103 protein-coding genes and 1 riboswitch (1 of these 104 only partly in view) are annotated in these 113,493 nt (G+C 72.0%); of the genes, 66 read left to right on the top strand and 37 right to left on the bottom strand.

Features of this window, described 5'->3' with window-relative positions; genetic code table 11:
- From K377_RS24460 to K377_RS24400, 13 genes are all read left to right on the top strand, one after another.
- Positions 1 to 275 carry the 3' portion of an aspartate carbamoyltransferase catalytic subunit gene (locus K377_RS24460; protein WP_111665650.1) on the top strand. It extends 703 nt beyond the left edge of the window, so 275 of the gene's 978 nt are visible here — the last part of the coding sequence; its start codon lies beyond the left edge, outside the window; it ends in the stop codon at positions 273 to 275.
- A 5-nt stretch (positions 276 to 280) separates the two neighbouring features.
- The gene (locus K377_RS24455) at positions 281 to 1,570 is read left to right on the top strand and encodes a dihydroorotase (protein WP_111665649.1); all 1,290 of its coding nucleotides are present in this window, start codon (positions 281 to 283) and stop codon (positions 1,568 to 1,570) included.
- Entirely contained in the window at positions 1,567 to 2,139 is a 573-nt protein-coding gene (locus tag K377_RS24450; protein WP_111665648.1) for a hypothetical protein, read from the top strand. The genes K377_RS24455 and K377_RS24450 overlap by 4 nt, the downstream gene beginning before the upstream one ends.
- Entirely contained in the window at positions 2,136 to 3,278 is a 1,143-nt protein-coding gene (gene carA / locus K377_RS24445; protein WP_111665647.1) for a glutamine-hydrolyzing carbamoyl-phosphate synthase small subunit, read from the top strand. Before K377_RS24450 ends, carA begins: the two co-directional genes overlap by 4 nt.
- Complete coding sequence (carB, locus tag K377_RS24440) at positions 3,271 to 6,579, top strand: carbamoyl-phosphate synthase large subunit (protein ID WP_111665646.1); 3,309 nt, start codon at positions 3,271 to 3,273, stop codon at positions 6,577 to 6,579. The genes carA and carB overlap by 8 nt, the downstream gene beginning before the upstream one ends.
- A gap of 80 nt (positions 6,580 to 6,659) precedes the next feature.
- Positions 6,660 to 7,763: a quinone-dependent dihydroorotate dehydrogenase gene (locus K377_RS24435; protein WP_111665645.1), complete on the top strand. Its 1,104-nt coding sequence runs from the start codon at positions 6,660 to 6,662 to the stop codon at positions 7,761 to 7,763.
- On the top strand, positions 7,760 to 8,608 hold the full coding sequence (gene pyrF / locus K377_RS24430) for an orotidine-5'-phosphate decarboxylase (protein ID WP_111665644.1): 849 nt from the start codon (positions 7,760 to 7,762) through the stop codon (positions 8,606 to 8,608). The genes K377_RS24435 and pyrF overlap by 4 nt, the downstream gene beginning before the upstream one ends.
- 275 nt (positions 8,609 to 8,883) lie before the next feature.
- Positions 8,884 to 9,207, top strand: coding sequence for an integration host factor (locus tag K377_RS24425; RefSeq protein ID WP_026246651.1), 324 nt, complete (start codon positions 8,884 to 8,886; stop codon positions 9,205 to 9,207).
- A 62-nt stretch (positions 9,208 to 9,269) separates the two neighbouring features.
- Complete coding sequence (gene gmk / locus K377_RS24420; protein WP_111665643.1) at positions 9,270 to 9,827, top strand: guanylate kinase; 558 nt, start codon at positions 9,270 to 9,272, stop codon at positions 9,825 to 9,827.
- Between the two features lie 53 nt (positions 9,828 to 9,880).
- A complete protein-coding gene (gene rpoZ / locus K377_RS24415; protein ID WP_005319902.1) occupies positions 9,881 to 10,153 on the top strand; it encodes a DNA-directed RNA polymerase subunit omega in 273 nt (90 codons plus the stop codon).
- 59 nt (positions 10,154 to 10,212) lie between these two features.
- On the top strand, positions 10,213 to 11,463 hold the full coding sequence (gene coaBC / locus K377_RS24410; protein WP_111665642.1) for a bifunctional phosphopantothenoylcysteine decarboxylase/phosphopantothenate--cysteine ligase CoaBC: 1,251 nt from the start codon (positions 10,213 to 10,215) through the stop codon (positions 11,461 to 11,463).
- A 251-nt stretch (positions 11,464 to 11,714) separates the two neighbouring features.
- Positions 11,715 to 12,923: a methionine adenosyltransferase gene (gene metK / locus K377_RS24405; RefSeq protein WP_111665641.1), complete on the top strand. Its 1,209-nt coding sequence runs from the start codon at positions 11,715 to 11,717 to the stop codon at positions 12,921 to 12,923.
- Between the two features lie 105 nt (positions 12,924 to 13,028).
- Entirely contained in the window at positions 13,029 to 15,179 is a 2,151-nt protein-coding gene (locus tag K377_RS24400; RefSeq protein WP_111665640.1) for a primosomal protein N', read from the top strand.
- 111 nt (positions 15,180 to 15,290) lie between these two features.
- On the opposite strand, the gene K377_RS24395 is transcribed toward K377_RS24400, so the two are convergent.
- The gene (locus tag K377_RS24395) at positions 15,291 to 15,860 is read right to left on the bottom strand and encodes a hypothetical protein (RefSeq protein WP_111665639.1); all 570 of its coding nucleotides are present in this window, start codon (positions 15,858 to 15,860) and stop codon (positions 15,291 to 15,293) included.
- A gap of 275 nt (positions 15,861 to 16,135) precedes the next feature.
- Here K377_RS24395 and fmt point away from each other — a divergent pair, with 275 nt between their 5' ends.
- The 8 genes from fmt to K377_RS24355 all read left to right on the top strand — a co-directional run bounded on the left by fmt (position 16,136) and on the right by K377_RS24355 (position 24,364).
- The gene (gene fmt, locus K377_RS24390; protein WP_111665638.1) at positions 16,136 to 17,065 is read left to right on the top strand and encodes a methionyl-tRNA formyltransferase; all 930 of its coding nucleotides are present in this window, start codon (positions 16,136 to 16,138) and stop codon (positions 17,063 to 17,065) included.
- A 104-nt stretch (positions 17,066 to 17,169) separates the two neighbouring features.
- Complete coding sequence (locus K377_RS24385) at positions 17,170 to 18,627, top strand: RsmB/NOP family class I SAM-dependent RNA methyltransferase (protein WP_111665637.1); 1,458 nt, start codon at positions 17,170 to 17,172, stop codon at positions 18,625 to 18,627.
- A gap of 122 nt (positions 18,628 to 18,749) precedes the next feature.
- Positions 18,750 to 19,427, top strand: a complete 678-nt coding sequence (gene rpe, locus K377_RS24380) for a ribulose-phosphate 3-epimerase (RefSeq protein WP_111665636.1) — start codon at positions 18,750 to 18,752, stop codon at positions 19,425 to 19,427.
- Between the two features lie 206 nt (positions 19,428 to 19,633).
- A complete protein-coding gene (locus K377_RS24375; RefSeq protein WP_161195008.1) occupies positions 19,634 to 20,617 on the top strand; it encodes a sugar-binding transcriptional regulator in 984 nt (327 codons plus the stop codon).
- Positions 20,618 to 20,671: 54 nt separating this feature from the next.
- On the top strand, positions 20,672 to 21,016 hold the full coding sequence (locus K377_RS24370) for a ribonuclease domain-containing protein (RefSeq protein WP_375605951.1): 345 nt from the start codon (positions 20,672 to 20,674) through the stop codon (positions 21,014 to 21,016).
- Entirely contained in the window at positions 21,013 to 21,324 is a 312-nt protein-coding gene (locus K377_RS24365) for a barstar family protein (protein ID WP_111665634.1), read from the top strand. The genes K377_RS24370 and K377_RS24365 overlap by 4 nt, the downstream gene beginning before the upstream one ends.
- 193 nt (positions 21,325 to 21,517) lie before the next feature.
- The gene (locus K377_RS24360) at positions 21,518 to 22,762 is read left to right on the top strand and encodes a DUF1116 domain-containing protein (RefSeq protein ID WP_111665633.1); all 1,245 of its coding nucleotides are present in this window, start codon (positions 21,518 to 21,520) and stop codon (positions 22,760 to 22,762) included.
- Between the two features lie 159 nt (positions 22,763 to 22,921).
- The gene (locus tag K377_RS24355; protein WP_111665632.1) at positions 22,922 to 24,364 is read left to right on the top strand and encodes a GuaB1 family IMP dehydrogenase-related protein; all 1,443 of its coding nucleotides are present in this window, start codon (positions 22,922 to 22,924) and stop codon (positions 24,362 to 24,364) included.
- 56 nt (positions 24,365 to 24,420) lie between these two features.
- Here K377_RS24355 and K377_RS24350 read toward each other — a convergent pair whose 3' ends face one another.
- The 7 genes from K377_RS24350 to K377_RS24320 are packed head-to-tail and all read right to left on the bottom strand — an operon-like array spanning position 24,421 to position 28,479.
- A complete protein-coding gene (locus K377_RS24350; protein ID WP_237551402.1) occupies positions 24,421 to 24,777 on the bottom strand; it encodes an ATP-binding protein in 357 nt (118 codons plus the stop codon).
- Positions 24,778 to 24,798: 21 nt separating this feature from the next.
- Entirely contained in the window at positions 24,799 to 25,191 is a 393-nt protein-coding gene (locus K377_RS24345) for an STAS domain-containing protein (protein WP_111665630.1), read from the bottom strand.
- Entirely contained in the window at positions 25,188 to 26,408 is a 1,221-nt protein-coding gene (locus tag K377_RS24340) for a PP2C family protein-serine/threonine phosphatase (RefSeq protein ID WP_111665629.1), read from the bottom strand. The genes K377_RS24345 and K377_RS24340 overlap by 4 nt, the downstream gene beginning before the upstream one ends.
- Positions 26,405 to 26,758, bottom strand: coding sequence for a hypothetical protein (locus K377_RS24335; protein ID WP_111665628.1), 354 nt, complete (start codon positions 26,756 to 26,758; stop codon positions 26,405 to 26,407). The genes K377_RS24340 and K377_RS24335 overlap by 4 nt, the downstream gene beginning before the upstream one ends.
- Positions 26,755 to 27,213 (bottom strand): ATP-binding protein, encoded by a 459-nt coding sequence (locus K377_RS24330; protein ID WP_111665627.1) that lies wholly within the window; start codon positions 27,211 to 27,213, stop codon positions 26,755 to 26,757. Before K377_RS24330 ends, K377_RS24335 begins: the two co-directional genes overlap by 4 nt.
- On the bottom strand, positions 27,197 to 27,598 hold the full coding sequence (locus tag K377_RS24325; RefSeq protein ID WP_111665626.1) for an STAS domain-containing protein: 402 nt from the start codon (positions 27,596 to 27,598) through the stop codon (positions 27,197 to 27,199). The genes K377_RS24330 and K377_RS24325 overlap by 17 nt, the downstream gene beginning before the upstream one ends.
- A complete protein-coding gene (locus K377_RS24320) occupies positions 27,595 to 28,479 on the bottom strand; it encodes an STAS domain-containing protein (RefSeq protein WP_111665625.1) in 885 nt (294 codons plus the stop codon). Before K377_RS24320 ends, K377_RS24325 begins: the two co-directional genes overlap by 4 nt.
- Before the next feature lie 426 nt (positions 28,480 to 28,905).
- On the opposite strand from K377_RS24320, the gene K377_RS24315 reads away from it, so the two are divergent.
- The 5 genes from K377_RS24315 to K377_RS24295 all read left to right on the top strand — a co-directional run bounded on the left by K377_RS24315 (position 28,906) and on the right by K377_RS24295 (position 35,020).
- A complete protein-coding gene (locus K377_RS24315; RefSeq protein WP_111665624.1) occupies positions 28,906 to 30,381 on the top strand; it encodes an amino acid permease in 1,476 nt (491 codons plus the stop codon).
- A gap of 10 nt (positions 30,382 to 30,391) precedes the next feature.
- A complete protein-coding gene (locus K377_RS24310; protein WP_111665623.1) occupies positions 30,392 to 30,844 on the top strand; it encodes an Lrp/AsnC family transcriptional regulator in 453 nt (150 codons plus the stop codon).
- Between the two features lie 252 nt (positions 30,845 to 31,096).
- Complete coding sequence (locus K377_RS24305) at positions 31,097 to 32,806, top strand: NAD(P)/FAD-dependent oxidoreductase (protein WP_111665622.1); 1,710 nt, start codon at positions 31,097 to 31,099, stop codon at positions 32,804 to 32,806.
- A 319-nt stretch (positions 32,807 to 33,125) separates the two neighbouring features.
- Positions 33,126 to 33,281: a hypothetical protein gene (locus tag K377_RS24300; protein ID WP_111665621.1), complete on the top strand. Its 156-nt coding sequence runs from the start codon at positions 33,126 to 33,128 to the stop codon at positions 33,279 to 33,281.
- A gap of 26 nt (positions 33,282 to 33,307) precedes the next feature.
- A complete protein-coding gene (locus tag K377_RS24295; protein ID WP_237551401.1) occupies positions 33,308 to 35,020 on the top strand; it encodes a RecQ family ATP-dependent DNA helicase in 1,713 nt (570 codons plus the stop codon).
- A 12-nt stretch (positions 35,021 to 35,032) separates the two neighbouring features.
- Here the strand turns inward: K377_RS24295 and K377_RS24290 are convergent, their stop codons facing one another.
- From K377_RS24290 to K377_RS24280, 3 genes are all read right to left on the bottom strand, one after another.
- Positions 35,033 to 35,692 (bottom strand): DUF4232 domain-containing protein, encoded by a 660-nt coding sequence (locus K377_RS24290; RefSeq protein ID WP_111665619.1) that lies wholly within the window; start codon positions 35,690 to 35,692, stop codon positions 35,033 to 35,035.
- A gap of 218 nt (positions 35,693 to 35,910) precedes the next feature.
- The gene (locus tag K377_RS24285) at positions 35,911 to 36,840 is read right to left on the bottom strand and encodes an LLM class F420-dependent oxidoreductase (RefSeq protein WP_111665618.1); all 930 of its coding nucleotides are present in this window, start codon (positions 36,838 to 36,840) and stop codon (positions 35,911 to 35,913) included.
- 97 nt (positions 36,841 to 36,937) lie between these two features.
- On the bottom strand, positions 36,938 to 37,660 hold the full coding sequence (locus tag K377_RS24280; protein ID WP_111665617.1) for a DUF5995 family protein: 723 nt from the start codon (positions 37,658 to 37,660) through the stop codon (positions 36,938 to 36,940).
- A gap of 171 nt (positions 37,661 to 37,831) precedes the next feature.
- On the opposite strand from K377_RS24280, the gene K377_RS24275 reads away from it, so the two are divergent.
- Positions 37,832 to 38,956, top strand: coding sequence for a glycoside hydrolase family 6 protein (locus K377_RS24275; RefSeq protein ID WP_111665616.1), 1,125 nt, complete (start codon positions 37,832 to 37,834; stop codon positions 38,954 to 38,956).
- Positions 38,957 to 38,959: 3 nt separating this feature from the next.
- Here the strand turns inward: K377_RS24275 and K377_RS24270 are convergent, their stop codons facing one another.
- Positions 38,960 to 40,351, bottom strand: coding sequence for a uracil-xanthine permease family protein (locus K377_RS24270; protein WP_111665615.1), 1,392 nt, complete (start codon positions 40,349 to 40,351; stop codon positions 38,960 to 38,962).
- A gap of 190 nt (positions 40,352 to 40,541) precedes the next feature.
- On the opposite strand from K377_RS24270, the gene K377_RS24265 reads away from it, so the two are divergent.
- Entirely contained in the window at positions 40,542 to 41,006 is a 465-nt protein-coding gene (locus tag K377_RS24265) for a thioesterase family protein (protein WP_258395113.1), read from the top strand.
- Here K377_RS24265 and K377_RS24260 read toward each other — a convergent pair.
- The gene (locus K377_RS24260) at positions 40,969 to 42,189 is read right to left on the bottom strand and encodes an MFS transporter (protein ID WP_111665614.1); all 1,221 of its coding nucleotides are present in this window, start codon (positions 42,187 to 42,189) and stop codon (positions 40,969 to 40,971) included. The genes K377_RS24265 and K377_RS24260 overlap by 38 nt on opposite strands.
- A 116-nt stretch (positions 42,190 to 42,305) precedes the next feature.
- Here K377_RS24260 and K377_RS24255 point away from each other — a divergent pair, with 116 nt between their 5' ends.
- The 10 genes from K377_RS24255 to K377_RS24210 all read left to right on the top strand — a co-directional run bounded on the left by K377_RS24255 (position 42,306) and on the right by K377_RS24210 (position 51,400).
- Positions 42,306 to 43,469 carry an ROK family transcriptional regulator gene (locus K377_RS24255; protein WP_111665613.1) on the top strand — a complete coding sequence of 388 codons (1,164 nt, stop codon included), beginning with the start codon at positions 42,306 to 42,308 and terminating at the stop codon, positions 43,467 to 43,469.
- A gap of 248 nt (positions 43,470 to 43,717) precedes the next feature.
- A riboswitch (FMN riboswitch) is annotated at positions 43,718 to 43,848 on the top strand.
- A gap of 163 nt (positions 43,849 to 44,011) precedes the next feature.
- Positions 44,012 to 44,626, top strand: a complete 615-nt coding sequence (locus K377_RS24250) for a riboflavin synthase (protein ID WP_111665612.1) — start codon at positions 44,012 to 44,014, stop codon at positions 44,624 to 44,626.
- Positions 44,623 to 45,264: a nicotinamide mononucleotide transporter family protein gene (locus K377_RS24245; protein WP_111665611.1), complete on the top strand. Its 642-nt coding sequence runs from the start codon at positions 44,623 to 44,625 to the stop codon at positions 45,262 to 45,264. The genes K377_RS24250 and K377_RS24245 overlap by 4 nt, the downstream gene beginning before the upstream one ends.
- The gene (locus K377_RS24240) at positions 45,261 to 46,550 is read left to right on the top strand and encodes a bifunctional 3,4-dihydroxy-2-butanone-4-phosphate synthase/GTP cyclohydrolase II (protein ID WP_111665610.1); all 1,290 of its coding nucleotides are present in this window, start codon (positions 45,261 to 45,263) and stop codon (positions 46,548 to 46,550) included. The genes K377_RS24245 and K377_RS24240 overlap by 4 nt, the downstream gene beginning before the upstream one ends.
- 60 nt (positions 46,551 to 46,610) lie before the next feature.
- Positions 46,611 to 47,096 carry a 6,7-dimethyl-8-ribityllumazine synthase gene (gene ribH / locus K377_RS24235; RefSeq protein WP_111665609.1) on the top strand — a complete coding sequence of 162 codons (486 nt, stop codon included), beginning with the start codon at positions 46,611 to 46,613 and terminating at the stop codon, positions 47,094 to 47,096.
- A gap of 34 nt (positions 47,097 to 47,130) precedes the next feature.
- Complete coding sequence (locus K377_RS24230; RefSeq protein WP_111665608.1) at positions 47,131 to 47,403, top strand: phosphoribosyl-ATP diphosphatase; 273 nt, start codon at positions 47,131 to 47,133, stop codon at positions 47,401 to 47,403.
- A gap of 56 nt (positions 47,404 to 47,459) precedes the next feature.
- A complete protein-coding gene (gene hisG / locus K377_RS24225; RefSeq protein WP_111665607.1) occupies positions 47,460 to 48,308 on the top strand; it encodes an ATP phosphoribosyltransferase in 849 nt (282 codons plus the stop codon).
- Positions 48,309 to 48,324: 16 nt separating this feature from the next.
- Positions 48,325 to 48,771: a PH domain-containing protein gene (locus K377_RS24220; RefSeq protein WP_111665606.1), complete on the top strand. Its 447-nt coding sequence runs from the start codon at positions 48,325 to 48,327 to the stop codon at positions 48,769 to 48,771.
- A gap of 215 nt (positions 48,772 to 48,986) precedes the next feature.
- Positions 48,987 to 50,327, top strand: coding sequence for a hemolysin family protein (locus K377_RS24215; protein WP_111665605.1), 1,341 nt, complete (start codon positions 48,987 to 48,989; stop codon positions 50,325 to 50,327).
- Positions 50,324 to 51,400: a hemolysin family protein gene (locus tag K377_RS24210; protein ID WP_111665604.1), complete on the top strand. Its 1,077-nt coding sequence runs from the start codon at positions 50,324 to 50,326 to the stop codon at positions 51,398 to 51,400. Before K377_RS24215 ends, K377_RS24210 begins: the two co-directional genes overlap by 4 nt.
- Positions 51,401 to 51,448: 48 nt before the next feature.
- Here the strand turns inward: K377_RS24210 and K377_RS24205 are convergent, their stop codons facing one another.
- Both K377_RS24205 and K377_RS24200 read right to left on the bottom strand, forming a co-directional pair.
- On the bottom strand, positions 51,449 to 53,320 hold the full coding sequence (locus tag K377_RS24205; protein ID WP_111665821.1) for an AAA family ATPase: 1,872 nt from the start codon (positions 53,318 to 53,320) through the stop codon (positions 51,449 to 51,451).
- 424 nt (positions 53,321 to 53,744) lie between these two features.
- On the bottom strand, positions 53,745 to 54,392 hold the full coding sequence (locus K377_RS24200) for a uridine kinase (protein ID WP_375605955.1): 648 nt from the start codon (positions 54,390 to 54,392) through the stop codon (positions 53,745 to 53,747).
- A 204-nt stretch (positions 54,393 to 54,596) separates the two neighbouring features.
- On the opposite strand from K377_RS24200, the gene K377_RS24195 reads away from it, so the two are divergent.
- The 3 genes from K377_RS24195 (at position 54,597) to K377_RS24185 (ending at position 57,021) form a co-directional block, all read left to right on the top strand.
- Positions 54,597 to 55,973, top strand: a complete 1,377-nt coding sequence (locus K377_RS24195; protein ID WP_111665603.1) for a peptidase C39 family protein — start codon at positions 54,597 to 54,599, stop codon at positions 55,971 to 55,973.
- Between the two features lie 148 nt (positions 55,974 to 56,121).
- On the top strand, positions 56,122 to 56,271 hold the full coding sequence (locus K377_RS24190; RefSeq protein WP_111665602.1) for an SCO1431 family membrane protein: 150 nt from the start codon (positions 56,122 to 56,124) through the stop codon (positions 56,269 to 56,271).
- Between the two features lie 114 nt (positions 56,272 to 56,385).
- Positions 56,386 to 57,021 (top strand): TetR/AcrR family transcriptional regulator, encoded by a 636-nt coding sequence (locus tag K377_RS24185; RefSeq protein ID WP_111665601.1) that lies wholly within the window; start codon positions 56,386 to 56,388, stop codon positions 57,019 to 57,021.
- A 48-nt stretch (positions 57,022 to 57,069) separates the two neighbouring features.
- Here K377_RS24185 and K377_RS24180 read toward each other — a convergent pair whose 3' ends face one another.
- On the bottom strand, positions 57,070 to 58,311 hold the full coding sequence (locus K377_RS24180; protein WP_111665600.1) for a glycoside hydrolase family 18 protein: 1,242 nt from the start codon (positions 58,309 to 58,311) through the stop codon (positions 57,070 to 57,072).
- Positions 58,312 to 58,648: 337 nt separating this feature from the next.
- Here K377_RS24180 and K377_RS24175 point away from each other — a divergent pair, with 337 nt between their 5' ends.
- The 3 genes from K377_RS24175 to K377_RS24160 all read left to right on the top strand — a co-directional run bounded on the left by K377_RS24175 (position 58,649) and on the right by K377_RS24160 (position 62,657).
- Positions 58,649 to 59,812: an acyl-CoA dehydrogenase family protein gene (locus tag K377_RS24175; protein ID WP_111665599.1), complete on the top strand. Its 1,164-nt coding sequence runs from the start codon at positions 58,649 to 58,651 to the stop codon at positions 59,810 to 59,812.
- Between the two features lie 639 nt (positions 59,813 to 60,451).
- Positions 60,452 to 61,525 carry a hypothetical protein gene (locus K377_RS24165; RefSeq protein ID WP_375605954.1) on the top strand — a complete coding sequence of 358 codons (1,074 nt, stop codon included), beginning with the start codon at positions 60,452 to 60,454 and terminating at the stop codon, positions 61,523 to 61,525.
- A gap of 28 nt (positions 61,526 to 61,553) precedes the next feature.
- Positions 61,554 to 62,657 carry a phosphotransferase family protein gene (locus K377_RS24160; RefSeq protein ID WP_111665598.1) on the top strand — a complete coding sequence of 368 codons (1,104 nt, stop codon included), beginning with the start codon at positions 61,554 to 61,556 and terminating at the stop codon, positions 62,655 to 62,657.
- A 1-nt stretch (position 62,658) separates the two neighbouring features.
- Here K377_RS24160 and K377_RS24155 read toward each other — a convergent pair whose 3' ends face one another.
- Entirely contained in the window at positions 62,659 to 63,105 is a 447-nt protein-coding gene (locus K377_RS24155) for a hypothetical protein (RefSeq protein ID WP_111665597.1), read from the bottom strand.
- A 223-nt stretch (positions 63,106 to 63,328) separates the two neighbouring features.
- Between K377_RS24155 and K377_RS24150 the strand changes: the two genes are divergently transcribed.
- The 4 genes from K377_RS24150 to fxsA all read left to right on the top strand — a co-directional run bounded on the left by K377_RS24150 (position 63,329) and on the right by fxsA (position 67,472).
- Positions 63,329 to 63,769: an Lrp/AsnC family transcriptional regulator gene (locus tag K377_RS24150; protein ID WP_111665596.1), complete on the top strand. Its 441-nt coding sequence runs from the start codon at positions 63,329 to 63,331 to the stop codon at positions 63,767 to 63,769.
- Positions 63,770 to 63,930: 161 nt separating this feature from the next.
- A complete protein-coding gene (locus K377_RS24145) occupies positions 63,931 to 65,544 on the top strand; it encodes an amidohydrolase (protein ID WP_111665595.1) in 1,614 nt (537 codons plus the stop codon).
- A gap of 501 nt (positions 65,545 to 66,045) precedes the next feature.
- Positions 66,046 to 66,819: a polyprenol monophosphomannose synthase gene (locus tag K377_RS24140; protein WP_111665594.1), complete on the top strand. Its 774-nt coding sequence runs from the start codon at positions 66,046 to 66,048 to the stop codon at positions 66,817 to 66,819.
- A 71-nt stretch (positions 66,820 to 66,890) separates the two neighbouring features.
- A complete protein-coding gene (gene fxsA / locus K377_RS24135; RefSeq protein WP_111665593.1) occupies positions 66,891 to 67,472 on the top strand; it encodes an FxsA family membrane protein in 582 nt (193 codons plus the stop codon).
- Between the two features lie 94 nt (positions 67,473 to 67,566).
- Here the strand turns inward: fxsA and K377_RS24130 are convergent, their stop codons facing one another.
- The 4 genes from K377_RS24130 to K377_RS24115 form a co-directional block, all read right to left on the bottom strand.
- Entirely contained in the window at positions 67,567 to 67,941 is a 375-nt protein-coding gene (locus K377_RS24130; protein WP_003977404.1) for an RNA polymerase-binding protein RbpA, read from the bottom strand.
- A 256-nt stretch (positions 67,942 to 68,197) separates the two neighbouring features.
- Entirely contained in the window at positions 68,198 to 69,562 is a 1,365-nt protein-coding gene (locus K377_RS24125; RefSeq protein ID WP_111665592.1) for an MFS transporter, read from the bottom strand.
- 59 nt (positions 69,563 to 69,621) lie between these two features.
- Positions 69,622 to 70,389 carry a glycerophosphodiester phosphodiesterase gene (locus tag K377_RS24120; RefSeq protein ID WP_111665591.1) on the bottom strand — a complete coding sequence of 256 codons (768 nt, stop codon included), beginning with the start codon at positions 70,387 to 70,389 and terminating at the stop codon, positions 69,622 to 69,624.
- Positions 70,386 to 71,018, bottom strand: a complete 633-nt coding sequence (locus tag K377_RS24115) for a hypothetical protein (RefSeq protein WP_111665817.1) — start codon at positions 71,016 to 71,018, stop codon at positions 70,386 to 70,388. Before K377_RS24115 ends, K377_RS24120 begins: the two co-directional genes overlap by 4 nt.
- Positions 71,019 to 71,213: 195 nt before the next feature.
- On the opposite strand from K377_RS24115, the gene K377_RS24110 reads away from it, so the two are divergent.
- The gene (locus tag K377_RS24110) at positions 71,214 to 72,713 is read left to right on the top strand and encodes a PLP-dependent aminotransferase family protein (protein ID WP_111665590.1); all 1,500 of its coding nucleotides are present in this window, start codon (positions 71,214 to 71,216) and stop codon (positions 72,711 to 72,713) included.
- A gap of 7 nt (positions 72,714 to 72,720) precedes the next feature.
- Here K377_RS24110 and K377_RS24105 read toward each other — a convergent pair whose 3' ends face one another.
- Together K377_RS24105 and K377_RS24100 are read right to left on the bottom strand one after the other, a co-directional pair.
- A complete protein-coding gene (locus tag K377_RS24105; protein WP_237551399.1) occupies positions 72,721 to 74,238 on the bottom strand; it encodes a hypothetical protein in 1,518 nt (505 codons plus the stop codon).
- Between the two features lie 112 nt (positions 74,239 to 74,350).
- A complete protein-coding gene (locus K377_RS24100; protein ID WP_018534760.1) occupies positions 74,351 to 74,545 on the bottom strand; it encodes a hypothetical protein in 195 nt (64 codons plus the stop codon).
- A 289-nt stretch (positions 74,546 to 74,834) separates the two neighbouring features.
- On the opposite strand from K377_RS24100, the gene K377_RS24095 reads away from it, so the two are divergent.
- The 5 genes from K377_RS24095 to K377_RS24075 all read left to right on the top strand — a co-directional run bounded on the left by K377_RS24095 (position 74,835) and on the right by K377_RS24075 (position 80,233).
- A complete protein-coding gene (locus K377_RS24095; protein WP_111665588.1) occupies positions 74,835 to 75,227 on the top strand; it encodes an ankyrin repeat domain-containing protein in 393 nt (130 codons plus the stop codon).
- Positions 75,228 to 75,506: 279 nt separating this feature from the next.
- Positions 75,507 to 76,919: a HEAT repeat domain-containing protein gene (locus tag K377_RS24090; protein WP_111665587.1), complete on the top strand. Its 1,413-nt coding sequence runs from the start codon at positions 75,507 to 75,509 to the stop codon at positions 76,917 to 76,919.
- Between the two features lie 151 nt (positions 76,920 to 77,070).
- Complete coding sequence (locus K377_RS24085) at positions 77,071 to 78,195, top strand: glycosyltransferase family 1 protein (protein WP_111665586.1); 1,125 nt, start codon at positions 77,071 to 77,073, stop codon at positions 78,193 to 78,195.
- A complete protein-coding gene (locus K377_RS24080) occupies positions 78,192 to 79,349 on the top strand; it encodes a glycosyltransferase (RefSeq protein WP_111665585.1) in 1,158 nt (385 codons plus the stop codon). The genes K377_RS24085 and K377_RS24080 overlap by 4 nt, the downstream gene beginning before the upstream one ends.
- Complete coding sequence (locus tag K377_RS24075; RefSeq protein ID WP_111665584.1) at positions 79,346 to 80,233, top strand: SGNH/GDSL hydrolase family protein; 888 nt, start codon at positions 79,346 to 79,348, stop codon at positions 80,231 to 80,233. The genes K377_RS24080 and K377_RS24075 overlap by 4 nt, the downstream gene beginning before the upstream one ends.
- Here K377_RS24075 and K377_RS24070 read toward each other — a convergent pair.
- The 4 genes from K377_RS24070 to K377_RS24055 all read right to left on the bottom strand — a co-directional run bounded on the left by K377_RS24070 (position 80,201) and on the right by K377_RS24055 (position 83,819).
- Positions 80,201 to 81,172, bottom strand: a complete 972-nt coding sequence (locus K377_RS24070; protein ID WP_111665583.1) for an NAD-dependent epimerase/dehydratase family protein — start codon at positions 81,170 to 81,172, stop codon at positions 80,201 to 80,203. The two genes, K377_RS24075 and K377_RS24070, sit on opposite strands and share 33 nt — an antisense overlap.
- A complete protein-coding gene (locus K377_RS24065; RefSeq protein WP_111665582.1) occupies positions 81,169 to 81,606 on the bottom strand; it encodes a MerR family transcriptional regulator in 438 nt (145 codons plus the stop codon). The genes K377_RS24070 and K377_RS24065 overlap by 4 nt, the downstream gene beginning before the upstream one ends.
- 75 nt (positions 81,607 to 81,681) lie before the next feature.
- Positions 81,682 to 82,515, bottom strand: coding sequence for a putative hydro-lyase (locus tag K377_RS24060; RefSeq protein ID WP_111665581.1), 834 nt, complete (start codon positions 82,513 to 82,515; stop codon positions 81,682 to 81,684).
- Positions 82,512 to 83,819, bottom strand: a complete 1,308-nt coding sequence (locus K377_RS24055; RefSeq protein WP_111665580.1) for an MFS transporter — start codon at positions 83,817 to 83,819, stop codon at positions 82,512 to 82,514. Before K377_RS24055 ends, K377_RS24060 begins: the two co-directional genes overlap by 4 nt.
- A gap of 168 nt (positions 83,820 to 83,987) precedes the next feature.
- Between K377_RS24055 and K377_RS24050 the strand changes: the two genes are divergently transcribed.
- The 4 genes from K377_RS24050 to K377_RS24035 all read left to right on the top strand — a co-directional run bounded on the left by K377_RS24050 (position 83,988) and on the right by K377_RS24035 (position 91,948).
- Positions 83,988 to 84,686: a GntR family transcriptional regulator gene (locus tag K377_RS24050; RefSeq protein ID WP_111665579.1), complete on the top strand. Its 699-nt coding sequence runs from the start codon at positions 83,988 to 83,990 to the stop codon at positions 84,684 to 84,686.
- Between the two features lie 69 nt (positions 84,687 to 84,755).
- Entirely contained in the window at positions 84,756 to 86,282 is a 1,527-nt protein-coding gene (locus tag K377_RS24045) for a hypothetical protein (protein WP_111665578.1), read from the top strand.
- Positions 86,283 to 86,361: 79 nt separating this feature from the next.
- Positions 86,362 to 87,255 (top strand): hypothetical protein, encoded by an 894-nt coding sequence (locus K377_RS24040; RefSeq protein ID WP_111665577.1) that lies wholly within the window; start codon positions 86,362 to 86,364, stop codon positions 87,253 to 87,255.
- A 52-nt stretch (positions 87,256 to 87,307) separates the two neighbouring features.
- The gene (locus K377_RS24035) at positions 87,308 to 91,948 is read left to right on the top strand and encodes a hypothetical protein (protein WP_111665576.1); all 4,641 of its coding nucleotides are present in this window, start codon (positions 87,308 to 87,310) and stop codon (positions 91,946 to 91,948) included.
- A 19-nt stretch (positions 91,949 to 91,967) separates the two neighbouring features.
- Here the strand turns inward: K377_RS24035 and K377_RS24030 are convergent, their stop codons facing one another.
- The gene (locus K377_RS24030; protein ID WP_375605950.1) at positions 91,968 to 92,420 is read right to left on the bottom strand and encodes a hypothetical protein; all 453 of its coding nucleotides are present in this window, start codon (positions 92,418 to 92,420) and stop codon (positions 91,968 to 91,970) included.
- Between the two features lie 366 nt (positions 92,421 to 92,786).
- Here K377_RS24030 and K377_RS24025 point away from each other — a divergent pair, with 366 nt between their 5' ends.
- From K377_RS24025 to K377_RS24010, 4 genes are read left to right on the top strand one after another with little or no spacing between them, the layout of a single operon-like run.
- Entirely contained in the window at positions 92,787 to 95,660 is a 2,874-nt protein-coding gene (locus K377_RS24025) for a nitrate- and nitrite sensing domain-containing protein (protein WP_111665575.1), read from the top strand.
- Positions 95,657 to 96,094, top strand: a complete 438-nt coding sequence (locus K377_RS24020; RefSeq protein ID WP_111665574.1) for a roadblock/LC7 domain-containing protein — start codon at positions 95,657 to 95,659, stop codon at positions 96,092 to 96,094. Before K377_RS24025 ends, K377_RS24020 begins: the two co-directional genes overlap by 4 nt.
- Before the next feature lie 9 nt (positions 96,095 to 96,103).
- A complete protein-coding gene (locus K377_RS24015) occupies positions 96,104 to 96,505 on the top strand; it encodes a DUF742 domain-containing protein (RefSeq protein ID WP_111665573.1) in 402 nt (133 codons plus the stop codon).
- 36 nt (positions 96,506 to 96,541) lie between these two features.
- On the top strand, positions 96,542 to 97,147 hold the full coding sequence (locus tag K377_RS24010) for an ATP/GTP-binding protein (protein WP_111665572.1): 606 nt from the start codon (positions 96,542 to 96,544) through the stop codon (positions 97,145 to 97,147).
- Between the two features lie 135 nt (positions 97,148 to 97,282).
- Here the strand turns inward: K377_RS24010 and glpK are convergent, their stop codons facing one another.
- The 6 genes from glpK to K377_RS23980 form a co-directional block, all read right to left on the bottom strand.
- Entirely contained in the window at positions 97,283 to 98,800 is a 1,518-nt protein-coding gene (glpK, locus tag K377_RS24005; protein WP_111665571.1) for a glycerol kinase GlpK, read from the bottom strand.
- Positions 98,801 to 98,901: 101 nt separating this feature from the next.
- Positions 98,902 to 99,654, bottom strand: a complete 753-nt coding sequence (locus K377_RS24000) for an MIP/aquaporin family protein (RefSeq protein ID WP_111665570.1) — start codon at positions 99,652 to 99,654, stop codon at positions 98,902 to 98,904.
- Between the two features lie 374 nt (positions 99,655 to 100,028).
- Complete coding sequence (locus K377_RS23995) at positions 100,029 to 101,660, bottom strand: GGDEF domain-containing protein (protein WP_111665569.1); 1,632 nt, start codon at positions 101,658 to 101,660, stop codon at positions 100,029 to 100,031.
- Positions 101,661 to 101,782: 122 nt separating this feature from the next.
- On the bottom strand, positions 101,783 to 102,973 hold the full coding sequence (locus K377_RS23990) for a lipid-transfer protein (protein WP_111665568.1): 1,191 nt from the start codon (positions 102,971 to 102,973) through the stop codon (positions 101,783 to 101,785).
- On the bottom strand, positions 102,970 to 103,428 hold the full coding sequence (locus K377_RS23985) for a Zn-ribbon domain-containing OB-fold protein (RefSeq protein WP_111665567.1): 459 nt from the start codon (positions 103,426 to 103,428) through the stop codon (positions 102,970 to 102,972). Before K377_RS23985 ends, K377_RS23990 begins: the two co-directional genes overlap by 4 nt.
- A 90-nt stretch (positions 103,429 to 103,518) precedes the next feature.
- Complete coding sequence (locus K377_RS23980; RefSeq protein WP_111665566.1) at positions 103,519 to 104,328, bottom strand: M15 family metallopeptidase; 810 nt, start codon at positions 104,326 to 104,328, stop codon at positions 103,519 to 103,521.
- 71 nt (positions 104,329 to 104,399) lie between these two features.
- On the opposite strand from K377_RS23980, the gene K377_RS23975 reads away from it, so the two are divergent.
- A complete protein-coding gene (locus K377_RS23975; RefSeq protein ID WP_111665565.1) occupies positions 104,400 to 104,936 on the top strand; it encodes an NUDIX domain-containing protein in 537 nt (178 codons plus the stop codon).
- Positions 104,937 to 104,968: 32 nt separating this feature from the next.
- On the opposite strand, the gene K377_RS23970 is transcribed toward K377_RS23975, so the two are convergent.
- Positions 104,969 to 107,338, bottom strand: coding sequence for a glycoside hydrolase family 31 protein (locus tag K377_RS23970; RefSeq protein ID WP_111665816.1), 2,370 nt, complete (start codon positions 107,336 to 107,338; stop codon positions 104,969 to 104,971).
- A 214-nt stretch (positions 107,339 to 107,552) separates the two neighbouring features.
- Here K377_RS23970 and K377_RS23965 point away from each other — a divergent pair, with 214 nt between their 5' ends.
- Positions 107,553 to 109,526 carry an acetoacetate--CoA ligase gene (locus K377_RS23965; RefSeq protein ID WP_111665564.1) on the top strand — a complete coding sequence of 658 codons (1,974 nt, stop codon included), beginning with the start codon at positions 107,553 to 107,555 and terminating at the stop codon, positions 109,524 to 109,526.
- A 78-nt stretch (positions 109,527 to 109,604) separates the two neighbouring features.
- Positions 109,605 to 110,507, top strand: coding sequence for a hypothetical protein (locus tag K377_RS23960; protein WP_111665563.1), 903 nt, complete (start codon positions 109,605 to 109,607; stop codon positions 110,505 to 110,507).
- A gap of 82 nt (positions 110,508 to 110,589) precedes the next feature.
- Here the strand turns inward: K377_RS23960 and ptsP are convergent, their stop codons facing one another.
- Both ptsP and K377_RS23950 read right to left on the bottom strand, forming a co-directional pair.
- On the bottom strand, positions 110,590 to 112,260 hold the full coding sequence (gene ptsP / locus K377_RS23955) for a phosphoenolpyruvate--protein phosphotransferase (RefSeq protein ID WP_111665562.1): 1,671 nt from the start codon (positions 112,258 to 112,260) through the stop codon (positions 110,590 to 110,592).
- Positions 112,261 to 112,335: 75 nt separating this feature from the next.
- A complete protein-coding gene (locus K377_RS23950; protein WP_111665561.1) occupies positions 112,336 to 112,785 on the bottom strand; it encodes a PTS glucose transporter subunit IIA in 450 nt (149 codons plus the stop codon).
- Between the two features lie 490 nt (positions 112,786 to 113,275).
- Here K377_RS23950 and K377_RS42055 point away from each other — a divergent pair.
- A partial coding sequence (locus K377_RS42055) for a hypothetical protein (protein WP_220093182.1) occupies positions 113,276 to 113,493 on the top strand: 218 nt, incomplete at its 3' end.

Below are 113,493 nucleotides of genomic sequence, written 5' to 3'. Positions count from 1 at the left end.
GGATGAACGCCGCGTTCTTCCCGACCGAGCGCGAGTACAGCCGCCGCTACGGCCTCGACGGCGATCGCATGGCGAAGATGCCGGAGCACGCCATCGTGATGCACCCGGGCCCGATGGTCCGCGGCATGGAGATCACCGCCGAGGTCGCCGACTCCGAGCGCTGCACGGTCATCGAGCAGGTCGCCAACGGCGTCCACACCCGCATGGCCGTCCTCTATCTGCTTCTGGGCGGCAACGAGCCCGCCGTCACGCACACCCGTACCGAGGGGAACTGAAGAACATGAGCAAGATCCTGATCCGTGGTGCGAAGGTGCTCGGCGGCGAGCCGCAGGACGTCCTGATCGACGGCGAGACGATCGCCGAGATCGGTGCCGGGCTGAGCGCCGAGGGCGTCGAGACCGTCGTCGAGGCCGAGGGCAAGGTCCTCCTGCCGGGCCTCGTCGACCTCCACACCCACCTGCGCGAGCCGGGCCGCGAGGACTCCGAGACCGTCCTGACCGGCACGCGGGCCGCCGCCTCCGGTGGCTACACCGCCGTGTTCGCCATGGCCAACACCTTCCCCGTCGCCGACACCGCCGGCGTCGTCGAGCAGGTCTACCGGCTCGGCCAGGAGCACGGTTACTGCGACGTGCAGCCCATCGGCGCCGTCACCGTCGGCCTGGAGGGGCAGAAGCTCGCCGAGCTGGGCGCCATGCACGAGTCCGCCGCCGGCGTCACCGTCTTCTCCGACGACGGCAAGTGCGTCCACGACGCCGTGATCATGCGCCGCGCCCTGGAGTACGTGAAGGCCTTCGGCGGCGTCGTCGCCCAGCACGCGCAGGAGCCCCGCCTCACCGAGGGCGCCCAGATGAACGAGGGCACCGTCTCCGCCGAGCTGGGCCTGGGCGGCTGGCCCGCCGTGGCCGAGGAATCGATCATCGCCCGGGACGTCCTGCTCGCCGAGCACGTCGGGTCCCGCGTCCACATCTGCCACCTGTCGACCGCCGGCAGCGTCGAGATCGTGCGCTGGGCCAAGTCCCGCGGCATCGACGTCACCGCCGAGGTCACCCCGCACCACCTGCTCCTCACCGACGAGCTGGTGCGCTCGTACAACCCGGTCTACAAGGTGAACCCGCCGCTGCGCACCGAGAAGGACGTGATGGCGCTGCGCGAGGCCCTCGCCGACGGCACCATCGACATCGTCGCCACCGACCACGCCCCGCACCCGCACGAGGACAAGGACTGCGAGTGGGCCGCCGCCGCCATGGGCATGGTCGGCCTGGAGACCGCGCTGAGCGTCGTCCAGCAGACGATGGTCGAGACGGGCCTGCTCGACTGGGCCGGGGTCGCCGACCGGATGTCCGTCAAGCCCGCCGAGATCGGGCAGGCCACCGGCCATGGACGCCCCGTCTCGGCAGGTGAGCCCGCCAACCTGGTTCTGGTCGACGCCGACTACCGTGGAGACGTTGACCCCGCGGGCTTCGCCTCCCGCAGCCGCAACACCCCGTACGAGGGCCGTGAGCTGCCGGGGCGCGTCACCCACACCTGGCTGCGGGGCAAGGCCACCCTCGCCGACGGGAAGCTCGCGTGACACCTCTGCTGCAACTGGCCGCCGAACAGAAGTCGGCGGACGTGACCGACTGGCCCGACCGGATCGGCTGGATCGTCGGACTGCTGCTCTTCATCGCGCTCGTCTACTGGCTGATGCGCCAGGGCTGGAAGTGGCGCGGCACGCTCCAGAGCGACCTGCCGCCGCTGCCCGCCGCGCCCGAAGAGCGCGGTGCGGTGAAACTTGAGCTGAGCGGCCGGTACCACGGCTCCACGAGCGCCGGGCAGTGGCTCGACCGCATCGTGGCGCACGGCCTCGGCACCCGCAGCCGGGTCGAGCTGACCCTCACCGACGAGGGGCTGGACGTCGTACGCCCGGGAGCGAGCGACTTCTTCGTCCCCACGGAGGCGCTGCGCGAGGCCCGGCTCGACAAGGGCATCGCGGGCAAGGTGCTCACGGAGGGCGGTCTGCTGATCGTCACCTGGGCCCACGGCGACAAGCTGATCGACTCGGGGTTCCGCTCGGACCGGGCGGCCGAGCAGGCCGAGTGGGTCACCGCCATCAACAACATGATCGACACGAAGAACACGACGGAAGGCGCCGCACGATGACCACCTCCACCAGGGGAACCAGCAAGGTTCCCGCCGTTCTCGTCCTGGAGGACGGCCGGGTGTTCCGCGGCCGTGCCTACGGGGCCGTGGGGGAGACCTTCGGCGAGGCCGTGTTCTCCACCGGCATGACCGGCTACCAGGAGACCCTCACCGACCCGTCGTACGACCGCCAGATCGTGGTCGCCACCGCCCCGCAGATCGGCAACACGGGCTGGAACGACGAGGACGACGAGTCGAGCCGCATCTGGGTCTCGGGGTACGTCGTGCGCGACCCCGCCCGCATCCCCTCGAACTGGCGCGCAAAGCGCTCGCTCGACGACGAGCTGGTCGCCCAGGACATCGTCGGCATCAGCGGCATCGACACCCGCGCCCTCACCCGCCACCTGCGCGAGCGCGGCTCCATGCGCTCGGGCATCTTCTCCGGCGAGACGCTCCCGGCCGACGCCGAGCTCGTCGCGAAGGTCCAGGCGCAGCCCCAGATGAAGGGCGCGAGCCTGTACGAGGAGGTCGCCACCAAGGAGGCCTACGTCGTCCCGGCGATCGGCGAGAAGAAGTTCACCGTCGCCGCGATCGACCTCGGCATCAAGGGCATGACCCCGCACCGCATGGCCGAGCGCGGCATCGAGGTGCACGTGCTGCCCGCCACGGCGACCGCCGACGACGTCTACGCCGTCGGCCCCGACGGCGTGTTCTTCTCCAACGGCCCGGGCGACCCGGCCACCGCAGAGGGCCCCGTCGCGCTGATGACCGCCGTCCTTGAGCGGAAGACGCCGCTCTTCGGCATCTGCTTCGGCAACCAGATCCTCGGCCGCGCCCTCGGCTTCGGCACGTACAAGCTGAAGTACGGCCACCGCGGCATCAACCAGCCGGTGCAGGACCGCACCACCGGCAAGGTCGAGGTCACCGCGCACAACCACGGCTTCGCCGTGGACGCGCCGCTCGACAAGGTGAGCGAGACGACGTTCGGCCGCGCCGAGGTCTCGCACGTCTGCCTGAACGACCAGGTCGTCGAAGGCCTCCAGCTGCTCGACCAGCCGGCCTTCTCCGTCCAGTACCACCCGGAGGCGGCGGCCGGTCCGCACGACGCCGCCTACCTGTTCGACCGTTTCGTCTCCCTGATGGAGGGCCAGCGTGCCTAAGCGCTCCGATATCCAGTCCGTCCTGGTCATCGGCTCGGGCCCGATCGTCATCGGCCAGGCCGCCGAGTTCGACTACTCCGGCACCCAGGCGTGCCGGGTCCTGAAGTCCGAGGGCCTGCGGGTCATCCTCGTGAACTCCAACCCCGCGACGATCATGACCGACCCGGAGATCGCCGACGCCACGTACGTCGAGCCGATCACCCCCGAGTTCGTCGAGAAGATCATCGCCAAGGAGCGCCCCGACGCGCTGCTCCCGACCCTCGGTGGTCAGACGGCCCTCAACACGGCCATCTCCATGCACGAGCAGGGCGTCCTGGAGAAGTACGGCGTCGAGCTGATCGGCGCCAACGTCGAGGCGATCAACAAGGGCGAGGACCGCGACCTCTTCAAGGGCGTCGTGGAAGAGGTCCGCAAGAAGATCGGCCACGGCGAGTCCGCCCGCTCGGTCATCTGCCACTCCATGGACGACGTGCTGAAGGGTGTCGACACCCTCGGCGGCTACCCCGTCGTCGTCCGCCCCTCCTTCACCATGGGCGGCGCCGGTTCCGGCTTCGCGCACGACGAGGAGGAGCTGCGCCGCATCGCCGGCCAGGGCCTCACGCTCTCCCCGACCACCGAGGTGCTCCTGGAGGAGTCCATCCTCGGCTGGAAGGAGTACGAGCTGGAGCTGATGCGCGACAAGAACGACAACGTCGTGGTCGTCTGCTCCATCGAGAACTTCGACCCGATGGGCGTGCACACCGGCGACTCGATCACCGTCGCGCCCTCGATGACGCTGACCGACCGCGAGTACCAGCGGCTGCGCGACATCGGCATCGCGATCATCCGCGAGGTCGGCGTCGACACCGGCGGCTGCAACATCCAGTTCGCGATCAACCCCGACGACGGCCGCGTCATCGTCATCGAGATGAACCCCCGCGTGTCCCGTTCGTCCGCGCTCGCGTCCAAGGCGACCGGCTTCCCGATCGCGAAGATCGCGGCCAAGCTGGCCGTCGGCTACACGCTCGACGAGATCCCGAACGACATCACCGAGAAGACGCCGGCCTCCTTCGAGCCGACGCTCGACTACGTGGTCGTGAAGGCCCCGCGGTTCGCGTTCGAGAAGTTCCCGAGCGCCGACTCCACGCTGACCACGACCATGAAGTCGGTCGGCGAGGCCATGGCCATCGGCCGCAACTTCACCGAGGCGTTCCAGAAGGCGCTGCGCTCCCTGGAGAAGAAGGGCTCGCAGTTCTCCTTCACCGGCGAGACCGGCGACAAGACCGCGCTCCTCGAAGCGTCCGTCCGCCCGACCGACGGCCGGATCAACACCGTCATGGACGCGATCCGCGCCGGTGCCACGCCCGAGGAGATCTTCGACTACACGAAGATCGACCCGTGGTTCGTCGACCAGCTCTTCCTCATCAAGGAGACGGCCGACGAGCTGGCCGCCGCGCCCGAGCTGACGAAGGACCTGATCGCCGAGGCCAAGCGGCACGGCTTCTCCGACGCCCAGATCGCCGAGATCCGCGGCCTGCGCGAGGACGTCGTCCGCGAGGTCCGGCACGCGCTCGGCGTCCGCCCGGTCTACAAGACGGTCGACACCTGCGCCGCCGAGTTCGCCGCCAAGACGCCGTACTTCTACTCCTCGTACGACGAGGAGACCGAGGTCGCGCAGCGCACCAAGCCCGCCGTGATCATCCTGGGCTCGGGCCCGAACCGCATCGGCCAGGGCATCGAGTTCGACTACTCCTGCGTCCACGCCTCCTTCGCGCTCAGCGACGCGGGCTACGAGACCGTGATGGTCAACTGCAACCCGGAGACGGTCTCCACGGACTACGACACGTCCGACCGCCTGTACTTCGAGCCGCTGACGCTGGAGGACGTGCTGGAGATCGTGCACGCCGAGTCCCTCGCGGGCCCGATCGCGGGCGTCATCGTGCAGCTCGGCGGCCAGACCCCGCTGGGCCTCGCCCAGGCGCTCAAGGACAACGGCGTGCCCGTCGTCGGCACCTCCCCGGAGGCGATCCACGCCGCCGAGGACCGCGGCGCCTTCGGCCGCGTGCTCGCCGAGGCCGGTCTGCCCGCGCCCAAGCACGGCACCGCCACCACCTTCGCCGAGGCCAAGGCCATCGCCGACGAGATCGGCTACCCGGTCCTCGTCCGCCCGTCGTACGTGCTCGGCGGCCGCGGCATGGAGATCGTCTACGACGAGACCCGCCTGTCCGCGTACATCGAGGAGTCCACCGAGATCAGCCCCTCGCGGCCGGTCCTCGTGGACCGCTTCCTCGACGACGCCATCGAGATCGACGTCGACGCCCTGTACGACGGCGAGGAGCTGTACCTCGGCGGCGTCATGGAGCACATCGAGGAGGCCGGCATCCACTCCGGCGACTCGGCGTGCGCCCTGCCCCCGATCACCCTCGGCGGCTTCGACATCAAGCGCCTGCGCGTCTCGACCGAGGCCATCGCCAAGGGCGTCGGCGTGCGCGGCCTGATCAACATCCAGTTCGCGATGGCGGGTGACATCCTCTACGTCCTGGAGGCCAACCCGCGCGCCTCGCGCACCGTCCCCTTCACCTCGAAGGCGACCGCGGTGCCGCTCGCGAAGGCCGCCGCCCGCATCTCGCTCGGCGCCACCGTCGCCGAGCTGCGCGCCGAGGGCCTGCTCCCGAAGACCGGCGACGGCGGCACCCTGCCGCTGGACGCGCCGATCTCCGTCAAGGAGGCCGTCATGCCGTGGTCGCGCTTCCGCGACATCCACGGCCGCGGCGTCGACACGGTCCTCGGCCCGGAGATGCGCTCCACCGGCGAGGTCATGGGCATCGACTCCGTCTTCGGCACGGCGTACGCCAAGTCGCAGGCCGGTGCCTACGGTCCGCTGCCCACCAAGGGCCGCGCGTTCATCTCGGTCGCCAACCGCGACAAGCGCTCGATGATCTTCCCGGCGCGCGAGCTGGTCGCCCACGGCTTCGAGCTGATGGCCACCTCCGGCACGGCCGAGGTGCTCAAGCGCAACGGCATCAACGCCACCGTCGTGCGCAAGCAGTCCGAGGGCGAGGGCCCCAACGGTGAGAAGACGATCGTCCAGCTCATCCACGACGGCGACGTCGACCTGATCGTCAACACGCCGTACGGCACCGGCGGCCGCCTCGACGGTTACGAGATCCGCACGGCGGCCGTCGCCCGCTCCGTGCCCTGCCTGACCACGGTCCAGGCCCTCGCGGCCGCCGTCCAGGGCATCGACGCGCTCAACCACGGCGACGTGGGCGTCAGCTCACTGCAGGAACACGCGGAACACCTGACCGCGGCCCGCGACTAGCAGCCCAAGAGGGGGACACCGAAACGGTGTCCCCCTCTTCATGAGCCCACCGCCTCGCGCGCACCACTAGGACTTCAGTCATGTACAAGCTGTTCTTCAACCTCGTCTTCAAGCGCATGGACCCCGAGAAGGCCCACTACCTGGCCTTCCGCTGGATCCGGCTCGCGGCCCGCACCCCTGTCCTGCGCACCTTCATGGCGGCGGCCCTCGCGCCCCGCCACAAGGAGCTGCGCACCGAGGCCCTCGGTCTGCGTATGCACGGCCCGTTCGGCCTCGCCGCCGGCTTCGACAAGAACGCCATCGCCATCGACGGCATGTCGATGCTCGGCTTCGACCACATCGAGATCGGCACGGTCACCGGCGAGCCGCAGCCCGGCAACCCCAAGAAGCGCCTCTTCCGCCTCGTGCAGGACCGCGCCCTCATCAACCGCATGGGCTTCAACAACGAGGGCTCGCTGGCCGTCGCGGCCCGCCTGGCCTCCCGCAACCCGGTGTTCAGGACCACGGTCGGCGTGAACATCGGCAAGACCAAGGTCGTGCCCGAGGCCGAGGCCGTCGGCGACTACGTGAAGTCCACCGAGCGGCTCGCCGCCTTCGCCGACTACCTCGTGGTCAACGTCTCCTCGCCGAACACGCCCGGCCTGCGCAACCTCCAGGCCACCGAGGCGCTGCGCCCTCTGCTGACCGCCGTGCGCGAGGCAGCCGACCGCACCGTGCGCTCGCGCCGCGTCCCCCTCCTGGTGAAGATCGCCCCCGACCTCGCCGACGAGGACGTCGACGCCGTCGCCGACCTGGCCGTCGAGCTGGGCCTGGACGGCATCATCGCCACGAACACGACGATCTCCCGCGAGGGCCTGAAGACCACGGGCGACGTCGTGAACGAGACCGGCGGCCTGTCCGGCGCGCCCCTGAAGGAACGCTCCCTGGAGGTCCTCAGGCGCCTCTACGCGCGCGTGGGGGACCGGATCACCCTCGTGGGCGTCGGCGGCATCGAGAACGCCGAGGACGCCTGGCAGCGCATCCTCGCCGGCGCCACGCTCATCCAGGGCTACTCGGCCTTCATCTACGAGGGCCCGTTCTACGCCCGCGCGATCCACAAGGGCCTCGCCGCCCGCCTGAACAACTCCCCGTACGCCACGCTCGCCGACGCCGTCGGCGCCGATGTGAAGAAGGTGTCCGCATGACGGTCCTGGAGCCCTTCGGCGCGCGTCTGCGCCGTGTCATGGACGAGCGCGGCCCGCTCTGCGTCGGCATCGACCCGCACGCCGCCCTGCTGGCCTCCTGGGGCCTGAAGGACGACATCGCGGGCCTGGAGACCTTCACCCGGACCAGCGTCGAGGCGCTGGCGGAGACGGTCGCCGTGGTCAAGCCGCAGATGGCCTTCTTCGAGCGGTTCGGCTCGCGCGGCGTCGCCGTCCTGGAGCGGGCGGTCGCCGACCTGCGCGCCGCGGGCACCCTCGTCGTCATGGACGCCAAGCGCGGCGACATCGGCTCCACCATGGCCGCGTACGCGCAGACCTACCTGCACCGGGACTCCCCGCTGTTCGTGGACGCCCTGACCGTGTCGCCCTACCTCGGCTACGGCTCGCTCAGGCCCGCCGTCGACCTGGCGCGCGAGTCCGGCGCCGGGCTCTTCGTCCTCGCGCTGACCTCCAACCCGGAGGGCGGCGAGGTCCAGCACGCCGTGCGGGCCGACGGGAAGAACGTGGGCGCCACGATGCTCGCGCACCTCGCCGAGGAGAACGCCGACGCGGCCCCCATGGGCTCCTTCGGCGCGGTCGTCGGCGCGACCCTGGGCGACCTGTCCTCCTACGCGCTCGACATCAACGGCCCGCTCCTCGCGCCCGGCATCGGCGCGCAGGGCGCCACGGCCGCCGATCTCCCGGCCGTCTTCGGCTCCGCGGTCCACAACGTCGTACCGAACGTGAGTCGTGCGGTCCTCAAGGAAGGGCCCTCCGTGACGGCGCTGCGGGACGCGGCCGTGCGGTTCGCGGACGAGGTGCGTGAGGCGGTCGGGACGGCGAACTGACGCCTCTCGGGGGTGGCACTGCGTGCCGACCTTTGGCCGAGCGTCCGAATCCTGACCGATTTAGCAGACGATATGCCCGAAATATGCGTCCTGGGCAAGGCTGACCAGGACTTTTCCGCTGTTCTCGCTGACTCTGACCGCCGTGGCCGCTAGTCTCCGACGAGAGCGAACGGGCGAACGCAGGCAAGGGCGTTGTTCGTTGCTCACCAGGTGTGGGGCGACTAGGTTCCGCACCGGTCCGTATCCGACAGTTCGACATCCGAGGTGACGTAGGCGTGGCTCTTCCGCCCCTTACCCCTGAACAGCGCGCAGCCGCGCTCGAAAAGGCCGCCGCGGCTCGCCGGGAGCGGGCCGAGGTCAAGAATCGACTCAAGCACTCCGGCGCCTCCCTGCACGAGGTCATCAAGCAGGGCCAGGAGAACGACGTCATCGGCAAGATGAAGGTCTCCGCCCTGCTCGAGTCCCTGCCGGGCGTGGGCAAGGTCCGCGCCAAGCAGATCATGGAGCGCCTCGGGATCTCCGAATCCCGCCGGGTCCGCGGTCTCGGTTCCAACCAGATCGCCTCCCTGGAGCGCGAGTTCGGCAGCACCGGCGCCTGAGTGACTCCGGGCCGGCCCCGGGGCTGGTCCGGGCACTCCGGAACAACTGGAATAATCGCTGCATGAGTGAACGTCCGCGGCTGACCGTGCTCTCCGGCCCCTCCGGGGTCGGCAAGAGCACGGTCGTCGCCCATATGCGCAAGGAACACCCCGAGGTCTGGCTCTCGGTGTCGGCGACGACCCGCAAGCCGCGCCCGGGCGAGAAGCACGGAGTCCAGTACTTCTTCGTCACCGACGAGGAGATGGACAAGCTGATCGCCAACGGCGAGCTCCTTGAGTGGGCCGAGTTCGCGGGGAACCGCTACGGCACCCCGCGGCGTGCCGTCCTCGACCGCCTCGAGGCGGGCGAGCCGGTGCTCCTCGAGATCGACCTCCAGGGCGCCCGGCTGGTCCGTGAGTCGATGCCCGAGGCGCAGCTGGTCTTCCTCGCCCCGCCGAGCTGGGACGAGCTGGTGCGCCGGCTCACCGGGCGGGGCACCGAGGCGCCGGAGGTCATCGAGCGCAGGCTCGAGGCCGCCAAGGTGGAGCTGGCCGCCGAGACGGAGTTCGACACGAGTCTTGTCAACACCTCCGTCGAGGACGTGGCGCGCGAGCTGCTAGCCTTGATGAAAGTTCTTTGATCTTTACCCCAGTCGGGCCCCCTCCGGTCCCGGCCCCCATCGGAAGGCAGAGCGTGTCCTCTTCCATCACCGCGCCCGAGGGCATCATCAACCCGCCGATTGATGAGCTGCTCGAAGCAACCGACTCGAAGTACAGCCTGGTCATCTACGCCGCCAAGCGCGCGCGTCAGATCAACGCGTACTACTCGCAGCTCGGTGAGGGCCTGCTCGAGTACGTCGGCCCGCTGGTGGACACCCACGTCCACGAGAAGCCGCTCTCGATCGCCCTTCGCGAGATCAACGCGGGTCTGCTGACGTCCGAGGCCATCGAGGGCCCGGCGCAGTAAGACCGCATTCGGTCGTCACCACAGGCCCGACAGCGCCGCTGTCGGGCCTGTGGTGTGTCATGGAGTCGTACGTTTCCGAAACCAGGGGAGATCCGGTGTCGTCGAAGCCCAAGGTCGTACTCGGAGTCAGCGGTGGGATCGCCGCCTACAAGGCGTGCGAGCTGCTGCGTCGCCTGACGGAGTCCGGCCACGACGTCCGCGTCGTGCCCACGGACTCGGCGCTCCACTTCGTCGGCGCCGCGACCTGGTCGGCGCTGTCCGGCAACCCGGTCTCCACCGAGGTCTGGGACTTCGTCCACGAGGTCCCGCACGTCCGGATCGGCCAGCACGCGGACGTCGTGGTCGTCGCCCCGGCCACGGCCGACATGCTGGCGAAGGCGGCCCACGGCCTCGCCGACGACCTCCTCACGAACACCCTCCTGACCGCCCGCTGTCCGGTCGTCTTCGCGCCCGCCATGCACACCGAGATGTGGGAGCACCCGGCCACCCAGGAGAACGTCGCCACGCTGCGCCGCCGCGGCGCCCTCGTCATCGAGCCCGCCGTCGGCCGGCTGACCGGCGTGGACACCGGCAAGGGCCGCTTCCCCGACCCGGTGGAGATCTTCGAGTACGTGCGCCGGGTCCTCGCCCGCGGCGCCGGGACCCCGGACCTGACCGGCCGGCACGTCGTGGTCAGCGCGGGCGGCACCCGCGAGCCCCTCGACCCGGTCCGCTTCCTCGGCAACCGCTCCTCCGGCAAGCAGGGCTACGCGCTCGCCCGCACCGCCGCCGCGCGCGGCGCCCGGGTCACGCTGCTGTCCGCGAACGCGGCGCTGCCCGACCCGGCCGGCGTCGATGTCGTCCACGTGGGCACCGCCGTCCAGCTCCGCGAGGCGGTCCTGAAGGCGGCCGCCGACGCCGACGCGGTCGTCATGGCGGCCGCCGTCGCCGACTTCCGCCCGCAGACGTACGCCACCGGCAAGATCAAGAAGAAGGACGGCGAGGAGCCCGCGCCGATCGCCCTCGTCCGCAATCCCGACATCCTGGCCGAGATCTCCGCCGGGCGCCCGCGGCCCGGACAGGTGGTCGTCGGCTTCGCCGCCGAGACCGACGACGTCCTCGCCAACGGCCGCGCCAAGCTCGCCCGCAAGGGCTGTGACCTGCTCGTCGTCAACGAGGTCGGGGAGCGCAAGACGTTCGGCGCGGAGGAGAACGAGGCCGTGATCCTCGGCGCCGACGGCAGCGAGACCCCGGTGCCGTACGGCCCCAAGGAAGGGCTCGCGGACCTGATCTGGGACCAGGTCGTGTCCCGGTTGCCGCATCAGGAGTGAAATCCGCATTCGCCCCTTCGGACGCACCGAAGCCCCGAAATCACCGGAATTTCGGGCGTCCCGCGCTCTTCCTAAGACCGATCGTCATATCGGAGAATGCGGTGTCGCAGGTCACAGCGCTCCCAGTAGGCGAGACGCGTGGTCCGGCGAGCGAGCACGACCGATAAACTGTTTCCGGATGTCGTCGGGCGCAGCCCCCGTACCCATCCGCAAATGATCAGCCAGCAGCCGCTGCAACCACAGGGAGCGTTGTGTCCCGTCGCCTGTTCACCTCGGAGTCCGTGACCGAGGGCCACCCCGACAAGATCGCTGACCAGATCAGCGACACCATTCTCGACGCGCTGCTGCGCGAGGACCCCACGTCCCGCGTGGCCGTCGAGACGCTGATCACCACGGGCCTCGTGCACGTGGCCGGCGAGGTCACCACCAAGGCGTACGCGCCGATCGCGCAGCTCGTGCGCGAGAAGATCCTGGAGATCGGCTACGACTCGTCGAAGAAGGGCTTCGACGGCGCCTCGTGCGGCGTCTCCGTCTCGATCGGCTCGCAGTCCCCGGACATCGCGCAGGGCGTCGACACCGCGTACGAGAAGCGGGTCGAGGGCGATGACGACGAGCTCGACAAGCAGGGCGCCGGCGACCAGGGCCTGATGTTCGGCTACGCGTGCGACGAGACCCCGGAGCTGATGCCGCTCCCGATCCACCTCGCGCACCGCCTGTCGCGCCGCCTCTCCGAGGTCCGCAAGAACGGCACGATCCCCTACCTGCGCCCCGACGGCAAGACGCAGGTCACCATCGAGTACGACGGCGACAAGGCCGTCCGCCTCGACACGGTCGTGGTCTCCTCGCAGCACGCCTCCGACATCGACCTGGAGTCGCTGCTCGCCCCCGACATCCGCGAGTTCGTCGTGGAGCCGGAGCTGAAGGCCCTCCTCGACGACGGCATCAAGCTGGAGACCGAGGGCTACCGCCTGCTGGTCAACCCGACCGGCCGCTTCGAGATCGGCGGCCCGATGGGTGACGCCGGCCTGACCGGCCGCAAGATCATCATCGACACGTACGGCGGCTACGCCCGCCACGGCGGCGGCGCCTTCTCGGGCAAGGACCCGTCCAAGGTGGACCGCTCGGCCGCGTACGCGATGCGCTGGGTCGCCAAGAACGTCGTCGCCGCGGGCCTCGCCTCGCGCTGCGAGGTCCAGGTCGCGTACGCGATCGGCAAGGCCGAGCCGGTGGGCCTGTTCGTGGAGACGTTCGGCACCGCGACGGTCGACACCGACAAGATCGAGCAGGCCATCTCCGAGGTCTTCGACCTCCGCCCGGCCGCGATCATCCGCGACCTCGACCTGCTCCGCCCGATCTACTCCCAGACGGCCGCCTACGGCCACTTCGGGCGCGCGCTGCCCGACTTCACGTGGGAGAAGACCGACCGCGTGGACGCGCTGCGCAAGGCCGCCGGGGTCTAGGTCCCGCCTTCGTGCCCTGCGGGCCCGGTTCTCCTTCGGGAGGGCCGGGCCCGCTGCTTTTCCGGGCGCGGCCCGCTGTCGGTGCCCTCTGGTAGGAATGCACGTGTGAGCAGCGAGAACGGCAGGTCTGAGCGGGGTGGCGGCGCGGAGGAGCCCGAGCAGCTCGCGCTGATCCGGGAGAGCGTGCGCCGGGCCAAGGCGCCGAAGGCCAAGCCGCGGACCTGGCGGGGGGCCGCGCTGGCCAAGGAGCTGCCCGTCGCGCGAGTGCTCGTCGACAAGGGCGTACTGCACCTCGACCGGTACTTCGAGTACGCCGTGCCCGAGGAGCTGGACGCGGTCGCGCAGCCGGGGGTCCGGGTCCGGGTGCGGTTCGGGGCCGGGTCGAAGAACGTGCGGGACGGGCGGCGCGAGGGCGGCGGGCTCATCGACGGGTTCCTCGTCGAGCGGGTCGCCGAGGCCGAGTACCAGGGGCCGCTGGCCGCCCTGGCGCAGGTCGTGTCGCCCGAGCCGGTGCTCGGACCGGAGCTCCTCGGGCTGACGCGGGCGGTGGCCGACCGGTACGCCGGGAGCCTCGCCGACGTGCTCCAGCTGGCCGTTCCGCCCCGGCACGCCAAGGCCGAGGCGCGCGAGTTCCCGCCGCCGCCCGCGCCGCCCGCCGCGCCCGAGCCCGGCTCCTGGCAGCGGTACGAGCGAGGGGCCGACTTCGTCGCCTCGCTCGCCGCAGGGGGCTCGCCGCGCGCGGTGTGGACCGCGCTGCCCGGCCCCGAGTGGGCCGAGGAGATCGCCCGGGCCGTACAGGCGACCCTTGCCTCGGGGCGCGGGGCCCTGGTCGTCGTACCGACCGTGCGGCTCGCGGCCCGCGTCGATCAGGCGCTGGGGGACCTTCTCGGGCCCGGACAGCACGCCCTGCTGACCGCCGAGGCCGGACAGCAGCGGCGGTACTCGGAATGGCTCGCCGTGCGGCGCGGAGCGGTACGGGCCGTGGTCGGGACCAGGGCGGCCATGTTCGCTCCCGTACGGGAGCTGGGGCTCGTCGTGGTGTGGGACGACGGGGACGCGCACCACAGCGACGACCATGCGCCGTTCCCGCATGTGCGAGAGGTCCTCGAACTGCGGGCCGCCCGGGACAAGTGCGCCTTCCTGGCGGGGAGTTGGAGCTGCACCGTCGAGGCGGCGCAGCTGGTGCGCAGCGGGTGGGCCGCCGCGATCGCCGCCCCGCGCGCCGAGGTCCGGCGGGCCGCGCCGCTCGTGCGGACCGTCGGCGATCTCGATCTCGCGCGGGACGAGGCGGCGCGGGCGGCCCGGCTGCCCAGTATCGCGTGGGAGACCGCGCGGACGGCGCTGCGCGAGGGACCCGTGCTCGTGCAGGTGCCCCGGCGCGGATACGTGCCCCGGCTCGCCTGCCAGCGCTGCCGGGAGCCCGCCAGGTGCCGGGCGTGTGCCGGGCCGCTGGAGGCCCGGGAGGCGACCGGGGTGCTCGCCTGCGGCTGGTGCGGGCGGGAGGAGCCCGGCTGGAGCTGCGCCGAGTGCGGGGGCACCCGGTTGCGGGCCCAGGTCGTCGGCGCCCGCCGGACCGCCGAGGAGCTGGGGCGGGCGTTCGCCGCCGTGCCGGTGCGGACCTCGGGGCGCGAGCAGGTGCTCGACACCGTCTCCGGGGAGCCGGCGCTCGTGGTGAGCACGCCCGGCGCCGAGCCGGTGGCCGAGGGAGGCTACGCGGCGGCCCTGCTGCTCGACGGCTGGGCCATGCTCGGGCGCCCCGACCTGCGGGCCGGCGAGGACGCGCTGCGGCGCTGGATCGCCGCGTCCGCGCTGGTCCGGCCCCAGGAGGCGGGCGGCACCGTCGTGGTCGTGGCCGAGCCGACGCTGCGGCCCGTGCAGGCTCTGGTGCGCTGGGACCCGGTGGGGCACGCGGTGCGGGAACTCGCCGACCGTGCCGAGCTGGGCTTCCCGCCCGTGTCGCGGATGGCCGCGGTGAGCGGGCTGCCGGATGCGCTGGCCGCGTTCCTGGGCGCGGTCGAACTGCCCGCGGACGCCGAGGTGCTGGGGCCCGTGCCGGTGCCCGAGAGCGGCGGCGGGGGGACGCGCAGGCCGGGAGCGCCCCCGTCCGGTGAGCACTGGGAGCGGGCGCTCGTGCGGGTCCCGCCGGGCAGCGGCGCCGCCCTCGCGGCCGCCCTCAAGCAGGCGCAGGCGGCACGGATGGCGCGCGGCGGGAACGAGCCGGTGCGCGTACGGGTGGATCCGCTCGACATCGGGTGACCCGGCGTCAGGCCCGGTTGCCGCGGGAGCGTCAACATGGCGAAGCCTCCCCGGACACGAGGTGCGGGGAGGCTGCGTCGAGCGGGGACCGGCGGATCGGCCGGGCCGGTATCAACCGTTGCGCGGACCGGGGAAGGCGGTCGGCCGCGCCTCCTCACGCAGACCGGAGCTGCCCGCGGTCGGCTGGGTCGGCATCGACCGGGCGGCGGGCACCGAGGGCAGCGGTCCCGCGGTCAGCGGTCCCGCCGTCAGCGGAAGCGGCGGCCGGGGCGCGGGTGCGGTGGTGGCCGGGGCGTCGGTGGCGCGCTCGGCCTCGGCGGCGGCCTGGGTCGCGGCCCTGCGCGCCCCGTAGCGGCGGTGCACCGCCTGCTTGGTGACTCCGAGCGCGGAGCCCACCGCGTCCCACGAGAAGCCCAGCGAGCGGTCGAAGTCCACGGCGGCTGTCACCAGGGTCTCGACGCTGTCCCGCAGCTCCTGGGCGAGGCGGACGGTCGGGGCGGGCGCCCTGCCGTAGACGACGAAGCCCGCGGAGGGGCCGGAGCGGCGCGGGCGGTAGACGTTGCCGAGCTGTGCGGTGAGGGTGCGCAGTGCGTCCACCTGCCGTCGGACCCGCTCGATGTCCCGCACCAGCAGGTGCAGGCTGGCCCGTGCCTGGGCGTCGTGGGTTGCGTGGTCGGCCATTTACAAGCCTCTCGAACCGGCGATGAAGATGAGAATGATGGGCCGGTCACGCACCGAACGGCGACTTTTTCCGGCGACGATCGAGTGCTGACGGCCCGCTGACTGGTCAACTCTTTCTTGACCAACGCGCCATGCGGTGAGGGGTCACGCTGTTCGGGCGTATCCGCATATGCGCAGGGCGCACGTTCTGGCGTGCGCCCCATGCGTGGGTGCGACCGGGCCCCCATAGACTGGTGCGCTGCCCGTCACCCCGCCCGAGAGGCCACGATCCACCGATGAAGCTCGTCTTCGCCGGCACCCCCGAGGTCGCCGTTCCCGCCCTGGACGCCCTGATCGCCTCCGACCGGCACGAGGTCGCCGCGGTCGTCACCCGGCCCGACGCCCCCGCCGGGCGCGGCCGCCGCCTGATCGCGAGCCCGGTCGCCGAGCGGGCCGAGGAGGCGGGCATCGAGGTGCTCAAGCCCGCGAAGCCCCGCGACGAGGAGTTCCTGGCCCGGTTGCGCGAGATCGGCCCGGACTGCTGCCCGGTCGTCGCCTACGGCGCGCTGCTGCCGAAGATCGCGCTCGACGTGCCCGCCCGCGGCTGGGTCAATCTGCACTTCTCGCTGCTGCCCGCCTGGCGCGGCGCGGCGCCCGTGCAGCACTCGATCATGGCCGGCGACGAGATCACCGGCGCCTCGACCTTCCTCATCGAGGAGGGCCTCGACTCCGGGCCCGTCTACGGCACGGTGACGGAAGCGGTCCGGTCCACGGACACCAGCGGGGACATGCTGACGCGGCTCGCGTTCGCCGGTGCCGGGCTGCTCGTCGCGACGATGGACGGGATCGAGGACGGCTCCGTGCAGGCCGTGCCGCAGCCCGCCGACGGCGTCTCCCTCGCCCCGAAGATCACGGTCGAGGACGCCCGGATCGACTGGGCCGCGCCCGCGCTCCGCGTGGACCGTGTCGTGCGCGGTTGCACGCCCGCGCCCGGCGCCTGGACCGAGTTCCGGGGGGAGCGGCTCAAGGTCCGCTCCGCCGTGCCGGTGCCGGACCGCACCGACCTGGCCCCGGGCGAGCTGGCCGTCGGCAAGAAGAATCTGTACGTGGGCACCGGCTCGTACGCCGTCGAGCTGCTGTGGGTGCAGGCTCAGGGCAAGAAGCCGATGGCGGCGGCGGACTGGGCGCGCGGGGTACGGATCGCGGCGGGGGAGCGGCTGGGCTGAGGCCCGGAGCGGCCCGGGAGGGCGCCGGGCCGTAGTCTTGGAGGGTTCACATCGGCGTACGACCTTGCGCGTGACGCCCGTACGAATCCAGCAGCGGAGCACCTTTGAACGACCAGCCGACCTCGTCGAACCGCGGCGCCGGGAAGTCCGGCACATCCGGCAAGCCCGGCAAGCCCCACCGCCGGCCCAAGAAGGACCCGGCGCGCATCCTCGCCTTCGAGGTGCTGCGCGCGGTCGACGAGCGGGACGCGTACGCGAACCTCGTGCTGCCGCCGCTGCTCAAGAAGGCCCGGGCGAAGGAGGGGTTCGACGGGCGGGACGCCGCGCTGGCGACCGAGCTCGTCTACGGGACGTTGCGCCTCCAGGGCACGTACGACGCGATCGTGGCGGCCTGCATCGACCGGCCGCTCCGCGAGGTCGACCCGCCGGTCCTGGACGTCCTGAACCTGGGTGTGCACCAGCTGCTCGGGACGCGGATCCCGACGCACGCCGCCGTCTCCGCGTCGGTGGAGCTGGCGCGGGTCGTGCTCGGCGACGGGCGGGCCAAGTTCGTCAACGCGGTGCTGCGGAAGGTCTCGCAGCACGATCTCGACGCCTGGCTGGAGCGCGTCGCGCCGCCGTACGACGAGGACCCCGAGGACCATCTCGCCGTCGTCCATTCGCATCCGCGATGGGTGGTGTCGGCCCTGTGGGACTCGCTGGGCGGCGGCCGGGCCGGGATCGAGGACCTGCTGGAGGCGGACAACGAGCGGCCCGAGGTGACGCTCGTGGCACGCCCCGGACGGACCACGGCCGAGGCCGTCCTCGCCGAGGTCGGGGAGGACTCGGGGCTGCCGGGCCGCTGGTCGCCGTATGCCGTACGGCTCACCGAGGGCGGCGAGCCGGGGGCGTTCGACGTCGTCAGGACCGGGCGCGCCGGAGTGCAGGACGAGGGCAGCCAGCTGGTCGCGCTCGCGCTCGCGAACGCTCCGGTCGAGGGTTCGGACAGCACGTGGCTCGACGGGTGCGCAGGCCCGGGCGGCAAGGCCGCCATGCTCGCCGGGCTCGCCGCCGAGCGCGGCGCCGTGCTCCTCGCCTCCGAGAAGCAGACGCACCGGGCCGGACTCGTCGGCAAGGCACTGGCCGGCAACCCGGGGCCGTACCAGGTGATCGCGGCGGACGGGACCCGGCCGCCGTGGCGCTCCGGGACCTTCGACCGCGTCCTCATGGACGTGCCCTGCACCGGACTCGGCGCCCTGCGCCGGCGGCCCGAGGCGCGCTGGCGGCGGCGGCCGGAGGACCTCGACGGGTTCGGGCCGCTCCAGCGGAGTCTGCTGCGCACGGCGCTCGACTCCGTGCGGGTCGGCGGCGTCGTGGGGTACGCGACGTGCTCACCGCACCTCGCCGAGACGCGGGCCGTCGTCGACGACGTGCTGAAGTCGGTCGGCGGGGCCGAACTCATCGACGCGCGGCCGCTGATGGAGGGCGTGCCCGCGCTCGGGGACGGGCCCGACGTGCAGCTGTGGCCGCATCTGCACGGGACCGACGCGATGTATCTGGCCCTGATCCGGCGGACCGCGTAGCGGTGGCGCGCAGGCGCTGCGGGTGAGGTTCCGGGGCTTGGCCCCGGGCCCCGGTCCTCCATCGCCGGACGGGCTTGAATCCCGAGGAGGGAAAGCGGCCCCGGGCATGGCAGTCTTGGGGCATGGCCGTTCAGATCAACCCCAGCATCCTCTCCGCGGACTTCGCGCGCCTTGCCGACGAGGCACAGGCGGTCGCGGGCGCCGACTGGCTCCACGTCGACGTCATGGACAACCACTTCGTCCCGAACCTCACCCTGGGGGTGCCGGTCGTAGAGTCGCTGGCGCGGGCGACGGACACCCCGCTGGACTGCCATCTGATGATCGAGAACCCCGATCAGTGGGCTCCCCAGTACGTCGAGGTGGGGGCCGGATCGGTCACCTTCCACGCCGAGGCCGCCCACGCGCCCGTCCGGCTCGCCCGTGAGATCCGCGCCAAGGGCGCCCGCGCCTCCATGGCGCTCAAGCCGGCGACGCCCATCGAGCCGTACGAGGATCTGCTCCCCGAGCTGGACATGCTGCTGATCATGACGGTTGAGCCCGGGTTCGGCGGGCAGGCCTTCCTGGACATCATGCTGCCGAAGATCCGCCGGACGCGTGAGCTGATCTCCAAGCACGGTCTGGAGCTGTGGCTGCAGGTCGACGGCGGGGTCTCCGCGTCGACCATCGAGCGGTGCGCGGAGGCGGGGGCGGACGTGTTCGTCGCCGGTTCGGCGGTATACGGGGCGAGTGACCCGGCCGAAGCGGTCCGCGGACTGCGCGCGCAGGCGGCGTCGGCGTCGACCTGGGCGTGCGACCACTGAGCCACGGTTCCGTGAACGGCGTTCCCTCGGGGCTGATCGGATCCGCGGGATCTGCAAGGATGAACGGCGTATCCAGGTTGTGAACAGAAGAGCGTGCGGTGGGCGCGGTATCAGTGCTTGTGTCCACAGTTGTCGTGTGAGTCGTGAAGAAGAGCAGTGAGGAGATCGCCGTGTCCGCATCATCGGCGGGACGCGCAGCCCTGCGGATGGGACCCGCGGAGCTGATGCAGGCGGCGGCCATGGCCCGTCGCTTCTATCTGGAGGGCAAGTCCAAGATCCAGATCGCCGAGGAGTTCGGCGTCAGCCGCTTCAAGGTGGCCCGGGTCCTGGAGACCGCCCTGGAGCGAGATCTCGTGCGCATCGAGATCCGGGTCCCGGCCGAGCTGGACGCCGAGCGTTCCGACGCGCTGCGCGCGCGGTACGGACTGCGGCACGTCGTGGTCGTCGAGTCACCGGCCGAGGCCGAGGAGTCGCCCGACCCGGAGAACCTGGGCGAGGTCGCCGCCGACCTCCTGGGCGAGCTGGTCACCGAGGGCGATGTCCTGGGTCTCGCGTGGGGCCGCTCCACCATTCACATGGCCGCCGCTCTCGACCGGCTCCCGCCGTGCACCGTCGTGCAGCTGACCGGTGTGTACGACGCGGGGACCGCCGAGCGCGGCTCCGTGGAGGCCGTCCGGCGGGCCGCGCAGGTCTCGGGCGGCGACGCCCACCCGATCTACGCGCCGATGCTGCTGCCGGACGCCGCCACCGCCGGGGCGCTGCGCCACCAGACCGGGATCGCCCGCGCCTTCGAGTACTTCGACAAGGTCACCGTGGCGTGCGTGTCCATCGGCTCCTGGGAGCCGGGCATCTCCACCGTGCACGACATGCTCAGCGACGAGGAGCGCGCGCACTACGCGTCGCTGGGCGTCGCGGCCGAGATGTCGGCCCACCTGTTCGACGCTCAGGGGCGTCGGGTCGGCCGGGACCTCGGCGAGCGCTGCATCACGGTGGAGGCGGACCGGCTGCGCCGCATACCGGAGGTCGTGGCGATCGCGGGCGGACAGCGGAAGGCTGCCGCCATCGACGCCGTGCTGCGGTCCGGGCTCGTGACCAGTCTGGTCACCGATACGTCCGCGGCTGACTTTCTGCTGACGGCCGGACCGACGCCGAAGCCGGCGCTGCAGCGGGCCGACCCCGACGGAGTGTGAGGTCACGGGGCTCCGCCCCGGGCCCCGCTCCTCGATCGCCGGAGGGGCTTGATCGTGGCTCGTCGTGTTCTCTGTCTGCTGCTGACTTGCTGTGCGCTCCTCGTGGGGTGCTCCGACTCCGGCCTCGGCACCGTGCGGGAGAGCCGGCTGCCCGTCGAGGCGCGGCGCACGCTCACCCTCATCGACAAGGGCGGCCCCTTCCCGTACGAGAAGGACGGCAGCGTCTTCGGGAACTACGAGCGGCAGCTGCCCGAGCACCGGCGGGGCTACTACCACGAGTACACCGTGCCCACGCCGGGCTCGCGCGACCGTGGCGCCCGGCGCATCGTCACCGGTGACGAGCGCGAGACGTATTACACCGATGACCACTACGAGTCGTTCAAGGAAGTGCTGCGATGAGCGCGAGCGGTGACTGGGCGGTCCGCGTCCTCGACCTCGACGGGGCCGTGGACAAGGCCGCCCTCATGGACCGCTGCGCCGTCGCCCTCGACCTGCCTTCGTGGTTCGGGCGGAACTGGGACGCGCTGGCCGACGCGCTCGGCGACCCCGGGCAACTGCCGACGGAGGCCGCCGGGCCCGGGCTGCTGCTCGTCGTCAGCGGATGGCGGGAGTACGCGCGCCGGGAGCCCGGTCAGTGGGAGATCGCCCAGGAGATCTTCGAGCGGGCCGGCGCGGTGCGGGTGGCGCTGGCGCTGGGGCCTCTTTAGGCCTGCTGTACGGGTCTGGGTCAGCTGTACGGGTCTGGGCCTGCTGTACGGGTCTGGGCCTGCTGTACGGGTCTGGGCCTGCTGTACGGGTCTGGGCCGGCTGTACGGGTCTGGGTCAGCTGTACGGGTCTGGGCCTGCTGTACCGGCCCGGTTTCGGAGGCGGTGGGGGAGGTGCGGGGCGGGAGGCCCCGCATGACCCCGACCTCCCGCCCGCTGCTCACCGCCCGGCCCGACATCGAGGCCGCCAACCCGACCGCCCTCGCCCGTGTCCTGGACGTCCAGCCGCTGTGGACCGACGTCCGCCCGGCCGCCGAGCTGATCCCCGAACTCGCCGACGAGCGGCTGCTGTTGCACGCCGGGCCGCCCGTCGCGTGGGAGTGGATGTGCGTCGGCGCGGTCGTCCTCGAAGGCTGGGCCGCCACCGAGGAAGGGGCCCTGCGACTCGCCGGGTCCGGCGCCGTCCGCTTCGCGCCCTGCCACCACCACGACATGGTCGGCCCGATGGCCGGGATCCTCTCTCCGTCCATGCCGCTGATGGTCGTGGAGGACCGGGCGAGCGGACTGCGCGCCTACTCCAACCTCAATGAGGGGCAAGGGCGTTGCCTGCGGTACGGGGCGCTCGGCGATGACGTGATGCGACGGCTGCGCTGGATGGGGGAGCGGCTCGGACCCGCGCTGCGGGCGGCGCTGGGGGAGCGCGCCGAACCCGTCAACCTCCGTACCGTCACCGCCCAGGCGCTCCAGATGGGCGACGAGTGCCACAGCCGCAACACCGCCGCCAGCGCCCTGCTCGCCCGCGAACTCGGCCCTGCCCTCGCCCGCCACGCCGACCTCGGCGGCATCGAGGCGCTCGACTTCCTGCGCGACAACAACTACTGGTTCCTGAACTTCTCCATGGCGGCCGGCAAACTGGCGCTCATGGCCGGGCACGGCGTGGAGCACTCCACCCTCGTCACCGCCTTCGCCCGCAACGGCGTCGACGTCGGCATCAGGGTCAGCGGTCTCGGCGACGCCTGGTTCACGGCGCCCGCCGCGCCCGTCGACGGACTGTACTTCGCCGGGTACGGGCCGGGCGACGCCAACCCCGACATCGGCGACAGCGCCATCACCGAGACCCACGGCCTCGGCGGCTTCGCCCTCGCCGCCGCCCCGGCGATCGTCGGCTTCGTCGGCGGCACCCCCGAGCGGGCCCGCCGGGTCAGTCAGGAGATGGCGGCCATCACCCTCGGCCGGCACCGCGACTACCGGCTCTCCGGGCTCGACTTCGCGGGCAGCCCGGTCGGCATCGACGTTCGCAAGGTCGTCGACACCGGCCTCGAACCCGTGATCACCACCGGCATCGCCCACCGCGAACCCGGCATCGGCCAGATCGGCGCCGGACTCACCCACGCGCCGCTGAGCTGCTTCACGGGGGCGCTGGACGCCTTTCCGGAGTGACCTGACCAGGCTCTCGGATGATCATCCAACCCGGTGGGACGCGCTTGGGACGTTCGGCCCGAAGACGTGACCATGGCCCACGTGGGAAAATGAAGTACGTGCTTTGTGCCCCGGCGGCATCCTTCCGGGGCTCCCTTCTAGCGATCGGGACCTGCGCACGTGCGTTTCCTCAATGACATCCAGCCCGCGTACGACCTGACGTACGACGACGTCTTCATGGTGCCGCGGCGCAGCGCCGTCGGCTCCCGTCAGGCCGTGGACCTCTCCTCCCCGGACGGCACGGGCACCACGATCCCGCTGGTCGTCGCCAACATGACCGCGATCGCGGGCCGCCGGATGGCCGAGACCGTGGCCCGTCGCGGCGGCATCGTCGTCATCCCGCAGGACATCCCGATCGAGGTCATCACCGACGTCATCTCCTGGGTCAAGACGCGCCACCTGGTGCTCGACACCCCGATCGTGCTCGCCCCGACCCAGACCGTCGCGGACGCCCTGGTGCTGCTGCCCAAGCGCGCGCACAACGCCGGCGTGGTCGTCGACGACCAGCAGCGGCCCGTCGGTGTCGTCACCGACGAGGACCTGACCGGCGTGGACCGCTTCACCCAGCTGTCCGAGGTCATGTCCCGCGACCTGCTGCTGCTCGACGCGGACATCGACCCGCGCGACGCCTTCAACAAGCTGGACGGCGCCAACCGCCGCTACGCCCCGGCCGTCGACAAGGACGGCAAGCTCGCGGGCATCCTGACCCGCACCGGCGCCCTGCGCGCCACCCTCTACACCCCGGCCACCGACGCCGAGGGCAAGCTGCGCATCGCCGCCGCCGTCGGCATCAACGGCGATGTGGCCGGCAAGGCCAAGCAGCTCCTCGACGCGGGCGTCGACACGCTCGTCATCGACACCGCCCACGGGCACCAGGAGTCGATGATCAGCGCCATCAAGACCGTGCGCGCGCTCGACCCGCAGGTCCCGATCGTGGCGGGCAACATCGTCGCGGCCGAGGGCGTCAAGGACCTCATCGAGGCCGGAGCGGACATCATCAAGGTCGGCGTCGGCCCCGGCGCCATGTGCACCACCCGCATGATGACCGGCGTCGGCCGCCCGCAGTTCTCCGCCGTCCTGGAGTGCGCCGCCGAGGCCAAGAAGTACGGCAAGCACGTCTGGGCCGACGGCGGTGTCCGCCACCCGCGCGACGTCGCCATGGCCCTCGCGGCCGGCGCGTCGAACGTGATGATCGGCTCCTGGTTCGCCGGGACCTACGAGTCCCCCGGCGACCTCCAGCACGACGCCAAGGGCCGCGCCTACAAGGAGTCCTTCGGCATGGCCTCCGCCCGCGCCGTCAAGAACCGCACGTCGGACGAGTCGGCGTACGACCGCGCCCGCAAGGCGCTCTTCGAGGAGGGCATCTCCACCTCCCGCATGTTCCTCGACCCGCAGCGTCCGGGCGTCGAGGACCTGATCGACTCGATCATCGCGGGCGTCCGCTCCTCCTGCACCTACGCGGGTGCGAACTCGCTGGCCGAGTTCGAGGAGAAGGCCACCGTCGGGATCCAGTCCGCCGCCGGCTACGCCGAGGGCAAGCCGCTGCACGCCAGCTGGAGCTAGCACCGGGCTCTTCACTTACGCGCCGTCCGGCCCCCGGGCCGGACGGCGCGCCCCGTTCACACCGCTGTCGGCGCCGCCCACCCGGCCGCGATGCACTTGCCGTCCGCCGACGGACGCACCGAGAGCTGCTCGGCCAGCCGCTCCACCATGTGCCAGCCGAAGCCGCCCCCGCCGCCGAGATCCGGCGTCCGCGGCACCGGAGCGCGCGGATCCGCGTCCTCCACCTCCACCGCGAGCCCGCCCGCGTCCACGCGCAGCCGCAGCCTCGCCAGCGCGCCCGTGTGCCGGGACGCGTTCGTGACCAGCTCCGACACGACCAGGAGCACCGCGTCCGTGTCGGCCCAGGGGCAGTGCTCGGCGAGGAACCGGGCAGCCGACTGCCGGGCCTCTGTCCCCGTCAGGGGACCGTCCATCACGATCTCCATCTGTACCGGCTACCCCGCCGACGGATCGGTACCGGTACCGGATCCGGCCGGGCCGTCGGGCACCAGGACCGTGTCGAGCCCGGTGATCCGGAAGATCCGCTCGACGACCGGCGACAGCTTGGACACCGCAAGGTCGGAGTTCCGCTCCTGCAACGCGCGGCGCGCCCGCAGCAGGGCGTTGATGCCGCCCGAGTCGAAGAACCGTACGTCCGACAGATCGAGGGTGAGCGTCTCCCCGTCCGGTACCACGAACCCGGTGAGGGCGTCGAGCAGCCGCGGCGCGCTCTCGTAGTCCAGGTCGCCGGTGAGGGCGACCACCGGACCGTCCGGGCCCGGTGCGGTGGCGAACCGCAGCACGTGGGAGGAGTCCCCGGGTATCGACTCGGGCGCGGCATGGGTCATCGGCTTCTCCGTACGGTGAGGGCGAGGGTGTCGTCCGGATGCAGGATCACGGTGTGCATCTCCTGTGCGAGGGCCCCGGGGATCTCTTCGGTGGGGCGGTGCCGGTGGCGGACGGCCGCCGCGGTCAGCCGGCGTTCCCCTTCGTAGGGGTCGCGGCGGCTCTCGGTCAGGCCGTCCGTGTACAGGACGAGCAGGTCGTCGCGGTCGAGCCGTTCGTGCCGCAGACCTTCGCTGCCCGCCATCGGATAGCCGATGCCCCGGCCGCGCACCTCCAGGAAGCGGGCGCTGCCGTCGCCGCCCACCAGCAGGGGCGGCGGATGGCTGCCGTTGGCGACGGCGATCCGGCCGGAGACCGGGTCGATGCGGACCAGCTGCACCGTTGCCATCAGCTCCCGGTCGTAGGGGAGCAGGATCTCGTCGGTGCGCCGCACGATCGTCTCCAGCGAGTGGCCCTCCAGGGTGAGGGTGCGCACGGCGTGGGTGACGTCCAGGGCGCTGCGGGTACTGGTGACGCCGTGTCCCAGGGCGTCGACGACCGTGATGTGCACGGTGCCGTCGGGGAGCTGGAACCAGTCGTAGAGATCGCCGCCCGTCGGGGTGTCGGTGCCGGCCGGTGCGTAGTGGATGGCCAGCTCCAGGCCGTCGACTTTGATCGGCGCCGGGCGCAGCGCGTCCTCCAGCTCGCGCAGCATCTGGCCGTGCGCGCGCCGCAGCTGTTCGTCACGCTCCTCCAACTGCACGTACAGGGCGAGGACACCGCTGTTGGTCTCGTCCAGCTCGTGGGTGAGGTGGCGCCGGTCCGCCTCCAGGGAGTCGGCCCGGTGCACGGCCGCGCGCAGCTCCTCCTCCAGCAGTTCCACGGGGGAGGGGTCCGGCTGTCGCCGGGCCGGGACAGGGGCCTGCGCGGGCAGCGGGATGCGCCACACCGTGGTGTCCGCCTCGCGCTGGGCGGGCAGCGGCAGGCTCTCCACGGCGGACGCTGACGGTGCCCGCAGCCGCACCGTCAGCTCGCGGTCCGCCGCGGCCGGCGCGGCTTCCAGGGTGACGAGCCGGCCCGCCCGCAGTTCGGTCTCGGCCACCCGGGACACGGACTGCGCGAGACGGGTGCGCAGCTCGGCCGGCAGGTGCGCCCGGGCCGCCAACGCCCTTACGGCAGAGCGCAGTTCGGGCAGCGACCGGTGCGTCGTGCGCTGGTGCGCGGCCGCCTTGTCGGTCATGGACTCCTCCTTGCCGCTCCGGAGACCGGAGCGGTCGCGTCGTCGCGTGCGCTGCGGTGGCCGTGCCTCAGGGCGGCGGCGAGCAGCCGGGGCGGCATGCCGAGCAGAAAGGCGGCCACATCGATGCCGTCGCCCAGCGGACGGCACCGCACGTACATGGCGCCGGCCACCGCGTGGCGCAGCAGGTTCCCGGCGAGCTCGGTGGTGCGGACCGCGGCCCGCTCGGCGGCGGTGTCGTCCAGGCCGCCGAGCAGAGCGGCGCTTCGCGTCGGCGTCGCCGCGTGGGGCACGGCGCCGGCGTGGTCGACGACGCGCGCGGTGACCGCGGGGTCGCTGAGTGCGTAGGTCATCGCACCGTCCAGCGCACCGCGGTCACGGTCGTCCCCGCTCCCGGCCGGCTGTCGACATGGAACTCGTCCATCAGCCGCCGCGCGCCGCCCAGGCCGTGGCCGAGGCCGCCGCCGGTGGTGAAGCCGTCCTGGAGCGCCGCGCCGACGTCCGCGATGCCGGGGCCCTCGTCCCCGATCACCAGCCGGATGCCGCTGCCGCCGGGCCGGGTCAGGAGCTCCACCGTGAGGGTGCCGCCCTTGCCGTGGACGTAGGCGTTGCGGGCGAGTTCGCTCGCCGCGGTCACCACCCGGGTCTGGTCGACCAGCCCGAAGCCGCACTCGACCGTGGCCGCCCGCACCGCATGACGGACCGTCAGCAGATCGTCGTCCGACCGTACTTCGTACGTGCGCTGCACGGTCATCTGCGGGCCCGTGGAGTGGGCCGCGGGTGCCGCGTGCTCATCCGACAAGGTCATGGCCGCGAGCCTCCAGGGTCCGCTGCCAGCCGAGCGCGGTCAGGGCCTGCTCCGCGTTGAGCGCGGTCTCCACGCCCGTCAGCCGGATGCCGAGTTCGACCAGCGTGATGGCGATGGCGGGACGCATCCCGGCGACGATCACCCGGGCTCCGAGCAGCCGGGCCATCGTGGTCAGCTCCATGAGCGTACGGGCCACGAACGAGTCGATGATCTCCAGGCGGGAGATGTCGATCAGTACACCGCGGGCGTGGTCCGACACGATCCGCTCGGTCAGTTCGTCCGTGAACAGGATGGCGGACTTGTCGTCCAGCTCGGCGAGCAGCCCCGTCACCAGGACGTCGCCCAGCCGGAGAATGGGAACGCCCTGCGGGCCCGGGGTGGTCACCGCGCCGCCGACCCGGCGACGGCCAGACCCACGGCGGGCCGGTCCGTGATGCAGACCGCCGCGGACAGGGCGTCGGCGAGGGTGGCGCGGGTCAGGATGGTGGACAGGTCGATTCCCAACTGGGCGATGGTCTGGGCGATGGGCGGCCGGATCCCGCTGATGACACAGTCCGCGCCCATCAGCCGGACCGCGTTGACCGTCTGCATGAGGTGCTGGGCGACCGCGGTGTCGACGGTCGGCACCCCGGTGATGTCGATGATGGCGACTTTCGCCTCGTCGTCCTGGATGGCCTGGAGCAGCGACTCCATGACGATCTGTGTGCGGGCCGTGTCCAGAGTGCCGATCAGCGGCACCGCGAGCACGTGCTTCCACAGCCGCACCACCGGCGTGGACAGCTCCAGCAGCTGCCGGCTCTGCCGCCGGATGATCTCCTCACGGCCCTCGACGTAGGTCTCGAACGAGAGCGCGCCCGCCGTGTCCAGCATCCGGTTCACCAGGATCGCCGCCGAGAACAGCTCGCCCATGTCCCGCGTGGTGTGCTGCACGGCCGCGAGCAGCGCCTCCTTGAGGGAGAGCACCGCGAGCGAGGTGTCGGTGGGGGTGGCACCCGCGCGGACCCGGCGCAGCGACATCTCCGTGACCGCCGCGCGCAGATCGCGGTGCGCGGACACGACGCGCTCGACCGGGATGTCGCCGGCCAGCGCGTCCGTGAGCGCGTCGACGAGGGTGCGGGCCTCTTCGCGCAGTTCGGCCTCGCTCATGTCCGTACCGAGTGCGGCCCGCTCCAGCTGGAGCGTCGTCCAGCGGCCGGCGATCTGGTCGTCCTGATCCCTCAGCGCCTCGAGCAGCAGGGTGCGGATGTCGGTGTCGCTGGTACTCACGAGCCTCTCTCACATCGTGTCTTCGGACATGTGCGTCGAGCACATGATGCCTTTCCCGAACCGCCCCTGCCGAAGCCCGGGTCGATGTCAGGTCATCTTCCCGGTCGAAGGCAGGGGCGGCCGTACCGAATACCCCGGTCCCGGGCTTTCACTCCCACGTGTGCGATGTGGCCTCGCACACACCGGACACCCCTCGCGTCGCCGGGCGACGCAATGAACACGTGCGGTGCGGCGGTACGCGCAACGATCTTGCGGGTGCGCGCAAGGTTGCTGCATTACAGACGGGAACGGGCGTCCTCTAGAGTCATCCGCTGTACGTGGCATGGCGGGGGACGGCCTGCTCGGCGGTCCCCGGCCAGGGTGTGGACCGTCACGTCTCCTTCCGTCACGGCCGACTGAAACCGGCAGCGATCAAGGAGCCAGCGCGTGCTCGACCAGGGAACCCCACCCGCAGCAGGAACCTCCGCAGGGCCCGTCGCCCGTCTCATGCGGCGCAAACCCGTGGAACGCCTGGTCGCGGAGGGCGGCCAGGGTGAGGGCGGCACCCTGCGGCGCTCCCTCGGCCTCTGGCAGCTGACCATGATCAGCATCGGGGCCACGCTCGGCACCGGCATCTTCGTCGTCCTCGGCGAGGCGGTCCCGAAGGCCGGCCCCGCGGTCACCCTCTCCTTCGTCATCGCCGGCCTGACCGCGCTCTTCTCGGCCCTCTCGTACGCCGAACTGGCCGGGACCATCCCGGTCGCGGGCTCCTCGTACTCGTACGCATACGCAACGATGGGCGAGCTGGTCGCCTGGGTCTGCGGCTGGTGTCTGATCCTGGAGTACGGGGTCTCGGTCGCCGCCGTCGCCGTCGGCTGGGGCGAATACCTCAACGAACTGCTCGACGGCACCATCGGCGTCACCATCCCGGACGCGCTCTCCGCGCCGCCCGGCGACGGCGGCGTCTTCAACCTGCCTGCGCTCATCGTGGTCGTGCTCGCGATGGTCTTCCTGCTCGGCGGCGCCCGGGAGTCCGCCCGCGCCAACACGATCATGGTCGTCGTGAAGATCGTCTCCCTGCTGCTCTTCTGCGCCATCGGCCTCAAGGGCTTCGAGTCCGGCAACTACGCCCACTTCATGCCGCTGGGCATGGCCGGAGTCAGCGCGGCCGGGGCCACGCTCTTCTTCTCCTACATCGGTTTCGACGCCGCCTCCACCGCGGGCGAGGAGGCGAAGAACGCCCAGCGCGACCTGCCCCGCGCGATCATGCTCTCCCTCGTCATCGTCACCGCGCTGTACGTGCTCGTCGCCGCGGTCGCCGTCGGCGCCCGGCCCTGGAAGCAGTTCGACGACACCGAGGCCACCCTCGCCGGGATCATGCAGGACGTCACCGGCCAGTCGTTCTGGGCGACGCTGCTTGCCGCGGGCGCCGTCATCGCCATCGCCTCGGTCGTGCTGACCGTGCTCTACGGGCAGACGCGCATCCTCTTCGCGATGTCCCGGGACGGGCTCGTGCCGAAGGTGTTCGCCAAGGTCCACCCGAAGACGGGCGCGCCGCGCGCCAACACCGTCATCGTCTCCCTGTTCTGCGGGGTGCTGGCCGCCGCGATCCCGCTCGGCCAGCTCGCCGACGCCACCAGCATCGGCACGCTCTTCGCGTTCGCCCTGGTCAACGTCGCCGTGGTGCTCCTGCGCCGGACCCGCCCCGAGATGGACCGCACCTTCCGGGTGCCGCTCTTCCCGGTCCTGCCGGTCCTCGGCTTCGGCTTCTGCGTGTGGATGATGGGCAGCTTGTCCGCGATCACCTGGATCGTCTTCGGTGTCTGGATGGCCGTCGGCCTCGTGTTCTACTTCTGCTACGGGATGCGTCGCTCCCGTCTCGCCGCCCCGGAAGTCACCGCTGACCCCGCAGCCCAGAAGTGAACCTCCTGCCTTGCTGAACGATCTCGACGAACGCATCGTGCACGCCCTCGCCGAGGACGCCCGCCGCTCCTACGCCGACATCGGCCAGCTGGTCGGCCTGTCCGCGCCCGCCGTGAAGCGGCGCGTAGACCGGCTGCGCGCCACCGGCGCCATCACCGGCTTCACCGTACGGGTCGACCCGGCCGCGCTCGGCTGGGAGACCGAGGGATTCATCGAGGTCTACTGCCGTCGCAACACCTCGCCGGACGCGATCCGGCGGGGCCTGGAGCGGTATCCGGAGATCGTGGCCGCGTCCACCGTCACCGGGGACGCGGACGCGCTGGTGCAGGTCTTCGCCTCCGACATGCGGCACTTCGAGCGGGTCCTGGAGCGGATCGCGGGGGAGCCGTTCGTCGAGCGGACCAAGTCCGTGCTCGTCCTGTCGCCGCTGATGCGCCGCTTCACCTCGGGCTCGCCGGCCTGACCCGGCCCGGGCCCTGAGGGCCCGCGTACGCGAAACGCCGCCGGGGCCGCCCGGCGCGCAATGAATCGCCGTTCAGGGCGCCTCGTACGCAACAGATCGCACACGGAGACGCAACAGTCCCGTCTTGTCCGGCCGAACAGCGAAAACGTACCGTTCTCAAGGCCCGCCGATCTGTCGCGGGCCGCACCCCCTCAGCTCGCCCAGGCCGGGCACGCTCCTGTCTGAACCGCGTCCGCAAGGAGTCCGCACCCCATGACGTCCACGGTGCCCACCGCCGTCCAGCACACCGACGCCCAGCCGCCGATCACCATGTTCGGGCCGGACTTCCCCTACGCGTACGACGACTTTCTCGCGCACCCGGCGGGCCTGGGGCAGATACCGGCGACCGAGCACGGCACCGAGGTCGCCGTCATCGGCGGCGGTCTCTCGGGCATCGTCGCCGCGTACGAGCTGATGAAGATGGGCCTCAAGCCCGTCGTGTACGAGGCCGACAAGATCGGCGGGCGGCTGCGGACGGTGGGCTTCGACGGCTGTGACCCGGCGCTGACCGCCGAGATGGGCGCGATGCGCTTCCCGCCGTCGTCGACGGCGCTCCAGCACTACATCGACCTGGTGGGCCTGGAGACCCGGGAGTTCCCCAACCCCCTCTCCCCGGCGACCCCCTCGACCGTCGTCGACCTCAAGGGCGAGTCGCACTACGCCGAGACGATCGACGACCTGCCGCAGGTCTACCGCGATGTCGCCGCCGCGTGGAACGCCTGCCTGGAGGAGGGTGCCGACTTCTCCGACATGAACCAGGCGATGCGCGAGCGGGACGTGCCCCGCATCCGGGAGATCTGGGCGAAGCTCGTCGAGAAGCTCGACAACCAGACCTTCTACGGGTTCCTGTGCGAGTCGGAGGCGTTCAAGTCCTTCCGGCACCGGGAGATCTTCGGCCAGGTCGGCTTCGGCACCGGCGGCTGGGACACCGACTTCCCGAACTCGATCCTGGAGATCCTGCGCGTCGTCTACACCGAGGCCGACGACCACCACCGCGGCATCGTCGGCGGCTCGCAGCAGCTTCCGCTGCGGCTGTGGGAGCGCGAGCCGCACAAGCTCGTGCACTGGGCGCCGGGCACCTCCCTCGCCTCGCTGCACTCCGACCGCACCCCGCGTCCCGCCGTCACCCGGCTGTCCCGCACCGCGGGCAACCGCGTCACCGTGACCGACGCCGAGGGCGACATCCGCACGTTCAAGGCCGCGATCTTCACCGCCCAGTCGTGGATGCTGCTGTCGAAGGTGGCGTGCGACGACGCGCTCTTCCCGATCGACCACTGGACCGCCATCGAGCGCACCCACTACATGGAGTCCAGCAAGCTGTTCGTCCCGGTCGACCGGCCGTTCTGGCTCGACAAGGCCGTCGACGGCCAGGGCAACCCCACCGGCCGGGACGTCATGTCGATGACGCTCACCGACCGCATGACGCGCGGCACCTACCTCCTGGACGACGGGCCGGACAAGCCCGCCGTCATCTGCCTCTCCTACACCTGGTGCGACGACAGCCTGAAGTGGCTGCCGCTGTCGGCGAACGAGCGGCTGGAAGTGATGCTGAAGTCGCTCGGCGAGATCTATCCGAACGTCGACATCCGCAAGCACATCATCGGCAACCCGGTCACCGTCTCCTGGGAGAACGAGCCGTACTTCATGGGCGCCTTCAAGGCGAACCTGCCGGGCCACTACCGCTACCAGCGCCGCCTGTTCACCCACTTCATGCAGGACACCCTCCCGGCCGACCGCCGCGGGCTCTTCCTCGCCGGCGACGACATCTCCTGGACCGCGGGCTGGGCCGAGGGCGCGGTGCAGACCGCGCTGAACGCCGTATGGGGCGTCATGCACCACCTGGGCGGCGGCACCGACGCGACCAACCCGGGCCCGGGCGACCTCTACGAGTCGCTCGCGCCCGTCGAACTGCCGGAGGACTAGGGGCTTTTCGGCTGATTCGGATCACTTCGAGCCCTCCGGGTGCCCCGATGAACCACATCCCGCGCGATCTCATGAAGGTTGTATGCGTGCGCGGTTGGTTGTGGGGCAATCGTGCCTGCGGAAGAGGTCAAGAACGAGTGCGCGACGGGCGGGTGACGGTGGAGATGAAGGCGACGGATGTGACTCCGGTGGCTTTTCGTCTCCCCGTTCTCTCCTTGATCGGCACTCGCCGCAATTCTTCTTCTCGGCCGCATATGCGGTTCGGGTCGGGGTACGCGGACTTGGCTCGTAGAAAACGACTCGGACGAATGGACTCGAGATGATTCTCCTTGGACTGATCCTGCTGATCGTCGGCCTGCTGGTGGGTATGGGCCTGCTGACGACCATAGGTGGAATCCTGATCCTGGTGGGCGCGATCCTGTGGATTCTCGGCGCCACCGGCCGGGCCGTCGGTGGTCGCAAGCACTACTTCTAGTCCGCCCGCCGCGAAGCGGGATGAGCATGCCCCTCAAGAACCTGTCCCTCCGTCGACGGCTCCGGCGCAGCGCCCGTGAGGTGTTCGGCTGGAAGCAGCTGAGAGCCGCACAGCTCGACGCGATGACCGCCGTGATGTCGGGGCGGGACACCATGGTCGTGATGCCCACGGGCGCCGGTAAGTCGGCCGTCTACCAGGTGCCGGGTGTCCTCTTGAGCGGGCCTGCCGTGGTCGTGTCGCCACTGATCGCGCTGCAGCGCGATCAGGTGGCCGCACTCACGGGTGCGCGCGGCCGGCCCGGAGCGCGGGCCGTCAACTCCGCGCAGGGCGACCGGGCCAACACGGACGCCTGGGAGCGGATGCGCGAAGGCGCCCTGGACTTCCTGTTCGTCTCTCCCGAACAACTGGCCAAGGACGACGTCGTGGCCGAGATCGCCGCCACGCGTCCCGCACTGCTCGTGATCGACGAGGCCCACTGCGTCTCGACGTGGGGCCACGACTTCCGGCCCGACTACCTGGCCCTGGGGCGCGTCCGCGAGCGGATCGGCCGGCCGCCTCTGCTGGCCCTGACGGCGAGCGCCGCGGCGCCGGTGCGCGCCGACATCATCGAGCGCCTCGGCATGCGCGACGTGCATCAAGTCGTCGCGGGTTTCGACCGCCCCAACCTTCACTTGGAAGTCGTCCGTCACCAAAAGGACGCGGAAAAACGGCGCTGGGTCGTGGAACGCGCGTCGGCGGAGGCGAAACCGGGAATCATCTACGCCGGAACGCGCCGGGAGGCCGAGCAATACGCGGCGGAACTCTCCGACATCGGATTCGACAGTTCCGCCTATCATGCGGGCCTTTCCGCATCGGAACGCGCCCGTACGCACGAGAAATTCCGCGACGGCGCGCTCGACATCGTCGTCGCAACTTCGGCATTCGGAATGGGAATCGACAAAGCGGATATCCGTTTCGTGCTCCACGCCACCGTTCCCGGCTCGCTCGACGCCTACTACCAGGAGATGGGGCGCGCCGGCCGCGACGGAGAACCGGCGGCCGCGATCCTCGCGTACCGGCCCGAAGACCTCGCGTCCCAGCGCTATCGCGCGGGCGGCCGCCCCGACGCGGACACACTCCTGCGCGTGATGGACACCGTGCGCGCACACAAGGACGGTGTCTCCGGCACGGCTCTGCGCGACGAGACGGACCTGTCACAGACGGCGCTGACCTCGCTGCTGCACCTCTTGGAGGAAGCGGGCGGCGTCCAGTTCGCCGCCGAGGGGGTCGTCCACGCGGTCCCCGGTGCCCGGCGCGACACCTGTGCCGAGGAGGCGCTGCGCATCGCTGGCGCCCGCGTCCGGCTGGAGCGCTCGCGCCTGGAGATGATGCGGTCGTACGCGGAGACGACCGGCTGCCGCCGACGCCATCTGCTGGGCTATTTCGGCGAGGCCCCCGCCAAGAAGAACTGTGCCGGCTGCGACGTGTGCGCCCCCGCGCGTCCCGAAGCCGCGTCCCGTGCGGAGCGGCACGACGTACTGGCCGGCACCGGCGGCGCGGCACCTCGCCGGGACGAGCCGCGCGACGACATGTTCCTTCCGGGACAGCGCGTGCGGCACACGTCCTGGGGCGAGGGCGAGGTCATGAGCCAGGAGGACGGCCACGTCACCGTGCTCTTCGCCGACGCGGGATACCGCACGCTCTCGCTCACCGCGGTCACCGAGCGCGGCCTGCTGACACCGGCGCCGACCGCGCGCTGAACCCGCGCCCGTTCACTGCTTGCCGGTGCCGACCGGGTCCACGGTGACGCCGCCGGAGGGCTTGTCGGAGACCGGCAGGTTCAGGGAGACCGGCACGTTTTTGGAGTGCGTCTCGTTCGGGGGCGTGACGACGAGGCTGGTGATGGTGACGCCGGAACCGCCCGAGGTGTTCGGCGTGTAGTGCAGGTGGAAGCGGGTCTCCTCGCCGTTCTTGAGGACGACCGAGACCGGGGCCGTGCCGGTGCGCCCGGCGCTGATGCTGCCCCCGCCGTTGGCCGCCTTGAGGTCGACGCCGGGGAAACCCTTGAGGTAGCAGGCGTCGCCGGTGTTCTTCATGGCGACCATGAAGTCGCCCTCGCCCATGCCGTGGGCGGTGCTGAAGCTGAGGTCGGCGGTCTTGCACGGGCCGGTGTTGATCTGGCCGCCACCGCTGCCCGGGGCGTCGTCGCCGGACGACGAGCCACCGTCCGTGGACGCCGCGGAGGACGAAGCGGAGGACGAAGCGGAGGACGACGAAGGCGCCGACGCCGACGAGGAGGACGACGAGGACGCCGCGGCCGAGTCGTTCGAGCCCGACGCCCCGTCCCCGCTGTCCTGGTTGTCCTGGCAGGCGGTGAGGGCGAGGCCGGCGGTGAGGGCGACGGCGGCGAGGGTGAACTTCTGGACGCGCATCGTGGCTTCCTTCGTGGTCGGTGGCGGCCACCCGGCGTGAGCGGCTCACTGATCATGAAGACTCACCGGCCGCGCGGCCCGTTCCACCCTCCGCGTTCCCCCTACATGGCTGTTACACGCGCCACGGGAAGGCGGTGGTGGAGCGGGTTTCCCTCGTATCCCCGTTCGGACCACCGGCACCGTTTCGTGACACGGTCGCCCTTGACCTGTGGAACCGGTCAGACGCCCGCGGCCCGCGCCTTCTCGTAGACCTCCGCCGCCACGTCCTTCAGCTCCTCGGCGTCGCGCAGCGGACCCTGGAGATCGATCAGGATCTCGTCCAGGCCCACCTCGTCGTGCGCCACCAGGTCCTCGACGATCTGGTCGACGCTGCCCTGGAACGGCCGGCGGTCGTCGCCCGGGTACGGCTCGCGCGTGCGGACCGTGTTCACCCGCAGCACGCTCTGCAGCGGCTCCGTACGACCGCGCTCCTCCGCCAGTTCCCGCAGCTGTGCCCACTCCCGCTTCAGCGGCTCGGCCCCCATCCCCACCGGCATCCAGCCGTCCGCCCGGTCGACGAGGCGGCGCCGGGCCTTCGGGCTGCTCGCCGGGAGCAGGATCGGCACGGGACCCGCCGGTTTGGGGCCGACCACGGAAGGCGCGATCGTCGTCAGCTCGCCCTCGTACGCGACCGGGTCCGGGCCCCACACCGCGCGGCACACCTCGATCAGCTCGTCGAGGACCCGGCCGCGCCGCTCGAAGGGCGCCACGCCCGCCGCCGCGTACTCGTCGTGCGACCAGCCCGTGCCGAGCCCCGCCACCAGCCGGCCGTCGCTCGCCGCGTCCAGCGAGGCCAGTGAGCGCGCCAGCTGGAACGGCACGTGCAGCGGGGCCACCAGCACACTGGTGCCGAGGCGTGCGGTGGAGGTGGCCGCCGCCGCGAGGGTGAGCGAGACGAGCGGGTCGGCGACCGAGCGGTATCCGTCCGGCCACGGCATCCCGGGAATCCCGTAGAGACCCTGCCGGGCGGGCTCGGGGTACAGGATCCGCTCGAAGACCCACAGGCTCTCGTAGCCGGTCGCCTCGGCGGCGCGCGCCACGTCGGGAATGTCGCGGCCGATGGCGTACTGCCGCATCTGCGGGAGTCCGAGTCCGAGTCGGGTCGTCATCCGGGTCTCCTTCGTCGCGTACGTGTCCGGTGCGATGGATGTCGCACCTTCAACGTATCCGCGCGGCAGGGGAGTTCCGGAGCCGGAGCGGCCGGTTTCAGCCGGGGAAGGCGGGCAGCGGAGTGAGCAGCATGCGGCCCACCAGGCCCACCGACGCGTCGAGGCGTTGCGCGAACTCGGCCTGGAGTGGCGGTAGTTCGCGCAGGGCCCACAGGGCGCGGGCCGCCGCCCACGCCCCGTCGCGGGCCCGCTCCAGGCTCCAGGAGCCGAGCAGGTGGGTGAGCGGATCGGCGACCTGGAGGAGATCGGGGCCCGGCATCAGCTCCTCGCGGATGTGCTCCTCCAGCGAGACGAGGACGTCTCCGACGCGGTCGAACTCGTCCTCCAGACAGTCCGGTTCGCAATCGAGCGTACGGCAGGTGTCCACGACGGCCAGCGCGAGATCGTGGCCGATGTGCGCGTTGATGCCCGCGAGCGCGAACTGCAGGGGACGTACCCCGGGATGGCTGCGGAACTGGAGCACCGGCCGCCAGCAGGCCGGCGGCCGCACCCCGCAGGCTGCCGCGTCGACCGCCGTCAGATAGCGCTCGGCGAACCGGACGTCCAGCGCGACGGCGGCCGCGCGGTCCGGGAAACCGCCGCGACACCCCTGGTCGATGGCGTGATCCACGGCTTCCGTGACCGACAGATAGATCCGGTTGAACACCGCCACACCGTCCTGCGGCGGCAGATGCGCGGCGACCGCCTGCATCCGTGCGATCACCGAGTCGACTCCTTGGGCCGGGATCAGCGGCCCCGTGATGCGTTCCAACTGCGCCATGCACGAAGCGTCCCAGCCCTAGGCTGACGCGGGCGTCGGCTGGCCGGGGGCTTCCCCGAAACGAGGGAACCGGCGGCCGCGAAGCCGGGGGAGAGCACGGTGTCAGGGTCGAGAGCGGGGCGGCTCGCCGAACGGCGGGCGGACCGGCGGCGGACGGTGTGGCGGGGCGCGATGGTCACCGCCGCCGCGGCCGTGGCCGCCGTCGGGACCGTCGCGGGTCTGGTGTCCGCCCTCGACGCGCACCGGGGCGACGACGGCACGGCGCGGCCCACCGTGAGCCCGGTCCCCAGCCTGGCGCCGCTGCCCGCCGTGCCGAGCCGGACACCCACCGCCGACCCGCCCTCCCTCTCGCGGAGTTCCGCGACGCCGGAACCCGGGCCGACGAAGCCGACGGCCACCCGTCCCGCGCCGGTCACCCGGATGCCCGCGCCCGTCGGCCTGTACCGGTACGGCGGCTCCCAGGTGCTCGACTGGGTGCGCGCCCACCCCTCCGACCCGCGCCGCCCGCTCATCGAGTCCCGGATCGCGGCCCGGCCGGCCGCCGTCTGGTTCGCCGACTTCGCACCGGACACCCTCGCGTCCCGGGTGCGCGCGGTGACCTCCGGTGCGGCGCGCGCTGGCCGGGTGCCGGTCGTCGTCGCGTACGCGATCCCGCAGCGCGACTGCGGCGGCGCCTCCGACGGCGGGGCGCCCGACATCGGCGCGTACGACGACTGGATCGACCGGTTCGCGGCGGGGCTCGGCACCCGCGAGGTCATCGTGATCCTGGAACCGGACGCGCTCTCCCAGACCGATTGCCTGAGCGGGAGCCAACGGGCGGACCGCTACGCGGCGTTGGCGCGCGCGGGCCGCGTGATGAAGACGGCGAACCCGCGGGCGCGCGTCTACTACGACGCCGGGCACTCCGACTGGAACCCCGCCGGAACGCAGGCCGCCCGGCTGCGCGCCGCGGGCGCCGCCGCCCCGGCCTCGTCCGACGGCGTCTTCACCAACGTGTCCAACTTCAACCGCACCGACGACGAGATCGCGTACGCCCGCCGGATGCTCACCGCGATGGGCGCCCCCGACTCCCTGGGCGCCGTCATCGACACCAGCCGCAACGGCAACGGCGCGGCGCCGGGCGGCGCGTGGTGCGACCCCGACGGCCGCGGGATCGGACAGCCGCCGACCCTCACCACGGGCCGGCCGCGGATCGACGCCTATCTGTGGGTGAAGCTGCCGGGGGAGTCGGACGGCTGCAAGGGAGAGCCGGGCACGTTCGTGCCCGGCTATGCCTACGAACTCGCCAAGGGCTGAGGCCTATCGCGGGTCGGCCGTCTTCCCGTCGTCGTACGTGGACGTGCCCTGGTCGAGCAGCGGCTCCTGCTGCTTGAGGTGGGCGGGGGCCATCGCCCGCAGCGCGTGATAGCCGGTGATGACCACGATCGTGCCGAGGGCGATGCCGCTCAGCGAGAAGTTGTCGCTGAACTTCAGGGACACGTTGCCGACGCCGATGATGATGCCCGCGGCGGCCGGCACCAGGTTCAGCGGGTTGCGCAGATCGACCTTGGCGTTGATCCAGATCTGCGCGCCGAGCAGGCCGATCATGCCGTAGAGGATGACGGTGATGCCGCCGAGCACGCCGCCCGGGATCGCGGCCACGATCGCGCCGAACTTCGGGCACAGGCCGAAGAGCAGCGCGAATCCGGCCGCCGCCCAGTAGGCCGCCGTCGAGTAGACGCGGGTCGCGGCCATCACGCCGATGTTCTCGGAGTACGTGGTGTTGGGCGGGCCGCCCACGGCGGTGGAGAGCATGGACGCGACGCCGTCGGCGGAGATCGCGGTGCCCAGCTTGCCGTCGAGGTTGTCGCCGGTCATCTCGCCGACGGCCTTCACATGTCCGGCGTTCTCCGCGATCAGCGCGATGATCACCGGCAGCGCGACGAGGATCGCGGACCACTCGAACGACGGGGCGTGGAAGGAGGGCAGCCCGATCCAGTCGGCCTTGCCGACGCCGGAGAGGTCCAGACGCCAGTGGTCCACGGCCTCGGTGCCGCCGTTCGTGGAGTGGATCTTGCCGAAGACCTGGTCGAACAGCCACGAGACCGCGTAGCCGAAGATCAGGCCGAGGAAGATCGCGATCCGCGACCAGAAGCCGCGCAGGCACACCACGGCCAATCCGGTGAACAGCATGACGAGCAGCGCCGTCCACTGGTCGGTCGGCCAGTACGTGGAGGCCGTGACCGGTGCCAGGTTGAAGCCGATCAGCATCACGACCGCGCCGGTCACGATCGGCGGCATCGCGGCGTGGATGATCCGCGCCCCGAACTTCTGCACCGCGAGACCGACGACGAAGAGCAGCACGCCGACGACGAAGACCGCGCCGGTGACCGTGGCGCTGGAGCCGCCCGAGGCCCGGATCACCGCGGCGACGCCCACGAAGGAGAGCGAACAGCCCAGGTAGCTGGGCACCCGGCCGCGCGTGGCCAGCAGGAAGATGACCGTCGCGACACCGGACATCATGATCGCGAGGTTCGGGTCGAGACCCATGAGGACCGGGGCCACGAATGAGGCGCCGAACATCGCGACCACGTGCTGGGCGCCGAGCCCGATCGTGCGCGGCCAGGACAGCCGCTCGTCGGGGCGGACGACGGCTCCCGGGGCCGGGGTCTTCCCGTCGCCGTGAAGCTTCCAGCGGACGCCGAGGTCCATGTGCGCACTCTGCTTTCTGTGGCCTGAAACGATCGCCTCATGTTAATGCGACGTAAGTGCGAGTTCTTGTCGTGCCCGTCGCCGTCCGCGGGCGTCGCCGAGGCGCAGGTCACGCGGCCCTGCTGAGCGTTTGCTTAGGTCGGCGCCGTACGATGACGCTCCCACCCGTACCGCACCAGGAGCCCCATCCGTGACCGCCGTCGCCCCCGACCACACCACCGGCAGCACCGGCCGCCCCGGCCTGCTCGTTCCCGTCCACGTCCACTTCGACGACCTCGACGCGCTGGGCATGCTGCACAACGCCCGCTACCCGGTCCTCGTCGAGCGCGCCTGGACGGCCCTGTGGAACGAGCGCGGTCTCGTCTTCGAAGGCGACTGGGACGCGGCCGGCGACTTCTGCAACGCGGTCAAGGAACTCACCGTCAGCTACGAGGTCCCGGTCCTGCGCCCGGGCGCGTACGCCGTGCACCTGTGGATCGAGCGGCTCGGCAACACCGGCCTGACCTACGGCTTCCGCTTCTGCTCGGCGGACGGCGCGACCACCCACGCGCGCGGGACGCGCGTCCTGGTCCGGCTCGATCCGGGGACGCTGCGCCCCACCCGCTGGAGCGACGCGTTCAGGGCTTGCGCGCAGGATCTGCTGCCGCAGGGCTGACCTGCTCCGGCACCGTCGTCCGGGTCCGGTCACCGGCACGCAGCACCCCCGCGAACACCGCGAGCCCGCAGGCCAGCACGGTGACCAGGCCGAACGACACCACCAGGCTCGTCGCCTGGGCGATCGTGCCGATCGCGGACGGCGCGACGAGCCCCGAGGTGTACGTGATCGTGGCGACACCGGCGATGGCCAGGCTCGGGTTCGGCCCGCTGCGCCCGGCCGCCGCGAAGGCGAGCGGCACGACCACCGCGATGCCGAGACCGAGCAGCCCGAATCCGGCCATGGCCACGGCCGGGTTCGGCGCGACGACCACCATCAGGGCGCCGACCGCCGCGCCGATCCCGCTGATCCGCACGGTGCGCACGGCCCCGAACCGGTCCACGACCTTGTCGCCCGCGATCCGCGCGACCGCCATGGTGAGGGTGAAGCCGGTGGTGCAGGCGGCGGCGAGCCCCGCCGACGTGTCGAGCACGTCCTTCAGATAGACCGCCGACCAGTCCAGGCTGGCGCCCTCGGCGAACACCGCGCAGAACCCGACCGCGCCGATCAGCAGCGCCGACTTCGGGGGCAGCGCGAAGCGCGGCGGCGGCTCCTCGTCCTCGGTCGCCCGCAGATCCAGCACCCACTGACAGGCGGTGAACCCGGCGACGGTCAGCACCGCGGCGGCGAGTACGTGGTGCAGCCGGGCGTCCGCGCCCAGATGCGCGGCGAGCGTGCCGCCCGCCGAGCCGATCAGGGCGCCCGCGCTCCACATGCCGTGCAGCCCCGACATGATCGACTTGTCGAGCCGGGTCTCGACCTCCACGCCGAGGGCGTTCATCGCCACGTCCGACATGCCGGCCGTCGCGCCGTAGACGAACAGGGCCACGCAGAGCGTGAGCAGATTCGGCGCGAGGGAGGGCAGGGTCAGCGCCAGCGTCCACAGTGCGAGCAGTCCGCGCAGCGCGGTCCTGGCCCCGAACCGGTGGCTGATGCTGCCGGCCAGCGGCATCGCCACGGACGCGCCGATCGCCGGGAAGGCGAGCGCGAGCCCGAGCTGGCCCGCGCTGACGCCCGCGTGCTCCTGGATCCAGGGCACCCGGGTCGCGAACGAACCCGTCACGGCCCCATGGACGCAGAAGACGGTCGCGACGGCGTACCGCGCCCGCTTCAACTCCCCTGTTCCGTATATGACTTCACTCATCTCGCGGGCCCCTCCCGGTGTGTGCCCATGCTCGTCCGTCACGGTGCCGCCGTAAACTATCAGGAACCCTGCCTGATAGTTAACCCGTTTCCGCCTCCGAGCCGTAGGATCCCGCCATGCCCGCATCGCCGAGGACCGCCCGAGCCATCAACGACCGGCTCGCGCTGCGCTTCCTCCAGGAGGAAGGACCGCTCACCGCGGGCCAGCTCAAGGAGCGCACCGGACTGTCCCGGCCCACCGTCGCCGACCTGGTCGAACGCCTCACGGCCTCCGGCCTCGTCGCGGTCGTCGGGGAGACCGGGGCGCAGCGCCGCGGGCCGAACGCCAAGCTGTACGGGATCGTGGCCGACCGCGCCCACCTCGCCGCCCTCGACGTGCGCACCGAGGGGGTCCGGCTGGTCGTCGCCGATCTGCTCGGCACCGTCCTGGCGGAGGCATCCGTCCCCGTCGCGGTGGGGGAGGAGACCGGCGCCGCCGTCGAGCGCGCCGTCGCCCTCCTGGAGCGCACCGCCAAGGAGGTCGGCGCCGGGGCCCTGCACACCGTCGGGGTCGGCGCCCCCGGTCTCATCGACCCCGCGACCGGCGAGCTGCGCGACTCCTCCGGACTGCCGCTGTGGCACCGCCGGTTGATCGCCGCTCTCCAGGAACGGCTGCCCGCGCGCGTCCTCGTGGAGAACGAGACGAACCTCGCCGCCCTCGCCGAGCAGCGCGACGGTGCCACCCGGGACCGGGACACGTTCGTGCTGCTGTGGCTCGGGCTCGGCATCGGCGCGGCCGTCGTCCTGGACGGCAGGCTGCGCCGCGGGGCCTCCGGCGGTACCGGGGAGGTGGGGTTCCTGCCCGTGCCGGGCACCGGCGGTGTGCCGTCCGCCGTGAACTGTGACGGGGGCTTCCACTCGCTGGCCGGCTCGGCCGCGATCCTCGAACTCGCCGTGGAGCACGGGCTCGTGGGGCCGGGGGAGCCCGTGGGACGGGCCGCCGAGGTGGTCCGCACCGCCGTGGCCTCCGGCGCGGACGGGTTCCTCGACGTGCTGGCCGACCGGGTGGTGCTCGGGGCCGCCGCCGTCGTGGCCGTACTCGACCCTGGCTGCGTGGTGCTTGCCGGGGAGGTCGGGCGGGCGGGCGGTGACGTCCTCGCCGAACGGGTCGCCGCGCGGCTGGCCCTGATGTCCCCGCTGGCCACCGAGGTGCGGGCGGGGGAGCTCGGGGGTGGGGCCGTGTTGCGCGGGGCCTTGCTGATGGCCCGCGAGGCCGCCCAGGACATCGTGTTCGCGCCGTAGGCCCCCAGACCGCCGAACGCCTGCGGCCCGGTGGGGCTTCTCGCGCAGTTCCCCGCGCCCCTGGGCGAGCGGAGCTCGCTTCAGGGGCGCGGGGAACTGCGCGACCAGCCACGACGGTGGCGCGCGTACCCACCGGCCTCGTATTCCCGATCGGCGCCGATATCCATCGCAGGGTGCTGTGAGTCAGCCCACAGCAACCGTATGCATGCACATCGACAGGACGTGGCAGACTGGGCGTGTACCAGAAGCAGCGCACTCCGGGGTCGGTGAAAGTCCGAACCGGCGGTTACAGTCCGCGACCCGGTCACGTCCAGTGGCCGGTTGACCAGGTGAAATTCCTGGACCGACGGTTAAAGTCCGGATGGGAGGCAGTGCGCGGCGGGCGGGCACCACAGGTGCGCGTCGCCGGCTGTTTCGCCGTTCCCGCGAAGGGACCGGTGTCGAACACGGCGTCGCCGTTCCCGGTGTCGCTGTCCGTACGTTCTGTCGTCGTCGTACGACAGTGCCCCGGAGTCCAGGCCCCAAGAGGGAGGACCCGGGAAGTGTTCACCGGAATCGTCGAAGAGCTGGGCGAGATCACCGCCGTCGAGATGCTCGATGACGCCTGTCGCTTCCGTGTCCGTGGCCCCGTCGTCACCGAAGGCGCCCAGCACGGAGACTCCATCGCCGTCAACGGCGTGTGCCTCACCGTGGTCGAGCACGGGGACGGCGCGTTCACGGCCGACGTCATGGCCGAGACCCTCAAGCGCTCCAGCCTCGGCGCCCTCGCCGTCGGCTCCCGCGTGAACCTGGAACGCCCGATGGTGGCGGACGGCCGCTTCGGCGGGCACATCGTGCAGGGCCACGTCGACGGCACCGGCACCATCGTCGAGCGCACCCCCTCCGAGCACTGGGAGATCGTCAAGATCTCGCTCCCCGCCGAGCTGTCCCGGTACGTCGTCGAGAAGGGCTCGATCACGGTCGACGGCGTCAGCCTCACCGTCGTCGAGGCGGCGGCCGACTACTTCACCATCAGCCTCATCCCGACCACGCTCGCCCTGACCACGCTCGGCATCAAGCAGCCCGGCGACCCGGTCAACCTCGAGGTCGACGTCATCGCCAAGTACGTCGAGCGGATGCTCGGCGCGGGCCACAGCCTCAACGGGGGCACCAAGTGAACTGGCTCAACACCGAGGCGTTCACGGCCTTCGGGCAGCACATCCTGTGGTCCGACATGATCGGCAACACCTTCGGCCTGGTCGCGCTCGCGCTCGGCTGGAAGCGCTCCATATGGACCTGGCCCGTGCAGTTCGTCTCCGGCCTGATCCTCTTCGGCGCCTTCGCCGGACACCTGACCGGCAGCGCCGGCAAGCAGGTCGTGGTCATGGTCGTGGCCGCCATGGGCTGGGCCGCCTGGGTGCGCGGCCGCAAGCAGGCGCAGGACGGCTCCATCGCCGTGCGCTTCGCCACCTGGAAGGAGCGCGGCCTGATGGTCCTGGCCGGCGCCGCCGGCACGGTCGCCGTCGCGCTGCTCTTCAAGGCTTTCCCGAGCCTGTCCTGGGACCCTTGGCCGGACGCGTACATCTTCGTCGGCACCATCGTCGCGATGTACGCCCAGGCCCGCGGCATGGTCGAGTTCTGGTTCGCCTGGCTGCTGGTCGACGCCGTGGGCGTCCCGCTGAACTTCGCCAACGGCTACGCCTTCTCCGGTTTCGTCTACGTCATCTACGGCGCGCTCGTCCTGTGGGGCATGCGCGACTGGTGGCAGCGGTCCCGTACGGCCGCCGCCCCCGCTCTGGAAGGAGCGCACGCATGAGCACGGCACCCCACCTGTACGAGATCTCCCAGGACACCGACCTCTCCCTCGACCCGGTCGAGATGGCGATCCGCGACATCGCGGCGGGCCGCCCCGTCGTGGTCGTCGACGACGAGGACCGGGAGAACGAGGGCGACCTGATCGTCGCCGCCGAGAAGATCACCCCCGAGATCGTCGCCTTCATGATGAGCGAGTGCCGCGGCCTGATCTGCGCCCCCATGGAGGGCGCCGAACTGGACCGGCTCGACCTGCCGCAGATGGTCGGCGACAACACCGAGTCGATGCAGACCGCCTTCACGGTCTCCGTCGACGCCTCCGGCGCCCACGGCGTCACCACCGGCATCTCGGCCGCGGACCGCGCCACCACCCTGCGGCTCCTGGCCACCGGCACGGCACAGTCCGGCGACTTCGTCCGGCCCGGCCACATCTTCCCGCTGCGGGCCAAGGACGGCGGGGTGCTCGTCCGCAACGGCCACACCGAGGCCGCCGTCGACCTGGCCCGGCTCGCGGGGCTGCGCCCGGCCGGCGCCATCGTGGAGATCGCCGGCGAGGACGGCGTCATGCTGCGGCTGCCCGAGCTGATCCCGTTCGCCCGCAAGCACGGCCTGACGATCATCTCCATCGAGGACCTGATCGCCTACCGCAAGAGCGCCGAGCCCACGGTCAAGCGCGAGGCGACCGTGCAACTCCCCACGGCGTTCGGTGAGTTCACGGCGTACGGCTACCGCTCCACGGTCGACGGCGTCGAGCACGTCGCCCTGGTCCACGGCGAGGTCGGGGACGGCGACGACCTGCTCGTGCGGATCCACTCCGAGTGCCTGACCGGCGACATCTTCCACTCGCTGCGCTGCGACTGCGGCCCCCAGCTGGAGGAGTCCATGCGCCGCGTCGTCGAGGCGGGCCGCGGGGTCGTCGTCTATCTGCGCGGCCACGAGGGCCGCGGCATCGGCCTGCTGTCCAAGCTGCGCGCCTATGAGCTCCAGGAGCAGGGCCGCGACACCCTCGACGCCAACCTGGAACTCGGCCTGCCCGCCGACGCCCGCGACTACGCCGCCGGCGCCCAGATCCTCCACGACCTCGGCGTGCGCAGCCTGCGCCTGATGACCAACAACCCCGACAAGACCGACGCCCTGACCCGGCACGGTCTCAAGGTGACCGCCCGCGAGCCGATGCCTGTCACGGCCGGCGAGCACAACCTCCGCTACCTGCGCACCAAGCGGGACCGGATGGGCCACGACCTGCCCTGGCTGGACGCGCCCCGCACGTCCGCCTGCAACAACCAGTAGTCCCCTCTTCCATCCACTGATCTACGTACAACCGATCGACGTACACACGAGGAGAAGCGCGTGAGCGGCAAGGGTGCACCCGAACTGACCGTGGAGAACTGTGGCGACCTGCGGGTGGCCGTCATCGCCGCCCAGTGGCACGAGAAGGTCATGGGCGGCCTGGTCGACGGCGCCCTGCGGGCCCTGAACGAGCTGGGCATCAGCGAGCCCACCGTGCTGCGCGTCCCCGGCAGCTTCGAGCTGCCGGTCGTCGCCAAGCGGCTCGCGGACCGCGGCTACGACGCGATCGTCGCGCTCGGCGTCGTCATCCGCGGCGGCACCCCGCACTTCGAGTACGTGTGCCAGGGCGTCACCCAGGGCCTGACCCAGGTCTCCGTCGACACCGGCGTCCCGGTCGGCTTCGGCGTGCTGACCGTCGACACCGAGGAGCAGGCCCTGGACCGCGCGGGCCTCGAAGGCTCCAACGAGGACAAGGGGCACGAGGCCGTCACCGCCGCCGTCGCCACCGCGACCACGCTGCGTACCATCGCCGAGCCCTGGCGTTAGGGGCCGGGGAGAGCCGCGTAAAGTAGGCACCACCATGTCCAATAAGACGTTCGAGGAGCTCTTCACCGAGCTCCAGCAGAAGGCCGCCACCGGCGACCCCGCCACTTCCCGCACCGCCGAGCTGGTCGGCAAGGGTGTCCATGCCATCGGCAAGAAGGTCGTCGAGGAGGCCGCCGAAGTCTGGATGGCCGCCGAGTACGAGGGCAAGGACGCCGCCGCCGAGGAGATCTCGCAGCTGCTCTACCACGTCCAGGTGATGATGGTCGCCCGCGGCATCTCCCTCGACGACGTGTACGCCCATCTCTGAGCCACCGCCTCAGCCCGTTCGCTCAACTCCCTGAACACGCAAAGGAATCCCGCCTCATGCTGCGCATCGCCGTCCCCAACAAGGGTTCACTGTCCGGACCTGCGTCGGCGATGCTGCATGAGGCCGGATACCGCCAGCGCAAGGAGTCCAAGGAACTCGTCACGGTCGACCCGGACAACGAGGTGGAGTTCTTCTACCTCCGCCCCAAGGACATCGCGATCTACGTGTCCTCCGGCAAGCTCGACATCGGCATCACCGGACAGGACCTGCTGATCGACTCGGGCGCCGACGCCGAGACGATCCTTCCGCTCGGCTTCGCCCGCTCCACCTTCCGCTTCGCCTCCCGGCCCGGCGCCGTCAAGGACCTCGCCGACCTCGCCGGGAAGACGATCGCCACCTCGTACGAGGGCATCGTCGGCAAGTACCTCGCCGAGCACGGCGTCGACGCGTCCGTCGTCCACCTCGACGGCGCCGTGGAGACCGCCATCGAGCTGGGCGTCGCCGAGGCGATCGCCGACGTCGTGGAGACCGGCACCTCGCTGCGCAACGCGGGCCTGGAGGTCTTCGGCGACCCGATCATGAAGTCCGAGGCGTGCGTCATCCGCCGCACCGGCGCCGACACCGACAACACCAAGGCGCAGCAGTTCCTCCGCCGTCTGCAGGGCGTCCTCGTCGCGCGTACGTACGTGATGATGGACTACGACTGCCGCGCCGAGCACCTGGAGAAGGCCGTCGCCCTCACCCCGGGCCTCGAATCGCCGACCGTCTCGCCGCTGCACAACGAGGGCTGGGTCGCGGTCCGCGCGATGGTCCCCGCCAAGGACGCGCAGCGGATCATGGACGACCTGTACGCCCTGGGCGCGCGGGCCATCCTGACGACGGCCATCCACGCCTGCCGCCTCTGAGGACACCGAGACCACCATGTCCGAAGCCCTGCCCAGCCTGCCCGTCACCTTCAGGCCGGGGCGCACCCGCGTGATCCTGCACACGCTCGGCGCCGCCTCCTTCGTCACGATCACCGTCGTCGCGCTCGTCCTGGGCGGGATGAGCCCGGCGGAGAAGACCAGTTTCGTCTTCACGGCGGCGCTGTTCTGGGGCGTGCTCGGCCTGCTGGCCCGCCCCAAGGTCGTCGCCGACGGCGAGGGCGTCACCGTGGTCAACATCGCGCGCAGCCGCCGCCTTTCGTGGGCGGAGATCGTCCAGGTCAACCTGCGCCCCGGCGACCCGTGGGTGTTCCTCAACCTCACCGACGGCACCAGCATGGCCGCCATGGGCATCCAGCCGGGCCTCGCGAAGAAGACCGCGATCCGGGACGCCCGGGCCCTGCGCGACCTGACCGACGCGGCGCACGCCCGGCCTCGCGACTGACTCGGCCGCCCGGCCCCTGACGCCCTGCCCCCAGTCGTGATTAATCTGGTGGCAGGGCGTGCGCCGAGAGCCGCCCCGCCCCGGCCCGACCGTCCGGGGTTCCTGCTAACCGAGGAGTGACTCCCTCCAGCGATGGACGGATCGTCCGGTAGTACCTGCGCCGCCCCCTCCCGACATAGCGCGACCCGCTCGCGTACGTCCCCGGAGGCGGCGGCATGACCATCCCGTTGCTGCTTCTCGCGGCCGCCTTTCTTCTCATCCTCGCCAACGGCTTCTTCGTGGCGGCCGAATTCGGCCTCGTCACCGTGGAACGCCCCGACGCCGAACAGGCCGCGGCCGCGGGCGACAAGCGCGCCCGCACCGTCGTGAGCTCCCTGAAGGAACTCTCCTTCCAGCTCTCCGGCACCCAGCTCGGCATCACCATCACCTCCCTGGTCGTCGGCATGCTCGCCGAACCGGCCCTCGCCGAGCTGCTGCGCGGCCCGTTCACCGCCGTCGGCGTGCCCGAGGGCGCGGTCGGCGGCGTGTCCGTCGTCGTCGGCATGCTGCTGGCCTCGGCCGTGCAGATGGTGATCGGCGAACTCGTGCCCAAGAACTGGGCGGTGTCGAAGCCGCTCCAGGTGGCCCGCTTCGTGGCCGGACCGCAGTCGGTCTTCGCCCGGCTGTTCCGCCCGGTCATCGCCCTGCTCAACACGGTCGCCAACCGGCTCGTGCGGGCGCTCGGCGTCGAACCCGCCGACGAACTGGCCTCCGCCCGCACCCCCGGCGAACTGGTCTCCCTGGCCCGGCACTCCGCGCAGGCCGGCGCCCTGGAGCAGGACACCGCCGATCTGTTCGTGCGCACCCTCTCGCTCGCCGAGCTGACCGCCCAGCACGTCATGACGCCACGGGTGAAGGTCAGCGCGCTCCAGGCCTCCGCGACCGCCGCGGACGTGGTCAACCTGACCCGGGCCACCGGCCTGTCCCGCTTCCCCGTCTACCGGGAGCGGATCGACGAGGTCATCGGCGTCGTCCACCTCAAGGACGCCCTCGCCGTGCCCGCCCACGAACGCCTGCGCACCCCGGTGAGCCGGATCGCCCAGGCCCCGCTGCTCATCCCCGAGACGCTCCCGGTCCAGCCGCTCCTCGCCCAATTGCGCAGCGAGCAGCCGATGGCCGTGGTCGTCGACGAGTACGGCGGCACCGCCGGCGTCGTCACCCTGGAGGACATCGTGGAGGAGCTCGTCGGCGAGGTCCGCGACGAGCACGACGGTCTCGACCTCCCCGAGCTGGCCGTCGCGCCCGCCGAGGACGGCCGCCCCGCCTGGGACGCCGACGGCGGATGCCGCGTCGACATCCTGCGCCGCATAGGCCTCGACGTCGCCGAGGGCCCCTACGAGACGGTGGCAGGACTCGTCGCCGACCTCCTCGGCCGCATCCCGGCCCCCGGCGACAAGGCCGAACTCCCGGGCTGGAAGCTCTCGGTCCGCCAGGTCGACCACTACCGCGCCGAGCGCGTGCGCATCGTCCGCACCGCCGACTCCGCGCCGTCCGCAGTCCTGGAGGCGGCCCGATGAGCGCCCTGCAACTCTTCTTCGCCGCACTCCTGGTCCTGGCCAACGGCTTCTTCGTCGGAGCCGAGTTCGCCCTGGTCTCGGTCCGCCGCAGCCAGATCGAACCCATCCCCGGCAACCGCGCCCGCCAGGTCCTGTACGGGCTCGAACACCTGCCGCAGATGATGGCGGCGGCCCAGTTCGGCATCACCGTCTGCTCGCTGACGCTCGGCGCGGTCGCCGAGCCGACCGTCGCCAAGCTCCTGGAACCGCTCTTCGAGGCGATCCACCTGCCGCACGGCGTCATCCACCCGCTGGGCTATGTCATCGCGCTCGCCGCGGTGGTCTTCTTCCACCTCGTCATCGGCGAGATGGTCCCGAAGAACCTGGCGATGGCTGCGCCGGAGAAGACCGCGCTCTGGTTCAGCCCGGGGCTCGTCGCCTTCGCCCGCCTGTGCAAGCCGATCACGGTGGCGCTCGGCGCCTGCGCCCGGCTGATCCTCAAGCTGTTCCGGGTCGAGCCCAAGGACGAGGTCGAGGCGGTCTTCACCAGCGAGCAGCTCAACCGCCTGGTGGAGGACTCCGGGCAGGCCGGCCTCCTCGGCCCCGAGGAGCAGGAACGCCTGGAGGACGCCCTGGAGCTGGGCTCGCGCCCGGTCATGGACGTCCTGCTGCCCAAGGCGTCCCTGGTGACGGTCGGCCCGTCGGTCACCCCGGCGGAGGTCATCGCCCTCACCGCCCGCACCGGCTACTCCCGCTTCCCGATCTGCGCGGACACCGGCGCGTTCATGGGCTATCTGCACGTGAAGGACGTCCTCGACCTGATCGAGGGCCCCGACACCGACCGGGCCGTCCCGCAGCACGTCTGGCGTCCCATGACCACCCTGCGCGCGGAGCTCCCGCTGGACGACGCGCTCACCGTGATGCGCCGCGCGGCCACGCACCTGGCACAGGTCGCGGACGCCTCCGGCCGGGTCCTCGGGCTCGTCGCGCTGGAGGACGTACTGGAACTCCTGGTCGGCGAGGTCAAGGACCCGGCCCACCGGGACGAGCCGGCGGTACCCCCGGCGCGCGCCAAGCAGGGCGTACCGGCCTGACCCGCTCCGTGCGGGACGCGCCTTCGCGCGCGTCCCGCACGGACGGCGTCACAGCCCGCCCGGCCCCCGCCCCGACAGCACCTCGCCGTACGCCTGCATGAGGTCCGGCAGCCGCAGCGTGGCCAGATCGTCCCGGGACGGCTCCATCAGATAGCCGGTCAGCCGCAGATCGCGGTAGGCGCAGGACTTCTCGTACAGGGTCCGCAGGAACCGCCCGTTGCCCAGTTCGTCGATCCAGCCCTGGTCGACCACGTGCCCGGCGATGGAACGCAGCTCGTCCAGGGCCTCCTCGTCCCACACGTCCCCGTTCTCCGCTGCGAGCACCTCGCCGATCGAGGTCAGCTCCAGGGGGCGGTACGAGGGGAAGTCGACCCGCGTCGTGAAGCGCGAGGACAGCCCCGGGTTGGCGGCGAGCAGCCGGTCCATGCCCTCCGGGTATCCGGCGAGGATCACCACGAGATGGTCGCGGTTGTCCTCCGCGCGCTTCAGCAGCACCTGAAGGGCCTCGTCGCCGTACGCGTCGCCCTTGCCGTACCCCGAGTTGGACAGCGCGTACGCCTCGTCGACGAAGAGCACCCCGCCCATGGCCGAGTCGATCAGCTCGTTCGCCTTGACGGCTGTCTGGCCCAGATACTCGCCGACCAGGTCGGCCCGCTGCGCCTCCACCAGATGGTCGCCGCCGAGCAGCCCCAGCGCGTAGAACACCCGGCCGAGGATCCGGGCGACCGTCGTCTTGCCGGTGCCCGAGGGGCCGGAGAAGACGAAGTGCCGCTTGGGCGGCTGCACCGGAAGGCCCTGCCCGGCGCGCAGCCGCGCCATGTTCAGCTGCGCGGACAGCGCCTTGACCTGCCGCTTGACCGGTTCGAGGCCGACCATCGACTCCAGCTCCGCGAGGGCCTCGTCGAGCAGGGTCGGATCGGCGGGACCGGGCGGCATCGGCGCCGCCGACACCGGCACCACCGCCTTCTCCCTGACCATGTCGGCATCGTCGTCGGCGCCGCCGCCCGGGGGCGGCAGATCCGGCTCGGACACCTTCAGGTCGCGGCCGTCACTGGCGAACAGCGGATCGACCGACTCCCCGCCGTCCAGGCCGTCCTGAAATCCCGTCAGGGACATCGGGGTCAGGTCGGTGCCGTCGGTGAAGTCCGCGTACCCGTCCCCCTCGGTGATCGCGGCGAGCCGCGCCGCGGTGTCCATGAACGCGGGGTCGACCCGGTGTACGGCCCGGTACAGCGGCAGCGCGGCGGCCGAACGCCCGGTGCCCTCGTGGGCGCGCGCCAGCCAGTACCGCAGCTCCTTGCGCTGCGGCTGCTCGCTGCGGCAGCGCATCAGTGCCGAGGAGAGCAGCGGCTCGGCCTGGCCGTACATGTCGAGGCGCACCCGCGCCATCCCGCCGAAGAGCCCCGCCTCGATCCCGAGCATGGGGTCGTCGACCAGCGGGTCCGTGTGCCGGACCAACTGCTCCCAGTCCTTGACCAGATAGGCCCGGCACGCGTGCAGGAACCGCACCTGCCGGTCCGCGTCGACCGGCGGCAGCGTGGCCAACGCCCGGTCCAGATCTGGGACATGGCGGCCGTCCAGCCAGTGCGAGGCGTGCGCGAGCAGCAGATCGCGCGGATGCTCAAGGACCGGCTGCACCCACCAGCCCAGCCAGTACCAGGAGTTGAGGGTGCGCCGGTGCCGGGTGCGCTGCTCCCCGAACCGCTCGCGGTGCCGGAACATCCGCAGCAGCGCCGTCGTCGTGTCGATGCGCAGGGCATGCAGCCCGAGCCAGCCGTCCGCCATGGCGGGGTCCAGCCGCACGGCGGCCCGGAACTCCTCCTCCGCCTGCGGATACGCGCCCATCGTGTAGGCGTCGACGCCCCGCAGCCACGCGAGGTCGGCCGGGCCCGTCGGTGGTGCCCCAGTGCCGAAGCTCATCACGTCCCCCACACGCCGTGCCCCCGATGAACCTGATCCCGCCCTTAACCAAGCTGTCATGGACGGGAGTTGTCACGATGCGGACAGCGAGCCGTCCAGAGGCCGCACCGAGAGGCATCGTACCTGCGGGCACAGGGTGGGCCGAAGGGCGCAACGGGGTCGGATCGGTGCGACAGTGGGGGATTCGGTGCAGGTGAGCGCGGTACCGCAGGGTGACTCTGGGTGAACGAAGAGGGCCGCGGAGCGTCGGTGAAGGGGCATTGCGGGCAGAACGAAGCCCCCGATCACGGGGGAACAACCGGGGGCTTCGCGACTGCGGGCGGTCCCGAAAGGCCGCACATTGAGAACGTAAGTCCTGTACGGCCCCTGGGTCAAGCCGAGTTGGGGCACTCGCCGAAACTGGCGGAAGGCGCTTTCCGACCGTTCAGCGCACCGCTGGCGGACCCTCACGGTGAGTGACGGACTGGCGAGTCTGCGTGGTCCCAGCAGGGCCTTCGCGCATCGCGTATCCCTCGGGGCACTCTCTTACCAATTTCTCGGCGAACGGCCGCGACGGGTCCTGAGCGAAATGCTTCCGCTCCGCTGGAATCCAGCCGTCCCAGAAGTCCCGCTGGGCCTCTCCGTCCCGTGCGCGTCCCCTTTTCCATGCCGCCTCGTCCGGCAGATCCATCCACAGCAGACTCGCGAGGAACGGCCGCACCGCCCGCCGCCCGGCCCCCACGCCTTCGACGAGGATCACCTCGGCGGGCTCCAGTGTCCGTGCCCCGTCGAGGCGCCGGGTGTTCCAGTCGTACGTCTCGTAGCGTGCGGCCCTGCCGTGGGACAGCGGCTCGACGACCTGGGTGCGCAGCCGGTCGGTCCAGTCGAAGAGGGCGTCGTGGCTCGCGAGATCGTCGAGGTGCAGCACGGGCGCGCCGCCGAGCGCCCGCGCGAGCCGTCCGGCGAGGGTCGACTTGCCGGACCCGGCGTGCCCGTCGATGCCGACGAGCCGGACCGGACCGCAGGAGGGCGGCAGCCGGCGCAGCCGTTCGGCGTACGGGGCGAGGGGCACGTGCGAGTAGTCCACGCCCACAAGGGTATGTCCCGCGCCGATCGGTTTCATCGACGCCACCGCAGGTCATGCCAGTGGTGAAGACCAATATTGGTCGCGTGGAGCACCCTCGAAACGCTGGTGGAAATCCCGTTCCGGGAGCCATAGTTGGCGCACTGTTCCACCCGGAGCACATCCCGCGCGCCCGTCCCGTCCGCCCGAACCGTCGACAGGGGGATCCTCCCGATGACCCGCCCCGACCAGCCCACCTCATCGACTCCGTCCCGCAGAACCGTGCTGGCGGCGGCCGCGGGCGTCGCGCTCGCCGCGACCACGGCCACCACCGCGCACGCCTCGGCCCCCGCACAGCAGAAGGCCCCCGCCCGACTCGTGGACAACAGCACCTGGACGACGTACAGCGACTGGCGCTCCGGCACCGGCCACGGCACCCGCGCCCTCGCGGGCTCCCGGCCCGGCGTCACCCTCGCCCGCGCCACCGGCACGATGAGCTACACCGACCCGCACCTGAACCGGACGGCCGACTGGGAGTACGCGACCTGGACCTCGCCCGTCCACACCCTCGCCGTGCCCGCCACCGAGGTCATCGCCTCCTGGAACGCGCACACCCCGGCCGGCACCTGGATCCAGGTCGAGCTGCAGGGCACGTACACCGACGGGACCCGGACCCCCTGGTACGTCATGGGCCGCTGGACCGCGGGGGACGACGAGAAGGTCGACATCCGCCGCACCTCGGTCGACGACCAGAACGACGGCCGCTCCAGCATCTGGACCGACACCTTCTCCATCGACGACGCGGCGTCCGGCCTGCGCCTCGTCTCCTACAGCCTGCGCCTGACCCTGCTGCGCACCCCCGGCACCAAGGCGGCGCCCACCGTCTGGCGGCTCGGCGCGATGGGCTCGGACGTCCCGGACCGCTTCACCGTCCCGGCCTCCGTCCCCGGCTTCACCGGTGAGCTGGCGGTCCCGCGCTACTCGCAGGACGTCCACGCCGGCCAGTACCCCGAGTACGACGGCGGCGGCGAGGCGTGGTGCAGCCCCACCTCCTCGCAGATGATCATCGAGTCCTGGGGCCGGAAGCCCAGCGCCGAGCAGCTGGCCTGGGTCGATCCGTCCTACGCCGACCCGCAGGTCTGCCTCGCGGCCCGCTCCACCTTCGACTACCAGTACGACGGCTGCGGCAACTGGCCGTTCAACGCCGCGTACGCGGCCACGTACAAGGATCTCCAGGGCGTCGTCACCCGGCTCGGCTCGCTCACCGATCTGGAGACGCTGATCGCGGCCGGCATCCCGGCCATAACGTCCCAGTCGTTCCTGAAGACCGAGCTGACAGGCGCCGGGTACGGCACCTCCGGGCACCTGATGACGGTCATCGGCTTCACCGCCGACGGCGACGTGATCGCCAACGACCCGGCCTCCAAGGACGATCCGGCGGTCCGCCGGGTCTACAAGCGGCGCGAGTGGGAGAACATCTGGCTGCGCACGAAGCGGTACAACGCCACGGGCGGTGTCTCCTCCGGCACCGGCGGCGTCTGCTACCTCTACTTCCCGGCGCACCCCACGCCCGCGCAGCGGCGCGCGCTCGCCAAGGTGGGCGTCCGCTAGGGCGGGCCCCGGGGCGTGTGTCGAAGGTCTCGGTCGCAACGGGTTCACGGGGTGGCATGGTGGAGAGGGCGCCGGAGGGGAGTCGGGCGCCCTCGGGGGGAGTTCCTGCCCCGATCAGGCCCCTGATCACGAGCCGAGCGAGACGCCCATGACCGCCAGTTCCGCCACCGTCGCCCCCGCCGCCCGCACCCGCACCGGCGGTCCCCGGGAGGACGGGCCCAAGATCCTCGAGCACGTCCTGGGCTGGACCTTCGTCGTGGTGGTGGCGATGTTCGTCACGCAGCTCGGCCTGATGTGACGCTGCCGCCACCCGGCGTGAGGTGATCCGCGTCACGGCCGGCCCGTGAGGTGCCATACTGCGGAATCCGCAGATCTCGGACACTGCGGGCCCCCTCGGACACCAGGGCCGGAATTGAAGAACAGTGAACAGCGGGCACGCGGCACCGACCGCTCCGCCACGCGGCGCGCCGAACTCATCGCCATCGGGCGGAAGTTGTTCGCCGACACGTCCTACGACGCCCTGTCGATGGACGACATCGCCCGGCACGCGGGGGTCGCCAAGGGGCTGATCTACTACTACTTCACGTCCAAGCGCGGCTACTACCTCGCGATCATCGAGGAGTCCGTCGGTGATCTCGTCGACCGGGCGAGCAGCGTCGGCGATCTGTCCCCGGTCGCCCGGGTCCACCACACGATCGACGGCTATCTGCGCTACGCCGAGCACCACCAGGCCGCGTACCGCACGATCATCACGGGCGGGGTCGGCTTCGACGCCGAGGTGCAGGCCATCCGGAACGGGGTGCGCGAAGAGATGATCGCGACCATCGCCCGCGGCGCCTACGGAAAGCCCGATGTGCCGGAGCTGGCCCGGCTCGCGCTGCTCGGCTGGCTGTGCGGAGTCGAGGGCGTCACGCTGGACTGGATCGGCCGCCGGGAGGTCGAACGGGACACGGTGCGGGCCCTGTTGGTACGCACCCTCGTCGAGACCCTGCGCGTGATCGAGGAGTTCGAGCCCGCGTGCCCGGCCACCGTGACCACGACGGCGTGAGGGGCGGGACCGGATTCCGGTCCCGCCCCTCGTATTGTTCCGGCGCGCCTAGTCGATCGCCTTGATCAGCTCGCCGTCCGAGGTGTCACCGGACAGCTCCCAGACGAAGGTGCCGCCCAGGCCCTGCTGGTTCTTGTAGTCCATCTTCCCCGCGATGGTCTGCGGGGTGTCGTAGCTCCACCAGTCCGAGCCGCAGTGCGCGTACGCGGTGCCGCCGACCGTGCCCGTCGCGGGGCACTTGGTCTTCAGCTCCTTGTAGTCGTCGATGCCCGGCTCGTACTTGCCGGCCGCGGGGCCGGTCGCCGTGCCGCCGGGGGCGTCCTGGGTGACGCCGGTCCAGCCGCGCCCGTAGAAGCCGATGCCGAGCAGCAGCTTGGAGGCCGGGACGCCCTTCGCCGTGAGCTTGGCGATGGTGGCCGAGGAGTTCCAGCTCTCCTTCGGGATGCCGTCGTACGTGGTCAGCGGGGAGTGCGGGGCCGTCGGGCCCTGCGCGTCCCAGGCGCCGAAGTAGTCGTACGTCATCGGGTTGTACCAGTCGACGTACTGGGCGGCGCCCGCGTAGTCGGTGGCGTCCAGCTTGCCGCCGTCCTCGGCGTCGGCCGCGATCGCCGAGGTGATCAGGTAGTCGCCGCCGAACTTCGAACGCAGCGCCGCCATCAGGTTCTTGTACGCGTCGGGGCCGCTGGTGTCACAGGTGAGGCCGCAGGCGTTCGGGTACTCCCAGTCGATGTCGATGCCGTCGAAGACATCGGCCCACTTGGAGTTCTCGACGAGGTCGTAGCAGGACTGGGCGAACGCGGCCGGGTCCTTCGCCGCCTCGCCGAACCCGCCGGACCAGGTCCAGCCGCCGAAGGACCAGAGGATCTTGAGGTTCGGGTGCAGCTTCTTCAGCTTGAGCAGCTGGTTGAAGTTGCCGCGCAGCGGCTGGTCCCAGGTGTCGGCGACGCCGTCCACGGCCTGGTCGGCGGTATAGGCCTTGTCGGTCGCGGCGTAGGAGTCGCCCATGGCGCACTTGCCGCCCTGGACGTTGCCGAAGGCGTAGTTGATGTGGGTCAGCTTGTCTGCGGAGCCGGACGTCTCGATGTTCTTGACGTGGTAGTTCCGGTCGTAGACACCCCATTCGGTGAAGTATCCGACGACCTTCGAACCGGCCGCAGTCGTACGGGAGTCGGCCTCGGTCTGCGCCGTCGCGCTGCCCGCGGAGGCGAGCAGTCCGGCGCCGAGGACGGCGCCCGACACGGCGAGGGCCAGCGCCTTGAGGCGCATGCGGGGGAGGTGCGGTCTGAGCATCTTGTCTCCTCGTGGGGGAGGGGGACACGCGGGATGTGGGGGATTCCGTGCTGGACCTGCGGACGGAACAGTAGGAGGACTAGACCAGTGAGGTCAATGGTCCGGACCAATCTCCCCACTTCCCGCACACGGCCCGGAGGCCCGCGAAAAAACTTGGAGTAAGCGGTCGTTAACTAGTGACGCGCGGCCCGGGACAGGGAATACTCAACACGCCGCAGCCGCTGGTCAGCCGCTTCCGAGACCCGGAAGGGCAGCATCGGTTCGGTAGTGACCGACCGGTGGCGCCGCCTCACCCCGCGGCCCCACCGCAGCGCCCGCCAGGGAGGAGAGCGTCGCCATGCCGGAGCCAGGAGTCGAGCGTCAGCTGCCGACGGACGAAGCTCAGGACCTGATGCAGCTGGTCCGTGACATCGCACAGCGGGAGATCGCCCCGCGCGCGGCCGAGGAGGAGGACGCCGGCCGCTTCCCGCGCGAGACGTTCGCGCTGCTGTCCTCCTCGGGACTGCTCGGACTGCCCTACGACGCGGAGTTCGGCGGCGGCGACCAGCCCTACGAGGTGTACCTCCAGGCGCTGGAGGAGCTGGCGGCCGCGCGCCTCACGGTCGGGCTCGGCGTCAGCGTCCACTCGCTGTCCTGCCATGCGCTGGCCAACTTCGGCACGAAGGAGCAGCGCTCCGAGCATCTGCCCGACATGCTCGGCGGCGGGCTGCTCGGCGCGTACTGCCTCTCCGAGCCCTCGTCCGGCTCCGACGCCGCCTCCTTGCGTACGAAGGCGGTGCGCGACGGCGACGACTGGGTGCTGACCGGCACGAAGGCCTGGATCACCCACGGCGGCGTCGCCGACTTCTACACGGTGCTCGCCCGCACCGGCGGTGAGGGCGCGCACGGCATCACGGCGTTCCTGGTCCCCGGCGACGCGCCCGGACTGAGCGCAGCCGTGCCCGAGAAGAAGATGGGCATGAAGGGCTCGCCCACCGCGCAGGTCCACTTCGACGGAGTGCGGATCGGCGACGCGCGGCGGATCGGGGACGAGGGGCAGGGCTTCCAGATCGCCCTGTCGGCCCTCGACTCGGGCCGCCTCGGCATCGCGGCCTGCGCGATCGGCGTGGCGCAGGCGGCGCTGGACGAGGCGGTCTCGTACGCCAGGGGCCGGTCCCAGTTCGGCCACCCCATCGCCGACTTCCAGGGCCTGCGCTTCATGCTCGCCGACATGGCGACGCAGATCGAGGCGGGCCGCGCCCTGTATCTGTCGGCGGCCCGGCTGCGGGACGCGGGCCGGCCGTTCTCCAAGCAGGCGGCCATGGCCAAGCTGCTGTGCACCGACGCGGCGATGAAGGTCACCACGGACGCGGTGCAGGTCCTCGGCGGATACGGCTACACGGCGGACTTCCCGGTCGAGCGCCTGATGCGCGAGGCCAAGGTGCTGCAGATCGTCGAGGGCACCAATCAGATCCAGCGCATGGTCATCGCCCGTCACCTCGCGGGACCTGAGTCCCGCTGAACTGCCCGGCGCGCACGGTGGGCGCCACCAGACGCACCCACTCGGGGTCGTGCCGGCCCGGCAGCGTCCTGCCGCGGTCGGCCCAGCTCGCGATCAGGGCCCGGTAGATGGGCGGGTCCTGGTGCGCCGGGTTCGCCACGGGACGCGGAGGCGGTGGGGCCGCATGTGACAGCTGGGCCGGATGTGCCGGATGCGTCGTGTGTGACAGCTGCGGCTGGTGGGTTTGATGGGGCTGGTGGGTTTGGTGCGTCTGATGCGCCGGGTGGGTCTGAGGTGCCTGCTGTTGCTGATGATGAACCGATTCTGCGGCAACAGGGACGAGGATGCGCCTGCGTCGTCCGGTGGGCGCAGAGGCCGGGATCTCCGTCGGGGTCATGCCAGATCAACGTTCGGGCGACGGGCCAGGTCACGTGTTGACGGTATCGAGCGTCCGTTCGCGGCATAACCGTGCACAGGGAGCCGCCGCGGTCGAACGTCTTCTCAGTCGCGTCGAGCTGACGTACCGTCAACTCCGCCGCCGGGCAGGCCGCACCCCTCCGGGCGACGTCAACCGGTCCGCACGCAGGGAGGATGCCCGTGGCCGACGACGAACGTCCCGTGGCGCTCGACGAGTACCCCGTCCACCAGGTCCCGCTGTCGATGCGGCACGTGGCGACCGGCGACCGCAACGCCTACGACCGCTGCATCTTCCACCTCGTCGACCCCGAGGGGCACTTCCTGCTCATCCTCGGTCTCGGCGTCTACCCCAACCTCGGCGTCGTCGACGCCTACGCCACCCTCCGCGCCGGTGACACCCTGCACGCCGTCCGCGCCTCGGACGCGCTGGACGAGGAGGACCGGATGCGGATGGAGGTCGGCCCGCTGCGGATCCGGGTCGAGCGCCCGCTCAAGGAGTTCGTTCTCACGTGCGCCGCCGACCCGGACGAGCCGGACGGACTCTCGTACGAGATGACCTGGCGGGCCGACTTCCCGGCGCTGTGGGAGCCGCACCACCTCCAGCGCAGGGGCGGACGGCTGACCCTGGAGGGCAAGCGGTTCGTGCAGGCGGGCCGGGTCGACGGACGGCTGCGCGTCGGCGGCCGCGAGATCGAGGTGCGCGACTGGACCGGCACCCGCGACCGCAGCTGGGGAGTGCGCCCGGTGCCCGGCGAGGAGGGCGGCCGGCTCGCCCAGGACCACCCCACCGAGGGCTTCCACTGGATCTGGGCGCCGGTCCGCTTCGACGACCGCTTCCTCATGGTCGTCACCCAGGAGGACGCCGACGGATACCGCACCCTCACGGACGCCACCCTCGTCCAGGACGGACACCGCGACCGCCAACTCGGCTGGCCGCAGACCGACATCGTCTACCGCCCCGGCACCCGGCACCCCGAGAGCGCGGTCGTCCACCTCACCGACCCGGCCACCCGCAAGCCCCTCGAACTCGGCGTGGAGATCCTCACCTCCTCGCCGCTCGCGCTCGGCGCCGGCTATCCGCCCGCCGACGACTGGCAGCACGGCACCTGGCAGGGACGCGGCTGGACCGACCGGCGCGCCTACGACCTCTCCGACCCGTCCGCGCACCCCCTGGCCGGGTACGGAGTGACCGACCACGCGGCCCGCTTCACCCTCGACGGGCAGGTCGGCCACGGCATCTTCGAGCACGGCAGCTTCGGCCGGCACGACCCGAGCGGCTTCACCGGCTTCGACTCCGTGGCCCCGGAACGCCCGTAACCCACCTTCAGGCAGAGGGAGTTCGACGATGGCGACAGCGCCACGCCCGCGCACCTCCACCCGTGAACCCGAAGAGCTCGCCCGCCGCCTCACCGCGTGGCTCGGCGGCCGACTGCCGGGCGCCAAGGCGGTGAACGTCTCCGTGCCCGAGTCCAACGGCATGTCCAGCGAGACGCTCCTCTTCGACATCGAGCACCCCGAACCACCGGTGCGCGCCTGCGCGTTGCGGCTCGCGGCCGACCCGTCCGCGTACACGATCTTCCCGGTGTACGACATGCCACGGCAGTACCGCACGATGCGGCTCGCCGCCGAGCGTGCCGGGATCCCGGTGCCGCGCGTGCTGTGGCTGGAGGAGGACCCGGGGCCGCTCGGCGCACCCTTCTTCGTCATGGAGCGGGTCGCGGGGCGGGTGCCGCCCGACGTCATGCCGTACACCTACGAGGGCAACTGGCTGCACGCGGCGACGGACGCCGAGCGCGCCCGTCTCGAAGAGGCGAGCATCGGCGTCATCGCCCGGCTGCACGACGGCGTACCGGCGGCCGACGCGGAGTTCCTGGCGCTGCCCGGCGACGGCAGCCCGCTGCGCCGCCACGTCACCGCCCAACGCGCCTACTACGCCTGGGTGGTGGCTGGGCTCGCCCCGTCACCGCTGATCGAGCGCGCCTTCGACCGCCTGGAGGAGCTGTGGCCGCACGAGGAGGGCGCCGCGGTCCTCAACTGGGGCGACGCCCGCATCGGCAACATCATCTACGACGGCTTCGAACCGGCCGCCGTGCTCGACTGGGAGATGGCGGCCCTGGCGCCGCGCGAGGTCGACCTCGGCTGGACCGTCTATCTGCACCGCTTCTTCCAGGACCTCACGGTGAGCTTCGGCCAGCCGGGGCTGCCCGCGTTCCTGCGTCGCGACCGGATCGAGGAGAGCTATGCGCGCCGCACCGGCCACACCCCGCGCGACATGGACTTCTACACACTCTACGCCGCCCTGCGGCACGCGGTGGTGATGCTCAGGGTCGCCTACCGGCAGGCCCACTTCGGCGAGGTCGCCGTGCCCGCGGATCCGGACACACTGATCCTGCACCACGACAGTCTGCGCGCCATGGTGCAGGGCAGTTACTGGAGGGACCCGCGGTAGGTCAGGCGGCGCTGCTGCGCTGGCGGGGCACCCGGATCGGGCGCGAGCCGGGCCCGCCGACGTGCGAGAACGGCTGGGTGCGCCAGTCGAGCCCCTGAGGGAGCGTCAACAGCAGCGCGGTGTCCTGCTCCTGAGTGCCCGTCATCTCGTCGGCGGGGCGCGCCTCGGCGGCCGTACGGCCGGTGCCCGCGCACACGGAGAGCCCGAACGGGTTCCAGGGCGAGGTCACGTGGGCGTGCTCGGGCAGCCGGTCCTCGTCGGCGAGGAGGGCGATGGGCTGGGCGCAGTCCGGGCAGATCACCCGGTACATCTCGAACGTGTCGTACGCGTCGAGCTCGTCGACGCCCTCGTCGAAGCCGGGTTCGACACCCTCCGGCTGGGGCTCGACGACCGCCTGCTTGCGGTTGCCGCGCGCGGCAGTGCGTCCGGGACGCTTCACACTCTGCATGGGATTCTCCCCCTCGGGTGGGCCGGGCGCGGATGTCCATGAGTCGCGGCCTCGGCCACAGCAAGCACTTCCCGCCCCGTGCGCGAGGTAACCGCGCGATGCCTCTGGACACGGCCCGAACGGTGTGGTCTTCGTCACATGCCGATTGCAGGTGCCGGTGACGCGGTAGACGAGAGGCCCTTCGCGGTACCGGGGGGATCAAGGGACGGGTAGGTTCATCGCCATGGAGGAGCTCGACCGACAGATTGTGCAGCTGCTCGTCAAGGACGGGCGGATGAGCTACACCGACCTGGGCAAGGCCACGGGCCTGTCCACGTCAGCGGTGCACCAGCGCGTGCGCCGGCTCGAACAGCGCGGAGTGATCCGCGGCTACGCGGCGGTCGTCGACCCCGAGGCGGTCGGGCTGCCGATGACGGCGTTCATCTCGGTGAAGCCGTTCGACCCGAGCGCCCCCGACGACATCGCCGAACGCCTCGCGGGCGTACCGGAGATCGAGGCCTGCCACAGCGTGGCCGGCGACGAGAACTACATCCTGAAGGTCCGGGTGGAGACCCCGCACGAACTGGAGAACCTCCTGGCCCGGGTCCGCTCGCTGGCCGGCGTCTCGACCCGCACGACGGTGGTCCTCTCCACCCCGTACGAGTCCCGCCCCCCGCGCATCTAGTCCCCGCCCCCCGCCTTGGGCAATCTGCCGCCATGGGCGGCAGGGTGGGCAAGGCGGCCCCCGGCGCGGGGCAAGCGCCCGACAGGCCTGCACCCCAGCGCCGCCGGGGAAACAGCACCCCGATACCGGAGCACCCTGCACGACACGGGAAACTGTTCCCCATGAGCACGCCCCCCAGCCCCCGCACCGTCCTCCTGCGCCGCGGCGAGGTCCACAGCCCCGCCGACCCCTTCGCGACCGCCATGGTCGTGGAGGCGGGCCACGTCGCCTGGGTCGGTTCGGAAGGCGCGGCGGACGCGTTCGCGGACGGTGTGGACGAGACCGTAGACCTCGACGGCGCCCTGGTCACCCCGGCGTTCACCGACGCCCATGTGCACACCACGTCGACCGGTCTGGCCCTCACCGGGCTCGACCTCACCGTCGCACGCTCCCGCGCCGAAGCCCTCACCCTCGTACGGGACCACGCCGCGGCCCGCCCCACCGACCGGGTCCTGCTCGGCCACGGCTGGGACGCCGCCCGCTGGCCGGACCGCGTCCCGCCCACCCGCGCCGAACTCGACGAGGCCACCGGCGGCCGCCCCGTCTATCTCACCCGCATCGACGTGCACTCGGCCGTCGTGAGCACGGCCCTGCTCGACCTCGTCCCCGGCGTCACCGACCGCGCCGGATACGACCCCGAGGGCCCTCTCACCCGCGACGCCCACCACGCCGTACGCGCCGCCGCCCTCGCCGCGGTCGGCCCCCAGCAGCGCACCGAGGCCCAGCGCGCCGCCCTCCGGCACGCCGCCTCGCTCGGGATCGGCTCGGTGCACGAGTGCGGCGGCCCCGACATCTCCTCCGAGGACGACTTCACGGGCCTGCTCGACCTCGCCCGCTCCGAGCCGGGACCGCGCGTCGCCGGCTATTGGGCGGACCGCGACATCGAGCGGGTCCGGAGCCTGGGCGCGCTCGGCGCCGCCGGTGACCTCTTCGTGGACGGCTCGCTCGGTTCGCACACGGCCTGCCTGCACGAGCCGTACGCCGACACGGCCCACACCGGCACCGCCTACCTCACGGCGGACGACGTCGCCGCCCATGTGGTCGCCTGCACGGAGGCGGGCCTCCAGGCCGGTTTCCACGCCATCGGCGACGCCGCCTGCACCGCCGTGGTCGACGGGATGCGCGCGGCCGCCGAGAAGGTCGGCCTCGCGCGCGTGCGCGCCGCACGACACCGTGTCGAGCACGCCGAGATGCTCACCCCCGAGACCGTCGCCGCCTTCGCGGAGTTCGGCCTGACCGCCTCCGTGCAGCCCGCCTTCGACGCCCTGTGGGGCGGCGCGGACGGCATGTACGCCGATCGCCTCGGCGCCGAGCGGGCCCGCACCCTCAACCCGTACGCGGCCCTGCTGAAGGCCGGCGTCCCGCTCGCCTTCGGCTCGGACAGCCCGGTCACCCCGCTCGACCCGTGGGGCACCATCCGCGCCGCCGCCTTCCACCGCACCCCCGAGCACCGCGTCTCCGTACGGGCCGCGTTCACCGCCCACACCCGCGGCGGCTGGCGCGCCGTCGGCCGCGACGACGCGGGCGTCCTCGTCCCGGGCGCTCCCGCCGACTACGCGGTCTGGCGCACCGACGAGCTGATCGTGCAGGCCCCGGACGACCGGGTGGCCCGCTGGTCGACCGACCCGCGCTCGGGCACCCCGGGCCTGCCGGACCTGAGCCCCGGCGCCGCGCTCCCGGTCTGCATGCGGACCGTCGTGTTCGGACAAACGGTCTTCGTACGGCCGGACGAGTGAGATACCGGGGCGGCGCGCATCCGATCGCGGGCCCGCGCCGTCCCGCACGACCTGCGCGTCCTCTGCCCTGACCAGGCACCTTGCCAAAGACCCCCAGGTCAAACGGCTGTTGACAGAACGCGGCGGGGGACGGGTAGGTTCGGCCGGGTCCACCACCTTCCAGGCACGACCGGGGAAGTCCACGCAGTCGTCGAACGCAGCTGGGTCAGGGGGTGGTGCGCCGCACCGGCGCACCGCCACTGGGAGCCAGGCCCAGCGCCCGCGCCACGGGGCGCTGGAACGTTCCGGCCGGTCGAGCCAGGTGCGACCCGGGTGGGGCCCGGGCGTTCAGTAGACAACGGCTTTAGGTCGACCCGCAGCCAGCGGGCCCCAGGTCGGCCCGAAGGACGCCCGGCCCCGATCCGCAGTTCTCCCGCACCCGCCCCTGGGGCGCCGGGTCGGCGTGATCATTCCTGCTCGCTATGGTGGTCCTCTTGTGAACGGAAGTTTTAAGGGGAACCTGTGAGCGACGGCGGTGGGCGGAAGTTCGGCCCTCTGGGTACGGCCTTGGTGATCATTCCGACCTTCAACGAGGCGGAGAACATCACGTCCATCGTGGGCCGCGTCCGGGCGGCGGTGCCCGCGGCGCACGTCCTGGTCGCCGACGACAACAGCCCGGACGGCACCGGCAAGCTGGCCGACGAGCTGGCCGCCGACGACGATCAGGTGCACGTCCTGCACCGCACCGGCAAGGAGGGCCTGGGCGCCGCCTATCTGGCCGGCTTCGCCTGGGGCATCGAGCACGACTACGGCGTACTGATCGAGATGGACGCCGACGGCTCGCACCAGCCCGAGGAACTGCCCCGGCTGCTCACCGCGCTCAAGGGCGCCGACCTCGTGCTCGGCTCGCGCTGGGTGCCGGGCGGCCGGGTCGTCAACTGGCCCAAGTCCCGCGAGTTCCTCTCCCGCGGCGGCTCCACGTACTCGCGCCTCCTGCTCGACGTCCCGATCCGCGACGTCACCGGCGGTTTCCGCGCCTTCCGCCGCGAGACCCTCGAAGGCCTCGGCCTCGACGAGGTCGCCTCGCAGGGCTACTGCTTCCAGGTCGACCTCGCCCGCCGCGCCATCAAGGCCGGCTATCACGTCGTCGAGGTGCCGATCACCTTCGTCGAGCGCGAGCTGGGCGACTCCAAGATGAGCAAGGACATCGTCGTGGAGGCCCTGTGGCGGGTCACCACGTGGGGCGTGGGGGAGCGGGTCGGCAAGGTGCTCGGACGCGGCCCCGACACCCCCTGAGCCCCTCCTGACCGGGCACTGCTGATCCTCTGCTTACGCCACTCGGACGCGGTACCGGGCACACTTGAGGCATGACCACTGGTACTCCGCCCCTCAAGCCCACGGGAGCCCGGCGCTCCCGTGTCCGTACGCTCCTGCCGATCGGCGTCGCCGCGTGGGTGATCCTCGAGATCTGGCTGGGGACCGTGGTCGCGGGGGCGATCGGTGGCTTCTGGTACTTCCTGGTGATGGTCGCGGGCTTCGTGCTGGGCGCCGTCGTGATCAAGGCGGCGGGCCGCCGCGCCTTCCAGAGCCTGAACGAGACGCTCCGGCGCCAGCAGCAGGGCGTCGTGGAGGCGGGAGAGCAGCGCCGGCCGGGCAACGGGCTGCTGATGCTCGCCGGTCTCCTGCTGATGATCCCCGGACTGATCACCGACGCCTTCGGCCTGCTGCTCCTGCTCCCGCCGCTGCGCACGGCCCTGAGCCGCTACACGGAGCGGTCGCTGGAGAAGAGGATGAGCGCGGCGGCCCCGGGTTCGCTGGGGAACGCGTTCCAGCAGGCGCGCATGCGCCAGCCGGGCTCCACGGTCATCCAGGGTGAGGTCGTCCGCGAGGACGAGTACCCGGGCCCGCGCCGGGACGACGCCGACCCGCGCCCGCCGATCGCGCCCTGAGGCGGCGCGGGCGCACACGACAAGGCCGGGGGCCGGACACAGGATGTGTGTCCGGCCCCCGGCCGTTCGCAGTCTTTGCCAAGCCCCGCAGGGATTACGCGGACTTGCGGCTGTCCCTCGGGTGAACCGCGATGTTCATCGCGCCCGAGCGCAGCACCGCCAGGCGCTCCTCGAGGACCTCTTCGAGCTCCTCGCGGGTGCGCCGCTCCATCAGCATGTCCCAATGCGTACGGGCGGGCTTCGCCTTCTTCTCCTCAGGGCCGTCACCGTCCACAAGAAGTGCCTGGGCCCCGCAGACCTTGCACTCCCACTCCGGCGGAATCTCGGCCTCCACGGAGAAGGGCATCTCAAAGCGATGGCCCTTCTCGCATGCGTACTCCACGGCCTGGCGCGGGGCCAGGTCGATGCCGCGGTCCGTCTCGTAGCTGGTCACTACGAGGCGTGTGCCGCGAAGAGCTCGCTCACTCATGAATCGTGCCTCCCGGGCTTGTCGCCCACAGGACAGGTGTCGCTGTCGTCGTCATCCGGTCAACGTCCGGTCGGCGGTAAAGATTCCCGGTCCCCGGGTCATGCGTCGCCGTCGTAGCCGCCCCTTGTTGTACCCACCAGTGCCCGGTTTGTCACATCTGACACCAGATGTGGCCTAACGTCGCACATTCTTGACGTGCAGTAACGGTACGCCTGGCAGGCCAACCGCGTACACTACCGGCCTTTGCCTTCAGGTGCTAAATCCGGGTCGGTACAGGATTCCCCGCGTCGCGGATCGCCTGACGAACAGGTACCCGCGCGAGCAGGACAAAACCGATCACGAAGAAAGCGACCAGGGACACGATCGCGTACCGGTAGCTTCCGGTCAGCTGGAACGCGAGTCCGAACACCAGTGGTCCCACCCAGCTCATGCCCCGGTCGCTCATCTCGTACGCGGAGAAGTACTCGGCCTCCTTGCCCGCCGGGACGAGGTGCGAGAACAGAGAGCGGGAGAGGGCCTGGGTGCCGCCGAGGACGAGGCCGATGCCGACCGCCAGGGCGTAGAACCACACGGGGGAGTCCTTCGGCAGGAAGTAACCCGCCCCGATGGTCACCGTCCACGCCACCAGGGAGCCGAGGATCGTGCGCTTCGCTCCGTACGCACGCGCGAGGCGGCCCATTCCGAGCGCCCCGGCCACCGCCAGGACCTGCACCAGGAGAACCGCCGTGATCAGCGCGGACTGATCGAGGCCCAGTTCCTCGGAGCCGTACACGGACGCCTGGGAGATCACGGTCTGCACGCCGTCGTTGTAGACGAGATAGGCCAGCAGGAAGGAGAGCGTCAACGGATGGCGGCGCATGTCCTTCAAAGTGGCGAGCAGCTGACGCACCCCCGTCGTCGTCCCCGTGCCGCCGCCCTGCGCGGGGACCGGGCGCCGCTCACGCAGACGGCGTAGCGGGATCAGGGTGAACGCGCCCCACCAGAGCCCGGCCGAGGCGAGACAGATGCGCACCGCCGCCGACTCCGTGAGACCGAAGGAGTCGTGTGCCAGATACAGCACCAGATTCACCACGAGGACGAGCGAGCCGGCCGCGTAGCCGAAGGCCCAGCCGCGCGACGACACGGCGTCGCGCTCCTCGGGCGGGGCGATCTGCGGCAGGAAGGAGTTGTAGAGCGCCATCGACACGGCCAGCGCGGCGTTCGCCACCACGAGGAGCAGGCCGCCCAGCAGATAGCGGTCGCCGTTCAGGAAGAACATGGCCGTCGTGGCCGCGGCGCCGATGTAGGCGGAGAGCGCGAGCAGCGGCTTCTTGCGGCCCGAACGGTCGGCGGCCGCGCCCGCGAGCGGCATCAGGAAGATCGCGACGATCACCGAGAGGGAGACCGTGTACGCGAAGAAGGACCCGGCGCGCACCGGTATGCCCAGGGGGTGCACATAGCCGTCCGCGTCCGCCGCGGCCTTCGCGACCGAGGTGAGGTACGGGCCAAGGAACACAGTCAGGACGCTCGTCGAGTAGACCGAGCACGCCCAGTCGTAGAAGTACCAGCCGCGTTGTTCGCGCTTGCGGTCGGCCAGGGCGGTCGCGCCCGCCGCCGTCCCCTGAGCGGTGTCGGTGCCCACCCGTGTCCCCTTGTTGTCCTGTCGTCCCCGTGTGACCGTCGCGCCGCGGGCGGCGTTCCTCAGGCCCAGCTTCCCTGGTCCTTCAGGACGTCCCGCAGCGTCTCGATGTGATCGGAAACTATGCCATCGACCCCCAGGTCGAGAAGTCGCCGCATCTCGGACTCGTCGTTGACCGTCCAGACGTGGACCTGCAGCCCGCGCGCGTGGGCGGCCCGCACGAAACGCTCGTCGACCACCCGGATCCGCCCGTGGGTGACCGGGACCTGGGCGCAGACGGCCGAGCGGCGCAGCGCCGCCGGAAGCCCGTACGACTTCAGGCGCAGACCGAGTACTCCCTTGGTGCCGTACGAGGTGGCGAGGCGCGGTCCGGCGAGCGCCTGCGCCCGTGCGACCCGGCGCTCCGAGAAGGAGCCGACGCAGACCCGGTCCCACGCGCGCGTGCGGCGCAGCAGGTCGAGCAGGGGCACGAGGGCCGGTTCGGCCTTCACGTCCACGTTCCAGCGGACGTCGGGGAAGGCCTCCAGCAGGTCCTCGAAGAGGGGGACCGGTTCCGTGCCCGCCACGCGCGCGTGGCGGATCTCGCTCCACGGCAGATCGGCGATCCGGCCCCGCGCGTCCGTGACCCGGTCGAGGGTGGCGTCGTGGAACGCGACCAGGCGGCCCTCGCTCGTCGCGTGCACATCGGTCTCGATGTAGCGGTAACCGAGGTCCACGGCGTGCCGGAACGCGGCGAGCGTGTTCTCCAGACCGCCCGCGGCCCCGCCGCGGTGGGCGAGGGCGAGCGGACCGGGATGGTCGAGATAGGGGTGGCGTACGGGGTGGGTCACCGTCGCAGTATCGCCCGCCGGGGTGACGCCCCGGCGGCCACGGTGGATCCGGCGGACGGCGTGGGGGCGGCGAAGACGCGCAGGAAGAACTGGGCCAGCGGGCCGATCGCGACCGCGTACAGCACGGTGCCCACCCCGATCGTGCCGCCGAGCAGGAACCCGGTCACCACGACGGCGACCTCGACGGCGGTGCGCATCAGCCGGATCGAGCGGCCCGTGCGCAGATGCAGCCCCGTCATGAGGCCGTCGCGCGGGCCGGGGCCGAACCTCGCCGCGATGTAGAGGCCGGTCGCCGCCCCGTTGAGCACGATCGCGACGATCATCAGCGGAACGCGCACCCCGAAGGAATGCACATCGGGCACCAGGGCGAGCGTGCCGTCCATCGCGAGGCCCACCACGAAGACGTTCGAGACCGTGCCGAGACCGGGCCGCTGCCGCAGCGGGATCCACAGGAGCAGCACCACCGCGCCCACGCCGATCGACACGACGCCGATCGAGACGCCGGTCAGCTCGGAGAGCCCCTGGTGCAGCACGTTCCAGGGCTCCAGGCCGAGCCCCGCCTCCACCAGGAGCGCCGAACTGGCGCCGTACAGGGCAAGACCCACATAAAGCTGGAGGAGACGCCGGATGAGTGAGCCGCTCCCCGGTACGGCCCGCGACGACGGCCCTGGCGCTGACGGCTCCGGCACTGACGGTTGTGGCGCTGACGGCTCTGGCGCTGACAAGAGATGCCCCCTGTGGTGATGGTGGACCGACTCGTGACACTGTGTGGCCTGTAAACCCATGCCAACCATGGCCAATTCCGGGAAGGTGGACTGGACCGCATGGCTCAGTGGACTTCGGCGATCGGCTCGGCTCAGCTCGCCCGGCTGCTCACCTCGCAGCAGGACCGGCCCGCCGGGCCCGGCACCCGCCGCCCGCCCGCCTACCGGGCGCTCGCCGACGGCATCCGGCTGCTCGTCCTGGAGGGCCGCGTCCCGGTGGCCACCCGGCTGCCCGCCGAGCGCGAACTGGCCCAGGCGCTCTCGGTCAGCCGCACCACCGTCGCGGCCGCCTACGAGGCGCTGCGCGGCGAGGGATACCTGGAGTCCCGCAGGGGGGCGGGCAGTTGGACCGCGGGCCCGGCCGGGAACCCGCTTCCCGCGCGGGGCCTCGAACCCCTGCCGCCCGAGTCCCTCGGCTCGATGATCGACCTCGGCACGGCCGCGCTGCCCGCCCCGGAACCCTGGCTGACCCGCGCCGTGCGGGGCGCCCTCGACGAACTGCCGCCCTACGCCCACACCCACGGCGACTACCCGGCCGGCCTGCCCGCGCTGCGCACGATGATCGCCGAGCGGTACACCGCGCACGGCATCCCGACCATGCCCGAGCAGATCATGGTGACGACCGGCGCCATGGGCGCCATCGACGCGATCTGCCACCTCTTCGCGGGCCACGGCGAGCGCGTCGCCGTCGAGTCGCCCAGCTACGCCAACATCCTCCAGCTGATGCGGGAGGCCGGCCTGCGGCTCGTCCCCGTCGCCATGGCCGACCGGCTCGCCGGCTGGGACCTCGACCGCTGGCGGCAGGTCCTGCGGGACGCCGCGCCGCGACTCGCCTATGTGGTCGCCGACTTCCACAACCCGACCGGCGCGCTCGCCGACGAGGAACAGCGCCGCTCCCTGGTCGACGCGGCCCGCTCGGCGGGCACCGTGCTCGTGGTCGACGAGACCATGACCGAGCTGTACTTCGACCGGGACCGGGAGATGCCGCGCCGCGTCTGCGCGTTCGACCCGGCGGGCTCGACGGTCGTCACGGTGGGCTCGGCCAGCAAGGCGTTCTGGGCCGGCATGCGGATCGGCTGGGTGCGGGCCGCCCCGGACGTGATCCGCAGCCTGGTCGCCGCCCGCGCGTACGCCGATCTGGGCACTCCGGTCCTGGAGCAGCTGGCCGTGAACTGGCTGCTGAACACCGGTGGCTGGGAGGAGGCCGTGGAGCTGCGCCGCACTCAGGCGCGGGAGAACCGGGACGCCCTCGTCGCCGCGCTGCGCCGGGAGCTGCCCGACTGGGAGTTCGACGTGCCGGAGGGCGGCCTGACGCTGTGGGTGAAGGCGGGCGGGCTCTCCGGTTCGCGGCTCGCCGCGGTGGGGGAGCGGGTCGGGGTGCGGGTGCCGTCCGGGCCGCGATTCGGCGTCGACGGCGCCTTCGAGGGGTATGTGCGGCTGCCGTTCACCGTGGGTGGCGCCGTGGCCGACGAGGCGGCGGTGCGGCTCGCGGCGGCGGCGCGGCTCGTGACGGACGGTCAGGGTGCGGGCGGGGACGTGCCGCGCACCCTGATCGCGTGATCCGTCGTCAGCGCTCCGCGAGCGCCTCGGCCTCGTCCGGAACCGCCTCGACCGCGGTCTCGGAGGCGGATTCCGCGGGCGTGATCCGGTCCGGCAGCAGCGCCATCACGGCCTGCCGGTGCGCCTCACTGGTCGCGTCGTCGTACGGGTCGGGCGTGGCCGGCACCTGGAGCCGGTGGACCGGACCCGTGCCGAGCCGGGCGTAGCCGCGGCCAGCCGGTACGTCGGAGGTGGGAGTGGTCGGCGGCTGGATGCCGAGGACGTCATCCAGCTCCTCCGTGGTGGCCGGACCGAGCACCACGCGCGCGCGGGTGTGCTGGCGCACCGGCTCGATCAGGGCGTCGAGGCTGTCGAACTGCTCCGCCACCACGACCGTCACCCCGGCCGCGCGCCCGTGCCGCAGCGGCACCTGGAGCAGGCTCTGCGGATCCTTGCGGCCGTCCGCCGCGGCCAGATGACCCAGCGCGCCGGGCCGGTCGAGCAGGATCCACAGCGGACGCTTGATGTCGTCCGGCGTCGGGTGTCCCGCCTGCCGGGCCCGGTTCGCCGCGATGAGGCGGCGCTCGGTCTCGTTGCTCGCCCATTCGAGGCTGGCGAGCGCGCCCGCAAGCCCGCACTCGACGGCGAGGACACCGTCCCGGCCGACCAGGCAGGCGTAGTCGCCGGTGCCGCTGCCCTCGATGATCAGTACGTCACCGTGCTGGAGGGCCTGCAGCGCGATCGAGCGCACGAGGGACGTCGTGCCGCTGCCGGGCTGGCCCACGGCCAGCAGGTGGGGCTCGGTGGAGCGGACGCCGGTGCGCCAGACGACCGGCGGCACGTCGCGCTGCTCCTCGCCGTCCATGACCGGCAGCGTGCGCTGCACCCCGGTCTCGTCGGTGAAGCCGAGCACCGTCTCCGCGGGGGCGGTCACGAAGCGCTGGGCGGCGATGTCGGTGGGGAGCGGGGCGAGGACCGTCACGGTGAGGTGGTTGCCCTCCTCGTCCCAGGCGAAGTGGTACTCACGGCCGCGGCCCAGCTTGGCGCCGAGCAGCTGCTCGATCCGCGCCCGCGACTCCGGGTCGCCGTCGGCGAAGTAGGCCGGATAGCTGATGGTGAGCCGGTCGAAGCGGCCGTCGCCGTCGAAGTCGTACGTCTCGAAGGCCTTCTCCCACTCGCCGCCGTGGGCGTAGAGCGGGCTGGGGTCCTCGGCCACGGAGAAGTACGGCACGAGCGCCTCGTAGAGCGAGGAGAGGCGCTTGACCTGCGACTCGTCGGGTCCGGCCGGCTCCTCGGGCTGCTTGGGATCGCGGCCCTTCCACGCGGCCGCCGCCATGACCGTGATGATCGCGAGCAGCGGCCCGTAGGGAATGAACACCACGACCAGGACCACGGCGGCCACCAGGAACAGCAGCGGTCCGCGCCGGTCCTTGGGGGTGTCCGCCCACTTGCGTCGTCCGGCGGCAGCCAGACGACGCAGTCCACGGGTGATCGTGATGAGCGGGTGGAGGACGTCGGTGGCGCCGTCGGCGGCCGTCCGTGCCATTTCCCGGCTCCGGGCGATGGAGGCGCTGCCGGTGCTCAGAATCCGGGGCAACGGGGAGTTGGGACGCCTGACCACGTCGGTCTCCTGAAGGTGTGTGCGGGTGGATGGGCCGTCAGAACTTGATCCCGCCGAGCAGGCTGGCGAGGCTCGCGCCGCCCGCCTTGATGCTCGGGGCGATGGCCGTGCCCGCCAGGTAGAAGCCGAAGAGGGCGCATACCAGTGCGTGCGAGGCCTTCAGTCCGTCCTTGCGGAAGAAGAGGAAGACGATGATGCCGAGCAGCACGACGCCCGAGATGGACAGGATCATGAGGGTTCTCCTGGTTGGTGGGGACAGTCACCATGAGTTCTTCCAGGCTCACAGCATGTATCTATACGACAAAAGGTGCAAATGGGTGTTTTTTCCCATGTTTCACCCGGTCGGCAGACGCTGTTGTGGCTGGTGAGGCGCCCGGGCGGGCCGCCGGACGGTCGTCCGTACTGCCCGTGATCTTTGCCTCGCGGGGGTCGGCTCATGTGCCCCGGCGGGCAGTACCCTGGCGATTCACTCGTACGGCCGCACGGCCGTACCAGCACGGATGTGAAAGGCGGTTCGGCCGATGAGCGAAGCCCCCGACCCGGAGGTCGTGGAGCTGGCCACCAAGATCTTCGATCTCGCGCGCCGCGGCGAGACGGAGGCTCTCACGCAGTACGTGGACGCGGGCGTGCCCGCGAATCTCACGAACGACCGGGGGGACACGCTCGTCATGCTCGCCGCGTACCACGGCCACGCACGGACCGTGACCGCGCTCCTGGAGCGCGGCGCCGACGCCAACCGCGCCAACGACAAGGGACAGACCCCGCTCGCGGGCGCCGTCTTCAAGGGCGAGGAGGCCGTCATCAGAGCACTGCTCGCCGGTGAGGCCGATCCGGCCGCGGGGACCCCTTCGGCGGTCGACACGGCCCGGATGTTCGGCAAGGCAGAGCTCCTGGAGCTCTTCGGCGCCTCCTGACACACAGGCGCTGACCAGGAAAAACGGGGGTGCAGGAAATGTGGTCGCGGCGGGCGGAACCGCTGGGTCATGATGACGGCGTGATTTACGGACGTGATGGCGGGGCAGGTGCTGCCCACGCGCCACGCGGGCCGTAAGTGGCCCGGATCGGGCCTTGGACGAGAGGCAGAGAGATGGTCTACAGCAAGCAAGAGACGGCGGGCGCTCCGACGTGTTGTCGCGTGGCCAGGTAGGTGCGGATTCCCGGTTGCGTCGACGCTTGATGTGAGGCTGTTTCCCATGTTCGAACCGGTCATAGCGCCCAGCGGTACGCTGCTCGGCCTGTTGCAGCGAGGCCGCGGTGACGGCACGCTGCACGCGCTGACGGCACCGCGGGACGAGGCGCTCGCGGCTCTGAATCACTGTGTGCTGAGCGACCCCCGCCACGACTGGCAGGTGGAGAACCGCTCGCTGTACTACGCCCGCCTCTACCTCGATCTCCACGGCGAGCTCGGGGAGATCGAGCGGCACCTCTTCGACCCCGACGACCTCCTCGACACCGACGAGTGCCGTACGGGACTCGCCCTGTCCGTGCTCGGTCACCTCGCCTCCTACGGCAGGCGGGACGCCCTGGAGCTGCTGCGCAGGTACGCCGCCCTCGGCGGGAACTGGGCCTGGGCGCTCGACGAGCTGGCCCTGCGCGACGACGACGCCGGGCTGCGCGCCCTGGCCGAGCCGGTCCTCGCCCGCTTCCCGCTGGACGAGGAGGCCGAGCTGGTCGCGGCCGTCCGGGACGCCTTCGAGCCCCGCCCGTGGCGGCTGTGGGCCGAGGACCCGCGACCCCACGTCGGCGCACGCGTGCGTGCCGCCCAGGAGTCCGGCTCCTTCGACCGCTGGCAGCGGCAGATGCGGCCCTCGGGGCCACGCCCCGAGTGGAGCGTGCAGGCCGTCTTCGACTGGGCCCAGCAGGGCTTCGAGCGCGGCGCGGCGCTCTATGTGCCGGCCGCGCGCTGCCTGACCGCCGTCGCGGGCCCCACCGACCGTGCCGAGATCCTGCGGGCCGCCCGCGAGGGTTCGGACGGAGCCCGCTGCACCGCCCTGCGCTATCTCACCGACACCCACGATCCCGACGTGCTGGATCTGGTCGAGGCCGCCGTGGCGTCACCCTCCCGCGTGGTGGTGGACGCGGCCGTGGACTGTTTCGAGCGGATGCGCTCCGTCGCCGCCGTGGAGCGCGCCCGCCGCTGGGCGCCACGGCCCGACGTGCTCGGCGCCGCCGCCGGGCGGATGCTCGCGTGCCGGGGCGGCACCAAGGACCGCGAGCTGGTCCTGACCGCACTGCGGGAGGCCGTCCGCGGCGACGGTCCCGACGCCCCCACCCTCTGGCCGCTCGTCGACGGAGCGGGCCGCCTCGGCATCGTCTGCGCGGCCCCCGTTCTGCGGCACATCTACCGCGAGACGGCCTCCTCCCACGGCCGCGGGCAGGCCGCCCGCGCCCTCGCCGCCACCGACCCCTCCTTCGCCGCGGGATTCGCCGTCGAGTGCCTGTGGGACTGCGAGGAGTCCACCCGCGAGATCGCCGCACGGCACGCCGAGACCGGAGACGCCCGGGTCGTGGACCAGCTCCGCAGGCTCGCCGCCGATCCGGCCGAGGAAGCCGAGGTCCAGACCGCCGTACGCAGCAGGATCGGGCCGGACGCGACGGCCCTGTGACGCCCTGATGGACGGGAGGCGGCCCCCGGACGAGGGGCCGCCTCCCGCCGTTTCCCCAGGTGTCGCGGGGTGACGCAACGCTCACGGGACGTTCCACAACGGGAAAGATCCACGTTGACGTGGGCACGCCGGACGCGGCGAGAACACCCGTATGCGTGTCGTCATCGTGACCGAGTCCTTCCCGCCCGACATCAACGGAGTGGCGCACTGCGCCCTGCAGACCGCCCGGCATCTCGCCGCCCGCGGTCACGACCCCCTTGTCATCGCACCCGCCACGGCGGCGGGTCCCGAGGTGGACGCGGCCGCGCCCTGCCCGGTGGTCCGCGTCCCCTCCCTCCCGCTGCCCGGCTACCCGCAGGTGCGGGTCGCCCTGCCGAGCCGCCGCGTCGCCCAGACGCTGGCCGCGCACGGCGCCGAACTCGTCCATCTGGCCAGCCCGTTCGTGCTCGGAGTACGCGGGATGACCGCCGCGGCCCGGCTCCGGATCCCGGCCGTCGCCGTCTACCAGACCGATCTCGCCGGCTACGCCCGTACATACATGGGGGCCGGGGAGGCCACGGCCTGGCGGCGGATCCGCGGGGTGCACGGCGCTGCCGACCGCACCCTCGCCCCGTCCACGGCGGCTCAGCGCGATCTGGAGGCGCACGGGGTGCCACGGGTGCGGCTGTGGCCCCGGGGAGTGGACGCCGTACGGTTCCGCCCCGAACTCCGCGACGAGCGCCTGCGGGCCGAGCTCGCGCCGGGCGGCGAACTCCTCGTCGGATATGTGGGACGCCTCGCGCCCGAGAAACAGGTGGAGCTGCTCGCGCGCGTGTGCGGGCGGCCCGGCGTGCAGGTCGTGATCGTCGGCGACGGACCGAGCGAGCCGTCCCTGCGCGGCGCGCTCCCCGGCGCCCGCTTCCTCGGGCGGCGCACCGGGGACGACCTCGCCCGGATCTACGCCTCCCTGGACGTGTTCGTGCACACCGGCCCGTACGAGACCTTCTGCCAGACCGTGCAGGAGGCCATGGCCAGCGGCGTCCCGGTAGTCGCGCCCGCGGCCGGCGGCCCGCTCGACCTCGTGGCGCACGGCACGACCGGCCTGCTGGTGCCGCCCGGCGACTCCGGTGCCGTGCTCGCCGCGGTGGAGACGCTGGCCGCCGATCCCGGGCTGCGGGCCGCGTACGGCGCCGCGGGCCGTGCGGCGGTGGAGGGCCGGTCCTGGTCGGCGGTGGGCGACCAGCTGATCGACCACTACGACGAGGTGCTGCACGCCCGTACGGCGGTGGCGGCATGAGCGGGGCCCTGCGCATCGTGCGGCTCGCCAACTTCGTCACGCCCGCCTCGGGCGGCCTGCGCACCGCGCTGCGCGAACTGGGCGCGGGATACGCGGCGGCCGGGCACGACCCCGTGCTGATCGTGCCGGGGGAGCGGACGGCCAACGAGGAGAGCGACCAGGGACGCGTCATCACGCTGCCGGGACGGCCGCTGCCGGGCACCGGCGGATACCGCGTCCTCGCCGACCGGCAGCGCGTGACGCGGCTGTTGGAGCGGCTGCGCCCCGACCGCCTGGAGGTCTCGGACCGGACGACGCTGCGCTGGACCGGGGAGTGGGCGCGGCGAGCGCGGGTGCCCGCCGTGATGGTCTCCCACGAGACCGCCGACGGCGTCCTGCGCGCCTGGGGCCTGCCCGAGGCGGCGGCACGCCGCGCCGCCGACGCGCTCAACATCCGTACGGCGCACGCCTACGCGCGCGTGGTGTGCACCACCGAATGGGCCGAGCGGGAGTTCGTCCGGCTCGGCGCCCGCAATGTGGTGCGCGCCCCGCTCGGCGTCGACCTCGTGAGCTGCCGGCCGCAGGCACGGGACGCGGGCGTACGGGAGCGGTACGCGCGCGGGGACGAGATCCTGCTCGTCATGTGCACCCGGCTGTCCGTCGAGAAGCGGCCCGGTACGGGGCTCGCCGCGCTGGCGGCGCTGCGCGCGGCGGGCGTCCCCGCCCGGCTCGTCGTAGCCGGGGACGGGCCGCTGCGGACCCGCCTCGAACAGCGGGCCCAGGGGCTGCCGGTGACGTTCCTCGGGCATGTCGCCGACCGGGCGTCTCTCGCCGCGCTCCAGGCCACCGCCGATGTGTGCCTGGCGCCCGGCCCCGCCGAGACGTTCGGCCTCGCCGCCCTGGAGGCACTGGCCTGCGGCACCCCCGTCGTCGTCAGCGCGTCCTCCGCGCTGCCCGAGGTGGTCGGCGCGGCCGGCGCCGTGGCCGCCGACACCGGAGCGGCCTTCGCCCGTGCCGTACGGGAGGTGCTGGCGCAGCCCGAACGCCGGCGCCGCGAGGCCGCACGCGCGCGTGCGGAGTGTTTCGGCTGGGACGTGGCCGTGGACGCCTTCCTGGCCGCCCATGACGCGGCACCGCTGAGGGCCGGGCTCCCTGTGGTTCGGGAGCCGCGATGAAGCCGCTCCGGTTCGCCGCGCTCGGCGACTCCCTCACCGAAGGCATCGGCGATCCCGTCGGCGGCGGCCGGTGGCGGGGCTGGGCCGCGCTGCTCGCGGCCGGGCTCGCGCCCGCCCACGTACCCGTCGAATTCCGGAACCTCGCGGTGAGCGGAGCACAGACCGGGGACGTCCTGGAACGGCAGCTGCCCGCCGCGCTGGCCTTCGCCCCCGACGTCGTCTCCGTCGTCGTCGGCGTCAACGACACCCTGCGCCACACCTTCGACATCAACGCGGTCGCCGCCCGCCTCGACACCGTCTACGGCGCGTTCGGCGACCGGGACACCGTGCTGCTCACCGCCTGTCTGCCCGATCCGGGCGCGCTGCTCGGCCTGCCCGGGGCCCTGGCCCGCCCGCTCGCCCGGCGGCAGCGCGCGGTGAACTCCGTCGTCCACGTCCTCTCCGAACGCCACGGCGCCGTCCATCTGCACGCCGCCGAGGGTTCCGGGGTGGCCGACCGCGCGCTGTGGAGCGCGGACCGGCTGCATCCCGGCGAGCGCGGACACCGGCTCCTCGCCGCCCGCTTCCACGCCCTGCTCGCCGCGTCGGGAGTGGCCCACGGCCCGGCACCCGGCACCGAGCCGGACGGGCCCGCGCCGACCCGCACCGCCGCCTGGTGGTGGCTGGCCACCGCGGGCACCGGCTGGGTCGCCCGGCGCTGCACCGACCTGCTGCCCCAACTCGTCGCCCTGGCCGCCGACGAGGTGCGGCACGGACTGCGCGGGACCGGCGCCCGGCTCGACCTGCGCGCGTCGGCCGGGGTGGCGGCGGCCCTGTCCGCGACCTCTTGCGGCACGGTGCGCGTCGCTCCGTCAGTCCGCGAGCAGCCCGAGGTCGCGCAGTGACGTCGCCGAGTCCACGAGCGTCGTCGCCGCGTCGCGCGGTTGCCAGCCGAGCTCGGTGCGGGCCCGGTCGTTGTGGATGACCGGGCGGGGCAGCGGGTCGCCCGGCGCCTCCTCGGTCGGCACGCGCGCGGCGAGCGGCCCGAGCCGTTCGCGCAGGACGGCTGCCAGTTCGACGAAGCTGAGCGTCGGACCGTTCGCCACGGCCAGGAAACGCCGCCCCGCGGCCTCGGGAGCGGCCATCGCCCGCAGATGCAGGTCCGCCACGTCGCGGACGTCCACGACGCCGAAGCGGGCCCTCGGGGCCACCGGCATCGCGCCGTCCAGCATCGCCTTCACCAACTGCATGGAGGAGCCGAGTACGGGCGTCAGGGTGGGCCCGAAGATGCCCGTCGGGTTGACCACGACGAGCTCGGTGCCGCCGCCCGAGCGCCCCATCAGGTCCCACGCGGCGCGCTCGGCGATCGCCTTGGAGCGCGGATAGGGCGCGAGTCCGGGGGTGTCGGGGTCGGTCCAGTCGTCCTCGGTGAACTCGGCGCCCGGCTTGGGCGTGTAGCCGACCGCCGCGAACGACGAGGTCAGCACGGTGCGCCGGACGCCCGCCGCCCGAGCCGCGCGCAGCACCCGCAGCGTGCCCTCGCGGGCCGGGACGATCAGCTCGTCCGGGTCGTCGGGCTGGACGGCCGGGATCGGGGAGGCCACATGGTGCACCTCCGCGCAGCCGGCCATCGCGGCGGGCCAGCCGTCGTCGCTCATCAGGTCCGCCGCGACGACCTGGAGCCCGGCGTCGTCGGCGCCGCCGCGCCGCACCGCCGCGCGCACCTCGGCCTCGCGGGCCGTCGAGCGCACCGTGGCCCGCACCTCGCGCCCGGCGAGCAGCAGGGCCGTGATCAGCCGCGTGCCCAGATAGCCGGACCCGCCGGTCACCAGTACGCGGCTCATCGCAGTACCTCCAAGCGCTTCGCGGCGTCGAGGGACCGCTGGGTCGCCGCGGCCTCCGCCGCGCCGTCGCCGCGCTCACGCGCGTCCCACAGAGCGGCCTTCTCGCGCAGGTAGCCGAGCCGGGCGCGCTGCGCGGCGATCTCCTCCTCGATGCGCGCCGCGTGGCGCAGCAGCAGATCGCGCTGCTCGGCGGCGGCCGTCCGGCCGCGCGCCCGGTTGGCCTGGTAGGTGCGCATGTCCTCGATGCTCATGCCGACCGCGCGCAGGCAGGCCAGCGCCTGGAGGAGATCGAGATCGTCCTCGGCGTAGCGGCGGTGCCCGCTGCGCTCGTCGCGGCCGACCGGGCCGATCAGCCCCACCTCCTCGTAGTAGCGCAGAGTGGGCTCGCTCAGCCCACTGCGCCGCGATACGTCCTGAATCGTGTAGCTCGACATGTCCGCAGCAGAACACACCTCAAGCGCTTGAAGGCAAGTGCGGCGAACCGTGCCGCTCACGCGGGTTGCCCGCAGTCAGTACGGCGGCACGATCCGGTACTGCTCGTCCCGGGTGTCCGCGACGAACATGTGCCCCGGCGCGTGGGTGATCGCGAACGGGGGCCGGGACGCCATCACGGCCGCCTGCGGTGTCACCCCGCAGGCCCAGAAGACCGGGATGTCGCCGGGGGCCCGGTCCACCGGGTCGCCGAAGTCCGGCGCGTCGAGGTCCGTGATGCCGAGGACCCTCGGGTCGCCGATGTGCACCGGGCCGCCGTGTACCGCCGGCATCAGGGAGGTCTCCCGGATCGCCGCCTCCAGGGCCTGCGGCGGTACCGGGCGCATCGACACGACCAGCGGGCCGTGCAGCCGGCCCGCGCCCCGGCACGCGCGCGTGGTCACGTACATCGGCACGTTCCTGTCCTGGTCGACATGGCGCAGCGGCACCCCGGCCGCCGCCAGCGCCCACTCGAAGGTGAAGCTGCACCCGAGCAGGAAGGAGACCAGGTCGCCGCGCCAGTGGTCGACCACGTCGGTCGGCTCGGCCGTCAACTCGCCGTGCTCCCACACCCGGTAGCGCGGCAGATCCGTGCGCAGATCGGCGCCGGGAGCCAGGACGGTGGTCCGCTCGCCCGCGTCCGTGACGTCCAGGACCGGGCACGGCTTCGGGTTGCGCTGGCAGAACAGCAGCATCTCGTAGGCCCAGTCGGCCGGTACGGCGATCAGATTGGCCTGGGTGTGGCCGCGCGCCCAGCCGGCGGTGGGGGCGCTCGCGCCGTCACGGAAGTGCGCGCGGGTCCGCTGAGGCGTCCAGGAGGCGGTGCCGGTGGTGTCGGCGAGGTCGTGGGCGCGGTCGTCGGTGAGGTTCACAGCAGTTCCTTCCCGCGGGTCTCCGGCAGTCCGAGCAGCGCCACGACGGCCAGGGCGTACCCGAGGGCGCCGAAGACGAGCGCGCCGCCCACGCCCCAGCTGTCGGCGAGGAAGCCGACCAGGGTCGGGAAGACGGCGCCGACGGCCCGGCCCGTGTTGTACGTGAAGCCCTGTCCTGTGCCGCGTACGGCGGTCGGGTACAGCTCGCTCAGATACGAGCCGAAGCCGCTGAAGATGGCCGACATGCAGAAGCCGAGCGGGAAGCCGAGCACCAGGAGGAGGGTGTCGGCGCCGTCCGGGATGTGCGTGTACACCAGGATGCTCACCGCGGACAGCACCGCGAACAGCACGATGTTGCGCTTCCGGCCGAGCCGGTCGGTGAGGTAGCCGCCCGTCAAGTACCCGATGAACGCACCGGAGATGAGGAACGTCAGGTAGCCGCCGGTGTTGACCACCGTGAGGCCGCGGTCCGACTTCAGGTAGGTGGGCACCCAGGTGGCGAGCGTGTAGTAGCCGCCCTGCACGCCGGTCGACAGCAGGACCGCGAAGAGCGTCGTGCGCAGCAGGCCGGGGCGGAAGATCTCGGTGAACGACCCTTTGCGGGCGCTGCCTTCGAGCGTCTCCGTCGCCTGGGGGGCGTCCTGCACCCGGCGGCGCACCCAGAGCACCAGCAGGGCCGGCAGCGCGCCGGTCCAGAACATGACGCGCCAGGCCAGATCGTCGTCGAGGAACTGGAACACCACGGTGTAGACGACGACGGCCAGGCCCCAGCCCGCCGCCCAGGCGCTCTGCACGGCGCCGAGCGTGCGGCCCCGGTGCCGGGCCGAGGCGTACTCGGCGACCAGGATCGCGCCGACCGCCCACTCGCCGCCGAAACCGAGCCCCTGGAGGGCGCGGAAGACGAGCAGCGTCTCGTAGTCGGGCGCGAATCCGCACGCCACGGTGAACACGGCGTAGAGGCCCACCGTGAGCATCAGGGCCCGCACCCGCCCGTACCGGTCGGCGAGCACGCCCGCGCCGGCCCCGCCGATCGCCGAGACGACCAGGGTGACCGTGGTGATCAGGCCGGTCTGGCCGCTGTTCAGCCCGAAGTACGCGGCCAGCGCGACCATGCTCAGCGGCAGCGTGAAGTAGTCGTAGGAGTCGAGGGCGTAGCCGCCGAAGGCGCCCGCGAACGCGCGCCGGCCCCGCGGGCCGAGCGCCCGCAGCCAGCCGAGGGCGCCGTCGTCGGAGTGGGGGAGCGGGGAAGGCGGTGCGGACGTCCCGGGGACGGTGGTGCCCGGCGTCGGTGGAGTCGTGCTCATGAAGCACCTCGCAGAAGAACTCGGGAACTCACGGGGAGATGAGCGTGCGCAGAGCGTGCGTGGTGGTGCGTGCAGGAGAGCCGTGCCTGAACGCCAAGGTAGAGGATCGTTGAACAATCCCTCAATACCCACGTTGTTTCGTTCTTGTATCTGCGCTTGAATTCGGCCGTGGCCACGGAAGAACTGAACGCACTCGCCGACGACCGGGCGCTGCTGGGACGCACCAGCACCGCCGAACGCGTCGCGGACATCCTCAGGACCCGGATCGCGGAGGGCTTCTTCCCGCCCGGCACCCGCCTGTCCGAGGACAGCATCGGCGGCGCGCTCGGCGTCTCCCGCAACACCCTGCGCGAGGCGTTCCGGCTGCTCACGCACGAGCGCCTGCTGGAACACCGGCTGAACAAGGGCGTCTTCGTACGGGTTCTGAGCATCGACGACGTCCAGGACATCTACCGGACCCGGCGCATGATCGAGTGCTCCGTCGTGCGCTCGCTCGGCGAACCGCCCTTCGCCCTGGACCGGGTGGCCGCGGCCGTCGAGGGCGGACAGCGCGCCGCGGCGGCCCGGGACTGGAAGGGCGTCTCCACCGCCAACATCCACTTCCACCGCGAACTCGTCGCCCTCGCCGGCAGCGAGCGCACCGACGAACTGATGCGCAGCGTCCTCGCCGAACTCCGGCTCGCCTTCCACGTCGTGGACGATCCGCGCCGCCTCCACGAGCCCTACCTCGCCCGCAACGCGCGGATCGTCAAGACCCTCGCCGACGGGCACCGCGACGAGGCCGAGGCCCTGCTCGCCGACTATCTCGACGACTCCCGCGACGGGCTCGTCGAGGTGTACGGGCAGCGGGTGGCCCGAGAGGCGTGACGGTCCCGGTGGGCCGAGGCATCTGCGTCGTTTCGACCGTTGTCGGACCCAGCGCCTAGTCTGTGCTCCGTGACTTCGCCTGCCCCCACGGAATCCGTTCCGCCCCAGCTCAGCGCGGGGCCGCGCCCGGCACCGGGCCCGGCCGCCGACGAAGGGCTCGCGCGGCGGCTGCGCGCGCTCGCCTGCACCGCGCCCCTGCACGACCTGGACGTGCGCAAGGCGAACCTCGCGGGCGAGTACTCGACGTACGGCATGGCCGAGGTCGCCCTCTCCGCGATCGACCTCGTCACGCTGAACATGGACTTCGACACGGGCGCCGACCACGAGCAGATAGTGGCTCGTCTGCTGCCCCGCATCGCCGCGCAGGCCCCGCAGCGCCCGGTGGCCGAGCACGAGCGCGTGGCGCGCTGGGTCCTGGAGAACCTGATCAACGTCGGCAGCGTGGACCGTGGCTTCCGCGCGGTCTACGGGACGTTCGCGACGGACGGCTCCTACGTGCGGCGCGACTACGACTTCAAGCTGATCGAGGAAGTCCCCGGCTACGGCGGCAGCGTCTACCTCCGCACGACGGACGAAGCGGTGAACGTCCTCGTCGGAGCCCTCGACACCGATGTCACCAGCGCCCAGATCGCCGCCGAGGTGAAGCTCGACGTCCTGATCAGCCGCGGCCGCCTCGCCGACGCCCAGCTCGCCGCCGAGCAGGCCCGCTACCGGACCGTGCAGTACTCGGAGACCCTGCGCAAGGCGCTCGACGCCACCCGCCGCAATGTGCGCGCCGTCGACTGGCTGCGGGCCGTCCCCGACATGATCGCCGAAGCCCTGGACCACGTCGCGGACCGCTACCGCCACGAGAACGCGATCCTGACGAACATCCGCAAGGCGCGCGACGAGTCCGAGGACCCCGAGCAGAAGCGCCGCGCCGCCGAACTCGTCGACATCGTCAAGGACTGCATCCGCCGCCACACCCAGCTCCAGTCCCGGCTCCTGGAGGCCGGACCGCTGTTCCGCGCCGAGCAGGACCGGCAGGCCTTCGCCACCCCGTCCGCGCGCGCGGGCCTCGACCTGTACGGACAGCTCGTCGCGCCGCTGCTGCCGCTCCCCGTCCAGGACGCGCGCAAGGTGACGGACGCCTTCTTCGCGCGCGGCACCGGGCTGCGCACCCCCGTCTCCGTACGGGTCGGGGACCTCGTCGACATACTGCTGACCCCGCCCCTGGAGCGGGAGCACCTCGGCGCGGAGATGCCCGAGCCGGACCTCATCGAGACCCCGGACGACAGCCGGTTCAGCGAGGCCCAGCTCGCGAGCGCCAAGCAGCTCCTCGACCTGCCCGCGGACGCCCCGCGCCGCCTGTCGGGACTGCTCGCCGACGCCCGCCGCCGCGACCCCGAACTGCCCTACCTGGTCGCCCTGTTGGCCGTGCACGCGGCGAGCCCCGCCGTCGGCACCGCCTACCGGCAGGGCGAGGAGAAGCTGCTGTTCGCGGTGGACGACGGCACCCAGCTCGACGACGAGGAGTTCGGCGGCGCCGACCTCATCGTGGGCACCGCGCTGCTCGACGCGGCCGGCATGGCCGCGGACCGGACGGAGGCCGCGTGACCCACGGACCGCGCCGGAGGTACGCGCGCCGGATCCCCGGGCGCCCCACGTACGTAGGAACGATCAAGGAGCACCGCCCGTGACCGAGCACCCCGAAGAGCACGCCGAGTGGGGCGAGCCCGAGGCGTCGGGCCCGGCCAGGGGCGCGGCCCCGATCACCCCGGCCGACGCCGCCGACGCCGCGCGGCTCGTCGCCTTCGGCCTGCAGCCCAAGCTCCAGCCCTCCCGTGACCAGGAGTACCAGGAGCTGCTGCGCCGCTACCGCGAGGACCCGGCCTTCGCCCGCCTCGCCGACGCCGTCGCCTCCGGTCTCGGGCTCGTCGTCCTGGAGGTCTCCCCGCGCGCGGGCATGGCCGTGACCGCCGCCGAGGACTCCGTGTTCGCGGTGCGGATGGGCGACTACGCCCGCAGGACCGCCGCCGACTCCACCGACCGCTTCCTGCACGGCCTGGCCCATCTCGCCGTCGCCGCGCTCGCCTTCCCGCGCCCCGAGGACCTCTCCGACGACGGCTACATCGGGCGCGTGAGCGTCAACGGCGTGGACGCGTTCGTCCGCCAGGCCTGCCGCAAGCTGGAGGAGCGGGCCGATGAGCAGGGCGAGAACACCGACCCGGCGACCGACGCCCCCGGCCTCGAGGCCGCCTGGCGGATCTGGGCCCGGCGCAGCTCCACCGGCGCCACCAAGGACACCCGCCGCCTGGCCAACTCGACCACCGGCATCGTCGCCAAGGCGGTCACCTTCCTCACCGACTCGGGCTTCCTGCAGAGAACGGGCGACGACGGCGGCGGCACCTACCGCACCACGGCCCGCTACCAGCTCCAGGTCCGCGACATGGCGGGCACCGCCGCCATGGCCGAACTGCTCGACCTGGGCGTCGTGGCCGTCACCGACGGATCCGCGAGCCTGGTACCGCCGATGGACGAGGACGCGGGCGACCTCGTCGCCGACGCGGGCCTGCCGTTCCACTCCTGACCGCGCCCCTGCCGAATCTTCTGAACTTCCGTACCTACCACGAGAGTCCGCCATGTACGAGCTGTCCCGGATTCGCCTCTACTCCATCGGGCCCGCCGGCGCGCGCTACGCCGACACCGTGCTCGACCTGCGGGGCGTCGGCGCGCCCGTGCCCGACCCCGCTCCCACCCAGGCGGAGTTCTTCGAGGACGAGCCCGTCGGCCCGCCGCGCCGCCCCGCGCCGGCCGGAGTGCTCTTCCTGGAGAACGGCGGCGGCAAATCGGTCCTGCTCAAGCTGATCTTCTCGGTCATGCTGCCGGGCCACCGCAACACCCTCGGCGGCGCCAGCTCCGGCGTGCTGCGCAAGTTCCTGCTCGCCGACGACTGCGGACACGTCGCCCTGGAGTGGCAGCACACCCTCACCGGCGAGTGCGTCGTCGTCGGCAAGGTCAGCGAATGGCGGGGCCGTCAGGTCTCCAACGACCCGCGGAAGTTCGCCGAGGCCTGGTACTCCTTCCGGCCCGGCCCCGGCATGAGCCTGGACGCGCTGCCGGTGGCGGAGTCCACCGCGGTACGGCCCATCGTCGAGGGCGCGTCCAGCGCGCAGGGCCGCCGCCGCACCATGAAGGGCTTCCGCGACGCGCTCGTCGAGGCGGGCAAGGCCTATCCGCACCTCGAAGTGCACTGGGAAGAGATCCACGACCGGTGGAACGAGCACCTGGGCGACCTCGGCCTCGACCCCGAACTCTTCCGCTACCAGCGCGAGATGAACGCGGACGAGGGCGAGGCCGCCGGCCTCTTCGCCGTCAAGAAGGACTCCGACTTCACCGACCTGCTGCTGCGCGCCGTCACCGACACCCGGGACACCGACGGCCTCGCGGACCTGGTCGGCGGTTTCGGCAACAAGCTGGGACGGCGCTCCGAGCTGATGGCCGAGCGGGACTTCACCGCAGGCTCCGTGGATCTGCTGACCCGGATCGTGGAAGCCGCCGACACCCGGGCCCGCGCACGCGACATCCACGCCGCGGCCGAGCGCCGTACCCGCACCCTGGCTCGCCGCCTGTCCACCCGCGCCGCCGTCGAGCGCGGCCGCGCCGGAGACCTCGCCCAGCAGGTCACCGCCGCCGCGCACACCGTGACCGAGGCGGAGTCCGCCCGCGAGCGCAGCGCCCTGATCGCCGCCGAACTCGCCTACCGGCACGCCTCGCTGGCGCTCGCCGGAGCCGAGAAGGCCGCCGCCGCGCAGAAGCGCGAGCTGGCCGACGCCCGTACGCTGCACTCCGCCTGGCAGGCCGCCGAGGCCGTCCTGCGCCACCGCGCCGCGGCCGACCGCTCCGCGCGCGTCGCCGTCGCCATCCGCGAGGCCGAGCGGGACGCGGCCCCCGCGCTCGCCGCCCGCGCCAAGGCCGCCCACGACCTCGTCCGCGCCCTGCACAGCGCCGCCGAGCGGGCCGAGAGCCACGCGAACGAGGAGGAGGAGCGCTCCGCCGTCCTCCAGGAGGCCGGCGAGACCGCCCACCGCGACGCGACCGCCGCCGCCACCGACGCCCAGCGCGCCCGCAGCGAGCTGGGCCACCTGCGCCAGCGGCTCAGCGAGGTCGAGCAGGAGACCGCCGAGGCCGTCCGCGCCGGCTGGCTCGACGACAGCGCGCCCGACGCCGACCCGGCCCGCGCCGCGCTCGCCGCCGCCGACGCAGAGAAGACCACCGTCGCCGCGTGGGACACCGCCCGCGAGGCCGCCCGCCGCGCCTCCGAGCACGCCCGCGAGACCGCCACCACCGAGGCCCGCGCCGAGCTGACCGCGGCCCGCGCCGCCGACGCCGCGAGCGCCGCCGAGAGCGCCCACCAGGCCGAGGACCGGGCCGCCGCGTCCCTCGCCGCCGAGGAGCGCCTGGCCGAACTGCTCGGGGTGAACGGGCCGTTGCGGGAAGGCGGACAGTCTTCGGCCGGGGCAGCCGACGCGCCGCTCACCACCGACGACCTCGACCGCGCCGCCGACGACCTCAAGACCCTCCTCGACGACTCCGTGGCCTCCGCGGAGCGGCAGCTGTTCGACCTGCGCACCGCCGCGGCCGACGACTCCCGCATCCTCGGAGCCCTCGGCGACGGCGGCCTGCTGCCCCCGGGCCCCGATGTCCTCGCCACCGTCGAGTTCCTCGGCGAGCACGGCATCCCGGCCCTGCCCGGCTGGCGCTACCTCGCCCAGTCCGTCGACCCGGCCGACCACGCGCGCGTGCTCGCCGCCCGGCCCGAGCTGGTCGACGGCGTCATCATCACCGACCCCAACTCCCACGTCAGGGCCAGGGAAGCGCTCGCGGGCGCCGCACTGCTGCCGCGGTCCGCCGTCGCCGTCGGCACCGCCGCCGCCCTCCTCGCCCCGACCCCGGCGGAGAACGCCTCCGACGAAGGCGTCTTCCTCGTCCCGCCGAACCCGGCCATGCACGACGAGCACGCGGCCGACGAGGAGCGCCAGGCACTGCGCGAGCGCGCCGCCCGTCGCGACGAGGACATCCGCGCCCTCGCCGGACGCCTCGCCAAGGACCGCGAGCTGGCCGCCCGGCTCGGCTCCTGGCGCTCCGGCTGCCCGGCCGGCTACCTCACAGAGCTGGCCGGCGTCGCACGGGAGGCCCGGACGTTCGCCGAGGAGACCGAGGCCGAGCTCGCCGAGGCCCGCACCGCGCGCGCCGAGGCCGACGAGATCGCCGCCGAGGCCACCCGAGTCCGCGACGAGCGACAGGAAGCCGCACAGAAGGCCCGCCGCGCCGCCGACGCGCTCGCCGGACTCGCCTACCGGCTGCGCGAGCGCGCCGCCTGGCAGGCCAAGGTCCGCGAACTCGCCGACGAGGCCGTCGAGTTCGAGGCCCGCGCCCAGACCTGCCTGGAGGGCGCCCGCGCCGCGGACGAGGACCGGCGCGCCGCCCAGCGCTCCGCCGACGACGCCCACCGCACCGCCCGCACGCTGCGCGCCGAGCGCGCCGAGATCGCCGGCGCCCCCGACGACGTACCCGAGGGGGAGGCCCCCAAGGCGTCGCTGCCCGCCCTGCGCGAGGCGTACCGCGCCGCTTCGCAGGTGTACGAGAAGGTGGGCGTCGGCGCCGACCTGCGGGCCGAGCAGGCGCGTGCCGAGAGCGACGAGAGCGCCGCGCTCGCCGAGCTGAACCGGCTCACGAACAAGGTGCGCACCCGCGCCGCCACCCTCCTCGAATCACCCGAGGGCGCCGACGGCCCGTCCCGGCAGGCCGCCGCGGCCCGCGCCGACGAGCACGTGCAGCTCCTGGAGACCCGCGCCTCCACCGCGAGCGAGCAACTGGGACGACTGCGCGGGGAGGCCGAGCGGCACGCGCCCGAGGACGGCACCGCGCACACCGAACTGCCCGACGAGCTCGTCCCCTCCGACACCGAGCACGCCCAGTCGCTGCTGCGCACCGCCACGACCGAACTGGCCGTGCGCACCGACGCGCTGGCGACCGCCCGCGCCGCCCACACCGAGCTGCTCGACGCGCACCGCGCCGCCGAGGACGGGGCGGGCGGCTTCGACGAGACGGCGGCGCTCCTGCGCGACCTGCTCCGCGACCACACGGCCGACGCCGACGAGCAGGAGGAGCCCGAGCCGTACCCGGGCACCCTGGAGGAGGCCCGCACCGCCGCCGGCGAGGCCCGGCGCTCCCTGCGCGGCTGCGCCGCCGACCTGTCCGGCGCCGAGGCCGCGGTCCGCGAGGCGAGCGACATCCTCGTACGGCATGCGAACGCGACACGGTACGAGGCCGTGCGCACCCCCGCCCGGCAGCAGATCCGGGAGCTGCCGGCCGCGGCGCTGCCGGAGCACGCGCAGAAGTGGGCCGACGCGTTCGCCCCGCGGCTGCGGGTCCTCACCGACGAGCTGGCACAGCTGGAGCGGAACCGGGACTCGATCGTCGACCGGCTGCGCGGACTGGTCGAGTCCTCGCTCGCCACCCTGCGCTCCGCCCAGCGGCTGTCCCGGCTGCCGGAAGGACTCGGCGAGTGGTCCGGGCAGGAGTTCCTGCGGATCCGCTTCGAGGAGCCCGACCAGGCCACGCTCACCGAACGGCTCGGCGAGGTCATCGACGAGGCGACCCGCGCGGCTGTCAAGAAGAACTCCGACCTGCGGCGCGACGGCATGTCCCTGCTGCTGCGCGGGGTCGGCGCCGCGCTTCAGCCCAAGGGCGTGGCCGTCGAGATCCTCAAGCCGGACGCCGTGCTGCGCGCCGAGCGCGTCCCCGTCGGGCAGATGGGCGACGTGTTCTCCGGCGGACAGCTGCTCACCGCCGCCATCGCGCTGTACTGCACGATGGCCGCGCTGCGCTCGAACGACCGGGGCCGCGACAAGCACCGCCACGCGGGCACGCTGTTCCTCGACAATCCGATCGGCCGCGCCAACGCCACGTACCTGCTGGAGCTCCAGCGTGCCGTGTCCGACGCGCTCGGCGTCCAACTCCTCTACACCACCGGCCTGTTCGACACGACGGCGCTCGCCGAGTTCCCCCTCGTGATCCGGCTGCGCAACGACGCGGACCTCAGGGCGGGCCTGAAGTACATCAGCGTGGAGGAGCACCTGCGCCCGGGACTCCCGCAGCAGGATCCGGAGGGCGAGACGGTGCACGGCGAGATCACGGCCACCCGGATGTTCAAGCGGCCGGCACAGCAGCAGCCCCAGCCCCAGCCCCAGCCCGAGGCTCAGCCTCGGACGAGCTGACGATGTGCGGGGCGGGGCGTCACGTGTGCGTCAACTGCCCGGCCCCGCCCTGAGTCCGTATCTTCTCCGTGCCCCGGCCGCGGGAGCGTGCCGCCCGGTGGGCGTGGCGGCGCTCTCTTCGCAGCTGCCGGGCCGTGCTGGCCGGGACCGAGACGACGCCGTGCCGCTGATTCCACACCTGGCGCGTCACCCAGACGTCCAGAACGCCCCACGTCGCCACCACCGTGCTGGCCACGCTGCTGAGCACCATGGGGAAGGCAAGCCAGGATTCCGCCAGAGTGCACAGCGTCGCGACCATCGCCTGGATCAGCGTGAGCGAGGCGATGAGCACCGCCCGCACCGCCGCCGTCCGCACGGGATCGGGCATCCGGCGTCGCTTCGCCGGCTCCTCGATCCACAGTTCGCGCTGTCCCGCCGTACTCATCCGCATCACTCCCCGCCGCTCCCGGGCCCCGGCCCGATGCCCCCGCATCGGCCTGCACAGTGACTGCCCGGTTTGATCACCTTTACGCCATCGATGCCGGGTGTCCGACTCCCTGCGCATGCCCCCGTACCGCCCTGTGATGTACGACGAACGGAACGCGCCAAAGATTCCCGCGCATCATTCCGGCCAACTCTGCGCGAAGCGGGGCTGATTGTGTTCGCCGCAGATTGATTGAATCTTGGGCCGCAATCTCACCCAATGAACGGACAACTCCGGACGTCCGCACCGAAGACGTGTCGGACAGCATCCGGACAGGTCTTCGAGTTGTTCCTGTGTCAGTAGTAGGCTCGCGCCCGCTTGTTGACGCACATGTGTGCCCCTGACCGACCGCAGGGGGCCGATCTGGGGGAGGCCATGCGCTTTCGCGGGAAGTCCATCCGCCGGAAGATCGTGGCGCTGCTGATGGTGCCGCTGCTGTCCCTGACAGCCATCTGGGCCTTCGCCTCGGTGATCACGGGACGCGCCGCCCTGGAGATGTTCTCGGCGGGCCGGGTCGTCGACGGCATCGGCTACCCCCTGGCCGAGACCGGTCGCGTCCTCCAGGAGGAGCGCCGTCAGACGCTCGTCTATCTCGCGGATCCCCGTGCCTCCGACGCCCAGTCCGCTCTGCGGGCCAAGCGCAGCGCCTCCGACGAGGCCATGAGCGAGGTCAAGGAGAAGGCCCGCGACGCCGACCTCCGCGGCGACATGGACGGCGACGCGCGCGCGACTCTGGACGCCGCCGTGGAGGGCTTCGACGGCATCGAGTCACTGCGCCGCAACGTCGACGAGGGAACCGTCACCCGCGGCCAGGCCCTCACCTTCTACAACCGCCTCATCGAACCGACGCACGACTTCCTGCTGGGAATCGTCTCCTTCGACGACGCCCAGGTGGAACGCGAGGGACGCGCCGTCGTCGGCGTGGTCCAGGCACGTGAACTGCTCGCGCGGGAGGACGCGTTGGTGGGCTCCGGGCTCGTCGCCCGCCGCCTCACCCAGGACGAACTGCGCCAGGTCTCCGACCTGATCGCGCAGCGCACCCTCCTCTACGAGACCAACCTCGCCCTCCTCCCCGAGGACGAGCGCTCCCGCTTCCAGCGGTACTGGAGAAGCGCCGACACCGCCCCCCTGCGCAACGCCGAGGAAGCCGTCGTGAACGGCGAGCCCGGCACGCCGAAGGGCGTCACCGTCGAGAGCTGGGACAAGGCCTCCAGCCGTGTGCTGGACACCCTGAAGACCCGTAACACCGAAGCAGCCGATCACTACGAGACCGGGGCCCGGCCCGTCGCCGTGCAGGTCTTCGTCCGGGCCGGGATCGCCGGCGTGCTGGGCCTGCTCGCCCTGCTCTTCTCCGTCTTCATGTCGCTCCGCATCGGCCGCAGGCTCGTCCGTGACCTGCGCCGCCTGCGCCTCCAGGCGCACGAGGCGTCCGGCGTGCGGCTGCCGAGCGTGATGCGCCGTCTCGCGGCGGGGGAGACCGTCGACGTGGAGACCGAGGCGCCGCGGCTCACCTACGACAAGGACGAGATCGGCCAGGTCGGCCAGGCCCTCAACACCCTGCAACGGTCCGCCGTCGAAGCCGCCGTCAAACAGGCAGAACTGCGCCGGGGCGTCTCCGAGGTCTTCGTCAACCTCGCCCGCCGCAGCCAGGTCCTGCTGCACAAGCAGCTGACCCTCCTGGACGCCATGGAGCGCAGGACCGAGGACACCGACGAACTCGCCGACCTGTTCCGCCTCGACCACCTCACCACCCGTATGCGCCGGCACGCCGAAGGCCTGGTGATCCTCTCCGGCGCCGCCCCCTCCCGGCAGTGGCGCAAGCCGGTGCAGCTGATGGACATCGTGCGTGCCGCCGTCGCCGAGGTGGAGGACTACGAGCGGATCGAGGTGCGCAGGCTGCCGCGGATCGCGGTGACCGGGCCCGCCGTCGCCGACCTCACCCACCTGGTGGCCGAGCTCCTGGAGAACGCCACGGTGTTCTCGCCCCCGCACACGGCTGTGCAGGTGCTCGGCGAGAGCGTCGCCAACGGCTTCACCCTGGAGATCCACGACCGCGGCCTCGGCATGGCCGCCGACGCGCTGCTCGACGCCAACCTGCGGCTCGCCGAGACCCCCGAGTTCGAACTCTCCGACACCGACCGGCTCGGCCTGTTCGTGGTCAGCCGGCTCGCCCAGCGGCAGAACGTCCGCGTCTCGCTCCAGCCGTCCCCGTACGGAGGCACCACCGCGGTCGTCTTCATCCCGGACTCCCTCCTCACGGACGCGACGGACACCGAGGGCGCCGGGTTCCGTCTGGACCGGCCCGAGGCGGTGCGCCGCACACCGGCCGCCCAGCGCGGCCGGAGCCTTCCCGCCTCCGACGGCCTGCCGGGGCTGCCCCCGTCGCTGCTCGACGGCCCTGTGGAGCTGGAGGCGCCGCTGGCCACCTCCGACATGACTTCGTTCCCCGGGGCCCTCGGCGACGACGACAGCGAGCGCGGCGCACTCTTCCGCCCCCGCCGCCCCGTGGCCGGCACTCCCGGCGAGCAGCACCAGCAGGCCGACGACGCCGACCGCGACGGCCTCTTCGGCCCCCGCCGGGGCAGCGACGGCGACCACGGCAAGGCCCCCGGCGGCGGTCTCGTGCCGCTGCCCCGCCGACGCACTCCCAAGCTGGTCAGCTCGCACGGCAGGCCCGTCACGCACACCCGGCCGGGGGAGGGCGACCGTACGGGCACCGGAGCCGGTGAACGGCACGACCGGGACGGCGCGGACCGGCCGCGGAACACCGTGGCGCCCGCGCCGCCCGCCGACCTGCCCAGGCGCCGCGCCCGTGCCGCCGAGCCCGCTCCCGAACCGCGGACGGGGCCTGCCGACGCCGGACTGGGAGGTCTGCCCCGCCGCGTACGGCAGGCGAGCCTGGCCCCGCAGCTGAAGGACGGCCCGGACCGGCGCGACGACCGCACCACGGGCCTGGTCGAGACGACCGCCACGGAGCCCGCCGAGCGGGACGCCGATGAGGTACGCAGCCGCATGGCCTCGCTCCAGAGCGGCTGGCGGCGCGGCCGCGAGGAGAACGCCGCGGACGACGCAACCGTCCCGCAGGGCGGAACCGCGACGAACGACGGCACGGCCACGGACGACGGCACCGCCGTACAGGACAGAGCCGCCACGAGTGATCAGAACGCCGTGGGCGACGAGCGCGCCACAAGCGACGAGAGCGCCGACGGCACAGCACAGGGAACGACATCTGAGGGGGACGGTCGATGACCGCACCGAAGGCCAGCGCGCACACCACCCCGGGGGGTTCGGGTGAGCTGAACTGGCTTCTGGACGATCTGGTGGAACGCGTGGCCAGCATCCGCAAGGCGCTCGTGCTGTCCGGCGACGGACTGCCGACCGGGGTCTCCCAGGACCTCACCCGCGAGGACAGCGAGCACCTCGCCGCTGTCGCCTCCGGCTTCCACAGCCTCGCCAAGGGAGTCGGCCGGCACTTCGACGCGGGCGGCGTCCGGCAGACGGTGGTCGAACTCGACGACGCCTTCCTGTTCGTCACCGCGGCGGGCGACGGCAGCTGCCTCGCCGTCCTGTCGGACGCGGACTCCGATGTCGGCCTCGTGGCCTACGAGATGACCTTGTTGGTCAAGCGCGTCGGCGCCCACCTGGCGACGGCACCGCGCACGGAACCACCCGCCGGAGGGTAGTGGGTTGGCATGAGCGCAGACGGTCAGGGGACGCAAGGGACGCACTGGTTCGACGACGACGCCGGGCCCGTCGTGCGCCCGTACGCCATGACACGCGGCCGCACCACGAGTGCGGGACAGCACCGTCTCGACCTCATCGCGGTCGTCGTCGCGCAGGCCCGCGGCGGCGACCCGGTCGCCGACCAGACCCTGTCGCCGGAACACGTCGACATCGTCGAACTGTGCCGGGACAGCCCGCAGTCGGTGGCTGAGCTCGCCGCGGAACTCGACCTGCCCGTCGGGGTCGTCCGCGTCCTGATAGGCGACCTCGTCGACGACGATCTGGTCCATGTGACCCGCCCGGTCCCACCGGCGGAACTGCCCGACGAGAGCATCCTGCGCGATGTGATCGACGGCCTCAGAGCCCTCTGATCGACAGCCCAACCAGTGAGTCAGGAGAGACAACCCATGATCTTCGGGCGTTCCGAGCGCGGCAGGGCCCCCGTCGAGCCCGTCACGCTCAAGATCCTGGTGGCCGGCGGCTTCGGCGTGGGCAAGACGACGCTCGTCGGCGCGGTCAGCGAGATCCGGCCGCTGCGCACGGAGGAACTGCTCAGTGAAGCGGGCCGCCCGGTCGACGACACCCAGGGCGTCGAGGGCAAGCACACCACCACCGTGGCCATGGACTTCGGCCGGATCACCGTCCGCGAGAACCTGGTCCTGTACCTCTTCGGCACACCGGGCCAGGACCGCTTCTGGTTCCTCTGGGACGAGCTCGCGACCGGTGCGCTGGGTGCCGTCGTCCTCGCCGACACCCGGCGGCTGGAGGACTGCTTCGCCGCCATCGACTACTTCGAGCGGCGTGACATCCCGTTCGTCGTCGGCGTCAACTGCTTCGAGGGCGCGGCCCGTTACCCGACCGACACGGTGCGCGAGGCCCTGGACCTCGACCCGGCCGTCCCCGTGGTGCTGTGCGACGCCCGCGAGAAGGACTCCGTGAAGAACGTGCTCATCGGCGTGGTCGAGCACGCCGCGGCCGTCTCCGCCCGGCGCCGCGAGCCGGCCGTCACCTGAACCGGCACGCGCGCGCAACCGTCACGCGCGAGCACGCGCGCGAGGAGGCAGTTTTCGCCTCTACGCGCGCGTACCTCTCAACCCGCGCCCGATGAGCGCTGACACGGGCGCGTACACGGGCGCTTATCCGCGTGCCTACACGCCGTCCTCGTGCCAGCCGAGGCTCTTCTCCACCGCCTTGTGCCAGTTGTGGTACTCGCGGTCCCGGGTCTGCGCGTCCATCGACGGCGTCCATTCGACGTCGCGCTGCCAGTGCGACTTCAGCTCGTCCAGGTCGTTCCACACCCCCGTCGCGAGCCCGGCCGCGTAGGCGGCGCCCAGGCACGTGGTCTCCGACACCCTGGGCCGGATCACGGGCACGTCGAGCACGTCCGCCTGGTGCTGCATCAGCAGGTTGTTCTTCGTCATGCCACCGTCGACCTTCAGGGTCGTGATCCGCACCCCGGAGTCCTGGTACATCGCGTCGACGACCTCACGGGTCTGCCAGCTCGTCGCCTCCAGGACGGCCCGCGCGAGATGCGCCTTGGTGACGTACCTGGTCAGCCCCGTGACGACACCGCGCGCGTCCGAGCGCCAGTACGGCGCGAACAGACCGGAGAACGCGGGCACGATGTACGCCCCGCCGTTGTCGTCCACGCTCGCGGCCAGCGTCTCGATCTCGTCGGCGGTCTTGATGATGCCGAGCTGGTCGCGGAACCACTGGACGAGCGCCCCGGTGATCGCGATCGACCCTTCGAGGCAGTACACCGGCGCCTCGGAGCCGATCTTGTACCCCATGGTGGTGAGCAGCCCGTTCTTCGAGGGAACCGGCCGGTTACCGGTGTTGAGCAGCAGGAAGCTGCCCGTGCCGTACGTGTTCTTCGCCGTACCGGTGTCGTAGCACGCCTGCCCGAACACGGCGGCCTGCTGGTCCCCGAGCGCGGACGCGACGGGCACCCCGGACAACTGCCCGACCGCCGTGCCGTACACCTCCGCCGACGAACGGATCTCCGGAAGGACCGCCTCGGGCACCCGCATCGCGGAGAGGATCGAGGCGTCCCACTGAAGGGTCTCCAGGTTCATCAGCATGGTGCGCCCGGCATTGGTCACATCGGTGACGTGCACACCGCCGTCGGTGCCGCCGGTCAGGTTCCAGATCAGCCACGAGTCGATCGTCCCGAAGGCGATGTCACCGCGTTCGGCCCGCGCCCGCAGCCCCGGCACGTTGTCGAGCAGCCAGGCCGCCTTGGGCCCGGAGAAGTAGCTCGCGAGCGGCAGACCGGTCTGCTCGCGGAACCGGTCCTGCCCGTCGGAGCCGCCCAGTTCGGTGCAGAGCGCCGAGGTCCGGGTGTCCTGCCACACGATGGCGTTGTGCACCGGCTTTCCGGTCGCGCGGTCCCACAGGACCGTGGTCTCCCGCTGGTTGGTGATGCCGAGGGCGCTGAGCTGGTCGGCGCGCAGTCCGGCCTTGGCGAGCGCGCCGGCCACGACCGCCTGGACCTTGGACCAGATCTCGGTGGCGTCGTGCTCCACCCAGCCGGGCTTGGGGAAGATCTGACGGTGTTCGCGCTGGTCGACGGCGACGATCTCGCCGTCCTGGTTGAAGATGATGCAACGGCTCGACGTGGTGCCCTGATCGATCGCGGCTACGTACTTCACGGAAGTCTCGGGCATGGCTACCCCTTCGTGAGCGGACGGTCGTACGTGGATCGGGTGTCGGAACGCCGTGGAACCTGGCCGGAACGATTCCGCGGCCGCGTTTCGGATCGCGGCTCTCAGAACGCCGCGTTGTAGATGACCCCCGCCAGCGCGCCGCCGATCAGCGGCCCGACGACCGGCACGAGGGCGTAACCCCAGTCGGACGTCCCCTTGTTGGGGATGGGCAGCAACTGGTGCACGATGCGCGGGCCCAGGTCGCGCGCGGGATTGATGGCGTACCCGGTCGGCCCGCCCAGCGACAGACCGATGCCGACGACCAGCAGCGACACGATCAGCACCGTCGTACCCGACTCGCCCAGGCCCTTGGTGAGCCCGAACGCCAGGATGGGCAGCACGAGCGCGATCGTCGCGATGACCTCGGTGAGCAGGTTCGCGGCGGGATTCCGGATCTCGGGGATCGTCGAGAAGATGCCGAGCGTCGGCAGCGGCCCGTCGTCGGCCGGCGCGCCCTCGGCGGCGGAACCCGTATTGGCGTTGAACTGCGCGAGATACACCAGGTACGCGAGGACGGCGCCCAGCATGGCGCCGACCATCTGGCCGCACAGATAGACCCAGACCTGGTCCCAGTCGCCTGTGTCGATGGCGATGCCGAGGGTGACGGCGGGGTTGAGATGGCCGCCCGACAGGGGCGCGGCCGTGTACGCGCCGGCCAGTACGCCGAACCCCCAGCCGAACGCGATGACGATCCAGCCCGAGGCTCTTGCCTTGGAATGCTTCAGGGTGACGGCGGCGCAGACGCCCGCGCCGAACAGGATCAGAATGGCGGTGCCGATGACCTCACCGACGAAGATGTCTCCGTTGCTGTGCATAGCGGCTCCTAGCCCCTCGCCCGGGGCGGAGCGCCCCGGTCCTCCGCGCAGGGGGCGTTTCCCCTGGCTGGTTCTGGCTACTTCGGCCGTGGTCAGGGGAGGTCCCGTGCCCTGCCCGGCGTCCGTGACGAGCGTGCCCGCACAGCCGGAACCGCGCGTGGGGGAGCGGCCCTGACCTGCCACGATCGGAGGTGGGCCGGCTTGCGGCGATGCCGACTGACACCCGGAAGTGTTCACCGGCCGTACTGGAGCGTCAAGGTCGCCGACCGCAACGGTTGACCGGTGGCGGACACTCCGGCAAGCGCGTTCTGCCGGACGGCTTTCGGCAGCGCGGCCATGACCTGCGCGAAGCGTTCTCGTGGCGGTGCGACGCCTCAGGCCGTCGGCAGGACGCTTCCGTCCGCCGCCGTCCCGCGCCGCACCACGTAGCCCGCACGGCCCGCCTGCCCGCACACCCAACTCGCCCCGGGCAGCGCCTTGGCGACCCGCTTGAGCGGCGCCAGTGAGGCCGCCGCCCCGCGATGGTCGGGCACGCTGCCCGGCGGGCACACCAGCGTGGCGAGCGACAGCGTCACCGCGCGACCGCCCGCCGACCAGGGCGCGTCGAGCAGCGCGACGGCGAGTGGGTCCAGCCGCTCCGGATCGGCCAGGACCAGGAAGTCGTCGCCCCCGATGTGCCCGACGCGTACGGTCTCCGACTCCGTACGCGCCAGTGCCCGCCCCACCGCGCGGATCAGTTCGTCACCCGCGGCGAACCCCGCCCCGTCGTTGACCTGTTTGAACCCGTCGATGTCCAGCCAGGTCAGGGCGAAGCCCCGGCCCTGCGCGAGCCGGCGGTCCACCTCGCCGGTGACCGCGTCCGAACCGGGCAGCCGCGTGAGCGGATTGAGACCGGCCGCCTCCTCCACCCGGCTCTCCGCGAGGGCCCGTACGAGGTCGGCGAGGCGTACGACGCCCACGCACCGTCCCCGGCCGTCGACCACGGCGACGTCGTCGGCGGTGCGGCTGCGCTCGCCGTCCGCGACGACGTCCAGCACCTCCCAGGCGGTCGCCGCGACGCCCACGGTGCGCGGCGGGTCGCCGAGGCGCGCCGCGGGCCGGTCCGCGTAGAGGGCGTGCCCGTAGCGCGCGGACAGCGACAGCAGGAACCGGTCCCGCTGCACCGACCGCACGGGCACCCCGGCCGTGTCCACGAGCAGCACGCCCGACACCTCCGGCGCCCCGGTCAGCAGCGTGCGCACCTGTTCCGCGGAGGCGCCCTGCGGCAGCAGCGCGGCGGGCCGCACGAACTCCCGCACCGACGGCCCGGCCGGCCTCGGCATCCCGGCCGCGGAGCGCAGTTCGGGCAGGAAGACATCCGACGACGGCAGCCGGGACGGCGGCGCGAACAGCACACCCTGCGCGAGCTGTGCCCCCGCGTCCCGGGCCGCGGCGCACTGCGCCTCCGACTCCACTCCTTCGACCGCGAGCAGCGCCCCCGACTCCTCGCACAGGGTCCGCATTGCCCGCACCGACGCCGTACGCGCCAGCAGCGAAGTGTCCAGCTTGACCAGATCGGGCGCCAGATCGTCGAGCAGCCGCAACGGCAGGTCGCCGTCCCCGACCCCGTCCGCACAGATCCGGAACCCTTCGTCCCGCAGTGCCGCGACGCCCTCGATGAGCGCCCGGTGGGGTACGTGCGTGAACGGCGGCCCCACGTCGACGGTGATCTCCCACGGCAGCCGTCCCGCAGCCCGCACCGCGTCCCGCAGCGCCGAGAGCCCGCCGAGGTCGGCGAGCGTGCCCGCGAACACATTCACGTGCAGCGGCAGCAGCGTCTCCTTGCGCGCGGCGTCGCCGACCGCCAACGCGGCGAGCCGACCGTCGAGTTCGGGCTCGCGCCGGGCCCGGGCCAGCACGTCGCCGTGCTCCGGACGCGCCAGGATCTCCAGCGCTGCCACCGTCCCCGTGGCCAGATTGACCACGGGCTGGAAGGCGAAGCGAAGACTGTCCGTCCAGGAGCGCACGGCAGCATGATGCTGCCCCCGGCGCACCTCCAGGTCCAGTTCACACGCTGTTCACGCAGCATTCCCAGGCGATCACGCAGCGTACGAACCCGCTGATCAAGCCCGCCGCCCGAGCCTCTCGGTCAACGCACCGCCACGACCGACGAACCGTGCCCGAAGAGCCCCTGGTTGGCCGTGATCCCGACCCGGGCCCCGGCCACCTGCCGCGCCCCGGCCGTGCCCCGCAACTGCCAGGTCAGCTCGCACACCTGGGCGATGGCCTGAGCCGGCACCGCCTCCCCGAAGGACGCGAGCCCACCGCTGACGTTCACGGGTATGCGTCCGCCGGGTGCCGTCGCCCCCTCGCGCAGCAGTTTGGCCGCTGCCCCTTCGGCGCACAGCCCCAGGTCCTCGTACCACTGCAACTCCAGGGCGGTGGACAGGTCGTAGACCTCGGCGAGCGACAGCTCCTCGGGTCCGATGCCGGCCTCTTCATAGGCGGCCTGGGCTATGGAGGACCGGAAGGAGGGCCCGTCCGCCTCGACCCCCGCGGCCGAGTCCGTCGCGATGTCCGGGAGGTCGAGCACCGTGCTCGGATACGTGGGCGTCACCGTGGACACCGCCCGGATCCGTACGGGATCGGTGACTCCGCGGCGCCGCGCGAACTCCATGCTGGACAGCACCAGCGCCGCGCCGCCGTCCGACGTGGCGCAGATGTCCAGGAGCCGCAGCGGATCGGAGACGACGGCGGAGGCGGCCACCTCCTCGGCCGACACGGCCTTGCGGTAGCGGGCGTGCGGATTGAGTGCCCCGCAGGCCGCGTTCTTCACCTTCACCTGGGCGAAGTCCTCCAGGGTGTCCCCGTGCACGGCCATCCGCCGACGCGCGTACAGCCCGAAGTACGTCGGATTGGTGGCGCCGAGCACCCGGAACCGCAGCCAGTCGGGATCGTCCTGCCGATCACCCCCGGCGGGCCGGAAGAAGCCCTTGGGCGCGGCATCGGCGCCGACGACGAGCACGACGTCCGCGAGCCCCGCGAGGATCTGCGCGCGCGCCGTGGCGACGGCCTGCGCCCCCGAGGCGCACGCCGCGTACACGCTGGTCACGCGGGCTCCCTGCCAGCCCAGAGCCTTCGCGAACGTCGCCCCCGCCACATACCCGGGATATCCGCCGCGCACGGTGTCGGCGCCGACCACCGACTGCACGTCCTGCCACTCGACCGCCGCGTCGGCGAGCGCCGCCCGCGCCGCGGCCGTCCCGTACTCGACGAAGCTGCGCCCCCACTTGCCCCAGGGGTGCATGCCCGCGCCGAGCACCGCCACGTCCCCCGTCATGCCGTCACCCCCGTCGGCCACCAGTGCCACGTCGTCCAGGCCGTACCGCTCGCCTCGTCCCCGTCCTCGCTGAGCAGGCCCGGTACGACCTCCACCTCCATGCCGATCTCCAGATCGGCCACGGACACCCCGGGAACCCCCTGCCCGAGCACCACCAATCGCTCAGCGGCAAGCTCCACAGCGATCAACGTGTAGGGCTCCCAGGGAAGTTCCCGGTCCGAGACGTACGGCTCCGGCGGCCGGTAGCGCGCGTCCGTGTACGACCAGATCCGCCCGCGCCGGGAGAGCGGCACCTCGACCAGGTCGCCGCCCGCGCACGCGGGGTTGCGGCAGGCCCCGTCCTCCCGCGGGAAGTACACGGACGCGCAGGCCGAGCAGCGCGTCCCCAACAGGCGGAAGTCCTCACCCTCGCCGGCGAACCAACCGGCCACGACCGGCGTGCGCGTACGTGTCACGAACCCTCCCGACACCGAATCTGACGGAACGTCAGAAGTGTGCCACGGGCAACCGCCCGCCGTCAGGGGGCCCGCAGAACCGGCCGCGGCTCAGTGCCCGGTCAGCGACCTCCGCGAGATCGGAAAGTCGAAGTACGTGTCCGGGAACAGCTCCGGCTTGTAGGTGAAGTGCCACCACTCCTCGGGCAGGTTGACGAACCCCTGGTCCGAGAGCGCGTCGCGCAGCAGGTCCCGATGGGTGCGCTGCACTCCCTGGACACGGGGATCGTCCGTGTGCGCCAGGGTGTCGAAGCAGTCGAACCCCGTCCCCATGTCGACGGAGTTGTCGGGGAAGCGCTCCTTCTGCGGCCCGTAACAGGCCTTGAGCGGCTCACCCGGCCGGTACGGGCGTGTGGGCAGCGCCGGCAGCCTCACGACCGTCAGATCGACGGTGGAGCCCCGGCTGTGGCCGGACTTCTCGGCGATGTACCCGTCCGCGAACAGCCGTGTCTTGTCCACCTGCGGATAGAACTCCGCCTTCATCTTCTGGTCGTCGAGATCCTTGGCCCACCGCACGAAGTGATCGACGGCTCGCTGGGGCCGGTAACAGTCGTAGACCTTCAGGGAGTAGCCCCGCTTCAGCAGCCCGGCCTGCGCCTTGTGGAGCGCTTCGGCGGCCGGTCTCGTCAGGATGCACATCGGCTTCTTGTAGCCGTCGACCGGCTCTCCCACGAAGTTGTGCCCGGTGAAATAGCGGATCTCCTGGATGATCGTGGGATCGACGTCGGCGAGCGCCACGAACTCCTTCGGCGCCTTGGGATCGGGAGCCGCCCGGGCGACCGACGGAGCGGCGGCCGTACCGAGCAGCGCGGCAGCCGTGAGGACAGCGAGTTTCCGCAGAGCGGCGGCAGTTCGATTCATGGCCCTGCGTCTATCAGGCCGCGGGCCCGCAAGGGAAGACCGGACTCCGGTGATCGGATACAGTCCGCGCCGTGTCCGCATCAACCCATTCCACGGTCAACCCCGTTCCGGATTCGCACTGTTCGAGCTGCGGAACCGCCTACGGGGCCGACGTACAAGGCTGGCCGCGCACCTGCCCCGCCTGCCACTCCGTCGCCTATCGCAACCCGCTGCCGGTGGCGATCGCCCTGCAGCCCGTGTACGACACGACGGGCACCGCCCTCGTCGTGATCACCCGCACCATCGCGCCCGCACGCGGCGAGGTCGCGCTGCCCGGCGGCTTCGTCGACGACCGGGAGGACTGGCGCCAGGCCGTCGTCCGGGAGCTGAGGGAGGAGACGGGCATCGACACCGCGAGCCGCGACGTACGCCTCGTGGACGCCATGAGCGCCCCGGACGGCCATCTGCTCCTCTTCGGCGCGCTGCCGGAACGTCCCGTGGCCCAGCTGCCGACGAGCGCCCCCACGGACGAGACCGACGGATGGCACCTGCTGCGCCGCCCGGCCGAACTCGCCTTCCCCCTGCACACGGTGGCGGTCCGGGCCTGGTTCGAAGGCCGCTACATGTAGCCGGTGCACCGATCGAGGACCGGCCCAGCCCGTCACAGACCCCGTACCCGCACCGGGTGCGGGGGCCGCCCATCGCCCTCGCCGTCGATCTCGACGACGACCCGGTCCCCGCCGCGGTGCACCCGGTAGCGCTCGATCTCCGGGTCCTCCCGCCCGTCTCCGGCGTCCACGGCGACGTAACCGCCGCCCGTGCGCCCCGGCGCGGGCGCCCAGACGTCCAGCGCGATGCCCCCGTCCTCGGCACGCACCGGAATCACGGCGCCCGCGCGCGCGAGGACGGGAATCCGCGACAGCGGGGCACTCACCGTCACCCGCCCCGGACCGTCGAACACCTCGCCGGTCACCGTGTCGTACCACCGCCCCCGCGGCAGAAGAACGTCCCTGCTCCTGACCCCGGGCCCCCACACCGGAGCGACCAGCAAGGAGTCACCCACCAAGAAGGCGTCCTCACAGTCGCGCAGCGCCCGGTCCTCGGGCGCCGCCCACCACACAGGACGCACATACGGAGCACCCGTACGCCGGGCGAAGTGGGCGAGCGTCAGGAAGTAGGGCAGCAGGCGCCGACGCTCGTCCAGCGCCACGCGCGCGTGCCCGAGCACGTCGTCGCCGAACCTCCACGGCTCGCGGCGCCCCGCGCGCAGCGCCGAATGGGTGCGGAAGAGCGGCAAGTAGGCGCCCAGCTGGAACCAGCGCAGGAACAGCTCGGGCGACGGCTCCCCCTCCGCACCGCATACATCCGCTCCCGCGTACGGCACCCCGCACAGCCCGAGCCCCACGACCAGCGACAGCGAGGCCCGCAGACCGGGCCAGCCGGTCGCGACCCCGCCGGACCAGCTCCCTCCATAGCGCTGCATCCCGGCCCAGCCCGAACGCGAGCACACGAAGGGCCGCTCCTGCGGCTGGAGTTCACGGAGCCCCTCGTAGCCCGCCCGCGCCATGCACAACCCGTACACGTTGTGCACCTCCCGATGATCGGCCCCGCGGCCGTCGAGATCGTGCCGGGCCGACAGCGGCAGCGAACGGTTCCCGAACGCGGCGAACGACAGGGGCTCGCTCACGTCGTGCAAGAACCCCGAGGAGCCCTGGGCGAGCCGTGCCTCGTACAGCCCGCCCCACCACTTCCGCACCCGCTCCGCGGTGAAATCCGGGTACACCGATGCACCACCCTGAACGACACCGCGCACCGGCCTGCCCGTCGTGTCCCGCACGAAGGCGTCGATCGCGCGTCCGCCGTCGTAGACCGCGTCGCCGCGCTCCGGACCGACCCCGGGGCCGACGACGGACGCCAGACGCACCCCGTCGGCGCGCAAGTCGTCCGCCAGCCGGCGCAAGGACCCGGGCGAATCATCAGAAACGCCCGGACTCTGCCGCGCCTTGTGGTGATCGACGTCCAGATGCACCGCGTCCAGGGGCAACCCGCGCTCCTGATAGCCGGCCACCACACGACGCACCTCCCGCTCGGTCCCCGCCCCGTCACCGAAGCCCCGGAGCGCGTGCTGATGCCCCAGCGCCCAGGACGGCGGCACCACGGCACCACCGGTCAGCTGCGCCCACCCCTGCACCACCCGCGACGGCGTGCCCACCAGGGCCCAGCACCGCAGCGGACCGCCCCGCATCCGCAGCTCGCTGGAGCCGACGCTGTCGTGCCCCGACCCGTCGCCCTCGCGCCCCTCACGAAGAGCGACCGTGCCGTCCCACGTCGTGTCGTGGAACACCAGGTGCGTGCCCGCGTCGGCGACCACCATCTGCACCGGCATGGTGAGGGACAGCGGATCGTCCCCCGGACCGAACGCCCCGTGCGGAGCGGTGTTCCACATCCGGTACCTGCCGTCACGCAGCCGCGGTCCCGAAGGACGCCCGCCGAGACCGAAGAACCGCGCGTCCGCGGCGACCTCGGACCGCTGCGCCCAGCGCGCCTCGCCGCCACCCTCCGGCTCCCACCAGCGCGGCGGCAGCTCCCGGCGCAGCAGCACGCCGCCCGGCGTGCACAGCTCGATGGTCCCGTGCCGGGACACCGTCACCGTCGCCCGCTCGGCGACCACCCGCCACCCGCCGTCCTTGTCCGGCTCCAGCGTCACCCGGGCGTCCGGCTCCGGACACACCCCGGCCAAGGCGTACGAGGGCTCCGGATCGGCCCCGTCCCACCCCCAGAAGACCGCACCGTTCACCGTCACCAGGATCCGCAGCACGGAGCGGGCGAAACGCACCCGGCCGCCGCCGGGCGCCGGATCCACCCCGACCACACGTCCCGGAACCCGCGCCCGTGCGGGGCCCTGCTGCTGCGGCAGCCCCACCGAGTCCGCCCTGCGATGCCGCCACGAGGCGCGCACAACCCGAAGCCCCTGGGCGGCACCCACCTGTGAAACCGCCTTCACCGAGCGCACCAGGTCACGACCGTTCATGCTGCTCACCCTGCCACTGACCGCCACGCGCGCGTGCCGCGTTCAACTTCCGTTCATCGGTGGTGCAGACACATCTTCACGACACGGACTATGTGGGGGACGCCCTGGTGTCGAAGTCGATCACGTGGCATCGTCCCTGTCAGCCGCGTCACGCGCACACCCCAGCCCGTGCGCGCCAAGGACGCCCACGCCGCGTACTTCCGGGAGCCGCCCCATGGACACTGCGAACCCCTCGCCGCTCTGGCAGCCCGATCGGGAACAGATCGCCGACGCGCGGATCACCCGTTTCCAGGCCTGGGCGGCCGAGCACCACGGAGCCCCCGCCGACGGCGGCTACGAGGCACTGCACCGCTGGTCGGTGACCGAACTCGAAACCTTCTGGAAAGCCGTCACCGACTGGTTCGACGTGCGCTTCACGCATCCCTACGCGCGCGTGCTGGGCAGCCGCTCCATGCCGGGCGCCGAGTGGTTCCCCGGCGCCACCCTCAACTACGCCGAACACGCACTGCGCGCGGCGGAGGACCCCGCGCGGGCGGACACCCCCGCCATCCTCCACGTCGACGAGACGCAGGAACCCCGCCCCGTCACCTGGGCGGAGCTGCGCCGCCAGGTCGGCTCGCTCGCGGCGGAACTCCGCACCCTCGGCGTCCGCCCCGGCGACCGCGTCAGCGGCTACCTGCCCAACATCCCCGAAGCGGTCGTCGCCCTGCTCGCCACCGCCGCCGTCGGCGGAGTCTGGACCTCCTGCGCGCCCGACTTCGGCGCCCGCAGCGTCCTGGACCGCTTCCAGCAGGTCGAACCCGTCGTCCTGTTCACCGTCGACGGCTACCGCTACGGCGGCAAGGAGCACGACCGGCGCGACACCGTCGCCGAACTCCGCTCGGCACTGCCCTCCCTGCGCGCCGTGGTGCACATCCCCCTGCTCGGCACCGAGGCCCCCGAGGACGCCCACGAATGGGCCGACCTCACCTCCGCCGACGTGACACCCGTCTTCGAGGCCGTGCCGTTCGACCACCCCCTGTGGGTGCTCTACTCCTCGGGCACCACCGGCCTGCCGAAGGCCATCGTCCAGTCCCAGGGCGGCATCCTCGTCGAGCACCTCAAACAGCTCGGACTCCACTGCGACCTCGGCCCCGACGACCGGTTCTTCTGGTACACGTCCACGGGCTGGATGATGTGGAACTTCCTCGTCTCCGGACTGCTCACCGGCACCACGATCGTCACCTACGACGGAAGCCCCGGCTATCCCGAGACCGGCGCCCAGTGGGCCATCGCCGAACGCACCGGCGCTACCCTCTTCGGCACCTCCGCCGCCTACGTCATGGCCTGCCGCAAGGCCGGCGTGCACCCCTCACGCGACCACGACCTGTCCCGCGTCACCTGCGTGGCGACCACCGGCTCACCGCTGCCGCCGGACGGCTTCCGCTGGCTCCACGACGAGGTCCGCGACGACCTCTGGATCGCCTCGGTCAGCGGCGGCACCGACGTCTGCTCCTGCTTCGCCGGAGCCGTCGCCACCCTCCCCGTCCACATCGGCGAACTCCAGGCCCCCGCGCTCGGCACGGACCTCCAGGCCTGGGACCCCCAGGGCAACCCCCTCGTCGACGAGGTCGGCGAACTCGTCGTCACCAACCCCATGCCGTCCATGCCGATCCGCTTCTGGAACGACCCCGACGGCAGCCGCTACCACGACAGCTACTTCGACACCTATCCCGGCGTCTGGCGCCACGGCGACTGGATCACCCTCACCTCACGCGGCTCTGTCGTCATCCACGGCCGCTCCGACTCCACCCTCAACCGCCAGGGCGTCCGGATGGGATCGGCCGACATCTACGAGGCCGTGGAGCGGCTCCCCGAGATCCGCGAGTCCCTCGTCATCGGCCTGGAACAACCCGACGGCGGCTACTGGATGCCGCTCTTCGTCCACCTCGCACCCGGCGCGGTCCTCGACGACGACCTCCGCTCCCGCATCAAGCAGGCCATCCGCGAACAGCTCTCGCCCCGCCACGTCCCCGACGAGATCATCGAAGCCCCCGGCGTCCCGCACACCCTCACCGGCAAGCGCATCGAGGTACCGGTCAAGCGGCTCCTCCAGGGCACGCCCCTGGAAAAGGCGGTGAACCCGGGCTCCATCGACAACCTCGACCTGCTCAAGTTCTACGAGGACATCGCCCGCAAGCGCGCCTGAGCACCCCCGCTCCGGGGCCGTTGTCAGTGGCCGTGATTACTCTGAGTGAGCATTGATCGAGCACGCTCAGGGGGAACCATGGCGCACACACAGCACGGCCCGACCACCACCTCGCGGCACATCCTGCGCCGCGAGGTGGCCGGAACCATCGGCCTGTTGGCGGACGAGCAGGACTTCACGGCGATGCGGCGCTACCGCAGCTTCACCTTCGAGGACCACCAGACATATCTGCGGCAGGTGGAAGGGCTGCTCAAATCCCTGGCCGCGTCCGGCAGCCACACCAGCGTCGCGCTCTTCGACCCCGACGAGTACGCGGACTTCTGCGCGGAGACCGGCCTGGAACCGGACACCGCCACGAGCCGCGGCCGCTTCACCGCGGAGCTCGCCTCGATCGGCCCGGCCCTCCCGTACGAGGGACAGCCACTGGCCGATCTCGTCCCCGACCTCGTCGAGGCGGCGGTCCGCCAGGCGACGTGGACCTACGCCTCCTCCGTCCTCGCCCGCCTGGGCCCCTGCGCGATCTGCCACCAGGACATCGGCAGGATCGCCTTCGCCCGCGCCTCCTATCTCGTCGCGCGCGTGCTCGACACCATCGGCGAGGGCACCCACCACCTGGTGTGCAGCGCCTCCACCGGCCGCGAACCGCTCCAAGCGGTGCTTCTCGTGGACGCCACCACACCCGACACCGTCAAGCTGGACGAGACCGCGGCGATGGAGCTGGCCACCGTGCTCGCCCTGGCCATCGCCACCGGGAGCGCCTGCGCTCTCGTCCTGCGCACCAGCAGGGCGGGGGAGCGGGACCAGGTGTACGGCTGGCAGGTGAAGGAGGAGAGCCTGCGCACGCTCACTGCGGCACAGGTCTTCGACGCCTACTGCATCGACGCCTACTCCGGAGACGTACTGGCGCCCGAGCCCGACGTCGACTACTGCACCGCTCCGGAGGTGCCCACCACCGACCCGGAGGGCAGGCACCTGCACTGACCCCACGGGAGAGCGCGAAGGGCGCTCCACCAGAGGTGGAGCGCCCTTCGCGAAAGCGGCGGACCGACGCCCGCCTCGTCGCCTACTCGCCGGAGAGCACGGCCTGAGCGGCGTTACGGGCTTCCTCGGCGGAGTCCGCGGCACGCGCCGCGGCCGCCGCACGCTCGCACTGGGCCAGCGTGTACTTGCCGAGCGTCGCGCGCACGTACGGAATCGACGCGGCACCCATGGAAAGCGAGGTGACACCCAGACCGGTCAGCACACAGGCCAGCAGCGGATCCGACGCGGCCTCACCACACACGCCACAGCTCTTGCCCTCGGCCTTGGCGGCCTCGGCGGAGAGCGCGACCAGGTCGAGCAGTGCGGGCTGCCACGGGTCCTGCAGACGAGACACGGCACCGACCTGACGGTCGGCGGCGAACGTGTACTGCGCGAGGTCGTTGGTGCCCAGCGACAGGAACTCGACCTCCTGCAGCACGGAACGGGCCCGCAGCGCGGCGGACGGGATCTCCACCATCGCGCCGAACTTGGCCTGCAGCCCGGCCTCGCGGCAGGCGTCGGCGAACGCCTTGGCGTCGGCACGGTCGGCCACCATCGGCGCCATGACCTCGAGGTAGACCGGCAGCCCCTCGGAGGCCTTCGCCAGCGCGGTCAGCTGCGTGCGCAGCACCTCGGGGTGGTCGAGCAGGGACCGCAGACCGCGCACGCCCAGCGCCGGGTTGGGCTCGTCGGCGGGCGTCAGGAAGTCCAGCGGCTTGTCGGCACCGGCGTCGAGCACCCGCACCACGACACGTCCCTCGGGGAACGCCTCCAGCACCTGGCGGTACGCCTCGACCTGCTTCTCCTCGGACGGAGCGTGCGCGCTGTCGTCGAGGAACAGGAACTCGGTGCGGAAGAGACCGACACCTTCGGCGCCCGCGTCGAGGGCCGCCGGCACGTCCGCCGGGCCGCCGATGTTGGCGAGCAGCGGCACCTTGTGCCCGTCCGAGGTGGCACCCGGACCGGTCGAGGCCGCCAGAGCAGCCTTGCGCTCGGCGGCCGCGGCCTCGAGGGAAGCGCGCTTCTCGGCGCTCGGGTCGACGAAGATCTCACCCGTGCTGCCGTCGACGGCGACGACGGTACCTTCGGCGAGCTCTCCGGCACCGGGCAGCGCCACGACGGCGGGCACCCCGAGGGCACGCGCCAGGATGGCGCTGTGACTGGTCGGACCGCCCTCCTCCGTGACGAAGCCGAGCACGAGCGCCGGGTCCAGCAGCGCGGTGTCCGCGGGCGCCAGGTCTCGGGCGATGAGGACGTACGGCTCGTCGCTGTCCGGCACGCCCGGCATCGGAACACCGAGCAGCCGGGCGACGATACGGTTCCGCACGTCGTCGAGGTCGGCGACACGGCCGGCCATGTACTCACCGGCACCGGCCAGCAGCTCGCGATAGTGCGAGAAGGCGTCGTAGATCCCGCGCTCGGCCGTGCTGCCGACGGCGACACGGCGGTCGACGTCGGCGATCAGCTCGGGGTCCTGAGCGATCATGGCCTGGGCCTCGAGCACGGCCTGTGCCTCGCCGCCGGCCAGATTGCCGCGCGCGATCAGGTCGGCCGCGACAGCTTCGACGGCCTGGCGGGCGCGCCCCTGCTCGCGCTCCGCGTCCTCCGCCGCAATCTGCTTGGCCGGCGGTTCGAGCACCGCTGTTCCCATGTGCCGAACCTCGCCGATCGCCACACCGTGGCTCACGCCGACGCCTCGCAGCGTTGTCTCCATCTCACCCGTCTCCGATAGTGCGGCGGCCGTGCCGCCGCGGTGGTTGTCCTGTCGGCCGTCAGTGACGGCGCACTGTTACTTCCAGCCGAACAGCGCCGCGCCCGCCGTGAGGTCGCCGGACTCGACGACGTCGGAGAGCGACTCGGCGGTGGCCTCGAGCGCGACGACGGGGCAGACCGGCGACTTGCCGGCGGCCTCGACGGCGGCCGGGTCCCAGCGCACCACGGCCTGGCCGCGCGTCACGGTGTCCCCCTTGTTGACGAGCAGTTCGAAGCCCTCGCCGTTGAGCTGCACGGTGTCGATGCCCAGGTGCGTCAGCACACCGTGTCCCTCTTCGTCCACGACGACGAAGGCGTGCGGGTGGAGGGAAACGACGATGCCGTTGACGGGAGCGACGGCCTCGGAAGGCTCGCGCACAGGGTCGATGGCGGTGCCGGGCCCGACCATCGCACCGGAGAAGACCGGGTCAGGAACGGCGGAGAGCCCAATGGCGCGTCCTGCAAGCGGGGACGTCACATCGGTCATGGCAAGCCTCCCAGGGGTGGAGATTGGTGGTCGTCGTCACTGCCTGTCCTGGACGACGTACCGTTTCGAAGCGTAAGTCATAAAAAGTCCCGGTTCCGCATGAGAGGTACCGGTTGGCTGACGTAGAGCACCGCGCAAACGATTTGCACCGCGCGCGGGGCCCCCTGTACTGTCGTACCTCCGCCCGGGAGCACGAGGTACCAACGAGTGCCCGACTCCTGCGGCCTCTAAGAGTCGAACCCTACATGTGGTCTAGACCTGTGTGCGCATAGGTGTGGTCAGCGGGGTGAAAAAAGACTGCTAGAGTTACGGCCGCCGGAAAGGAAAGCGCGAAAGCGCAATTCTGGAAAGCGGAGCAAGACCCCGAGGAAATCGGCCGGTGAAACGGTCTGATAGAGTCGGAAACACGAAATGCCGAAGGGAAGCGCCCGGAGGAAAGCCCGAGAGGGTGAGTACAAAGGAAGCGTCCGTTCCTTGAGAACTCAACAGCGTGCCAAAAATCAACGCCAGATATGTTGATACCCCGTCTCCGGCCATCAGGCTGGGACGAGGTTCCTTTGAAAAAGTCCTGCCGGTCACTGACTGGCAGGCGCACAGCGAGGACGCTGTGAACCGGAAGATTATTCCTCTTCTGGTTCCGCTCTCGTGGTGTCACCCCGATTACGGGGAAACATTCACGGAGAGTTTGATCCTGGCTCAGGACGAACG

This window comes from Streptomyces sp. PsTaAH-137, from assembly GCF_003259365.1.
Taxonomy (GTDB): domain Bacteria; phylum Actinomycetota; class Actinomycetes; order Streptomycetales; family Streptomycetaceae; genus Streptomyces.
Note: the sequence above shows the minus strand (reverse complement) of the source record. Positions and strands in the feature narration are given on the sequence as shown.

What these genes read in the sequence shown, in the direction of transcription:
- K377_RS24160 (WP_111665598.1), top strand. Translation starts at nt 61,554, where the DNA reads ATGGCGACAGCGCCACGCCCGCGCACCTCCACCCGTGAACCCGAAGAG.
- K377_RS24085 (WP_111665586.1), top strand. Translation starts at nt 77,071, where the DNA reads ATGCGTGTCGTCATCGTGACCGAGTCCTTCCCGCCCGACATCAACGGA.
- K377_RS24010 (WP_111665572.1), top strand. Translation starts at nt 96,542, where the DNA reads ATGATCTTCGGGCGTTCCGAGCGCGGCAGGGCCCCCGTCGAGCCCGTC.
- fxsA (WP_111665593.1), top strand. Translation starts at nt 66,891, where the DNA reads ATGACCACTGGTACTCCGCCCCTCAAGCCCACGGGAGCCCGGCGCTCC.
- K377_RS24290 (WP_111665619.1), bottom strand. Translation starts at nt 35,692, where the DNA reads ATGCGCGTCCAGAAGTTCACCCTCGCCGCCGTCGCCCTCACCGCCGGC.
- K377_RS24270 (WP_111665615.1), bottom strand. Translation starts at nt 40,351, where the DNA reads ATGGACCTCGGCGTCCGCTGGAAGCTTCACGGCGACGGGAAGACCCCG.
- K377_RS24255 (WP_111665613.1), top strand. Translation starts at nt 42,306, where the DNA reads ATGCCCGCATCGCCGAGGACCGCCCGAGCCATCAACGACCGGCTCGCG.
- K377_RS24345 (WP_111665630.1), bottom strand. Translation starts at nt 25,191, where the DNA reads ATGACCCATGCCGCGCCCGAGTCGATACCCGGGGACTCCTCCCACGTG.
- K377_RS24395 (WP_111665639.1), bottom strand. Translation starts at nt 15,860, where the DNA reads ATGGCCGACCACGCAACCCACGACGCCCAGGCACGGGCCAGCCTGCAC.
- K377_RS24025 (WP_111665575.1), top strand. Translation starts at nt 92,787, where the DNA reads ATGCGCTTTCGCGGGAAGTCCATCCGCCGGAAGATCGTGGCGCTGCTG.
- K377_RS24305 (WP_111665622.1), top strand. Translation starts at nt 31,097, where the DNA reads ATGACGTCCACGGTGCCCACCGCCGTCCAGCACACCGACGCCCAGCCG.
- K377_RS24205 (WP_111665821.1), bottom strand. Translation starts at nt 53,320, where the DNA reads ATGAGCTTCGGCACTGGGGCACCACCGACGGGCCCGGCCGACCTCGCG.
- gmk (WP_111665643.1), top strand. Translation starts at nt 9,270, where the DNA reads ATGAGTGAACGTCCGCGGCTGACCGTGCTCTCCGGCCCCTCCGGGGTC.
- K377_RS24070 (WP_111665583.1), bottom strand. Translation starts at nt 81,172, where the DNA reads ATGAGCCGCGTACTGGTGACCGGCGGGTCCGGCTATCTGGGCACGCGG.
- K377_RS23990 (WP_111665568.1), bottom strand. Translation starts at nt 102,973, where the DNA reads ATGACGGGGGACGTGGCGGTGCTCGGCGCGGGCATGCACCCCTGGGGC.
- glpK (WP_111665571.1), bottom strand. Translation starts at nt 98,800, where the DNA reads ATGCCCGAGACTTCCGTGAAGTACGTAGCCGCGATCGATCAGGGCACC.
- rpe (WP_111665636.1), top strand. Translation starts at nt 18,750, where the DNA reads ATGGCCGTTCAGATCAACCCCAGCATCCTCTCCGCGGACTTCGCGCGC.
- K377_RS24105 (WP_237551399.1), bottom strand. Translation starts at nt 74,238, where the DNA reads ATGGCACGGACGGCCGCCGACGGCGCCACCGACGTCCTCCACCCGCTC.
- K377_RS24130 (WP_003977404.1), bottom strand. Translation starts at nt 67,941, where the DNA reads ATGAGTGAGCGAGCTCTTCGCGGCACACGCCTCGTAGTGACCAGCTAC.
- K377_RS24015 (WP_111665573.1), top strand. Translation starts at nt 96,104, where the DNA reads ATGAGCGCAGACGGTCAGGGGACGCAAGGGACGCACTGGTTCGACGAC.
- K377_RS24145 (WP_111665595.1), top strand. Translation starts at nt 63,931, where the DNA reads ATGAGCACGCCCCCCAGCCCCCGCACCGTCCTCCTGCGCCGCGGCGAG.
- coaBC (WP_111665642.1), top strand. Translation starts at nt 10,213, where the DNA reads ATGGAGTCGTACGTTTCCGAAACCAGGGGAGATCCGGTGTCGTCGAAG.
- K377_RS24455 (WP_111665649.1), top strand. Translation starts at nt 281, where the DNA reads ATGAGCAAGATCCTGATCCGTGGTGCGAAGGTGCTCGGCGGCGAGCCG.
- K377_RS24285 (WP_111665618.1), bottom strand. Translation starts at nt 36,840, where the DNA reads ATGACGACCCGACTCGGACTCGGACTCCCGCAGATGCGGCAGTACGCC.
- K377_RS24360 (WP_111665633.1), top strand. Translation starts at nt 21,518, where the DNA reads ATGACCCCGACCTCCCGCCCGCTGCTCACCGCCCGGCCCGACATCGAG.
- K377_RS24165 (WP_375605954.1), top strand. Translation starts at nt 60,452, where the DNA reads ATGCGGCACGTGGCGACCGGCGACCGCAACGCCTACGACCGCTGCATC.
- K377_RS24190 (WP_111665602.1), top strand. Translation starts at nt 56,122, where the DNA reads ATGACCGCCAGTTCCGCCACCGTCGCCCCCGCCGCCCGCACCCGCACC.
- K377_RS24275 (WP_111665616.1), top strand. Translation starts at nt 37,832, where the DNA reads ATGGTCACCGCCGCCGCGGCCGTGGCCGCCGTCGGGACCGTCGCGGGT.
- K377_RS23960 (WP_111665563.1), top strand. Translation starts at nt 109,605, where the DNA reads ATGGCGCACACACAGCACGGCCCGACCACCACCTCGCGGCACATCCTG.
- K377_RS24080 (WP_111665585.1), top strand. Translation starts at nt 78,192, where the DNA reads ATGAGCGGGGCCCTGCGCATCGTGCGGCTCGCCAACTTCGTCACGCCC.
- K377_RS24175 (WP_111665599.1), top strand. Translation starts at nt 58,649, where the DNA reads ATGCCGGAGCCAGGAGTCGAGCGTCAGCTGCCGACGGACGAAGCTCAG.
- K377_RS24155 (WP_111665597.1), bottom strand. Translation starts at nt 63,105, where the DNA reads ATGCAGAGTGTGAAGCGTCCCGGACGCACTGCCGCGCGCGGCAACCGC.
- K377_RS23980 (WP_111665566.1), bottom strand. Translation starts at nt 104,328, where the DNA reads ATGAATCGAACTGCCGCCGCTCTGCGGAAACTCGCTGTCCTCACGGCT.
- K377_RS24350 (WP_237551402.1), bottom strand. Translation starts at nt 24,777, where the DNA reads ATGGACGGTCCCCTGACGGGGACAGAGGCCCGGCAGTCGGCTGCCCGG.
- K377_RS23965 (WP_111665564.1), top strand. Translation starts at nt 107,553, where the DNA reads ATGGACACTGCGAACCCCTCGCCGCTCTGGCAGCCCGATCGGGAACAG.
- carA (WP_111665647.1), top strand. Translation starts at nt 2,136, where the DNA reads ATGACCACCTCCACCAGGGGAACCAGCAAGGTTCCCGCCGTTCTCGTC.
- hisG (WP_111665607.1), top strand. Translation starts at nt 47,460, where the DNA reads ATGCTGCGCATCGCCGTCCCCAACAAGGGTTCACTGTCCGGACCTGCG.
- ptsP (WP_111665562.1), bottom strand. Translation starts at nt 112,260, where the DNA reads ATGGAGACAACGCTGCGAGGCGTCGGCGTGAGCCACGGTGTGGCGATC.
- K377_RS24230 (WP_111665608.1), top strand. Translation starts at nt 47,131, where the DNA reads ATGTCCAATAAGACGTTCGAGGAGCTCTTCACCGAGCTCCAGCAGAAG.
- K377_RS24035 (WP_111665576.1), top strand. Translation starts at nt 87,308, where the DNA reads ATGTACGAGCTGTCCCGGATTCGCCTCTACTCCATCGGGCCCGCCGGC.
- K377_RS24195 (WP_111665603.1), top strand. Translation starts at nt 54,597, where the DNA reads ATGACCCGCCCCGACCAGCCCACCTCATCGACTCCGTCCCGCAGAACC.
- K377_RS24090 (WP_111665587.1), top strand. Translation starts at nt 75,507, where the DNA reads ATGTTCGAACCGGTCATAGCGCCCAGCGGTACGCTGCTCGGCCTGTTG.
- pyrF (WP_111665644.1), top strand. Translation starts at nt 7,760, where the DNA reads ATGACGGTCCTGGAGCCCTTCGGCGCGCGTCTGCGCCGTGTCATGGAC.
- K377_RS24210 (WP_111665604.1), top strand. Translation starts at nt 50,324, where the DNA reads ATGAGCGCCCTGCAACTCTTCTTCGCCGCACTCCTGGTCCTGGCCAAC.
- K377_RS24180 (WP_111665600.1), bottom strand. Translation starts at nt 58,311, where the DNA reads ATGCTCAGACCGCACCTCCCCCGCATGCGCCTCAAGGCGCTGGCCCTC.
- K377_RS24065 (WP_111665582.1), bottom strand. Translation starts at nt 81,606, where the DNA reads ATGTCGAGCTACACGATTCAGGACGTATCGCGGCGCAGTGGGCTGAGC.
- K377_RS24300 (WP_111665621.1), top strand. Translation starts at nt 33,126, where the DNA reads ATGATTCTCCTTGGACTGATCCTGCTGATCGTCGGCCTGCTGGTGGGT.
- K377_RS24095 (WP_111665588.1), top strand. Translation starts at nt 74,835, where the DNA reads ATGAGCGAAGCCCCCGACCCGGAGGTCGTGGAGCTGGCCACCAAGATC.
- K377_RS24000 (WP_111665570.1), bottom strand. Translation starts at nt 99,654, where the DNA reads ATGCACAGCAACGGAGACATCTTCGTCGGTGAGGTCATCGGCACCGCC.
- K377_RS24280 (WP_111665617.1), bottom strand. Translation starts at nt 37,660, where the DNA reads ATGGCGCAGTTGGAACGCATCACGGGGCCGCTGATCCCGGCCCAAGGA.
- K377_RS24055 (WP_111665580.1), bottom strand. Translation starts at nt 83,819, where the DNA reads ATGAGCACGACTCCACCGACGCCGGGCACCACCGTCCCCGGGACGTCC.
- K377_RS24435 (WP_111665645.1), top strand. Translation starts at nt 6,660, where the DNA reads ATGTACAAGCTGTTCTTCAACCTCGTCTTCAAGCGCATGGACCCCGAG.
- K377_RS24110 (WP_111665590.1), top strand. Translation starts at nt 71,214, where the DNA reads ATGGCTCAGTGGACTTCGGCGATCGGCTCGGCTCAGCTCGCCCGGCTG.
- K377_RS24150 (WP_111665596.1), top strand. Translation starts at nt 63,329, where the DNA reads ATGGAGGAGCTCGACCGACAGATTGTGCAGCTGCTCGTCAAGGACGGG.
- K377_RS24340 (WP_111665629.1), bottom strand. Translation starts at nt 26,408, where the DNA reads ATGACCGACAAGGCGGCCGCGCACCAGCGCACGACGCACCGGTCGCTG.
- K377_RS24375 (WP_161195008.1), top strand. Translation starts at nt 19,634, where the DNA reads ATGGGACCCGCGGAGCTGATGCAGGCGGCGGCCATGGCCCGTCGCTTC.
- K377_RS24220 (WP_111665606.1), top strand. Translation starts at nt 48,325, where the DNA reads ATGTCCGAAGCCCTGCCCAGCCTGCCCGTCACCTTCAGGCCGGGGCGC.
- K377_RS24030 (WP_375605950.1), bottom strand. Translation starts at nt 92,420, where the DNA reads ATGCGGGGGCATCGGGCCGGGGCCCGGGAGCGGCGGGGAGTGATGCGG.
- K377_RS24335 (WP_111665628.1), bottom strand. Translation starts at nt 26,758, where the DNA reads ATGACCTACGCACTCAGCGACCCCGCGGTCACCGCGCGCGTCGTCGAC.
- K377_RS23970 (WP_111665816.1), bottom strand. Translation starts at nt 107,338, where the DNA reads ATGAACGGTCGTGACCTGGTGCGCTCGGTGAAGGCGGTTTCACAGGTG.
- K377_RS24365 (WP_111665634.1), top strand. Translation starts at nt 21,013, where the DNA reads ATGAGCGCGAGCGGTGACTGGGCGGTCCGCGTCCTCGACCTCGACGGG.
- K377_RS24020 (WP_111665574.1), top strand. Translation starts at nt 95,657, where the DNA reads ATGACCGCACCGAAGGCCAGCGCGCACACCACCCCGGGGGGTTCGGGT.
- K377_RS24100 (WP_018534760.1), bottom strand. Translation starts at nt 74,545, where the DNA reads ATGATCCTGTCCATCTCGGGCGTCGTGCTGCTCGGCATCATCGTCTTC.
- K377_RS24260 (WP_111665614.1), bottom strand. Translation starts at nt 42,189, where the DNA reads ATGAGTGAAGTCATATACGGAACAGGGGAGTTGAAGCGGGCGCGGTAC.
- K377_RS24240 (WP_111665610.1), top strand. Translation starts at nt 45,261, where the DNA reads ATGAGCACGGCACCCCACCTGTACGAGATCTCCCAGGACACCGACCTC.
- K377_RS24075 (WP_111665584.1), top strand. Translation starts at nt 79,346, where the DNA reads ATGAAGCCGCTCCGGTTCGCCGCGCTCGGCGACTCCCTCACCGAAGGC.
- K377_RS24215 (WP_111665605.1), top strand. Translation starts at nt 48,987, where the DNA reads ATGACCATCCCGTTGCTGCTTCTCGCGGCCGCCTTTCTTCTCATCCTC.
- K377_RS24295 (WP_237551401.1), top strand. Translation starts at nt 33,308, where the DNA reads ATGCCCCTCAAGAACCTGTCCCTCCGTCGACGGCTCCGGCGCAGCGCC.
- K377_RS23950 (WP_111665561.1), bottom strand. Translation starts at nt 112,785, where the DNA reads ATGACCGATGTGACGTCCCCGCTTGCAGGACGCGCCATTGGGCTCTCC.
- K377_RS24330 (WP_111665627.1), bottom strand. Translation starts at nt 27,213, where the DNA reads ATGACCTTGTCGGATGAGCACGCGGCACCCGCGGCCCACTCCACGGGC.
- fmt (WP_111665638.1), top strand. Translation starts at nt 16,136, where the DNA reads ATGAAGCTCGTCTTCGCCGGCACCCCCGAGGTCGCCGTTCCCGCCCTG.